Annotated in this window: 107 protein-coding genes and 6 tRNA genes (1 of these 113 only partly in view); 45 read left to right on the top strand and 68 right to left on the bottom strand. The window is 59.3% G+C overall.

Translation table 11 applies throughout. The features are described from left to right. The 6 genes from kdsB to N8H74_RS12370 form a co-directional block, all read right to left on the bottom strand. Positions 1–591, bottom strand: the 5' portion of a protein-coding gene (gene kdsB, locus N8H74_RS12395; RefSeq protein WP_262147868.1) for a 3-deoxy-manno-octulosonate cytidylyltransferase. The gene continues 174 nt to the left of window position 1, outside the view; the window shows 591 of its 765 coding nt (coding positions 1–591); it begins with the start codon at positions 589–591; its stop codon lies beyond the left edge, outside the window. Continuing rightward, the gene (locus N8H74_RS12390) at positions 588–773 is read right to left on the bottom strand and encodes a Trm112 family protein (protein ID WP_003179363.1); all 186 of its coding nucleotides are present in this window, start codon (positions 771–773) and stop codon (positions 588–590) included. The genes kdsB and N8H74_RS12390 overlap by 4 nt, the downstream gene beginning before the upstream one ends. Positions 774–797: 24 nt before the next feature. Continuing rightward, the gene (gene lpxK, locus N8H74_RS12385) at positions 798–1,808 is read right to left on the bottom strand and encodes a tetraacyldisaccharide 4'-kinase (protein WP_262147867.1); all 1,011 of its coding nucleotides are present in this window, start codon (positions 1,806–1,808) and stop codon (positions 798–800) included. Next, the gene (locus N8H74_RS12380) at positions 1,808–2,236 is read right to left on the bottom strand and encodes a biopolymer transporter ExbD (protein WP_217830646.1); all 429 of its coding nucleotides are present in this window, start codon (positions 2,234–2,236) and stop codon (positions 1,808–1,810) included. The genes lpxK and N8H74_RS12380 overlap by 1 nt, the downstream gene beginning before the upstream one ends. Further along, a complete protein-coding gene (locus N8H74_RS12375) occupies positions 2,233–2,868 on the bottom strand; it encodes a MotA/TolQ/ExbB proton channel family protein (RefSeq protein ID WP_262148165.1) in 636 nt (211 codons plus the stop codon). Before N8H74_RS12375 ends, N8H74_RS12380 begins: the two co-directional genes overlap by 4 nt. 111 nt (positions 2,869–2,979) lie before the next feature. After that, positions 2,980–5,211, bottom strand: a complete 2,232-nt coding sequence (locus N8H74_RS12370; RefSeq protein ID WP_262147864.1) for a DNA internalization-related competence protein ComEC/Rec2 — start codon at positions 5,209–5,211, stop codon at positions 2,980–2,982. A gap of 136 nt (positions 5,212–5,347) precedes the next feature. Between N8H74_RS12370 and N8H74_RS12365 the strand changes: the two genes are divergently transcribed. After that, complete coding sequence (locus tag N8H74_RS12365) at positions 5,348–5,866, top strand: DUF2062 domain-containing protein (protein ID WP_217830644.1); 519 nt, start codon at positions 5,348–5,350, stop codon at positions 5,864–5,866. 105 nt (positions 5,867–5,971) lie between these two features. On the opposite strand, the gene N8H74_RS12360 is transcribed toward N8H74_RS12365, so the two are convergent. From N8H74_RS12360 to N8H74_RS12345, 4 genes are all read right to left on the bottom strand, one after another. Beyond that, a complete protein-coding gene (locus N8H74_RS12360; protein ID WP_217830643.1) occupies positions 5,972–6,751 on the bottom strand; it encodes an ABC transporter permease in 780 nt (259 codons plus the stop codon). Further along, positions 6,748–7,680 (bottom strand): ABC transporter ATP-binding protein, encoded by a 933-nt coding sequence (locus N8H74_RS12355; protein WP_217830642.1) that lies wholly within the window; start codon positions 7,678–7,680, stop codon positions 6,748–6,750. The genes N8H74_RS12360 and N8H74_RS12355 overlap by 4 nt, the downstream gene beginning before the upstream one ends. A gap of 131 nt (positions 7,681–7,811) precedes the next feature. Further along, entirely contained in the window at positions 7,812–8,435 is a 624-nt protein-coding gene (locus N8H74_RS12350; RefSeq protein WP_262147860.1) for a glutathione S-transferase, read from the bottom strand. A gap of 43 nt (positions 8,436–8,478) precedes the next feature. Further along, positions 8,479–9,150, bottom strand: a complete 672-nt coding sequence (locus tag N8H74_RS12345; protein ID WP_217830640.1) for a transglutaminase family protein — start codon at positions 9,148–9,150, stop codon at positions 8,479–8,481. Positions 9,151–9,397: 247 nt separating this feature from the next. On the opposite strand from N8H74_RS12345, the gene N8H74_RS12340 reads away from it, so the two are divergent. Together N8H74_RS12340 and N8H74_RS12335 are read left to right on the top strand one after the other, a co-directional pair. Further along, positions 9,398–11,845 carry an acyl-CoA dehydrogenase gene (locus N8H74_RS12340; RefSeq protein ID WP_262147857.1) on the top strand — a complete coding sequence of 816 codons (2,448 nt, stop codon included), beginning with the start codon at positions 9,398–9,400 and terminating at the stop codon, positions 11,843–11,845. 80 nt (positions 11,846–11,925) lie between these two features. Continuing rightward, on the top strand, positions 11,926–12,333 hold the full coding sequence (locus N8H74_RS12335) for a PA2817 family protein (protein WP_217830638.1): 408 nt from the start codon (positions 11,926–11,928) through the stop codon (positions 12,331–12,333). A gap of 60 nt (positions 12,334–12,393) precedes the next feature. Here the strand turns inward: N8H74_RS12335 and N8H74_RS12330 are convergent, their stop codons facing one another. Continuing rightward, entirely contained in the window at positions 12,394–13,392 is a 999-nt protein-coding gene (locus N8H74_RS12330; RefSeq protein WP_262147852.1) for a LysR family transcriptional regulator, read from the bottom strand. A gap of 90 nt (positions 13,393–13,482) precedes the next feature. Here N8H74_RS12330 and N8H74_RS12325 point away from each other — a divergent pair, with 90 nt between their 5' ends. From N8H74_RS12325 to N8H74_RS12315, 3 genes are all read left to right on the top strand, one after another. Next, positions 13,483–14,109, top strand: a complete 627-nt coding sequence (locus N8H74_RS12325) for an alanyl-tRNA editing protein (protein WP_262147849.1) — start codon at positions 13,483–13,485, stop codon at positions 14,107–14,109. A 90-nt stretch (positions 14,110–14,199) separates the two neighbouring features. Continuing rightward, on the top strand, positions 14,200–14,970 hold the full coding sequence (locus N8H74_RS12320) for a 2OG-Fe(II) oxygenase (protein WP_217830635.1): 771 nt from the start codon (positions 14,200–14,202) through the stop codon (positions 14,968–14,970). Position 14,971: 1 nt separating this feature from the next. Next, positions 14,972–15,610, top strand: a complete 639-nt coding sequence (locus N8H74_RS12315) for a LysE family transporter (RefSeq protein ID WP_217830634.1) — start codon at positions 14,972–14,974, stop codon at positions 15,608–15,610. A 124-nt stretch (positions 15,611–15,734) separates the two neighbouring features. Here N8H74_RS12315 and N8H74_RS12310 read toward each other — a convergent pair. The 4 genes from N8H74_RS12310 to N8H74_RS12295 all read right to left on the bottom strand — a co-directional run bounded on the left by N8H74_RS12310 (position 15,735) and on the right by N8H74_RS12295 (position 16,144). Beyond that, positions 15,735–15,810 (bottom strand) — tRNA-Gly (locus tag N8H74_RS12310). Between the two features lie 2 nt (positions 15,811–15,812). Beyond that, positions 15,813–15,888: transfer RNA gene (locus tag N8H74_RS12305), tRNA-Glu, on the bottom strand. Between the two features lie 102 nt (positions 15,889–15,990). Further along, positions 15,991–16,066, bottom strand: a tRNA-Gly gene (locus N8H74_RS12300). A gap of 2 nt (positions 16,067–16,068) precedes the next feature. Beyond that, positions 16,069–16,144: transfer RNA gene (locus tag N8H74_RS12295), tRNA-Glu, on the bottom strand. Between the two features lie 388 nt (positions 16,145–16,532). Here N8H74_RS12295 and N8H74_RS12290 point away from each other — a divergent pair. Next, a complete protein-coding gene (locus tag N8H74_RS12290) occupies positions 16,533–17,291 on the top strand; it encodes a hypothetical protein (protein WP_217830633.1) in 759 nt (252 codons plus the stop codon). A 670-nt stretch (positions 17,292–17,961) separates the two neighbouring features. Here the strand turns inward: N8H74_RS12290 and N8H74_RS12285 are convergent. The 3 genes from N8H74_RS12285 to N8H74_RS12275 form a co-directional block, all read right to left on the bottom strand. Continuing rightward, on the bottom strand, positions 17,962–19,929 hold the full coding sequence (locus N8H74_RS12285) for a methyl-accepting chemotaxis protein (RefSeq protein WP_262147844.1): 1,968 nt from the start codon (positions 19,927–19,929) through the stop codon (positions 17,962–17,964). Positions 19,930–20,037: 108 nt separating this feature from the next. Then, positions 20,038–21,435, bottom strand: a complete 1,398-nt coding sequence (locus N8H74_RS12280; protein WP_262147842.1) for a PLP-dependent aminotransferase family protein — start codon at positions 21,433–21,435, stop codon at positions 20,038–20,040. Between the two features lie 195 nt (positions 21,436–21,630). Beyond that, a complete protein-coding gene (locus N8H74_RS12275; protein WP_262147840.1) occupies positions 21,631–22,392 on the bottom strand; it encodes an SDR family oxidoreductase in 762 nt (253 codons plus the stop codon). Positions 22,393–22,629: 237 nt separating this feature from the next. On the opposite strand from N8H74_RS12275, the gene N8H74_RS12270 reads away from it, so the two are divergent. Further along, positions 22,630–23,634 (top strand): NADP-dependent oxidoreductase, encoded by a 1,005-nt coding sequence (locus tag N8H74_RS12270; protein WP_217834315.1) that lies wholly within the window; start codon positions 22,630–22,632, stop codon positions 23,632–23,634. A gap of 71 nt (positions 23,635–23,705) precedes the next feature. On the opposite strand, the gene pyrF is transcribed toward N8H74_RS12270, so the two are convergent. After that, positions 23,706–24,404 carry an orotidine-5'-phosphate decarboxylase gene (gene pyrF / locus N8H74_RS12265; protein WP_217834316.1) on the bottom strand — a complete coding sequence of 233 codons (699 nt, stop codon included), beginning with the start codon at positions 24,402–24,404 and terminating at the stop codon, positions 23,706–23,708. Between the two features lie 294 nt (positions 24,405–24,698). Between pyrF and N8H74_RS12260 the strand changes: the two genes are divergently transcribed. The 3 genes from N8H74_RS12260 to xopAW all read left to right on the top strand — a co-directional run bounded on the left by N8H74_RS12260 (position 24,699) and on the right by xopAW (position 27,488). After that, positions 24,699–25,448 carry a response regulator gene (locus tag N8H74_RS12260; protein WP_217834317.1) on the top strand — a complete coding sequence of 250 codons (750 nt, stop codon included), beginning with the start codon at positions 24,699–24,701 and terminating at the stop codon, positions 25,446–25,448. Next, positions 25,448–26,497, top strand: a complete 1,050-nt coding sequence (locus N8H74_RS12255) for an ATP-binding protein (RefSeq protein ID WP_217834318.1) — start codon at positions 25,448–25,450, stop codon at positions 26,495–26,497. The genes N8H74_RS12260 and N8H74_RS12255 overlap by 1 nt, the downstream gene beginning before the upstream one ends. A gap of 136 nt (positions 26,498–26,633) precedes the next feature. Beyond that, positions 26,634–27,488: a XopAW family type III secretion system calcium-binding effector gene (xopAW, locus tag N8H74_RS12250; protein ID WP_262147836.1), complete on the top strand. Its 855-nt coding sequence runs from the start codon at positions 26,634–26,636 to the stop codon at positions 27,486–27,488. Between the two features lie 681 nt (positions 27,489–28,169). Here xopAW and N8H74_RS12245 read toward each other — a convergent pair. The 9 genes from N8H74_RS12245 to N8H74_RS12205 form a co-directional block, all read right to left on the bottom strand. Continuing rightward, positions 28,170–29,210, bottom strand: coding sequence for an AI-2E family transporter (locus N8H74_RS12245; protein WP_217834320.1), 1,041 nt, complete (start codon positions 29,208–29,210; stop codon positions 28,170–28,172). 68 nt (positions 29,211–29,278) lie between these two features. Continuing rightward, positions 29,279–30,085 carry a DUF4892 domain-containing protein gene (locus N8H74_RS12240; protein WP_262147834.1) on the bottom strand — a complete coding sequence of 269 codons (807 nt, stop codon included), beginning with the start codon at positions 30,083–30,085 and terminating at the stop codon, positions 29,279–29,281. Positions 30,086–30,212: 127 nt separating this feature from the next. Beyond that, on the bottom strand, positions 30,213–31,067 hold the full coding sequence (locus tag N8H74_RS12235; RefSeq protein ID WP_262147832.1) for an alpha/beta hydrolase: 855 nt from the start codon (positions 31,065–31,067) through the stop codon (positions 30,213–30,215). After that, the gene (locus tag N8H74_RS12230; protein ID WP_262147830.1) at positions 31,064–31,870 is read right to left on the bottom strand and encodes an alpha/beta hydrolase; all 807 of its coding nucleotides are present in this window, start codon (positions 31,868–31,870) and stop codon (positions 31,064–31,066) included. The genes N8H74_RS12235 and N8H74_RS12230 overlap by 4 nt, the downstream gene beginning before the upstream one ends. 119 nt (positions 31,871–31,989) lie before the next feature. Beyond that, the gene (locus N8H74_RS12225) at positions 31,990–32,433 is read right to left on the bottom strand and encodes a hotdog fold thioesterase (protein WP_217834324.1); all 444 of its coding nucleotides are present in this window, start codon (positions 32,431–32,433) and stop codon (positions 31,990–31,992) included. Between the two features lie 31 nt (positions 32,434–32,464). Continuing rightward, positions 32,465–34,120: an AMP-binding protein gene (locus N8H74_RS12220; RefSeq protein ID WP_262147828.1), complete on the bottom strand. Its 1,656-nt coding sequence runs from the start codon at positions 34,118–34,120 to the stop codon at positions 32,465–32,467. 81 nt (positions 34,121–34,201) lie between these two features. After that, positions 34,202–34,654 carry a phosphohistidine phosphatase SixA gene (sixA, locus tag N8H74_RS12215; protein ID WP_217834326.1) on the bottom strand — a complete coding sequence of 151 codons (453 nt, stop codon included), beginning with the start codon at positions 34,652–34,654 and terminating at the stop codon, positions 34,202–34,204. After that, positions 34,651–34,998, bottom strand: coding sequence for a DUF4389 domain-containing protein (locus tag N8H74_RS12210; protein ID WP_262147826.1), 348 nt, complete (start codon positions 34,996–34,998; stop codon positions 34,651–34,653). The genes sixA and N8H74_RS12210 overlap by 4 nt, the downstream gene beginning before the upstream one ends. A gap of 16 nt (positions 34,999–35,014) precedes the next feature. Then, positions 35,015–36,040, bottom strand: coding sequence for an NAD(P)H-dependent glycerol-3-phosphate dehydrogenase (locus tag N8H74_RS12205; RefSeq protein ID WP_262147825.1), 1,026 nt, complete (start codon positions 36,038–36,040; stop codon positions 35,015–35,017). Between the two features lie 196 nt (positions 36,041–36,236). Here N8H74_RS12205 and N8H74_RS12200 point away from each other — a divergent pair, with 196 nt between their 5' ends. The 6 genes from N8H74_RS12200 to N8H74_RS12175 all read left to right on the top strand — a co-directional run bounded on the left by N8H74_RS12200 (position 36,237) and on the right by N8H74_RS12175 (position 43,676). Further along, complete coding sequence (locus N8H74_RS12200) at positions 36,237–38,360, top strand: TonB-dependent receptor (RefSeq protein ID WP_262147824.1); 2,124 nt, start codon at positions 36,237–36,239, stop codon at positions 38,358–38,360. A gap of 1 nt (position 38,361) precedes the next feature. Then, positions 38,362–39,294, top strand: a complete 933-nt coding sequence (locus N8H74_RS12195) for an ABC transporter substrate-binding protein (RefSeq protein WP_262147822.1) — start codon at positions 38,362–38,364, stop codon at positions 39,292–39,294. Continuing rightward, positions 39,291–41,195 (top strand): ATP-binding protein, encoded by a 1,905-nt coding sequence (locus tag N8H74_RS12190; protein WP_262147820.1) that lies wholly within the window; start codon positions 39,291–39,293, stop codon positions 41,193–41,195. The genes N8H74_RS12195 and N8H74_RS12190 overlap by 4 nt, the downstream gene beginning before the upstream one ends. 247 nt (positions 41,196–41,442) lie before the next feature. Further along, entirely contained in the window at positions 41,443–41,958 is a 516-nt protein-coding gene (gene fabA, locus N8H74_RS12185; RefSeq protein WP_003227150.1) for a 3-hydroxyacyl-[acyl-carrier-protein] dehydratase FabA, read from the top strand. 11 nt (positions 41,959–41,969) lie between these two features. After that, a complete protein-coding gene (gene fabB, locus N8H74_RS12180; protein ID WP_015096439.1) occupies positions 41,970–43,190 on the top strand; it encodes a beta-ketoacyl-ACP synthase I in 1,221 nt (406 codons plus the stop codon). 297 nt (positions 43,191–43,487) lie between these two features. Further along, a complete protein-coding gene (locus N8H74_RS12175) occupies positions 43,488–43,676 on the top strand; it encodes a hypothetical protein (RefSeq protein ID WP_217834332.1) in 189 nt (62 codons plus the stop codon). A 96-nt stretch (positions 43,677–43,772) separates the two neighbouring features. Here the strand turns inward: N8H74_RS12175 and N8H74_RS12170 are convergent, their stop codons facing one another. From N8H74_RS12170 to N8H74_RS12135, 8 genes are all read right to left on the bottom strand, one after another. Beyond that, complete coding sequence (locus N8H74_RS12170) at positions 43,773–44,315, bottom strand: DUF2058 domain-containing protein (protein ID WP_262147817.1); 543 nt, start codon at positions 44,313–44,315, stop codon at positions 43,773–43,775. 25 nt (positions 44,316–44,340) lie between these two features. Further along, a complete protein-coding gene (gene mazG, locus N8H74_RS12165; RefSeq protein ID WP_217834360.1) occupies positions 44,341–45,174 on the bottom strand; it encodes a nucleoside triphosphate pyrophosphohydrolase in 834 nt (277 codons plus the stop codon). Positions 45,175–45,307: 133 nt separating this feature from the next. Beyond that, entirely contained in the window at positions 45,308–47,551 is a 2,244-nt protein-coding gene (relA, locus tag N8H74_RS12160; RefSeq protein WP_217834334.1) for a GTP diphosphokinase, read from the bottom strand. 124 nt (positions 47,552–47,675) lie between these two features. Continuing rightward, positions 47,676–49,028: a 23S rRNA (uracil(1939)-C(5))-methyltransferase RlmD gene (gene rlmD, locus N8H74_RS12155; RefSeq protein ID WP_262147814.1), complete on the bottom strand. Its 1,353-nt coding sequence runs from the start codon at positions 49,026–49,028 to the stop codon at positions 47,676–47,678. Then, positions 49,028–49,930 carry a cysteine synthase CysM gene (cysM, locus tag N8H74_RS12150; RefSeq protein ID WP_217834336.1) on the bottom strand — a complete coding sequence of 301 codons (903 nt, stop codon included), beginning with the start codon at positions 49,928–49,930 and terminating at the stop codon, positions 49,028–49,030. The genes rlmD and cysM overlap by 1 nt, the downstream gene beginning before the upstream one ends. Positions 49,931–50,011: 81 nt before the next feature. Continuing rightward, positions 50,012–51,061, bottom strand: coding sequence for a PDDEXK nuclease domain-containing protein (locus N8H74_RS12145; RefSeq protein WP_262147812.1), 1,050 nt, complete (start codon positions 51,059–51,061; stop codon positions 50,012–50,014). Positions 51,062–51,243: 182 nt separating this feature from the next. Further along, entirely contained in the window at positions 51,244–52,668 is a 1,425-nt protein-coding gene (locus N8H74_RS12140) for a sensor histidine kinase (protein WP_262147810.1), read from the bottom strand. Continuing rightward, entirely contained in the window at positions 52,655–53,377 is a 723-nt protein-coding gene (locus tag N8H74_RS12135) for a response regulator transcription factor (protein WP_262147808.1), read from the bottom strand. Before N8H74_RS12135 ends, N8H74_RS12140 begins: the two co-directional genes overlap by 14 nt. 213 nt (positions 53,378–53,590) lie before the next feature. Between N8H74_RS12135 and N8H74_RS12130 the strand changes: the two genes are divergently transcribed. Together N8H74_RS12130 and N8H74_RS12125 are read left to right on the top strand one after the other, a co-directional pair. Then, positions 53,591–56,344, top strand: coding sequence for a response regulator (locus tag N8H74_RS12130; protein WP_262147806.1), 2,754 nt, complete (start codon positions 53,591–53,593; stop codon positions 56,342–56,344). 83 nt (positions 56,345–56,427) lie between these two features. Continuing rightward, positions 56,428–57,417 (top strand): 2-hydroxyacid dehydrogenase, encoded by a 990-nt coding sequence (locus N8H74_RS12125; protein ID WP_262147804.1) that lies wholly within the window; start codon positions 56,428–56,430, stop codon positions 57,415–57,417. Positions 57,418–57,423: 6 nt separating this feature from the next. Here N8H74_RS12125 and N8H74_RS12120 read toward each other — a convergent pair whose 3' ends face one another. Continuing rightward, positions 57,424–57,870, bottom strand: a complete 447-nt coding sequence (locus N8H74_RS12120) for a hypothetical protein (protein WP_262147802.1) — start codon at positions 57,868–57,870, stop codon at positions 57,424–57,426. 135 nt (positions 57,871–58,005) lie between these two features. Between N8H74_RS12120 and N8H74_RS12115 the strand changes: the two genes are divergently transcribed. Both N8H74_RS12115 and N8H74_RS12110 read left to right on the top strand, forming a co-directional pair. Then, complete coding sequence (locus N8H74_RS12115; protein ID WP_217834343.1) at positions 58,006–58,440, top strand: hypothetical protein; 435 nt, start codon at positions 58,006–58,008, stop codon at positions 58,438–58,440. After that, positions 58,440–58,844, top strand: coding sequence for an META domain-containing protein (locus N8H74_RS12110; protein WP_262147800.1), 405 nt, complete (start codon positions 58,440–58,442; stop codon positions 58,842–58,844). Before N8H74_RS12115 ends, N8H74_RS12110 begins: the two co-directional genes overlap by 1 nt. Before the next feature lie 86 nt (positions 58,845–58,930). On the opposite strand, the gene N8H74_RS12105 is transcribed toward N8H74_RS12110, so the two are convergent. Then, on the bottom strand, positions 58,931–59,398 hold the full coding sequence (locus tag N8H74_RS12105) for a TlpA disulfide reductase family protein (protein WP_262147798.1): 468 nt from the start codon (positions 59,396–59,398) through the stop codon (positions 58,931–58,933). 113 nt (positions 59,399–59,511) lie between these two features. Between N8H74_RS12105 and arsC the strand changes: the two genes are divergently transcribed. From arsC to N8H74_RS12090, 3 genes are read left to right on the top strand one after another with little or no spacing between them, the layout of a single operon-like run. Further along, positions 59,512–59,865, top strand: a complete 354-nt coding sequence (arsC, locus tag N8H74_RS12100) for an arsenate reductase (glutaredoxin) (protein WP_262147796.1) — start codon at positions 59,512–59,514, stop codon at positions 59,863–59,865. Further along, the gene (wrbA, locus tag N8H74_RS12095) at positions 59,862–60,458 is read left to right on the top strand and encodes an NAD(P)H:quinone oxidoreductase (protein ID WP_096818028.1); all 597 of its coding nucleotides are present in this window, start codon (positions 59,862–59,864) and stop codon (positions 60,456–60,458) included. The genes arsC and wrbA overlap by 4 nt, the downstream gene beginning before the upstream one ends. Position 60,459: 1 nt before the next feature. After that, the gene (locus N8H74_RS12090) at positions 60,460–60,885 is read left to right on the top strand and encodes a DUF2069 domain-containing protein (protein WP_217834347.1); all 426 of its coding nucleotides are present in this window, start codon (positions 60,460–60,462) and stop codon (positions 60,883–60,885) included. An 84-nt stretch (positions 60,886–60,969) separates the two neighbouring features. On the opposite strand, the gene N8H74_RS12085 is transcribed toward N8H74_RS12090, so the two are convergent. Further along, the gene (locus tag N8H74_RS12085) at positions 60,970–61,644 is read right to left on the bottom strand and encodes a DNA-3-methyladenine glycosylase I (protein ID WP_085683575.1); all 675 of its coding nucleotides are present in this window, start codon (positions 61,642–61,644) and stop codon (positions 60,970–60,972) included. A 66-nt stretch (positions 61,645–61,710) separates the two neighbouring features. Continuing rightward, positions 61,711–62,535, bottom strand: coding sequence for a tRNA 2-thiocytidine(32) synthetase TtcA (ttcA, locus tag N8H74_RS12080; RefSeq protein WP_217834348.1), 825 nt, complete (start codon positions 62,533–62,535; stop codon positions 61,711–61,713). Positions 62,536–62,823: 288 nt separating this feature from the next. Here ttcA and N8H74_RS12075 point away from each other — a divergent pair, with 288 nt between their 5' ends. Together N8H74_RS12075 and N8H74_RS12070 are read left to right on the top strand one after the other, a co-directional pair. Next, on the top strand, positions 62,824–63,426 hold the full coding sequence (locus N8H74_RS12075; protein ID WP_003227189.1) for a Yip1 family protein: 603 nt from the start codon (positions 62,824–62,826) through the stop codon (positions 63,424–63,426). Positions 63,427–63,583: 157 nt separating this feature from the next. Then, positions 63,584–64,078, top strand: a complete 495-nt coding sequence (locus tag N8H74_RS12070) for a SprT family zinc-dependent metalloprotease (protein WP_262147791.1) — start codon at positions 63,584–63,586, stop codon at positions 64,076–64,078. A 12-nt stretch (positions 64,079–64,090) separates the two neighbouring features. Here the strand turns inward: N8H74_RS12070 and N8H74_RS12065 are convergent, their stop codons facing one another. Both N8H74_RS12065 and N8H74_RS12060 read right to left on the bottom strand, forming a co-directional pair. After that, complete coding sequence (locus tag N8H74_RS12065; RefSeq protein ID WP_262147789.1) at positions 64,091–65,272, bottom strand: CaiB/BaiF CoA-transferase family protein; 1,182 nt, start codon at positions 65,270–65,272, stop codon at positions 64,091–64,093. A 145-nt stretch (positions 65,273–65,417) separates the two neighbouring features. Next, complete coding sequence (locus N8H74_RS12060; protein WP_262147787.1) at positions 65,418–66,752, bottom strand: dicarboxylate/amino acid:cation symporter; 1,335 nt, start codon at positions 66,750–66,752, stop codon at positions 65,418–65,420. Between the two features lie 351 nt (positions 66,753–67,103). Here N8H74_RS12060 and N8H74_RS12055 point away from each other — a divergent pair, with 351 nt between their 5' ends. Next, on the top strand, positions 67,104–68,102 hold the full coding sequence (locus N8H74_RS12055) for an AraC family transcriptional regulator (protein WP_262147785.1): 999 nt from the start codon (positions 67,104–67,106) through the stop codon (positions 68,100–68,102). An 87-nt stretch (positions 68,103–68,189) separates the two neighbouring features. On the opposite strand, the gene N8H74_RS12050 is transcribed toward N8H74_RS12055, so the two are convergent. The 3 genes from N8H74_RS12050 to N8H74_RS12040 form a co-directional block, all read right to left on the bottom strand. Further along, positions 68,190–69,536 (bottom strand): ATP-binding protein, encoded by a 1,347-nt coding sequence (locus N8H74_RS12050; RefSeq protein ID WP_217834353.1) that lies wholly within the window; start codon positions 69,534–69,536, stop codon positions 68,190–68,192. Beyond that, positions 69,533–70,210 (bottom strand): response regulator transcription factor, encoded by a 678-nt coding sequence (locus N8H74_RS12045; protein WP_007957754.1) that lies wholly within the window; start codon positions 70,208–70,210, stop codon positions 69,533–69,535. Before N8H74_RS12045 ends, N8H74_RS12050 begins: the two co-directional genes overlap by 4 nt. 157 nt (positions 70,211–70,367) lie before the next feature. Further along, entirely contained in the window at positions 70,368–70,973 is a 606-nt protein-coding gene (locus N8H74_RS12040) for a porin family protein (RefSeq protein ID WP_217834354.1), read from the bottom strand. A gap of 140 nt (positions 70,974–71,113) precedes the next feature. Between N8H74_RS12040 and N8H74_RS12035 the strand changes: the two genes are divergently transcribed. Together N8H74_RS12035 and N8H74_RS12030 are read left to right on the top strand one after the other, a co-directional pair. Further along, positions 71,114–71,905 (top strand): dienelactone hydrolase family protein, encoded by a 792-nt coding sequence (locus N8H74_RS12035; protein ID WP_262147782.1) that lies wholly within the window; start codon positions 71,114–71,116, stop codon positions 71,903–71,905. A 110-nt stretch (positions 71,906–72,015) separates the two neighbouring features. After that, on the top strand, positions 72,016–72,741 hold the full coding sequence (locus N8H74_RS12030; protein WP_262147780.1) for a 4'-phosphopantetheinyl transferase superfamily protein: 726 nt from the start codon (positions 72,016–72,018) through the stop codon (positions 72,739–72,741). A 3-nt stretch (positions 72,742–72,744) separates the two neighbouring features. Here N8H74_RS12030 and N8H74_RS12025 read toward each other — a convergent pair whose 3' ends face one another. Beyond that, on the bottom strand, positions 72,745–74,355 hold the full coding sequence (locus N8H74_RS12025; RefSeq protein ID WP_262147778.1) for an ATP-binding protein: 1,611 nt from the start codon (positions 74,353–74,355) through the stop codon (positions 72,745–72,747). Further along, complete coding sequence (locus N8H74_RS12020; protein WP_217834358.1) at positions 74,352–75,074, bottom strand: response regulator; 723 nt, start codon at positions 75,072–75,074, stop codon at positions 74,352–74,354. The genes N8H74_RS12025 and N8H74_RS12020 overlap by 4 nt, the downstream gene beginning before the upstream one ends. A gap of 735 nt (positions 75,075–75,809) precedes the next feature. Between N8H74_RS12020 and N8H74_RS12015 the strand changes: the two genes are divergently transcribed. Further along, positions 75,810–78,704: a ribonucleoside-diphosphate reductase subunit alpha gene (locus N8H74_RS12015; protein WP_217834359.1), complete on the top strand. Its 2,895-nt coding sequence runs from the start codon at positions 75,810–75,812 to the stop codon at positions 78,702–78,704. A 710-nt stretch (positions 78,705–79,414) separates the two neighbouring features. On the opposite strand, the gene flgE is transcribed toward N8H74_RS12015, so the two are convergent. The 6 genes from flgE to N8H74_RS11985 form a co-directional block, all read right to left on the bottom strand. Then, positions 79,415–80,737 carry a flagellar hook protein FlgE gene (gene flgE, locus N8H74_RS12010; RefSeq protein ID WP_217834773.1) on the bottom strand — a complete coding sequence of 441 codons (1,323 nt, stop codon included), beginning with the start codon at positions 80,735–80,737 and terminating at the stop codon, positions 79,415–79,417. Positions 80,738–80,767: 30 nt separating this feature from the next. Beyond that, positions 80,768–81,493 (bottom strand): flagellar hook assembly protein FlgD, encoded by a 726-nt coding sequence (gene flgD / locus N8H74_RS12005; RefSeq protein WP_217834774.1) that lies wholly within the window; start codon positions 81,491–81,493, stop codon positions 80,768–80,770. Between the two features lie 15 nt (positions 81,494–81,508). Further along, complete coding sequence (flgC, locus tag N8H74_RS12000) at positions 81,509–81,952, bottom strand: flagellar basal body rod protein FlgC (RefSeq protein ID WP_065258841.1); 444 nt, start codon at positions 81,950–81,952, stop codon at positions 81,509–81,511. 3 nt (positions 81,953–81,955) lie between these two features. Beyond that, the gene (flgB, locus tag N8H74_RS11995) at positions 81,956–82,363 is read right to left on the bottom strand and encodes a flagellar basal body rod protein FlgB (RefSeq protein WP_217834775.1); all 408 of its coding nucleotides are present in this window, start codon (positions 82,361–82,363) and stop codon (positions 81,956–81,958) included. 231 nt (positions 82,364–82,594) lie between these two features. Beyond that, the gene (cheR, locus tag N8H74_RS11990) at positions 82,595–83,422 is read right to left on the bottom strand and encodes a protein-glutamate O-methyltransferase CheR (protein ID WP_217834776.1); all 828 of its coding nucleotides are present in this window, start codon (positions 83,420–83,422) and stop codon (positions 82,595–82,597) included. A 47-nt stretch (positions 83,423–83,469) separates the two neighbouring features. Then, positions 83,470–84,402, bottom strand: a complete 933-nt coding sequence (locus tag N8H74_RS11985) for a chemotaxis protein CheV (protein ID WP_217834777.1) — start codon at positions 84,400–84,402, stop codon at positions 83,470–83,472. A gap of 81 nt (positions 84,403–84,483) precedes the next feature. Between N8H74_RS11985 and flgA the strand changes: the two genes are divergently transcribed. The 4 genes from flgA to N8H74_RS11965 all read left to right on the top strand — a co-directional run bounded on the left by flgA (position 84,484) and on the right by N8H74_RS11965 (position 87,103). Further along, on the top strand, positions 84,484–85,245 hold the full coding sequence (gene flgA, locus N8H74_RS11980) for a flagellar basal body P-ring formation chaperone FlgA (protein ID WP_262147769.1): 762 nt from the start codon (positions 84,484–84,486) through the stop codon (positions 85,243–85,245). A 173-nt stretch (positions 85,246–85,418) separates the two neighbouring features. Continuing rightward, the gene (gene flgM / locus N8H74_RS11975) at positions 85,419–85,745 is read left to right on the top strand and encodes a flagellar biosynthesis anti-sigma factor FlgM (RefSeq protein ID WP_217834779.1); all 327 of its coding nucleotides are present in this window, start codon (positions 85,419–85,421) and stop codon (positions 85,743–85,745) included. Positions 85,746–85,793: 48 nt separating this feature from the next. Then, positions 85,794–86,261 (top strand): flagellar protein FlgN, encoded by a 468-nt coding sequence (locus tag N8H74_RS11970; protein ID WP_217834780.1) that lies wholly within the window; start codon positions 85,794–85,796, stop codon positions 86,259–86,261. A gap of 95 nt (positions 86,262–86,356) precedes the next feature. Next, a complete protein-coding gene (locus N8H74_RS11965; protein ID WP_217834781.1) occupies positions 86,357–87,103 on the top strand; it encodes a flagellar brake protein in 747 nt (248 codons plus the stop codon). A gap of 66 nt (positions 87,104–87,169) precedes the next feature. On the opposite strand, the gene N8H74_RS11960 is transcribed toward N8H74_RS11965, so the two are convergent. The 4 genes from N8H74_RS11960 to N8H74_RS11945 form a co-directional block, all read right to left on the bottom strand. Next, the gene (locus N8H74_RS11960; protein ID WP_262147765.1) at positions 87,170–88,537 is read right to left on the bottom strand and encodes an MFS transporter; all 1,368 of its coding nucleotides are present in this window, start codon (positions 88,535–88,537) and stop codon (positions 87,170–87,172) included. 69 nt (positions 88,538–88,606) lie between these two features. Further along, positions 88,607–89,848 carry a glutamine synthetase family protein gene (locus N8H74_RS11955; protein ID WP_217834788.1) on the bottom strand — a complete coding sequence of 414 codons (1,242 nt, stop codon included), beginning with the start codon at positions 89,846–89,848 and terminating at the stop codon, positions 88,607–88,609. Positions 89,849–90,076: 228 nt separating this feature from the next. Continuing rightward, the gene (locus N8H74_RS11950) at positions 90,077–90,769 is read right to left on the bottom strand and encodes a HAMP domain-containing sensor histidine kinase (RefSeq protein ID WP_262147763.1); all 693 of its coding nucleotides are present in this window, start codon (positions 90,767–90,769) and stop codon (positions 90,077–90,079) included. Continuing rightward, positions 90,766–92,370, bottom strand: a complete 1,605-nt coding sequence (locus tag N8H74_RS11945; protein ID WP_262147761.1) for a tetratricopeptide repeat-containing response regulator — start codon at positions 92,368–92,370, stop codon at positions 90,766–90,768. Before N8H74_RS11945 ends, N8H74_RS11950 begins: the two co-directional genes overlap by 4 nt. Positions 92,371–92,616: 246 nt before the next feature. Between N8H74_RS11945 and N8H74_RS11940 the strand changes: the two genes are divergently transcribed. After that, a complete protein-coding gene (locus N8H74_RS11940; RefSeq protein ID WP_262147759.1) occupies positions 92,617–93,978 on the top strand; it encodes a lysozyme inhibitor LprI family protein in 1,362 nt (453 codons plus the stop codon). A gap of 224 nt (positions 93,979–94,202) precedes the next feature. Continuing rightward, positions 94,203–95,417, top strand: a complete 1,215-nt coding sequence (locus N8H74_RS11935) for a site-specific integrase (RefSeq protein WP_262147757.1) — start codon at positions 94,203–94,205, stop codon at positions 95,415–95,417. Here N8H74_RS11935 and N8H74_RS11930 read toward each other — a convergent pair. Continuing rightward, the gene (locus N8H74_RS11930) at positions 95,414–95,962 is read right to left on the bottom strand and encodes a hypothetical protein (RefSeq protein WP_262147756.1); all 549 of its coding nucleotides are present in this window, start codon (positions 95,960–95,962) and stop codon (positions 95,414–95,416) included. The two genes, N8H74_RS11935 and N8H74_RS11930, sit on opposite strands and share 4 nt — an antisense overlap. A 153-nt stretch (positions 95,963–96,115) precedes the next feature. On the opposite strand from N8H74_RS11930, the gene N8H74_RS11925 reads away from it, so the two are divergent. Further along, entirely contained in the window at positions 96,116–96,316 is a 201-nt protein-coding gene (locus tag N8H74_RS11925; protein WP_262147754.1) for a helix-turn-helix domain-containing protein, read from the top strand. Positions 96,317–96,558: 242 nt separating this feature from the next. Here N8H74_RS11925 and N8H74_RS11920 read toward each other — a convergent pair whose 3' ends face one another. Then, positions 96,559–97,206 carry a recombinase family protein gene (locus tag N8H74_RS11920; protein WP_262147752.1) on the bottom strand — a complete coding sequence of 216 codons (648 nt, stop codon included), beginning with the start codon at positions 97,204–97,206 and terminating at the stop codon, positions 96,559–96,561. Between the two features lie 460 nt (positions 97,207–97,666). Here N8H74_RS11920 and N8H74_RS11915 point away from each other — a divergent pair, with 460 nt between their 5' ends. Together N8H74_RS11915 and N8H74_RS11910 are read left to right on the top strand one after the other, a co-directional pair. After that, the gene (locus tag N8H74_RS11915; protein ID WP_262147750.1) at positions 97,667–99,649 is read left to right on the top strand and encodes an ATP-binding protein; all 1,983 of its coding nucleotides are present in this window, start codon (positions 97,667–97,669) and stop codon (positions 99,647–99,649) included. Then, the gene (locus tag N8H74_RS11910; protein WP_262147748.1) at positions 99,642–100,841 is read left to right on the top strand and encodes a hypothetical protein; all 1,200 of its coding nucleotides are present in this window, start codon (positions 99,642–99,644) and stop codon (positions 100,839–100,841) included. Before N8H74_RS11915 ends, N8H74_RS11910 begins: the two co-directional genes overlap by 8 nt. On the opposite strand, the gene N8H74_RS11905 is transcribed toward N8H74_RS11910, so the two are convergent. The 3 genes from N8H74_RS11905 to N8H74_RS11895 form a co-directional block, all read right to left on the bottom strand. Beyond that, complete coding sequence (locus N8H74_RS11905) at positions 100,796–101,941, bottom strand: DNA cytosine methyltransferase (protein ID WP_262147746.1); 1,146 nt, start codon at positions 101,939–101,941, stop codon at positions 100,796–100,798. The genes N8H74_RS11910 and N8H74_RS11905 overlap by 46 nt on opposite strands. 69 nt (positions 101,942–102,010) lie before the next feature. After that, the gene (locus N8H74_RS11900) at positions 102,011–102,832 is read right to left on the bottom strand and encodes a hypothetical protein (RefSeq protein WP_262147744.1); all 822 of its coding nucleotides are present in this window, start codon (positions 102,830–102,832) and stop codon (positions 102,011–102,013) included. A gap of 379 nt (positions 102,833–103,211) precedes the next feature. Continuing rightward, positions 103,212–103,433 (bottom strand): helix-turn-helix transcriptional regulator, encoded by a 222-nt coding sequence (locus N8H74_RS11895; RefSeq protein WP_262147742.1) that lies wholly within the window; start codon positions 103,431–103,433, stop codon positions 103,212–103,214. Positions 103,434–103,613: 180 nt separating this feature from the next. On the opposite strand from N8H74_RS11895, the gene N8H74_RS11890 reads away from it, so the two are divergent. Then, a complete protein-coding gene (locus N8H74_RS11890; protein ID WP_262147740.1) occupies positions 103,614–104,747 on the top strand; it encodes a hypothetical protein in 1,134 nt (377 codons plus the stop codon). A gap of 219 nt (positions 104,748–104,966) precedes the next feature. Further along, a complete protein-coding gene (locus tag N8H74_RS11885) occupies positions 104,967–105,431 on the top strand; it encodes a hypothetical protein (protein WP_262147738.1) in 465 nt (154 codons plus the stop codon). A 206-nt stretch (positions 105,432–105,637) separates the two neighbouring features. Here the strand turns inward: N8H74_RS11885 and N8H74_RS11880 are convergent, their stop codons facing one another. The 3 genes from N8H74_RS11880 to N8H74_RS11870 form a co-directional block, all read right to left on the bottom strand. Further along, positions 105,638–106,357 (bottom strand): protein phosphatase 2C domain-containing protein, encoded by a 720-nt coding sequence (locus N8H74_RS11880; protein ID WP_262147736.1) that lies wholly within the window; start codon positions 106,355–106,357, stop codon positions 105,638–105,640. A gap of 3 nt (positions 106,358–106,360) precedes the next feature. Further along, on the bottom strand, positions 106,361–107,686 hold the full coding sequence (locus N8H74_RS11875) for a serine/threonine-protein kinase (protein ID WP_262147734.1): 1,326 nt from the start codon (positions 107,684–107,686) through the stop codon (positions 106,361–106,363). A gap of 434 nt (positions 107,687–108,120) precedes the next feature. Next, positions 108,121–108,197: transfer RNA gene (locus tag N8H74_RS11870), tRNA-Arg, on the bottom strand. 284 nt (positions 108,198–108,481) lie between these two features. On the opposite strand from N8H74_RS11870, the gene N8H74_RS11865 reads away from it, so the two are divergent. Both N8H74_RS11865 and N8H74_RS11860 read left to right on the top strand, forming a co-directional pair. After that, positions 108,482–108,712, top strand: coding sequence for a hypothetical protein (locus N8H74_RS11865; RefSeq protein WP_262147732.1), 231 nt, complete (start codon positions 108,482–108,484; stop codon positions 108,710–108,712). A 20-nt stretch (positions 108,713–108,732) separates the two neighbouring features. Beyond that, positions 108,733–108,912, top strand: coding sequence for a PA3371 family protein (locus N8H74_RS11860; protein ID WP_217832955.1), 180 nt, complete (start codon positions 108,733–108,735; stop codon positions 108,910–108,912). Here N8H74_RS11860 and phnN read toward each other — a convergent pair. Then, positions 108,887–109,456 carry a phosphonate metabolism protein/1,5-bisphosphokinase (PRPP-forming) PhnN gene (gene phnN / locus N8H74_RS11855; protein ID WP_262147730.1) on the bottom strand — a complete coding sequence of 190 codons (570 nt, stop codon included), beginning with the start codon at positions 109,454–109,456 and terminating at the stop codon, positions 108,887–108,889. The two genes, N8H74_RS11860 and phnN, sit on opposite strands and share 26 nt — an antisense overlap. A 389-nt stretch (positions 109,457–109,845) precedes the next feature. Here phnN and N8H74_RS11850 point away from each other — a divergent pair, with 389 nt between their 5' ends. Further along, the gene (locus N8H74_RS11850; protein WP_003178899.1) at positions 109,846–110,172 is read left to right on the top strand and encodes an Arc family DNA-binding protein; all 327 of its coding nucleotides are present in this window, start codon (positions 109,846–109,848) and stop codon (positions 110,170–110,172) included. Positions 110,173–110,297: 125 nt separating this feature from the next. On the opposite strand, the gene mgtE is transcribed toward N8H74_RS11850, so the two are convergent. Beyond that, positions 110,298–111,740 carry a magnesium transporter gene (gene mgtE / locus N8H74_RS11845; RefSeq protein WP_217832953.1) on the bottom strand — a complete coding sequence of 481 codons (1,443 nt, stop codon included), beginning with the start codon at positions 111,738–111,740 and terminating at the stop codon, positions 110,298–110,300. A 321-nt stretch (positions 111,741–112,061) separates the two neighbouring features. Here mgtE and N8H74_RS11840 point away from each other — a divergent pair, with 321 nt between their 5' ends. Beyond that, a complete protein-coding gene (locus tag N8H74_RS11840) occupies positions 112,062–112,580 on the top strand; it encodes a cell envelope protein SmpA (protein ID WP_262147728.1) in 519 nt (172 codons plus the stop codon). A 19-nt stretch (positions 112,581–112,599) separates the two neighbouring features. Here N8H74_RS11840 and N8H74_RS11835 read toward each other — a convergent pair. After that, a tRNA-Arg gene (locus N8H74_RS11835) sits at positions 112,600–112,676 on the bottom strand. Positions 112,677–112,824: the final 148 nt, after the last annotated feature.

The following is a 112,824-nucleotide window of genomic DNA, read 5'->3' as shown; positions in this document are numbered from 1 at the left end:
CAGGAAACCGGCGCGGTAGGCATAAATGCCGATGTGGCGACGGTACGGCACGCCTTCCGGCAGCGCTTCGCGGCTCTTGGCGAACGCGTCGCGAGCCCAGGGCAAGGTCGCGCGGCTGAAGGTCAGCGCCAGACCGTTGAGGTCGCTGACGACCTTGACCACGTTGGGATTGAACAGGGTCGCCACGTCCTCGATCGGCTCAGCGAGGGTCGCCATGCGCGCCTCGGTGTGGGCCGCGAGGTTGGCGGCGACCTGATCGATCACGCTCGGCGGGATCAGCGGCTCGTCGCCCTGGACGTTGACCACGATGGCATCAGGGGCCAGGCCCAGTTTGACGGCCACTTCGGCCAGCCGGTCGGTGCCGGAATTGTGGTCTTCACGGGTCAGCACCACTTCGGCGCCGAATGCCTGGCAGGCCTCGACGATGCGCGCATCATCGGTCGCCACTACAACGCGGCTGGCGCTGCTTTTGCTCGCCTGTTCCCAGACGTGCCGGATCATCGGCTTGCCGGCAATATCCAGCAGCGGCTTGCCCGGCAGACGGGTCGAAGCGTAGCGCGATGGAATGACAACGGTGAACGCAGTGGTCATTTATCCAGACGCTCATCGGTGGTCAGGGTGCGGGCTTCGCTTTCCAGCATCACCGGGATGCCGTCGCGGATCGGATAAGCCAGGCCTGCGCCCTTGCTGATCAGTTCGGTCTTGTCGGCGCTGAGCTTGAGCGGGCCTTTGCAGACCGGGCAGGCGAGGATGTCGAGCAATTTGGTGTCCATGAACATTCCCTGGATAAAAACGAATTAAGGCAAAAGACGATCCGGCAACAGGCGCATCAACTGGGTATCGAACCAGGCCACGAAGGCCGGCGACGGCACGGCCTCGACCGCCAGATACCACCAGTCGGCAGCCGCAAAGGCGCGGCACTTCACCGCGTCCTTTTCGGTCATCACCAGCGGCAATGACGGGGTGAAACTCAAGGCCTGCACGCTGTATTCGGCGTGATCGGCGAACGCATGGGGCACGGGCCGCCAGTCTAGCGCTTCAAGGGTATTGAAGAAACGTTGCGGATTGCCGATCCCGGCCACCGCATGCACGGCCTGCCCGGCGGGAAAATGCTCGACCGGTCGGCGTTCGCCGCTGCGCAGGTTGATCAGCGCCGAGGGTTGCAGGCGGAACGCGAAGCCGTCGTCGCGATCAGCCGTGGCGCCGTTGAACAGCACCCCGTCGACGCTTTGCAGGCGCTCGACCGGCTCGCGCAGCGGCCCGGCGGGCAGGCAGCGTTTGTTGCCCAGGCCACGGGCGGCGTCGATCAGCACCAGCTCCAGATCCCGCGCCAGACGGTAATGCTGCATGCCGTCGTCGGACAGGATCAGGTCCAGCGGCTCGCTGTCGAGCAAGGCTTTGACGGCGGCGCCGCGATTAGGGTCGATCACCAGCGGCACGTCGGTGCGCTGCACGATCAGCAGCGGTTCGTCACCGGCAATGTCGGCACTTTGATCGGCTGCGACCCGCCACGGCAATTGCGGCGGTTTGGCGCCGTAGCCACGACTGACCACCCCGACCCGCAGGCCCCGGCGTCGGCAGTGCTCGATCAGCCACAGGATCATCGGCGTTTTGCCGGTGCCGCCAACAGTAATGTTGCCAACCACGATCACCGGCACCGGCGATTGAAAGATCTCGCCCTCACCATCCAGAAAGCGCTGGCGCTTGCCGGCGACCACACGGCGATACAACCACTCCAGCGGCCGCAACAGGCTCAGGGCCGGATGTCCCTGATACCACGCGGCGAGCAAACGATCGGACATGGCCATCAGGATTTAGGCGCCGCCTCGACCGTGGTCATGCGCAAATGGCTGAAACCGAGCTTGCCGGCCGCGTCCATGGCGGTGATCACCGATTGATGCTGGGTCTTGCCGTCGGCACTGATCGACAATGGCATGTTGGTGTCGCCGTTGGCTTCCTTCTGCATGGCTTCCATCAAGGTCGCCAGATCGTTTTTCGGCAGAATTTTGTTATTCACCGAAAACACGCCTTCGGCGCTGATGGCCACGTCCAGTTGCTTGACCTGCTGATCCTCGGCCGGCGAGCCGCTGACCGCTTCCGGCAGATCGACGCGCAACTGGGTTTCGCGGGTGAACGTGGTGGTCACGACGAAAAACAGCAGCAGGATGAACACCACGTCGATCAGCGACGCGAGGTTGATGTCCACGGTTTCCCGAGGCTTGCGACGGAATTTCACGCTTTGCCCTCGGCCAGGTCGACATCACGGTCGCCCTGCACCACTTCGACCAGTTTGATCGCTTCCTGCTCCATGCCCACCACCAGCTCATCGATGCGCCGTTGCAGGAACCGATGGAAGAACACCGACGGAATACCGACCATCAGGCCCGCAGCGGTGGTGATCAGCGCCTTGGAGATACCGCCGGCCAGTACCGATGCATTGGTGGTCATGCCGGAACCGGTGAACGCACTGAAAATATCGATCATGCCCAGCACCGTACCCAACAGGCCCAACAACGGCGCCATGGCGGCGATGGTGCCCAGCGCATTGACGTAGCGCTCCAGTTCATGGATGACCCGGGCGGCGGCCTCTTCGATGCACTCCTTCATGATCTCGCGACCATGTTTGGAGTTGGCCAGACCGGCGGCGAGGATTTCACCCAGCGGCGAGTTGGCGCGCAGTTCCTTGAGTTTTTCCTTGTTGAGATGCTTGTCCTTGATCCACACCCAGACCTGACCCAGCAGATGCTCCGGAGTCACGCGACTGGCGCGCAGGGTCCACAGGCGCTCAGCGACGATCGCCATGGCGGCGACGGAACTCAGAATGATCGGCAACATCATCCAGCCGCCGGATTTGACCAATTCCCACACAGTGACAGCCCCCTCGAAAAAGTGCGCCACTTTAGCATACCGATCCACGATAAAGACCCGCCGCTCCGACGACCGTGATGTCGCCCGCGCGTCCCCCATGAACAGGCGCTCTCAAGGGTTCGACTGCTCTGCAACGCGCCAGAACCGGCGCTGCTGACGCATCGTCCGGGCCGCCTGAAAGCGCCCCAGTTGCAGATGAATGGCACCCTGCTCGGCGCTGTCATGAATCGTCAGTCCGTGTTTGCGATAGCGGGCCATGACCATCGGATGCGGATGACCGAACGAGTTGCCCTGGCCCCTGGAAATCAGCACCGCATGCGGGCGCAACACGTTGAGCAGGGCCATCGAGGACGAACTGCGACTGCCGTGGTGCGGTGCCTGCAACCATTGCGTGGGCACGGCCAGCGGACTCTCCAGCAGCACGCGTTCGGCAGCGGTGTCGATATCCCCGGTCAGCAGCAGTCGCTCGCCGTTGGCCTCGATCTGCAATACGCAGGAGCGCTGATTGCTGTCGTGGGCCCTGGACCATTGCCACAGTTCGAAGCGGACGCCGTCCCACTGCCATCGCCGCCCGCTCTCGCAGGCTTCGGCGTTGAGTTCGAGCGGCAGTCCTGGCGGGTCGCCGCTGATCACCCGCCGGGGCGGCAAACCGCGCGCCACAGCCAGCGCCCCGCCAGCATGGTCGGCGTCGGCATGACTGAGCAACATCAGATCGAGACGTTCGACACGAAGCTTGCGCAACGCCGGCAGCACCACCCGTTCGCCGATATCGAGATCGCCGAATCGCGGCCCCGCGTCATACAGCAACGTGTGATGACGGGTGCGGATCAGGATCGCCAAGCCTTGGCCGACATCGAGTTGCCAGACATCGGCCACGCCTTCTGCCAGTCGCTCACGGGGCGGCAGCGCCAGAATCAACAACGGCCAGCCCAATGGCCGCAACGGCACGCCGCGGGGCAACATTAATAGAAACGCACCGAGGCAACCCAGCGCCCAGACCCACCCCGGAATGCTCGGCGGGATCCACGCCGGCCAGCGCCCGGCAATCTGCGCCAACACGATGAACAGCCAGTCGATCAGACCGCCGGCCAGCCACAGCAGACCTTCGCCAACCCAAGGCACCCACAGCAACAGGCAGCCCAGCAGTGCCGCCGGCAACACCAGCAAACTGACCCAGGGCACCGCCAACAAGTTGGCAAACGGCCCGCTGAGACTGATCGGCAGACTCAAGGCCAGCAACACCGGGCACAAACCGATCGCGATCAGCCACTGCGCCCGCGTCCAGGTCTGCCACCAGCGCCACGGCCCCAGGCGACCGCCGAAGGTAAAAATCAGGATCGCCACCGCCGCAAAGGACAACCACAATCCCGGCCGCAGACTCGCAAGCGGATCCATCAACAGCACCCCGTCGAACGCCAGCAACAGCGGCCACCAGGCCCCCAAGTGGCGGAAACGCAAACGCCACAGCAGTACCAGCGCGACCATCACGCACGCCCGTTGAACCGGCACATCGAAGCCGGCCAGCAGGCCATATCCCAATGCAGCAGCGAACGCCGAGCCACAGGCCCAAGGCAACCAGGGCCAGCTTCGCGACCACCAACCGAGCCGGGCCAGGCCGGCCACCAACCCATACATCACGGCCGCCAACAGGGCGATGTGCTGCCCGGAAATCACCAGCAGATGCACGGTTCCGGTGTCCTGCAAGACCTGCCAGTCCTCGCGACTGAGCCCCGAACCATCGCCGAGCACCAGCGCCGCCAACGCCGCACCACGCCCCTGGGCGTCCACCTCAAGCAAGCGCTGCCGCAGACTGTCACGCCAGGCCCACTGCGCAGCGGCCAGCCGCTGGCCGTCCTTCACCGTACCGGTGGCGCCGATACGTTGCGCCAGCAGCCAGGCTTCGTAATCGAAGGCATCGGGATTGAGCAAACCACCCGGCCGCTTGAGCTTGACCGCCAGGCGCCAGCGCTCGCCGCTGTTGACCGGCGGCCCCGCGTACCAGGCCAGACGTATCAGGCCTGGCAGCTTTTCGTGACGCGAGCGCGCATCGGCCAGCTCGAATCGCACCACACCCTCGCTGTTCTGCGGCAAACCGACCACCCGGCCTTCGACCCAGCGAGTCTCGCCATCCAGCGCCCGGGGCAGACGATCGTTCAATGCCCACTGCGCACCCACACACGCCCAGGTAAACCCGAACAACAGCAAAGCCAGCGGATAGCTGCGAAACGGCAGCAGCATCAACGCCACCACCGGCAACACCCACAAAAGCCCGACCGGCGGCAAGGCCGGCAAAAAAACCGGGGCCAGCAGACCGACTGCCAGCGCCATCATCCCTGTGCGCATAAGCCCGTCCTTGAGAGTCCCGTCATCAGGCATAGCGGGAATCGGGCAGCGACGTCGTCAACAATTGTCACAAAGTCTAAATGGGCGACTTTTAGAATCCAGACATACTTGCCGCCTTAACCGACCGAGAAGCCTTATGCCCCGGCGCTTATTCAAACGTTACATGCCCGACCCGACGAGCATCAGGGAACACAAATCCTTACGCTTTCTCGGCAAGCTGCTGCATGACCCGAACCTCTGGCACCTCAACCGGCACTCGGTCGCCCGCGCCATGGGCGTCGGCCTGTTTGCCGCGTTTCTGCCGATTCCCGCCCAAATGCTGGTGGCCGCCACCCTGGCGATCATGGTGCGGGGCAACATGCCAATCGCCGTCAGCCTGGTCTGGCTGACCAACCCGATCACCATGCCGGCCGTGTTTTTCTGCACCTACCAGGCCGGCGCCTGGCTGATGAACATCCCCGCCCGCAGCCTGCCTGACGAACTGACCTGGGAATGGATCAGCGGCGAACTCTCGACGCTGTGGCAACCGTTCCTGCTCGGCTCGGTGGTCGTCGGCCTCGCGCTCGGCGCCCTCGCCTACTGCCTGGTCATGATGTACTGGCGCTGGTGGGTAGCCCGGCAATGGGCGCGGCGCAAGAAAAGTCGAATGGGATGAATGCAAAACGGCCTCCAGATGGGAGGCCGTTTTTTATGGGATGGGATTGGTGCGGAGCGAAGAATGTGTACACCTGCCAGAACCCGGTTGGCCTGAAGGCCGCAATCAGGTCCGCATTCCCCGCCCACTCACCAACAACCGCGCGCACCCGAAATACAACACCACCGTTGCCACCAGCATGAACGTAATCGCAATCCCGATACGGATATCCGACACCCCCAAAATGCCGTAGCGGAACGCATTGACCATATGCAGCACAGGGTTGGCCAGCGACACCGTCTGCCAGAACGGCGGCAACAGAGTGATCGAGTAAAACACCCCGCCCAGATACGTCAGCGGCGTCAGGACAAAAGTCGGAATGATCGAAATATCATCGAAGTTGCGTGCAAACACAGCGTTGATGAAACCCAGCAGCGAGAAAATCGTCGCCGTCAGCACCACCACCAGGATGGTCACCCCCAGGTGATGCACCTGCAGATGCGTGAAAAACAGCGACAACAGCGTCACGATGACGCCCACCATCAAACCACGCAGAACACCGCCAAGGGTGTAGCCGATCAGAATGGTGTGCGGCGAAACCGGCGACACCATCAATTCCTCGATGGAGCGCTGAAACTTGCTGCCGAAGAAGCTCGACACCACGTTGCCATAGGAGTTGGTGATCACCGACATCATGATCAACCCCGGCACGATGTACTCCATGTAGGTGAAGCCACCCATGTCGCCGATCTGCCGGCCGATCAGATTGCCGAAGATCACGAAGTACAGAACCATGGTGATTGCCGGCGGCAGCAGCGTCTGCGGCCAGATCCGGGTGAACCGGCGGACCTCGCGGTAAACGATGGTATTGAGGGCAACGAGGTTAGGGCCGAACTCGGAACTCATACCGCCACCTTCGACAGATTTTTCTCCACCAGGGACACGAACAGCTCCTCGAGGCGATTGGTTTTGTTACGCAGGCTCAACACTTCGATGTTCTGCAGGGCCAGTTGGCCGAACAGCGCGGTAATGCCCATGGACTTGTCGACCTGCACTTCCAGGGTATGGCCGTCGAGCAGGCGAGCCGGATAACCGGCCAGTTGCGGCGCGGCGCCCAGGCCGTTTTTCAGATCGAGCAGGAAGGTTTCCACATGCAGCTGGCCGAGCAACTGCCGCATGCTGGTGTTCTCGACAATCGTGCCGTGATCGATGATGCCGATGTTGCGGCACAACTGCTCAGCCTCTTCCAGGTAATGCGTGGTGAGGATGATGGTGATGCCTTTCTGGTTCAGTTCGGTGAGGAACGTCCACATCGAACGGCGCAGTTCGATATCGACCCCGGCAGTCGGTTCGTCGAGGATCAACAGGCGCGGCTCATGCACCAGCGCGCGGGCGATCATCAGACGACGCTTCATCCCGCCGGACAACGAACGCGACGGCACATCGCGCTTGTCCCACAGGCCAAGCTGGGTCAGGTACTGCTCGGCGCGTTCCTTGGCGACTTTCGCCGGAATGCCGTAGTAGCCGGCCTGGGTCACGACGATGTCGAAGGTCTTTTCGAACTGGTTGAAATTGAATTCCTGGGGCACCACGCCAATCGAGCGCTTGAGCGCGGCGGGGTTCTTGTCCAGGTCATTACCAAAGATATTCACCGAGCCGCTGGTCTTGTTCACCAGGGTCGAGAGAATGCCGATGGTCGTGGATTTGCCGGCGCCGTTGGGGCCGAGCAAGGCGAAGAAGTCACCCTCGGCGACGTCCAGATCGATACCACTCAAGGCCTGGAACCCGTTGCCGTAGGTTTTGGTTAGCTGCCGGATGGACAGAGCGGAACTCATATCTGATTTACGCCAAGAAAGAATGAAAAGGATAGATAAGGGCGTGCGGCGAGGGAAACAACCACGGCGTCCGAGCGCAATGGTGCTTGCCGCCGCCGCACAAGTACAGTCAAGCGTGTCGATAGTAGGTATTAAGTCAACGCGGTCATGACAGCCTTTTTATAGGCTGGACGCTGCTTCAGCCGCGCGTACCACGCCTCCAGATGCGGCAGCGACAAACGCTCGATAGGCATTTCGAACCAGGCATAAATGAAACTGCCCAGCGGAATGTCGCCCATGCCGATTTCGCTTCCGGACAGGTACGGCTGACGGGCAAGCGCCTGATCGGCCATCGCCAGCAGCGCCTCACATTCCTTGGCCGCAGCGTGAATTGCCGGCCAGTCCTGCTTGTCCGCCGGCGTGCGCAGGACGCCCCAGAACACCGTGCGGAACGGTCCGGCAAAACTCGAGGTGGTCCAGTCCATCCACTTGTCAGCGATGGCGCGGGCTTGCAGATCCGCTGGATACCAAGGGGTATTGGCCGCATGCTGGGCCAACAGGTAGCGGACGATCGCGTTGGATTCCCACAACACAAAGCTGTCGTCTTCGATGACCGGCACCCGCCCGTTCGGGTTCATCGCCCGGTACTCGGGCGTGTCGACCACACCGAACGCGCCACCGGCATCGATCGCTTCGTAAGCCAGCCCAAGCTCCTCGGCGGCCCACAGCGGTTTCCTTACGTTCGACGAATTCTTGCGACCCCAGATCTTCAGCATGACCGCCTCTTTTCCAATGAGTGGGCGGGCAGCATACGCCGGATCAGCCCCGGCTGACATCACACGGCAGATCACTCTGCATATCGCCCAACAGCTGCGGCTGCTGATCGCCGAACAGGTGCGGATAGCACTTTTCCAGGTGTTCGAAGAAGAAAGCCTGCGGCACATCGGCGAACTGGCCGTGGTCGATCAGGTACTCCATCAACTGCGCGCCATCGCGGTTGAACGGATGGAACACGCTGTCATTGATCCCGTCGAATTCCAGCGGCGCCACATTGAACAGATCGCAGAGTTTCTGGTTGAACGCCGGCGTGGCCTTGACCCAGCGACCGTCGAGAAACAGTTCGGTGTAGCCGTGCATGGCGAATACGTCGCTGCGCAGCAGCTCCAGAAGACGCGGAGTCGACAGGTGATTGCGCACATCTGCCAGACCGATGCGCGCGGCGATCCCGCAATGCCGCGCGCAACCGGCGAGCAACGTGGCCTTGGGCACGCAGTAACTCTCTGCAGTGGCCAGGGCATAACTGCCGCGCAAGGTATCCGGGTCACGGCTGAAGGTATACGGGTTGTAGCGCACCGCCTCGCGCACCGCGTAGTAAAGACTGACCGCCTGCGCGCGCGGATCACGACTCGCGCCTCGGTGTTGCTCGGCGAACTCCACTACGGCGGGGTGGTCACTATCGATGAAGCGGCCGGGACTCAAATACTCGCGCATGACGGCTTTCTCCTGGATGAGCTTGGAGTCTAGCGAGAGCTTCAGCACAGAGATAACGGCGTTTCGGCCAAACTTGGACGCAAAGCTGCGCAGCGAGCGAACGATTTCCCACGCGTGTTGCCCACCGAAACTACAAAAGCCATCCGGGGTTTCCCACGAATTCAATCGCCCTGTTCCGACCCTCCTGTTTTGCGGATGCCGTCTAAGCTCTGAGGGTCGGTTCGCCCTGGTTCACGGAGGATTAAATATGCTGTTGTTGTGGATACTGGTTCTGATCGTCGGCGTGGCGTATCTGGCCCACCGGCGCATCGCCCCGCTGCCCGCGCTGGGTATCGTCGCGGCTTATCTGCTGGCGATGGGGATTTTCAGTCGGGCACCGGGCTGGCTGCTGCTGGTGTTCTGGGTGCTGCTGGCCGTCGTGGCCGCTCCCCTGCTGCTGCCGGATCTGCGGCGCAAGCATTTCAGCGCGCCACTGTTCAACTGGTTCCAGAAAACCCTGCCGCCGATGTCGCAGACCGAACGCGACGCGATCGACGCCGGCACGGTCTGGTGGGACGGCGAACTGTTCAGCGGGCGTCCGGACTGGGACAAATTGCTGTCCTACCCCAAGGCGCAGTTGAGCGAAGAAGAACAGGCATTCATCGATGGCCCCACCGAAGAACTCTGCGCGATGGTCACTGACTGGCAGATCGGCCAGTCGATGGACCTGCCGGCCGCAGCCTGGACACACATCAAGGAACACGGTTTCTTCGCCCTGATCATCCCCAAGGAGTTCGGCGGCAAAGGCTTTTCCGCCTATGCACACTCACAGGTGGCGATGAAACTGGCCACCCGCAGCGGCGACCTCGCCTCCACCGTAATGGTGCCCAACTCCCTCGGCCCCGCCGAATTGCTGCTGCATTACGGCACCGATGAACAACGCAACCATTACCTGCCACGGCTGGCCCGGGGCGATGACATTCCGTGCTTCGCCCTCACCGGCCCGCTCGCCGGTTCCGACGCCGGAGCCATGCCCGACACCGGGATCATCTGCAAGGGTCAGTGGCAAGGCGAGGAAACCATCGGCCTGCGCCTGAACTGGGAAAAACGCTACATCACCCTCGGTCCGGTAGCGACGCTGCTCGGCCTGGCCTTCAAGGCCTATGACCCGGATCACCTGCTCGGCGACAAGGAAGACCTGGGCATCAGCCTGGCGCTGATTCCAACCGACACCCCCGGCGTGGAAATCGGCCGTCGGCACCTGCCGCTGGGCGCTGCGTTCATGAACGGCCCCAACTCGGGCAAGGACGTGTTCATCCCGCTGGACTTCCTCATCGGCGGTCAGGACATGCTCGGCAAAGGCTGGATGATGCTGATGAACTGCCTGTCGGTCGGGCGCTCGATTTCGCTGCCGGCGGTGGGCACCGGCGCCGCCAAGTTCACCAGCCTGGTGACCGGGCAATACGCGCAGATCCGCGAACAGTTCAACGTTCCACTGTCGGCGTTCGAAGGCATTCAGGAGGCCATGGCGCGCATCGGCGGCAACGCCTGGATGATGGACGCCGCGCGGATGCTCACCGCCAATGCGGTGGATCTGGGCGAGAAACCGTCGGTGCTGTCGGCAATCCTCAAATACCACCTCACCGAACGCGGCCGCGAGTGCATCAGCCACGCCATGGATGTACACGGCGGCAAGGCGATCATCATGGGGCCGAACAATTATCTGGGACGCAGCTGGAACGGCGCACCGATCTTCATCACCGTGGAAGGCGCGAACATTCTGTCGCGCAACCTGATGATCTTCGGCCAGGGCGCGATCCGCTGCCATCCGTTCGTTCTCAAGGAAATGGCCTTGGCCGGCCGCGAGGACAAGGAGCAGGCTCTCAAGGAGTTCGACGGGCTGCTGCTCAAGCACATCGGCTTCGCCGTGAGCAACGCCGCCAGCACATTGGTGCTGAACCTCGGTTTCGGACACTTCGAACATGCACCGGGAGACAAGCTCAGTCAGGGTTATTTCCGTGCCCTCAACCGGCAGGCAGCGGCGTTTGCCATGCTCGCCGACCTGAGCATGATGCTGCTGGGCGGTGAGCTGAAACGCCGCGAGCGGCTGTCGGCGCGGCTGGGCGACGTGCTGAGCAACCTGTATCTCGCGTCGGCGGCACTCAAGCGTTATCACGACCTCGATTCGCCGGCCTACATGGCGCCGTTGTTCACCTGGGCCATGGAAGAAAGCCTCGGCCAATCGGAACGGGCACTCGACGAACTGCTGAGCAACTTCCCGAACCGGGTCTTTGGCTGCCTGCTGCGGGTGATCGTGTTCCCGTTCGGACGTCGCCACAAAGGCCCGTCGGACAGACTCGGTGCCGAGGTGGCAGCGGTCATCGGCCGGGCCAAGGGCGATCCGGCGCTGGAAGAGTTGCTTGCCGGATGCTATCGCCCGCAATCGGCGGATGACGCGGTTGGCGCCCTGCAACACGCCAGCGATCTGCTGAGCGCCGCGCAACCGCTGCACAAGAAACTGCACACGTCACTGAAAAGCGGCCAGGTCAAACCGGTCGCGGGTGAGCATGCCATCGATGCCGCACTGGAAGCCGGCGTGCTGCAGGCCGGGGAAGCGCAGATGCTGCGCGATGCCGAAACAGCGCGACGCAAGGTGATCGATGTGGATGATTTCTCCAAGGAGGAACTGGCACCTGCGGAAGGGAAAGTCCGCTGATCCGCTCCATCGCATAACTGGGAAAAAAGGGCGCGGGCGCTTTATACTCCGCGCCCGTTTTGCTCTTGAGGACTTATCTCGTGTCCAACATCGTTGCCGACCATCTGGTTTTGCTCGACCACCTGCGCAGTATTCTGGTCGCCGTAGGTGAGGCCGATCAGGTTCCCGAAGAAAGCCACGCCTTGTTTCTGGAGCGCTTCGACGACCTGCGTGCGCAGTTGCCGGTCGATCCGATCGAAAGCCAGTACCTGGGCCAGGACATCCTGACCCAGATCATTTCCCGCTATCCGCAAATCGCCCACCTGATCCCACGGGATCTGCTGTGGTACTTCGGTGGCGACTGCCTGCACTACCTGGCCGACGAAGAAATCGACATGTACCAGGCGCTGGAAGAACGTCGCTACGAAGCCGAACAGAACGACGAACCGTTCGACTGGAACCAGGAAAAACAATTGCTGGCGATGTCGGATCAGGACAGCAAGCACTGATCGTCGCCAGACAACGAAAAGGCCCCCATGGCAATGCCATGGGGGCCTTTCTGTTTCCGGCTAGAGCAGCCCTTCACCCTCGGGCAGTTCGTATTCCGCCGACACCTGACCTGCACTTCCTACCTTGCCCGGTTTACTCAGAGTCGGCTCTTTCTCCAGGCACGCCACCAGATAATCAATGAATATCCGTAGTTTCGGCGGCAGATAGCGCGTCGGCGAATGCAGCAACCACAAGCCGCCATGATAAGAAGCGAGGAATGTCCAGTCCGGCAGGACCTGCACGACCAGTCCCTTCTCCAACGCATAACGGGCGGTGAAATACGGAAGACTGCCGATGCCGATATGTTGCAGCACCGCCCCCAGACGCACGCCAGTGTGATTGGCGGCATAGCGTCCGCGCACCCCGACCGTCACCGCTTTACTGCCTTTCTTGAATTTCCAGCGCGCATCACTCGGAGTTTCGCCGAGATAGATGCAACTGTGATTGAGCAGGTCGTGGGGGTGAGTCGGCGTGCCATGTTCGGCCAGGTATTGCGGCGTCGCGCAGAGCAAATGGTCGATGGTCAGCAGTTGCCGCCCCACCAGCCCGGCCGGTGGCCTGTCGGTGATGCGGATCGCCAGGTCGACGTGATCGTCGATCAGATCCACCTGACGATCCTCCAGCAACAACTCCACATCGACTTTCGGATAGCGGCGCAAGAACTCGGGCATGTGCGGGTGAACCACAAAGCGTCCAACCGCTTTCGGCACACTGACCCGCACCAGCCCCTCCGCTTCGTGGGTGAACTGACCACTGATTTCCATCACCGACTTGGCAGCGCTGACCATCTCCTGACAGCGCTTGAACACCTCCTCTCCCCCCTCACTCAAGCGCAACTTACGTGTGGTGCGTTGCAGTAATCGGGTGGCCAGGGCCTTTTCCAGACGGGAAATGCTGCGGCTGACCGCAGACGGCGACGAACCCAACTGGCGCGCGGCTTCGGAGAAGCTGCCGGTCTCCACGACCTTGACGAAAATCGCCATTTCACCGAGCAACGGCAGGGGGAGATTTATGCTCACAGCGCAACAGTCCTTTGATGTTTGAACGGATTATCACGTTATTACACGATTCATATAATTAAAAAAGAAACTTTAATAAGGGCATGGAATATGACGCTTCGCCTCTTTTTCCATAGTGATGACCTCAAGGCCAATGTGGAAGTCCTCGACTGCTCGCCCCACGACAACGAGTTCGCCGTGGTATTGCGCGCCACGCTGTTTCATCCGCAGGGCGGCGGTCAGCCTTGCGATACGGGCTGGATTGGCGATAGCCAGGTGCTTCGGGTGATGCAGGAGGCGGAACGGATCATTCACTACGTCGACCGCCCGGTGCCGTTGGGCATGACGCAGATCCGGATCGACGCAGAACGTCGCCGTTTCAACACCCGCATGCATTCGGCCGGGCACTTGATTGGCCATTTCATCCAGGCGCTGGGCTGGATGCCTGTCAAGGCGCATCACTGGCCGGACGAGGGCCGGGTGCAATTCAAACCGGGGGATTCGGCTCAGGAAGTCGATCCGCAGACGGTGCAATACGGTATCGGCCAGTGGATCGAGCACGATCTGCCGCGCCTGACCTCCTTGCGCGAAGGCGCGCGGGAAATCGGTTTCGGAGAACTGCCGGCCTACGGCTGCGGCGGCACCCATGTACGAAGCCTGAAGGATCTGGGCACAGTCACGATCGCGTCGCTTTCGCAGAAGAAAGGCACGTTATCCGTCCACTACAGCGTGGATTGAGAATTTCGGACGGTGCCTCGCGCATCGTCCGTCGCCGGGGGAGCCGCATTCGCCGGTTCCGTTGACTATTCGATAGATGGACCTACCCACATGATGCTTGACGTCGAGCGTCTCGATGAGACGTGCATAAAAAAACTGGCCAGCGAAGAAGTCCTCGCCATCCGCGTCAAAGGCTTTTTGCCCGAGACACTGGCAATCCAGATTGGCGACAAGATTCTCGCTCCCGGCTTCGAGGGCTATATCAACGCCCCGAGCATCGGTCGTATCGGCATGGCGTTTTACGAAGCGGAAAACCAGCCGCTGCTGATCGAGGACTACTTCGAACGCGCCACCAGCAACATCGCCGAATTGCGCAATCGCTGTGCACCCTACTCTTCGCCAATCGACACGCTGCGCTGCATGCTCGACGAGTCCTGGCCGGCCGGCGCGCATCTGGAAAACCTCTACGGTCGCAAAATGTATGTCGGGCTGTCGCGCGTGGTGAAACCCGGCGTGTGCTTTCTCGCCCACCACGACATTTTTGCCAAGGACGCGCCGGACAGCTTCCAGGCCCGCAGTCTGGAAGCGCAATTTGCCTGCAACGTGTACCTGAACATGCCGACCGAAGGCGGCGCTTTGCAGATGTGGAATGACGACGTGACCCCGGATCAATTCGACGAGATGCGCGGCGACAGCTACGGCATCGACCCGGCGCTGCTCGGCCCGCCTGCGCTGGAGATTCGTCCCGAGCCTGGCGACTTCATCATGTTCAACTCGCGCCGCATGCACTCGGTCACCCCGGGCGTGGCGGATCCGCGATTGAGCCTTTCGTTCTTTGTCGGCTATCGCGGCAATGCTTCACCCCTGACTTTCTGGAGCTGAGATGTTATCGAATTACCTGGGCGAGTTTCTGGCGCTGGCAACCATCCACTTCCTGGCCGTGGTCGCTCCCGGCCCGGACTTCGCCGTGACGATTCGCCAGAGCGTGCGCTTCGGACGACTGGTCGGGATCTGCACCGCGCTGGGCATCGGTGCGGGGATTTCCGTGCATGTGCTGTACACCCTGCTCGGCGTCGGCGCCTTGATGCACACCACGCCATGGCTGCTGACCGTGGCCAAGGTGATCGGCGGTGCCTACATCCTCTACCTCGGCGTCTGCCTGCTGCGCAGCAAACCGAAATCGGCACTGGAGGGTGAAAAAACCGGCGATGAACCACTGGTCGAGCAAACCCTGTTCAAAGCGTTCAGTACCGGTTTTCTGACCAACGCCACCAATCCCAAGGCCACGCTGTTTTTCCTGGCGATCTTCACCACGATCATCAGCGCCAGCACACCGCTGCAGATTCAGGCGCTGTACGGGCTGTGGATGTGTTTCGTGAACGCCGCATGGTTCGTGGTCGTTGCGCTGTTTTTTTCCAGCAGCCGGGTTCGATTGCTGTTTCTGCGCATGGGGCACTGGTTCGAGCGCACCATGGGGGTTGTGCTGATTCTGTTTGCCGGGCGGCTGATGCTGTCCTGGTAATCTGCCGAAAACGCAAAAGGCCCGCCGAATCTCTTCGGCGGGCCTTTTTTACGTGCGAATGACAGGAAACACAAAAAACGCGCAAACAAAAACGCCGCTCTATTGAGCGGCGTTTTTGTGAAATTGGAGCGGGAAACGAGACTCGAACTCGCGACCCCGACCTTGGCAAGGTCGTGCTCTACCAACTGAGCTATTCCCGCATTGGCGTCCCCTAGGGGACTCGAACCCCTGTTACCGCCGTGAAAGGGCGGTGTCCTAGGCCACTAGACGAAGGGGACACTGCCTGAAACACCATGGTGTAGTGTTTCAGTTCCAGACTCACATCCTGGGATGTGTTCTGGTTTCACTCAACCTTGCCCTGGAGCAAAGCTGCTTAAAATTGGAGCGGGAAACGAGACTCGAACTCGCGACCCCGACCTTGGCAAGGTCGTGCTCTACCAACTGAGCTATTCCCGCATTGGCGTCCCCTAGGGGACTCGAACCCCTGTTACCGCCGTGAAAGGGCGGTGTCCTAGGCCACTAGACGAAGGGGACACGCTACAACATTCACTCCCTGCTTCGTTTCGCTGTGTGCTTTACGCTGCAAGTGGCGCGCATTCTATGGATGGATTGGGAGGTCGTCAACCCCCTGATATAAATTTATTTAAATCAATGACTTCGACCTGCTTTACGAGGGCAATCGGGGTTTTCCATCGACCGATGTCTGGCGCCTATATTCCGACACTCGCCAAGGCGCTATAGTCCACCGCACAGGTGATGGCAATCTGCACCCCAAGCGCCAGCATTTATCTAAGCAGGTCTGCGGCCGATACAGATTGAAGCTTCGCCGATCCAACCCGTCGAGCGGCGCTAGGCTCCTATATGCCAAGCCACTACACTCGCACGCGAACCCTATAAAGAGGTCTTACCGGTGACACCACTCATGATCACCCTGCTAGTCATAGCCGGGATCGCAATCTTGATCGCCATTGGCTACATGAACCATGTGGTGGAAAACAACAAACTGGAGAAAGCCCGCACCAAGGTCGAACTCAATGATCGCCTGCGTCGCTGCGGCGAACTCACCGAGACCTTCCCCGGCCAGTTCATGACCCCGGCGCTCAAGCTGCTGATGACTCGCCTGGAACTGAACGTCTGCCAGCGCCTGCTGAACCTGGAAAAAACCAGCGCCATCACCAAGGCGCGGATCACCGAGTTGACCGCACTGGTAGGCCAGGGTGAATCGATCCCGGTCAACAACCCACCGGCCCCGATCCAGACCGAAGCCAAGGCCAAGGACGTCCGCTTCCTCCTCGAAGCCTTGCACGGCCAGATCACCCGCGCCGCCCAGGACGGCTTCCTGCCACCGAACGAAGCCAAACACTGGATCCGCGAAGTCCGCCACATTCTGGTACTGCTGCACATCGAGTTCTTCAACAACCTCGGCCAGCACGCCTTGCAACAAAACCAGCCAGGCCAGGCCCGCCTCGCCTTCGAACGCGGCGTGCAATACCTGCGCAAACAGCAGGACCCGCAGATCTACGCCGAACAACTGCAATACCTGGAAAAACTCCTGGCCCGCGCCAACGCCCTGGTCATGGACAAGATCGCCCCGGTCGAAGGCGAAGAAAACCAACTGACCGCCGGCCTCAAAGATGTCGAAGCCGATGCAGACTGGAAAAAGAAAGTGATCTACGACTGATTGCAGATTGCTGAAGAGAAGCCACCGAGAGGTGGCTTTTTTTTGGTCGGAGAATTGATCGCAGTCTTCAGTAATTCAAAGACATACTCAGATTGGCTTTGTGGATTCAGACGGCTTTTTAGCAGACTTGAGTTCGCTGCCCTCACCCTAGCCCTCCCGAAACGTCGGACCGCCCGGAGGGAGAGGGGACTGACCACAGCGGCAGTAAACCCACCAGAACCCGGTCGGCCCGAAGGCCGCCTTCGCGGACAACCCCACTCCCACAAAAGAACAAAAGCGAAAGTAGATCGTGCGCCCACCACTAGGCCGAGTGTCAGCTCGCCTGCAGCTTTTGATCTTGCCGTGCCGGCCCCTTCGGCAGGCTGAGTGGAGGGATTCATCCGGGGGTAGGCGCGCAGCGCCGTTCGACGAAGTCGAACACATCGAGAGGAGGTGCAGCGCAGCAAACCGTAGGCGATGCCCCCGGATGAATCCCGCAACGAAGGAACCCCGAGCCTTAGCGAGGGGCCGAACGCCGGGGGCCAAGCCTTTTGGGTTACCTTTTTGGCGTTTGAAAAAGGTGACTCGCCGTAAGGGCGAAACCGCCAGCAAAAACACCCGCAGAAACGGATATACACCCAAACCAATCAAGAACCTGGTCGGCCCAAAGGCCGCCAAGGTCAAAAAAAGCTCAAAGCCGAAAATGCCCGACCATCCCCCGCAACTCCCCACCCAACTGCGCCAGCTCAACACTCGAAGCCGCATTCCCCTGCATCGCAATCGAAGACTGATCCGCACTCGCCCGAATACTGGTCACACTGCGATTGATCTCCTCGGCCACCGAACTCTGCTCCTCGGCCGCCGCCGCAATCTGCTGATTCATCTGCTGAATCAACGACACCGCCGCCGCAATACTCCCCAACGCACTCTCGGTCTGCAACGCATCACTCACCGCCAGCTTCACCAACTCGCCGCTGCTCTGAATCTGCTGCACCGACGAATGCGCCGCCGTGCGCAGGGCACTGACCAGACGCTCGATCTCTTCGGTCGATTGCTGCGTACGCCGGGCCAGCGCCCGCACCTCATCGGCCACCACCGCAAACCCCCTGCCCTGTTCTCCCGCCCGCGCCGCCTCGATGGCGGCGTTGAGCGCGAGCAGGTTGGTCTGCTCGGCGACACTCTTGATCACCCCCAGCACCGTGCCGATGTTCTGGATTTCCGCGCTGAGGCTTTCGATGCTGGAGCTGGCCGACGTGGCTGAATCCGCCAGTTGCTCGATCCGCGCCATGCTCTGACGCACTACCTGCTGACCGCTCTCGACCTTATCGTCCGCCGTCTGTGCCGCCAGCGCCGCTTCTTCGGCATTGCGCGCCACGTCATGAACGGTGGCAGTCATCTGGTTCATGGCCGTGGCGACCTGTTCGGTTTCCTCTTTCTGGCTGCTGACCTCAAGGTTGGTCTGCTCAGTCACCGCCGACAGTGATTGCGCCGAACTGGCCAACTGCTCGATACCGGCCTGCAACCCGCTGACAATCGTGCTCAGCCCTTCGCCCATCTGCTGCATGGCCTGCATCAGTTGGCCGATTTCGTCGCGGCGGGTCACCTGGACCGTAGCGCTCAAGTCACCGGCGGCGATCCGCTGCGCCACCTCGATCACGCTGCGCAACGGCGCAACGATCAAGCGGGTGATGACCCACGCGGCAATCAACCCCACCAGCAGCGCCAGCGCCGAAGAACCAATAATCAGCACCGAGTTCTTCTTCAGTTCGCCCTGCATCGCGGCATCTTGCGCGACATAAGCCTGATCGACCCGCTCCACCACTTCGGCGGCGCGCTGATGCAGTTGCTCGTAAACGGTTTTCTCCTGAGCCAGCAACCCGGTGTATTCGGCGAGTTTGTCGCTGAACCCGGCAATATGCCCGGACACTTCGTTGAGCACAGTCAGGTAGCCCTCATCCTTGATCGAGGACTTCAACTGCTCGGCCTGAGCCTGGGCCTGGGCGGCTTCCTCAATGTTGCCTTTGCCGGCACTGTCGGCATCACCCTTGCGACTTTGATCCAGACGGATCCTCGCCTCGTTCAGGGCCTGGAGCATCAGCCGCGAAACCTGACTGACCTGACCGGCCTGTTCGATGAACTGCGCGCCATCCTTGCCCTCGGTGTCCTTCAGGGTATACGCGCCGTCATCGGCGAGCCCCGACTGCAACACGTCGAGGTTGTTGGCGACGCTGGACACCGACCAACTGGCCATTTCCAGCGCAAGGTCCTTGGCCTGAGTCAGCGAGACAAACTCGTCGAACGCCTTGCGGTAGGCCGCCAGCGACTGTTCGACATCGTTCATCACCGGCACGTTCGCGGGCGACAGGGCCTTGAGCTGATCGGCCAGGGCGATCAGTCCGTCCACTCCCTCATGGAGCGCATCGACGGTTTTCGGATTACTGTGCAGCGCATAGTCCTGCTCCAGCAGACGCACCTTGAGCAGGCCGCTGTTGAGCGAGGACATCTGCTTGAGACCATCGAAGCGCTGGCTGATGGTTTGCAGGGACCAGACACCAATGGCCGCTACCAGTGCGGTCAGCAACAACACCAGGACAAACCCGATACCCATTTTTTTCGCCATACCGAGGTTGGCAAAACGTCCTTGCACGGCCGAAATCATTGCGCGTAATCCCCTGCCATTGTCTGTTGACGAAGAGTCGCAACGGCCATGAAACAGCACAAGTCTCTGGCGTCGGAATAATGGCCAAAAGCTACGCCCGCGTCGTTTTCAGAACACTTGAGGTCGATCCGAAGTGCTGTTGCGGAAAAACCGTCGCGCCCTGGGATCGCAGGCATACGCCACGTTGATCCGCTGCCAGTCACTGGTCTCGCCACTGGGACTGAATGTCGTCGAACATGACAATAAAACCCCGCAACACCGGGCCTGCCGCCGCAGGCACGGGTTATCGCCGGTCGGTGAGCGCGCCCAGATGAACAGCCCTCCGGTCGGTTTGCCGAAAACTTCCCAGTCGGCATCCTCAAGGGCCTGCAACGCTGCCGCCCGATCGATATTCAAGCGCTGGCGCTGGCGCTGAACCAGCTTGCGATAAGCGCCACTGGCCAGCAGATTCGCCAGCACCGCTTCGCAGAACCGGGAGGTGCCCAGGCTGCTGACCCTCTTCACTTCCGCCAGACGCGCAACGAGGGCACTGTCTGCCTTCACAAACCCCACCCGCAACGAACTGCTCAGGGTCTTGGAAAAACTGCCGAGGTAGATTACTCGCTCATCGTCGTCCAGGGCAGCCAGGCGAACTCCGCTGCCATTGTGCATGTCAGCGTAGACATCATCTTCGATCACGCGCAAATCATGGATCTGACTCAGTTGCAGGATCCGTCGAGCCACGGCGGGCGACAGACAACTGCCGGTGGGATTGTGATGGTGGCTGTTGATGAACAGGGCAACAGGGTGAAACTGGCGCAGCAACGCCTCAAGCGCCTCGGTATCCGGCCCGCTCGGCGTGCGTCGCACTTCAAGCATGCGGATCCCGTGCAGCCGCAGCAGATCGAACAACGGGGCGTAACCGGGAGTTTCGACCACCACGCAATCCCCGGTCCGGAACAGGGTACGTACGATCAGATCCAGCCCATGGCTGGCACCGGCGGTGGTCAGCAGTTGTTCGTCGCAGGTCTGGATATCGAGTGATTTCAGGCGTCTGGCGATCTGCGTCCGCAGCACCGGCAACCCCAGCGGCGTGCTGTAGCCGAACAGGCTGGTCATGTCGGTGCGCGCGACCTGGCGAATCGCATAACTGAGGTCATCGGGTTCGCGCCAGCTTTCGGGCAGACTGCCCCAGCCCAGCGGTAATCCCCCGTCCGGCTCGCCCGCCGGATCATTCCTGTCCGGTCCGCCACCAAACGCCAGCGGATCGGAGTCCCTGGCCGGTTTCCCCGCCGCCGCCACGACAAACCCCGCACCTTGGCGCGAGGCGAGAATGCCCTGCGCCACCAGTCGTTCGCAGGCCTCGACCACCGCCGACTGGCTGAGCAGATTGCTTCGCGCGATGTGCCGGACAGAGGGCAGGCGCGTGGTCGGGGGCACGTCACCCTGCTGAATCCATTCGGTCAGTCCGTCAACAATCTGCTGTACGACCGGCACCATTGCCTGTCGATCAATTCTCAATTCCATGAGCAAGCAAACTCCTGTTCGTTTTGCTGGCGGCAGTAAATCACAGCCAGCCCGATCAGGCTGTGCGACAAAGCCGTCAAAACCGCGCGTTCTAAAGATTTGAAACACAATGCCCGGCCAATCCGGGGAACCTGCGCCCGGACAAAGAAAAACCCGCACATCGGCGGGTTTTCCATGAGCGCGACAGCCGTCGATTCAGAACGCGGTCACGCCTCCGTCCACCGCCAGCGAATGGCCGGTGGTGAATGCGGCACCGTCGCTGCACAGGTAAAGCACAGCGCTGGCAATTTCCTCGACCTTGCCGATCCGCCCGACCGGGTGCATGGCATTGGCGAACTCGCCTTTCTTCGGATCGGCTTCATAAGCGCGACGGAACATGTCGGTATCGATGACCGCCGGGCACACGGCATTCACGCGAATTTTCTTCTTCGCGTACTCGATCGCCGCGGACTTGGTCAGGCCGATCACGGCATGCTTGGAGGCCGCATAGATGCTCATCTTCGGTGCTGCGCCAAGGCCCGCCACCGAGGCGGTGTTGACGATCGCCCCGCCGCCCTGAGCCAGCAGCAGCGGCAATTGATACTTCATGCACAACCAGACGCCTTTGACGTTGACGCCCATGATCGCGTCGAACTCGTCCATCGTGCCTTCGGCCAGCTTGCCCTTTTCGATTTCGATCCCGGCATTGTTGAAGGCGTAGTCGAGACGGCCGTAGGTGTTGATCACCTCATCCATCAGATTTTTCACTTCACTCTCGACGGTAACGTTGCAGCGCACGAAGGTCGCTTCGCCGCCTGCTGTACGAATCAGCGCCACAGTGCCTTCGCCCCCGGCCGCATCCAGATCGGCCACCACCACTTTCAGGCCTTCGCTGGCAAAGGCCTGGGCGGTCGCGCGGCCGATGCCGTTGGCGGCGCCCGTAACGACGGCGACCTGGCCGGAAAACGTCATACTCATTGTTATGTCCTCGAACGGATGTCTGCGGGGGGAATGATCAGTCTGCAGAATAGCCACACCACCCGCCGCCACGTCAGCACTATCAGATGACCGTTTAGGTGCCCATGAATCGCAGTGATGAAACCCGCCACCGGACTATCACTGCACTGGATCAACGCGCATTCGCGACATCGGCCAACCTTGCGGCATCGTCGGCGAAGGTCTATCAACAACACTTCATTTCGTTGAGTGCCTGCCATGACTAACCAGACCAATCGCCAGTTCCTGCTCGCCAAACGCCCGGTGGGGGCCGCGACCCGCGAAACCTTCACCTATCAGCAAGTGCCGGTCGGCGAGCCGGCGGCGGGACAGATCCTGGTCAAGAACGAATACCTGTCTCTGGACCCGGCCATGCGTGGCTGGATGAACGAGGGCAAGTCCTACATTCCGCCGGTCGGCCTCGGAGAGGTCATGCGCGCCCTGGGCGTAGGCAAAGTCATCGCCTCGAACCATCCGGGGTTCGCAGTCGGGGACTACGTCAACGGTGCCCTGGGTGTGCAGGATTACTTCCTGGGCGAGCCCAGAGGTTTCTATAAAGTCGATCCGAAACTGGCGCCACTGCCGCGCTACCTCTCGGCGCTGGGCATGACCGGCATGACCGCCTACTTCGCCCTGCTGGACGTCGGCGCGCCGAAGGAAGGCGAGACCGTGGTGCTGTCCGGCGCCGCTGGCGCGGTGGGCAGCATTGCCGGGCAAATCGCCAAGCTCAAAGGCTGCCGGGTGGTCGGGATCGCGGGCGGCGCGGACAAGTGTAAATTCCTCATCGATGAACTGGGTTTCGACGGCGCCATCGACTACAAGAGCGAAGACGTGCTGGCCGGCCTCAAGCGCGAATGCCCGAAAGGCGTGGACGTGTATTTCGATAACGTCGGCGGCGACATCCTCGATGCGGTGCTCAGCCGCCTGAACTTCAAGGCGCGGGTAGTGATCTGCGGCGCAATCAGCCAGTACAACAACAAGGAAGCGGTCAAGGGACCGGCCAACTACCTGTCGTTGCTGGTCAATCGGGCGCGAATGGAAGGTTTCGTGGTGATGGATTACGCCGCGCAGTTCGCCGCCGCCGGTCAGGAAATGGCCGGATGGATGGCCAAGGGGCAGCTCAAGAGCAAGGAAGACATCGTCGACGGGCTGGAGACATTCCCGGAAACGCTGATGAAACTGTTCAGCGGCGAGAACTTCGGCAAGTTGGTGCTGAAGGTCTGAATCGATCGTTCAACAAGGCCTGAAAACAATGTGGGAGCTATTCAGCTCCCACATTTGTTTTCAGTGTTTGATCAGGCCAGCTCGGCAACCACCGAGGCCAGGGCCTTGGCCGGATCGGCGGCCTGGCTGATCGGACGGCCGATCACCAGATAGTCGGAGCCGGCATCCAGCGCCTGACGCGGGGTCAGAATGCGTCGCTGGTCGTCCTGGGCGCTGCCCGCCGGACGAATCCCCGGGGTCACCAGTTGCAGCGACGGGTGCGCGGTTTTCAGCGCCTGGGCTTCCAGTGCCGAACACACCAGACCGTCCATCCCGGCCTTCTCGGCCAGTGCCGCCAGACGCAGCACCTGCTCCTGCGGCTCGATGTCCAGACCGATACCGGCCAGGTCCTCCCGCTCCATGCTGGTCAGCACGGTCACGCCGATCAGCAACGGTTGCGGACCGCTGCGTTTGTCCAGCTCTTCACGGCAGGCCGCCATCATGCGCAGGCCGCCGGAGCAATGCACGTTGACCATCCACACGCCCATTTCCGCCGCCGCCTTGACCGCCATCGCGGTGGTGTTGGGAATGTCGTGGAATTTCAGGTCGAGGAACACCTCGAAGCCCTTGTCACGCAGGGTGCCGACGATTTCCGACGCACAACTGGTGAACAGTTCCTTGCCCACTTTGACCCGGCACAGTTTCGGGTCCAACTGGTCGGCCAGCTTCAGCGCGGCGTCACGGGTAGGGAAATCCAGGGCGACGATGATAGGAGTCTGGCAGGCGGACATGGATGGGCTCTCAGGCAAGTCGAAATCGGCGCGCATTGTAGCGGAACCGCGCACGGCGCGGCACCCGATGATCGGTAAATCGTGACAACGGCCGTGATCAGCATAGCGTTCGGCGCTATTGTGTCGACTCCGATACACAACCGACACGCCGGCAACATGCGCCCGCGCTAGCCTCGCCAGCCGCAACATGTCCTTACAGCAGCCCTTCCCGCCTCGCGGCCGGACGCCTATGCTGAAACCACAACCTCGCAGCCTATCTTTGTGGTTGGCGCCTACTGGCAGATGAACAGCCCCATGCACAACACCCAAGTCTCCGTGAACGACGAGCAAAAAGATGACAAGCGCTGGAGCGTCCGTGCGCTGATCGTCGACGATGACGTACCGATCCGTGAACTGATGATCGACTATCTGGCGCGCTTCAACATCCACGCCAGCGGTGTCACCGACGGCGCGGCGATGCGCCAGGCGCTGCAGGCCGAACATTTCGACGTGGTGGTACTCGACCTGATGCTGCCAGGCGAAGACGGCCTGTCGCTGTGTCGCTGGCTGCGCGCCGAATCGGACATCCCGATCCTGATGCTCACCGCCCGCTGCGAACCCACCGATCGCATCATCGGCCTGGAACTGGGCGCCGATGACTACATGGCCAAGCCGTTCGAACCTCGGGAGCTGGTGGCGCGGATTCAGACGATTCTGCGGCGGGTGCGCGACGACCGTACCGAGCAGCGTGCGAATATTCGCTTCGACAACTGGCGCCTGAACAGCGTGCTGCGCCAGCTCATCGCCGACGACGGCCTGGTGGTGCCGCTGTCCAATGCCGAATTCCGCCTGCTCTGGGTATTCATCGAACGTCCGCGTCGAGTGCTCAGCCGCGAACAATTGCTGGACGCCGCCCGTGGCCGCTCGATCGAGGCTTTCGACCGCAGCATCGACCTGCTGGTCTCGCGCCTGCGGCAGAAACTCGGCGACGACCCGAAAGCGCCCCAACTGATCAAGACCGTGCGCGGTGAAGGCTACCTGTTCGACGCCAGGGACATCGGCTGATGCGAGCGCGCTTCGACACGCTGTTCGGCCGCCTGTTCGGCGTGCTGTTGGTGGCGATTGTCCTGGCGCACCTGCTGGCCTTTGCCTGGTTCCGGCTCTACGGACCACCGCCTCCGCCCCCACCGCCGCCGTTCGCCGAAAACTTCGACGGGCAACGCCCCCCTCCGGATTCGCGCTTCCCGCCCCGTGCGCCGCGACCATGGTTCGGCGGGCCGCTGGTGCCGCTGACCTTTCAGTTCATCTCGCTGATCATCGCCGCATGGTACGGCGCCAAACTGCTGACCCGACCAATCCAGCGCCTGAGCGATGCCGCCGAACGCCTGAGCGAAGACCTCGACAGCCCGCCGCTGGACGAGTCCGGCCCGCGCGAAGCCAGGCAGGCGGCGCACACCTTCAACCTGATGCAGCAACGGATTCGTGGCCAGGTGCAGCAACGTGCGCGGATGCTCGGCGCCGTGTCCCACGACCTGCGCACACCGCTGTCCCGACTGAAACTGCGTCTGGAAAAGATCGACGACGAAAAGCTGCAAGGGCAGATGCGCCAGGACCTGGACGACATGATCGGCATGCTCGACGCCACCCTCACCTACCTGCATGAACAGCGCACCAGCGAGGCCCTGCAATTGATGGATGTGCAGGCGCTGGTCGAATCGCTGTGCGAAAACGCCCAGGATCAAGGCGCCGATGTCGAAGTCGGCGGCCACTGCGCACCGCTGCAAGTACAGCCGATGGCCCTGCGCTCGTGCATCAACAACCTGCTCGACAACGCCCTGCGCTATGCCGGGCAGGCGCGCATCGAATTACAGGATCATCGCGAGCAACTGCTGATCTTCGTCATCGACCATGGCCCGGGCATCGCGGCAGACAAACGCGAGGCGGTGTTCGAACCGTTCTATCGCCTGGAAGGTTCACGCAACCGCAACTCCGGCGGCGTTGGCCTGGGCATGACCATCGCCCGGGAAGCGGCACAACGCCTGGGCGGCGAGTTGAACCTGGAAGAGACACGCGGCGGCGGCCTCACCGCCATCATTCGCCTGCCGCGTACCTGACCGGCAGAGCAAGCCAGTTCCTACTGCCGGAAACTGTGTACCAGGCGGTACAAATCCCACATACCCACGACACCTTGCGCCTTGAGGCTGCACAAGCCGGTACACCCACCGGTTTTCCAGTCCAAGGAGTGAGCCCATGATCGGTAGCGTCAGCAACTACACGAGCTATACCAGCACCAGCAGCACCACCACGCAAAACGCCCGCAGCCAGCAACTGCAAAAAGAACTGTTCGCCAAGCTCGACAGCAATGGCGACGGCGCGGTGGATCAGGACGAACTGAGCAGCGCCCTGTCGCAGAAGTCCAATGACGGCTTGCTGGTGAGCCTGAGCAAACAATTCGGCGATCTGGACAGCGACGGCAGCGGCAACCTCAGCGCCGAAGAAATGACCGCCATGGCGCCCCCTCCGCCACCACCTCACGACCAGGCCCCGAACACCGACCTCGCCGACGCCCTGATCAGCGCCCTGGACACCGACGGTGACGGTGCCATCAGCGGCGACGAACTGAGCACCGGCCTGACCAGCGCCGGCAGCACCGCCGACAGCAGCGAAGTCTTCTCGGCCCTGGATAAAAACAAGGACGGCGTCGTCAGCCAGGACGAACTCGCCGCCAGCCTCACCCCTCCTCCACCACCGCCACCCCAAATCTCCAGTGACGAACTGTTCAGCCAACTCGACGTCGATGGCGACGGCAGCGTCAGCGCCACCGAACTGAGCAGCGCCCTGCAAACCAGCGACAGCACCTATTCAACCACCAGCGATACCAGCGCTGCACTGCTCAAGGTCCTGGACAGCGACAGCAGCGGCGGTGTCAGCAGCGACGAACTCAAAGCCGCCCTGCAGGCCGGCCGCGAACGGCCCAACGACGAACAAACTGCCAGCGCCCAAACCAGCACTGAAGCGCTCAACCGCATGATCGCCAACCTGAGCAAACAGTACTCGCTCGATAACGCGGCCTCCGTCGGCAAATACCTGAATGTCGCGACCTGAGTGATGGTTTGAGAGCGATCTTTTCCATGCTGGGTTGAGTGTGGGAACGATCGGTTGAGGGGGGATGTGCGTCTTACGGATTTTGCGGGGACAAACTGTGTAGTGATCACAAACAGAATCAAAAGCCCCTCACCCTGTCCCTCTCCCAAAGGGAGAGGGGACTGATCGAAGTGGCAGTGAAGAAGCCGTACACCCGCCAGAACCAGGTCGGCTCAAAGGCCGCCTTCGTGGGCAAGCCCACTCCCACAAGAGCAAGAGCAAGAGCAAGAGCAGCCTGAGAAGCCCGCACCCGCTTCCCACCACTCAACACAATGAGCGTTAGCTCGAGTACCGCTTTTGATCTTGCCGTGCCGGCCCCTTCGGCAGGCTGAGTGGAGGGATTTATCCGGGGGTGGGAGCGCAGCGACCGTTTGGCGAAGCCAAACACATCGAGAGGAGGTGCAGCGAAGCAAACCGTAGGCGATGCCCCCGGATGAATCCCGGAACAAAGGAACCCCGAGCCTCAGCGAGGGGCCGTACGCTGGGGCAAGACTTTTTGGTTCCTTTTGGGGCGTTTGCCAAAAGGGACTCGACCGTCAGGGCGAAACCGCCAGCAGCAACACCCCAAAAAAGGATATTCACACAGAACAAAACCCAGGAGCCTGGTCGGCCCAGAGGCCGCCAAGGCCAAAGCCAAACCAATCAAACCCGAGCCTGACTCTTACTCCAATCCGTCAACAAACTATAAGCCACCGCCAACAAAGTAGGCCCGATAAACAACCCGATAAACCCAAACGCAATCAACCCGCCAAACACCCCAAGCAACACAATCACCAACGGCAAATTCCCCCCACGGCTGATGAGATACGGCTTGAGCACGTTATCCACGCCACTGATGATGAACGTCCCCCAGATCCCGAGAAACACCGCCATCCCGTACTCACCCTTCCACGCCAGCCACGCCGTAGCAGGAATCCACACCAGCGGTGGCCCCATGGGAATCAGACTCAGCAGGAACGTCACAATCCCCAGCACCAACGCCCCCGGCACCCCGGCAATCAGGAACCCTATCAGCGCCAGGATCGCCTGCGCCGCTGCCGTACCAATGACCCCGTTGACCACCCGCTGCACGGTGCCCGCCACCAGTTCGATGTAATACCCCGCGCGGTCGCCGACCAGCCGCTCCAGCAGACTGTGGACAAACGCCGCCAGACGCGGCCCGTCACGGTAGAAAAAGAACACGAAGACAATGCTCAGGGTCAGTTCGAGGATCCCGCCGCCAATCTGCGCGCTGCGCGCCAGCAGCCAGTTGCCGACCTGCCCCAGATAGGGTTTGACCGCCACCAGCATCGCCGCGCCCTGCTGATCGATGCTGTTCCAGATCCCCACCAGACGCTCGCCCACCAGCGGCACACCGCCCAGCCAGGTGGGCGCCTCCGGCAGACCGTCGACCTGCACGTCCTTGATGAAAGCCGTGGCATCGCGCACATGATCGGCCAGGTTGAGCCCCAGCCACACCAACGGTGCAGCCACCAGCACCATCCAGCCCAGGGTCAGCAGCAATGCCGCCAGGGATTCACGACCATTGAGCCAACGGGTCAGCAGGCGCATCAGCGGCCAGCTGGCGAACGCCAGCACGGCCCCCCAGAACAGCGCTGACCAGAACGGCGCCATCACCCAAAGACTGGCACCGAACAGCACCAGCAGGAGGATTTGCACCAGCAGTCGATCGTTATTGAGCATGTAAAGTCTCGAAAAAGTCAGTCAGGCAAAGCGTAGGCGAACACGCGGCATATGCTCGCCCAATACAACTAGCGTAATAGATCGATGCGCAGGCCAGCGCCGTCGGTGCTGCCGGTTTCCATCCGCGCCGCGCGCACGCCCTGACCGATCAGGGCCTGGCGCCAGGCCTCGGCCTTGATTCCGGACACCGTGACCCGCAGCGTGGTATCGAGATTCAGGCCACGGGAGAGCAGGCGCAGCCAGGTGTCATCCGGATCGCCGGTGAGCTTCGGAAAGTCCAGCTCACCGGTGCTTTTCAGCTGTCGCAACAGGGTTGCCGAGGTCGGCAGCAGATCCCCCAGCGGAGCGCCGGCCTCGAACTGTTCGACATGCAGATAGGCCTTGCGATTGCCACGGGTGATGCCATACAGCGCCACCAGGGTGTTATCGCGAGGCGCCGCCAACCGCAGCAGCAGATACGCCTGTTGTTCATCGGCGCCATACAGCTTGGCGTTGCCGAACACTTCGTTGGCCCACAGGCTGCTCTCGCCGCAATCACGCGCCTGACACCAGAACAGCAGCTCGGCGTCCTGTTTCTGCAAGGCTTCGCGGGCAACGGTGAAAGCTTCGTTGGAAGAATGTTCCGGCGGCAGTTCGTAGGTGATCGAGGTGGTTTGCCCACGGGCACTGACCTGACCGTCGAAACGCAACTGGCCACTGATCTTGCGGATCGAGCCCAACGGATAGATCCGTTCCAGCTCCACGGGCGGGCGATAGTCGACGATCTGCGCATCGGTCAGACGCGGCACGATCGGCAGATCCTGACTGCCCGGCAGATCGGCAGCGAATGACAGGGAACTGAAGAAGCCCAGCGCCAGCAGACTGAGTAACCGCATCGGCAGGCTCATCGGGCGGGCATGATCGGGGCGCCGGATCGGCGGTTCGGGGTCGCAGCGGTATCGAAATCCATTGTGGTCGTCTCCCATTTCAACCCGCCCAGCCTCGACAGTTGCCCGGTGCAAGTCAAGGAATGGCGAAGAACCGATTGAAACAGTCTGCGACAAGGTCGGCACCGGACTCGTCGTTCAGGTGCAGATGATGCCCACCCGGCAACTGTTCCCGGCTAAAGGGTAGCCGCTCCAGCAACTCGGGATGTTTGGCCAGCATGCCGTCGGCAGCGACCACCAGTTGCGCAGGACAACCGATCCGCTGGACGAAGGCCATCGCCTGTTCCTGTGTCAGACGCAGCGGCGACGGCAAGGTCAGGCGATTGTCGGTGCGCCAGGTGTAACCGCCGGGCACCGGCATCAGCCCGCGTTGCGCCAACAGCTCGGCGGCTTCGCGACTGACCGCCACCAACCCTTTCATTCGGGCTTCGATGGCGCGGTCGAGGGTGTTGTAGACCGGTTTGCGTTTTTCCCGCAGATCCAGTTGCGCTTGCAGGGCCATGCCCATGCGTTCGGCCGCATTTTCGCCCTTGTCCGTAGGAGGAATCACCCCGTCGATCAACGCCAGATGGGTGATGCGCTCCGGCAGCGAACCGGCCAGCACCAGCGAAACGATCGCGCCCATGGAATGCCCGAGCAGGCCGAAACGCTTCCAGCCCAGTTGCTCGGCGACTTGCAGCACGTCATGGGCGTAGTCCCACAGCGCGTACCCGGCACCGTTCGGACGATGCCCGGAGTGACCGTGACCGGCCATGTCCAGGGCGATGATGCGCAAGCCTTTGAGCTTGGGCGCCAGCCGGGCGAAGCTGTTGGCGTTGTCCAGCCAGCCATGCAGAGCGATCACCGGCAATCCGTCCTCGGGGCCGAACAGGTGCGCCGCCAGTTCGATATGCGGCAGGCTCAGGCGCACTTCTTCGAAGGCATGGTTCATGCGCAATCCCTGGCGAGCCGGTTGTCCCAGCGCTGGAACAGGTTTTTCAGCAGCAACGCCGTGTCCTGCGGCCGCTCCAGAGGAAACATGTGGCCGCCGGGCATGGTCAGCGACTCGCCCTGGGGCAGACGCCCGACAAAACTGGTGTGATGGCGCATCACCACGCGGCTCTTGTGTCCACGTACCACGGCCAGCGGCACCTTCAACTGACGAGTGCGACCAGGGCTGGTGTGCGGCACGCCGCGATAGATGCTGATTTCAGTGGCCGGATCGAAGCGCAGGCGCAGCTTGTTGCCGACTTTGTGCAACCCATGTTGCAGGTAGGCGTCGAAACACTCGGGATCGAAACCACGGAACAGGGTCTTGCCGGCAAAGTAGCTGCGGGCACTGTCGAGGTCGGCAAACTCTTCCCGACGACCGAGGGTTCGCCCGGCCGGCGTCAGTCGGTCAATGAAGCCGAAGCGCTTGGCGGCGCGGATCACCCATTGGTCCGTGCGGGTCAGCACCGGCGAATCGAGCATCACCACGCCCCGGTACAGCTCCGGGCAACGCAGCGCGGCATGCAGATGCAATACGCCACCGAAGGAGTGGCCGACGCCCCACACCGGTTCATCCTGCTGTTGCAGGTGATGGATCAATTCATCAACGAGGTTGTACCAGTTGTCATCCGCCGGAAACCGCGGGTCATGGGCATGCTGTTGCAGATGCGCGACCCGGTACTCGGGCGCCAGCGCCGAGAACAGCTTGCCGTAGGTGCCCGACGGGAAACCATTGGCGTGGGCGAAAAAGATCGGTTGCGACATACCGGCAAATCCATGAGCGGGAAACATGGCGTTGATTGTCCGCAAGACCACGGCGCCGGGCAATGACCGTAACTGCCAGGAATGATGACAGTCCGGTCAGGATGATGGTGCCTGGGAGATCACCGCCCCGGCGGTTGCTCACCCAGCGGCACCACCGCCATGGTCAGCCGCGACACGCAACTGGCCTTGCCCTCATCGCTGGTCAGGCGAATGTCCCAGACGTGAGTCGTGCGGCCGATGTGAATCGGTTTGGCCACCGCCGTCACCCGCCCGCTGCGCAAGCCTCGCAAGTGGTTGGCATTGATCTCCAGGCCCACGCAATAGAATTTGCTGGCGTCGATGCACAGGTAACTGGCCATCGAACCCACGGACTCCGCCAGCACCACCGAAGCACCACCATGCAACAAGCCGTAAGGCTGGTGGGTGCGATGGTCGACGACCATGCTGGCAGTCAGGGACTCGTCGTCGAACGACTCGAAGCGGATATCCAGCACTTCGCCGATGGTGTTTTTCTGGATCGCGTTCAACTGCTCGATATTGGGAGTGGTACGCCACAAGGTCATCGCAGGCTTCCTTTGTTGTTTGGGTCGTCGCTCAATCCTGCCACAGCACCGCCTCGCTGCGCTCGCTCCATTCTTCGAAGCGTGCGCCGTAGGTGTCTTCGATGATGTTGCGTTTGATTTTCAGGGTCGGGGTGAGGAAACCGTTCTCCACCGCCCAGCTGTCCTTGACCACCACCAGCCGGCGCAGACGTTCGTGTTTATCGAGCACCGCGTTGACCTCTTCCAGGAGTTTTTCCAGGCTCGAATGCAGGCTCGCCCGGCCCTCGTCGCGCCCGGCGAGCGACAGCACGCACAAACCCAGCGGCGCGCTCAGGCCGTCGCCGACCACACAGACCTGCTCGATCCGCGAATGCACCGCCAGTCGGTTTTCGATCGGGGCCGGAGCGACGTATTTGCCCTTGCTGGTCTTGAAGATTTCCTTGAGTCGCCCGGTCAGGCGCAAGCGCCCTTCGGCGTCCTGTTCCCCTTTGTCGCCGGTACGCAGAAAGCCGTCCGGTGTCAGGGTTTCTGCGGTTTTCTGCGGTTCCTTGTAGTAGCCGAGCATGTTCGCCTGGCTGCGCACCTGCACTTCACCGCTCTCGTCGATGCGCACCTCGACATCCGGGCACGGCTTGCCGATCCAGCCCTGCCTGTACTGGCCCGGCAGGCAAATGTGCGAATAACCGCTGCTCTCGGTCATGCCGTACACCTCAAGCACCTCCAGCCCGAGTTTCTGATACCAGTCGAGCAAGGCCTGGGGCACCGGCGCCGCGCCGGACAAGGCTACGCGCAAGGCATCCAGCCCCAGCCCCGCCAGGACCTTGTGCCCGACCCGTTTGCCGATAAAGGGCAGACCCAGCAGAAAATCCAGGCGCCTGGCCGGGATCTTGCCGTAGACCCCCATCTGGAACTTCGTCCAGATTCGCGGCACGCCAAACAGCGCCGTGGGCCGCGCCCGTTGCAGATCGGTGATGAAGGTGTCGAGGCTCTCGGCAAAGAACACGGTCTGCCCGGTATAGATCGACGCCAGTTCGACGAACATCCGTTCGGCAACATGGCACAGCGGCAGGTAGGACAGCAGCCGGTCGTTTTCATTGAGGCCGAACAACTGCGTGCCGCGCGTCGTGGCGAAACCGAGGTTGGCGAAGCTGTGCATCACGCCCTTCGGCAGCCCTGTGGTGCCGGAGGTGTAGATGATGGTCGCCAGTTGCTCGGCGGCAGGTCGCGGATCGTCCTGGATCGGCGAGCTGCGTTGCAGGTCTTCCCAACTGAAATCGAACGTGCCCGACGGGTGCAGCGGCAGGCTGATGGTCGGCAGGTTTTCCGGCACGCCGAGGGACATCCCCGGCCAGTCATCGAGCTTGCCGATGAACGCCAGCACGCTGTCGGAGTGCCTGAGCACCTGGCCCACGGAGTCGGCGGTGAGATTGGGATACAGCGGCACCGAGACATGCCCGGCCATCCAGATCGCCAGGTCGGCGATGATCCAGTGCGCGCAGTTTTTCGAGATCAGCGCAATGTGGCTGCCCTGGGGCAACTCCCGGGCACGCAGCCAGTGCGCTGCGCAGCGAGCCTGATGGCCGACATCAGCCCAGGTCAGCGTCTCGACCTGCCCGCCACCGATGGGTTGCACCAGAAAGCGTTGGCGCGGATGCCGGGCTTCACGCTCGTAGAACACGTCCAGCGGCAAACGGGATGCGACAGACATGCGACTCGCTCCTCTTTTTGGGTCTGGAGCAAGCGTAGCCAACCAAGCAAGTGCTTGGTTGGAAATTTCAAACAAATAATTTCAGGGGTGTTTGAGGCTGTTGAGCGTCATCGAGCCGATCAGCAGCTCGCCATGCTCAAGCTCCGCCAGGCCCGCCGTGCTGACTTTTTCCGGCGGATGCCCGGCGCCGTGTTGCAGGTAGCTCAGCAGATGCCCCACCAGCGGATTGTGGCTGACCAGCAGCACGTTGCTCACCGACACCAGTTGATCGGTCACCCGGTCCGGATCGGTTTCCGGCGTCAGCCACTCGACCGTGCGGATCTCCGGTTCGAAACCCAGTGCCTCACGCACCAATTGCGCCGTTTGCTGCGCACGCAGGTAAGGGCTGGCGTAGATAGCGGTCAACGGCTGGCCGATCAGCCGCGCCGCGCTGCTCAAGACTTCCTTGCGACCGTGTTCGGTCAGCGCTCGCTCGGAGTCGGCGCGCGAACCGTAGGGCTCGGCCTCGCCATGACGCAATACCCAGAGTTTCATAGTTTGGGTTCCTCATCTCGGACCGGATGGGCGGCCGATGGCACCGCATGCGGCGCTTCGCCTTCCGGGGCTCGTGGCGTCGGCCAGTCGGCGAACGGCCAAGGCTTCTGGTCGCTGTGGAAACTGCCGAAACGGCCGATCTGCGCCAGGAACTGGCTCAGGCTGTCGCCGAAGTTCATCAGGCCGGCGCTCGGGGCGCCGTAGATCAAACGATAGATCAATTGCACCAGCACCACCGCGCCGAGGATGAACTGCGCGACCTGCCAGACCAGCACGTAGACAATCATCCACAGCACGCGCAACAGGATGGACTCGTATTTGGCTTCGATTTTCGGATCGTTCATGTTGGCTCCCTGCTACTCAGTTGAAACCACTGGTGGAAATAAAGTCGACGTCGGTTTTCGGCTCGGCCCGCATCAGCAGCCCGATCACCTGCTCCAGCGTGCGCCCTTCGAACAGAATCGCATGCAGCCCGGCGACCAGCGGCATGTACACGCCAATCTCCTGGGATTTGGCCTTGAGCACTTTCAGGGTGTTGACCCCTTCGGCGACCTCCCCCAGACGCGACACCGCTTCGTCGAGACTCAGGCCCTGACCGAGGGCGAAACCGACCTGATAGTTGCGGCTCTTGGGCGACGAGCAGGTGACGATCAGATCGCCGACGCCGGCCAGGCCGAGGAACGTCATCGGGTTGGCGCCCTGACTCACGGCAAACCGGGTCATCTCGGCCAGGGCGCGGGTGATCAGCATGCTCTTGGTGTTCTCGCCCATTTCCAGCGCCACCGCCATGCCGGCGATGATCGCGTAAACGTTTTTCAACGCACCGCCCAGTTCCACGCCAAAGCGATCGGCGCTGGCATACACACGGAACGTACAGCCATGCAACGCAGCCTGCACTTCTTTGCAGAGGTCTTCGTCTTCGCTGGCGACCACCGTGGCAGTCAGTGCGTGTTCGGCGATTTCCCGCGCCAGGTTCGGCCCGGACAGCACGCCGATGCGCGCCTGCGGGGCGATCTCTTCGAGAATCTGGCTCATCAGTTTGAAGGTGTGGGCTTCGATGCCCTTGGTCAGGCTGACCAGCATCTTGCCGCTCAAGCGCTCGGCATGCGCGGCCAGCACCGTGCGCAACGCGCTGGACGGCAGCGCGACAAAGCACAAGTCACAGGCGTCGAGGGTTTCTTGCAGGTCGGTGACGGCGGTCACCTGCGGCAGAATCTTGATGCCCTTGAGGTAACGCGGGTTCTCGCGATTGACCCGGATGGCCTCGGCCTGCTCCGGATCACGCATCCACTGCCGGACTTGATGGCCGTTCTCGGCCAACAGATTGGCCACGGCGGTACCGAAACTTCCGCCTCCCAGGACCGCAATCGGGCGCTGTTCAGTCATATGTAATCCGTTAATCCATACCAGTGGCGATGCGGGCATTATACGGAGCGGCCCCCGCTCGGACAGCCCCGAGATCAATTACCGGCACTTGTAGGAAGAAGACCAACAAAAGCTAGGAAAATGCCTGCAACGTGACTGGAAAAGTCACTGCCGTCGGTTAACATGCGCGCCAATTCTTCACTATCAAGGCTGCGTCGTGTCTCTTGGCCCCTCCTCCACTCGTTCGTCCCTGCTGCTGGCGCTGCTGTTCAGCCCGGGATTGCTGGCGGACGACCTGTTTCTCGAGAGCGAGAGCCTGCCGCAAGTATTGACTGCCACCCGGCTGAAGCAGACACCGGCGGAAGTGCCGGGGAGCATGACCGTACTCGACAGCGAACTGATCACTGCCAGCGGCGCCCGGGACATCAGCGAACTGCTGCGTCTGGTGCCGGGGATGATGGTCGGCAACATCAGCGGCAATCAGGCGGCGGTCAACTACCACGGCACCAACGCCAGCGAAGCGCGGCGCATGCAGGTGCTGATCGACGGCCGCTCGGTGTACCGCGCGGGCCTGGCCACGGTGGACTGGAGCGACATTCCGGTGGCCATGGAGGACATCGAGCGCATTGAGGTGTTTCGCGGGCCGAACACTGTCAGCTACGGCGCCAACGCGCTGATGGCGGTGGTCAACATCATCACCCGCCATCCGGCGGACAGTCACGGCACCCGCCTGAAGATCACCCGTGGCGAGCGCGGCATCAACGATTTCTATGCCAGCCAGGGCCTCGGCTGGAGCGGCGGCGACCTGCGTCTGTCGCTGTCCGGCCAGGAAGACGACGGTTTCGACAGCGATCGCAATGGCGCCGACTACCGCGACAGCCGCCGCTTGAACCGCTTCAGTCTCGCGGTCAGCCAGGCCCTGAGCGACAACCAGAGTCTCGACTGGCAGATCGACGCGAAGGACGGCACCAACCAGCGGCCCTACACCTACCACCCGGTGTTCTCCGGGATTACCGCCGCCGGGAACAATTCCGACGTAATCGCCAAGGATTACGCCGGTTCGGTGCGCTGGAACCTCGACGTCAATCCAGATCACAGCCTTTATATACAAGGCTCGGCTCAGCACTGGGATCGCCAGCAAGTCTGGCGCGCCTGCGACGCCGAAGTATCGTTCAGCCCGCAACTCACGCAGCTATGGCAGCTCAACCCGAACTACACCGAGCGACTGGCGCGCAACATGCCGCGCTTCGCCGGTCCCGGCGCGCCGCCCGGCACGGCGGCGGAAATGGCCCTGGCCAATCAGGTGCTGGATCAATGGCGCGACGGCGCCAGCCAGACCCTTTGCGGCGACATCGACCAGAGCACCCGGGAATCGCGCTACGACCTCGAATTGCAGGACACCCTCAGCCTGTCCGACAGCCTGCGACTGGTCAGCGGCATGAACTATCGTTACGACCGGGCCGATTCCGAGACGTACTTCAACGGCACCCTGGACGACACCACCTGGCGTGCCTTCGGCCAACTGGAATGGCGCGCCAGCGAGCACTGGCTGTTGCAGGGCGGTGCGATGTACGAAGACACCCGGCTGATCGGCAGCTCGCTGACGCCCAGGTTCGCCGTCAACTATCTGATCAACCCGCGCCACAGCCTGCGTGCGGTGTACTCGGAGGCGATCCGTTCGCCGGACATGTTCGAGAACAACGTCAACTGGAGTTATCAGGTGACCAACCTGCAGCCCGCAGCCTTTGGCCAGTCTTCGGCGCGCTACTTCGTCAAGACCCGTGGCCCCGGCGATCTCGACCAGGAGCACATACGCTCGCGGGAGCTGGGCTACAACGGTTATTTTGCCGAGCTTGGTCTGGCACTGGACGTGAAGCTGTTCTACGACGAAATCAGCGGCATGATCAGCGAACCGCTGCGCAACAATCAGTACATCGCCAGCAACGCCAACAACTCGCGCTTTCGCGGTACGGAAAGTCAACTGGACTGGCGCCTGAGCCAGATCGACCGCTTGCGCCTGACCTACGCGTTCGTTGACGCCGAAGCGAGCAATCCTCTCGACCAGCAATTCTCCGCCCGCAACAGCGGCTCGGCCGGCTGGCTGCGCGACTGGGGCCACGGCTGGAACAGCGCCCTCTTCTACTATGGCGACAATGCGCTCAACGGCTACCGCTTCGAACGGGTCGATACCCGCATCGCCAAACGCATCCCCCTGGGCAAGGCCCACCTGCAACTGGCCGGCGTGCTGCAACAGCGCCTCGATCACCAGCCGACCACATTCGTCGACAATAATTATGACGAACGCCGGGTGATGTACTTCAGCGCCGAGCTGGAGTTCTGACATGCGCTACGGCACGTCACGGAAGACGCCAACGGTCGGTCAATGGCTGATCGGCCTCTGCCTGTTCCTCACCGCCTGGCTGCATGGGGTGGCGGTTCAGGCGGCGGACATTCTGCTGATCGGCAGCGAGGAAAGCCCTGGCGTGCAGTCGTTCGTGCAGGCCCTGAGCGAATTGCGCCCGACCGACCGCGTGCGTTTCCAGCCGCTGGCCAGCCTGCCGGCGCCGGGCAAGCTGCCGGCCAGCCTGCGCCTGATCCTGCTGGACCTGCCGAGCCTGGACTGGCGCCTGAAAGAGTCCCAAGGCCCGGCGACGCTGGTCTTGCGCATCAGTCGCCTGCAAGCGCAGCAGCGTTTCGCCGGCGCGCAACCCGCGCATTTGAGCCTGCTGTGGAGCGATCCGCCGCTGAGCCGGCAGTTGCAACTGATCCGGCGGATTCTGCCCCAGGCCCGGCGGGTCGGTGTGCTGTTCGATCAACACAGCGAGTTCATGCTCAAGGAACTGCATCTGGCGGCCAGCCCGTTCCATCTGGAAATCGTCGGCCAGCGCTGGGACAACACCCAGGACAGCCGCCCGTTGCAAGCGGTGCTGAAAAACAGCGATGTGTTGCTGGGCCTCGACGATCCGGATCTGTACAACCCGAAAACCGCGAAAAACCTGCTGCTCAGCAGCTACTCGCGGCAACTGGCGCTGGTTGGCCCGAACGCCGCATTCGTGCGGGCCGGCAGCCTCGCCAGCACCTACAGCGACCAGCGCGACTGGCTGGCGATCCTCGACGACTTGCTCGACCGCCCACCCGCCAGTTGGCCGCGCTCGCTCTATCCCGGACGTTTTAAAGTCTTAAGCAATGCGCAAGTGGCTCGTTCCCTGAGTATCGAACCGATTGATGAAGTCTCCGTTGCTACGGAATTGGCCGAAGGAGAGCGCCACCCATGATTTTTCGTCGCCGATGGGACATCAACACCCGCACCCAGCTCATCAGCCTCGGGCCTGCGTTGTTGCTGACCTTGCTGCTGATCAGTTTTTTCACCTTCGTGCGCATCCAGGATTTGCGCCAGGAGCTCAATCACACCGGGCAACTGATCGCCAATCAACTGGCCCCCGCCACTGAGTACGGGGTGATTTCCGGCAATAACGAAGTGTTGGAAAGTCTGCTCAAGGCCACGCTGGCGACACCCAACGTACGTTTTCTGGAAATTCAGGACAGTGCCAACCGGATTCTGGTCTACGTCGAACAACCGGCGGACAGCCACCGACGCCCGCATCAGGTCGAAGTGTTCCAGGCTCCGGTGCGCCTGCAACGCATTGCCCTGCACAACGATTTCTTTCAGGACGGCAAAAGCGCCAACGGCGCGGCCGGCGAGGACTATCTGGGGCGGGTGATTGTCGGCCTGTCCAACGATGCGTTCAGTCAGCGCCAGCAGGAAATCCTGTTCAAGGCCGGGGTTCTAGCGCTGTTCGCCCTGCTTTTCACTTTTGTTCTGGCGCGACGTCTGGCCGGGAGCCTGGCGCAGCCGATCCGGGATATCGGCCTGGCGGTCAAGGCGATTCAGGACGGCGACTACAAGACACCGCTGCCGATCGTCGATGACACCGAACTCGGTGCCCTGTCGCAACACATCAACAACCTGGCCCAGGCTCTGGAGCAGGCCAGCCGCGAACAGCACCAGGCCATGGCGCAACTGATCCAGACCCGCGAAGAGGCGGAAAAGGCCAATAACGCCAAGTCGGATTTCCTGGCGATGATGAGCCATGAACTGCGCACACCCATGAATGGCGTGCTCGGCATGCTGCAATTGCTGGAAACCACCGAAATGACCGAGGAGCAGATCGAGTACGCGGCCCTGGCCTCGGAATCCACCGAGCACCTGCTCAAGGTGATCAACGATATTCTCGATTTCTCGCGCATCGAGCGCTCGGAACTGGAACTGGAGCACATCGCGTTCAACCTTGCCGACCTGATCGGCGCCTGCGCCCAGTCGTTCCAGCACAGCGCGGTGCAGCGTGGCCTGAGCCTGCAACTGCGCATCCCGGACGATATGCGCGGTTTGCAGGTTCAGGGCGATCCAACGCGGATCCGGCAGATTCTGGTGAACCTGCTGGGCAACGCACTGAAGTTCACCGAGCAGGGACGCGTCAGCATCGAGGCGCAGTGGCAATCGCTGGATCACGAACTGCTGTGGTTCACCTGCTCGGTACGCGACAGCGGCATCGGCATTCCTCCGGAGAGCCTGGAGCTGATGTTCAATGCGTTCCAGCAGGCCGACAGCTCGATTTCCCGGCGCTACGGCGGCACGGGCCTCGGTTTGCCGATTGCCCGTACCCTCGCCGAACGAATGGGCGGCACCTTGCGCGCGCAGAGTGAGGAAGGTCGCGGCTCAGTGTTCACCCTGGAAATTCCGCTGGCGCTATATAAGCAGGCACTGCCGGCACTGACCGCGCCGCGTGCGGTGAACGGCACCGGTCACGGCGAGGGGCGCAATGTGCTGCTGGTCGAGGACAACCCGGTCAATCAGACCGTCATCGAATCCATGCTGCGCAGCCTGGGCTTTGCCGTCAGCGTCGCCACCGATGGCGCGCAAGCGGTGCGCAGTGCCGGCGACGGCAGCTTCGAGGCGATTCTGATGGACTGCCGCTTGCCGGTCATCGACGGCTACGAGGCGACCCGGCAGATCCGCCGTCTGCCCGGCTGCAGTCAGGTGCCGATCATCGCCCTGACCGCCAATGCCTTGCAGGGCGACCGCGAGAACTGCCTGTCGGCAGGAATGAACGACTACCTGGCCAAGCCATTCAAACGCAATGACCTGCAGCAGATTCTGCAACGCTGGGTGCAGTAGTAACGGCCTTTCGACCATCTGCGACTGGCGTGAAAAGCGAAAGTGCGGCAGTCTTAGGCACCGAAACGAGCCTCAAAAGGGGCTTGAATAAAAATTTCAGTGCACAAGTGTACATTCATGTCCTTGGTGCTGTGACTTTCACTACAACGCAATAGTCTATGAGTAGGCTGCCGGATCGAGGCATGAACGCTTCGATCGGCCGGGAAGATTTGCCCCACCTGCCGCATGGGACTATTGAGGAGCTCGCATGACCAAACAAAACGCCTTTACCCGGGAAGACCTGCTGCGCTGCAGTCGCGGTGAGCTGTTCGGCCCAGGTAACGCGCAACTGCCCGCCCCGAACATGCTGATGGTGGATCGCATCACCCTGATCAGCGAAGAAGGCGGCAAGTACGGCAAAGGTGAATTGGTCGCCGAGCTGGATATCAACCCTGACCTGTGGTTCTTCGCCTGCCACTTCGAGGGCGATCCGGTGATGCCGGGCTGCCTGGGTCTGGATGCCATGTGGCAACTGGTCGGCTTCTTCCTGGGCTGGCAAGGCCTGCCGGGCCGTGGCCGTGCGCTGGGTTCGGGCGAAGTGAAGTTCTTCGGTCAGGTCCTGCCGACCGCCAAGAAAGTCACCTACAACATTCATATCAAGCGCGTCCTCAAGGGCAAGCTGAACCTGGCCATCGCCGACGGTTCGGTCACTGTCGACGGTCGCGAAATCTACACCGCCGAAGGCCTCCGGGTCGGCGTGTTCACCTCCACTGACAACTTCTAAGGGTTATTCGCATGCGCCGCGTCGTTATCACTGGTCTGGGCATTGTTTCGTGCCTGGGCAATGACAAAGAGACCGTCTCCGCTAACCTGCGTGCAAGCCGCCCGGGCATCCGGTTCAACCCGGAATATGCCGAAATGGGTCTGCGTAGCCAGGTTTCCGGCTCCATCGACCTCAACCTTGAAGAGCTGATCGATCGCAAGATCTATCGCTTCGTCGGCCACGCGGCGGCTTACGCCTACCTGGCCATGAAAGACGCCATCACCGACTCCGGCCTGACCGAAGAGCAAGTGTCGAACCCGCGTACCGGCCTGATCGCCGGCTCCGGCGGTGCTTCCACTCTGAACCAGATGGAAGCGCTGGACATCCTGCGCGAGAAAGGCGTCAAGCGCGTCGGCCCATACCGCGTAACGCGGACCATGAGCAGCACCGTTTCGGCCTGCCTGGCCACGCCGTTCAAGATCAAGGGCCTGAACTACTCCATCGCTTCTGCCTGCGCCACCAGTGCTCACTGCATCGGTACTGCCATGGAACAGATCCAGATGGGCAAGCAGGACATCGTTTTCGCCGGCGGCGGTGAAGAGGAGCACTGGAGCCAGTCGTTCCTGTTCGACGCCATGGGTGCCCTGTCCAGCAAGCGCAACGACACCCCGGAACAAGCCTCCCGCGCCTACGACGCCGACCGTGACGGTTTCGTCATCGCTGGCGGTGGCGGCATGGTCGTGGTCGAGGAGCTGGAGCACGCTCTGGCCCGTGGCGCGAAGATCTACGCGGAAATCGTCGGCTACGGCGCGACTTCCGACGGCTACGACATGGTTGCCCCGAGTGGCGAAGGCGCGATCCGCTGCATGCAGCAGGCGCTGTCCACCGTCGACACCCCGATCGACTACCTGAACACCCACGGCACCTCGACTCCGGTCGGCGACGTCGCGGAAATGAAAGGTGTGCGCGAAGTGTTCGGCGACAAGGCACCGGCCATCAGCTCCACCAAGAGCCTGTCGGGTCACTCCCTGGGCGCCGCCGGCGTTCACGAAGCGATCTACTGCATGCTGATGATGGAAGGCAACTTCATCGCCGGTTCCGCCAACATCGACGAACTGGACCCTGAAGTGGCCGATCTGCCGGTGCTGACCAAGACCCGCGAAAACGCCACCATCAACACCGTGATGAGCAACAGCTTCGGCTTCGGTGGCACCAACGCCACCCTCGTGCTGAAGCGCTGGGAAGGCAAGTAATGCCCTTCTGTTGAGCCGCACATGAAAACGCCCCGACTGGTTCGGGGCGTTTTTTTTCGCCTGCGCAAAACCTCAAGGGCCTTGCACAAGCGCCTGAAATGGCTCTCAAAGATGAAAAATCTGTCATGCAACCAACCGCCCTGCGACTGAATGTCGCGGATTTGGCGGGCTGCAGCACTGTTGCGAATTTCGCAAGAATACATTGCACAAATAGAGCGTTTACTTAGCCGGCTAACAAAATCTATAAAAGAGGCCTGCACACGCCTTGCTGCAGATAACAGAGATTGGAGCTAGCAGATGACTGTAAAAGTAACTGAACGCGACGATTCACACATGTCCCATGAAGGCGTAGCCGCCGGTATACGGATCTGGGATGTGCATCAACAAGATTTGCTGGTCGGGATGTTCCATAACGAAATCGACGCCCACAACTACAAGGCCGAACTGGAACTGCAAGAACGGCAGCGGGATCTGAAATCCGCCTGAGCCAATCACAGCATTGAAAACGACAAACCCCGCCATGAGCGGGGTTCGTCGTTTCTGGACGCTGTCAGCACCGCCTGGCGGCGTGACGCGGCAGGCTTACCACATCAGATCGTCAGGGATCTGGTAGGCCGCGTACGGATCGTCCTCGGCATTGACCTCTTCGACCTTCTCGTTCATCTGCACGATGCGCTGCGGATCGCGCTCCTGGATCTTCAGGGCCGCTTCACGAGGGATCACTTCATAACCGCCGGCATGGTGCACGATCGCCAGCGAGCCGCTGCTGAGCTTGTTGCGCATCAGCGTGTTGACGGAGATACGCTTGACCTTCTTGTCGTCAACGAAGTTGTAGTAGTCCTCGGTGGTCAGCTTCGGCAAGCGCGAGACTTCGATCAACTGCTTGATCTGCGCCGCGCGGGCCTTGGCCTCGACCTTCTCCTGCTGCTGACGGTTCAGCTCCTGGTCGCGCTTGACCTTCTCGGCCTGGGCTTCCTGGGCGGCGCGTTGCTGCGAATCATCCAGCTCGATCTGGCCTTTGTGGGCCAGGCGCTGTTGCTTCTGCTTGTCCTTGGTGACCTGCTTGGCCTGCTTCTGGTTGACCAGCCCTGCTTTGAGCAGCTGGTCGCGAAGGGAAATACTCATGGTGCTTACTCACTTGGGCAGCTGCTCAGCCGCAGCCGGGCAAATTCTTTTCCTGACGCTTGGCTTCGCCCCACAGGGCGTCCAACTCTTCGAGGGTGCAATCTTCCATGGGACGGTGGGTGTCGCGCAATGCCTGTTCGATAAAACGGAAACGCCGCTCGAACTTGCCATTGGCGGCACGCAATGCGCTTTCCGGATCGACCTTCAGGTGCCGGGCCAGGTTGACCACGGAAAACAGCAGGTCGCCGATTTCCTCGGTCACCGCCTCCGAATCGTTTTCGGACATGGCTTCGAGCACTTCATCGAGTTCTTCGCGCACCTTGTCCAGTACCGGCAAGGCATCGGGCCAGTCGAAACCGACCTGTCCGGCACGCTTCTGCAACTTGGCCGAACGCGACAACGCCGGCAACGCGGCAGGCACATCGTCGAGCAGTGACAATTGTTGCGGCTCGGCGGATTTCTCGGCGCGCTCTTCGGCCTTGATCTCTTCCCAGCGATGCTTGACCTGTTCTTCATCGAGTCGCGGCACGTCCAGCGGTGCGTACAGATCGCCGGTCGGGAACACGTGCGGATGACGGCGGATCAACTTGCGGGTGATGCTGTCGACCACACCGGCAAATTCGAAGCGCCCTTCTTCCCGGGCCAACTGGCTGTAATACACCACCTGGAACAACAGATCACCCAACTCGCCCTGCAAGTGATCGAAGTCGCCCCGTTCGATGGCGTCGGCCACTTCGTAGGCTTCTTCGAGGGTGTGCGGAACGATGGTCGCGTAGGTCTGCTTGATGTCCCACGGGCAACCGTATTGCGGATCGCGCAGGCGGTTCATCAGGTGCAGCAGGTCTTCAAGACTATGCATCATTTATCTCTCACCACAAAACCCGTGCGGGAGCGGGCTTGTTCGCGAATACGGAGTGTCCGGCAACAAATAGGTCGACTGACACATCCTCTTCGCAAGCAAGCCGGCTCCCACAGTTGATCGGCGTTGATCTTCAAGGGGTACGGTTACGTCGGGTTTCGATGATGTTCGGCAACTGGGAAATCCGCCCGAGCAACCGCCCCAGCGCATCGAGACCAGGGATCTCGATGGTCAGGGACATCAACGCGGTGTTGTCTTCCTTGTTCGAGCGGGTGTTGACCGCCAGCACGTTGATGCGCTCGTTGAGCAGCACCTGGGAGACGTCACGCAGCAGGCCGGAACGGTCGTAGGCACGGATGATGATGTCCACCGGGTAGGTGAGCACCGGCACCGGCCCCCAACTGACCTGGATGATCCGTTCCGGCTCGCGTCCGGCCAGTTGCAGCACCGAGGCGCAGTCCTGACGGTGAATGCTCACGCCACGGCCCTGGGTGATGTAGCCGACGATGGCGTCGCCCGGCAATGGCTGGCAGCAGCCGGCCATCTGGGTCATCAGGTTGCCGACGCCCTGGATCTGGATGTCGCCACGCTTGCCCGGTTTGTAGCCGGAGGCCTTGCGCGGAATCAGCTCCAGTTGCTCGTTGCCGCGCTCGGGCTCGACCAGTTGCTGGGCCAGGTTGACCAGTTGCGCCAGACGCAGGTCGCCGGCACCGAGGGCGGCGAACATGTCCTCGGCGGTTTTCATGTTGGCCTTGTCGGCCAGCTTGTCGAAATCCACCGCCGGCAGGCCGAGGCGATTGAGCTCGCGCTCGAGCAGGGTCTTGCCGGCCGCAACGTTCTGGTCGCGCGCCTGCAACTTGAACCAATGAACGATCTTCGCCCGCGCCCGCGAGGTGGTGACGTAACCGAGGTTGGAGTTCAGCCAGTCGCGGCTCGGCGTGCCGTGCTTGCTGGTGATGATCTCGACCTGCTCACCGGTCTGCAGGCTGTAGTTGAGCGGTACGATCCGCCCGTTGATCTTCGCGCCACGGCAGTTGTGACCGATTTCTGTGTGTACGCGGTAGGCGAAGTCCAGCGGCGTCGCGCCTTTCGGCAAGTCGATGGCGTGACCGTCGGGGGTGAAGATGTAGACCCGGTCCGGCTCGATATCGACCCGCAACTGTTCGGCAAGGCCGCCGATATCGCCCAGTTCTTCGTGCCACTCGAGCACCTGACGCAGCCAGGAGATTTTCTCTTCATAGTGGTTCGAGCCGGACTTGACGTCGGTGCCCTTGTAGCGCCAGTGCGCGCAGACGCCGAGCTCGGCTTCTTCGTGCATCGAATGGGTACGGATCTGCACTTCCAGCACCTTGCCTTCAGGACCGATCACCGCCGTGTGCAACGAGCGATAACCGTTTTCCTTGGGGTTGGCGATGTAGTCGTCGAACTCTTTCGGGATGTGTCGCCACAGGGTATGGACGATGCCGAGCGCGGTGTAGCAGTCGCGCATTTCCGGCACCAGCACCCGCACCGCGCGCACGTCGTAGATCTGGCTGAATTCCAGGCCCTTGCGCTGCATTTTGCGCCAGATCGAATAGATGTGCTTGGCCCGGCCGCTGATGTCAGCCTCGACGCCGGTGGCCTGCAATTCGTTCTTCAACTGGCTCATCACGTCGCTGATGAAACGCTCGCGATCCAGTCGCCGCTCGTGCAGCAGCTTGGCGATCTGCTTGTACTGATCGGGCTCCAGGTAACGGAAGGACAAGTCCTCCAGTTCCCATTTGATATGACCGATGCCGAGCCGGTGCGCGAGTGGCGCATAGATGTCGAAGACTTCCCGGGCGACGCGGTTGCGCTTTTCGTCGTCAGCGGTTTTCACCGCACGGATCGCGCAGGTGCGTTCGGCCAGTTTGATCAGCGCGACGCGCACATCGTCGACCATCGCCACGAGCATCTTGCGCAGGTTTTCCACCTGGCCCTGAGTGCCCATCACCATGGACTGGCGCGGGCTGAGGCTGGCACTGATCGCCGCCATGCGCTGCACGCCGTCGATCAGCTTGGCCACCACCGGGCCGAAGCGCTGACTGACCGCCGCGAGTTCGATCTGGCCTTCGCGCACGCCACGGTAAAGCACCGCGGCGACCAGCGAATCCTGATCGAGTTTGAGGTCGGCGAGAATCTCGGCGATCTCAAGGCCGGTGCTGAAACTGCCACTGCCTTCGGACCACAGATTCTTCGCTGCATTGGATTGCTGCTCGGCCTGTCGAGCGTACTCGCAGGCCTCTTTCAAGGCTTCGCGATCCAGTGCCAGATCGACACTGACCGCATGATCGAGCCAAGCCTCGAGATTGATACTGCCGTCAGTATTGATCGGCTGGTGTGCTCTCACCTGTACCATCTTGCTTTACCTTCCCTACGACGCAGATTCAATGCGTCAAATCACTGACCTTCATTGCCCGTTTGCGCTCGCGGGGCTAAGACGAGCGCTGCACGGGCGGACCAGTCGGATCAGACGAGCCATCCTAGCTCGCTTCAAATAACGCCATGGCCTCGACATGCGCCGTCTGAGGAAACATATCGAGAATCCCGGCACGTTTTAACCGGTAGCCCTGCTTGATCAATTCGACCGTATCGCGCGCCAGAGTTGCAGGGTTGCACGACACATAGACCAACCGCTCGGCACCCAGGGTCGCGAGCTTGCGCACCACCTCGAAAGCACCGTCACGCGGTGGGTCCAAGAGTACCGCAGAAAAGCCTGTTCCGATCCACTCGGCATCAGTCAAAGGCTGGGATAAATCGGCCTGAAAAAACTTTGTGTTATGCAAATTGTTGCTGGCCGCATTGCTGGCTGCGCGCTCGACCATGGTCTGCACGCCCTCGACCGCCACCACCTCGCGCACGGCCCTGGCCAGCGGCAGGGCAAAGTTGCCCAGACCGCAGAACAGATCCAGAACGCGCTCGTCGCGCGTCGGTTTCAACCAGTCGAGCGCCTGGGCGACCATCGCCTCGTTGACCCCGGCGTTGACCTGAATGAAATCCCCCGGCCGATAGGCCAGTTGCAGATCCCATTGCTCCAGGCGATACCCCAACGATTGCGTGGCATCCACCGGTTGTGGCTCGCCTTCGCCATGCAGCCATAATTGCGCTTCATGGAACGCGCAGAAATCCTTGAGGATCGTCAGGTCGGCCTCGGACAGCGGCGCCATGTGCCGCAGCAACAGTGCCAGCGACGAACCGCTGAACAACTCGACATGCCCCAGCGCCTGAGGTTTGCTCAAACGCCGGAGCATCTCCGGCAAGCGGGTCATGATCGGCTGCAAGGGCTGTACCAGCACCGGGCATTCGCTGATCGCGACGATGTCCTGACTACCGGCGGCACGGAAACCGACTTCGAGATTCTTTGCCTTCATGTCCCAGCGCACGGCGATCCGGGCGCGGCGGCGATAACCGAATTCGGGACCGGTCAACGGCGCAGCCCACTCATCAGGCTCGACACCGGCGACCCGTGACAACTGCTCGGCGAGCATGCGCTGTTTCAGGGCAAGCTGTTCATCGTGGGGCAGATGCTGGACGCTGCAACCGCCACAGCGGCCAGCGTGCTGGCACGGCGCCGGACGGCGCAATTCACTGGCCTTGAACACCCGTTCGCTGCGTGCCTCGACCACTTTACCGTGCGCGCCCAGCACCCGTGCCTCGACCTCTTCACCGGCCAGGGCACCGAGCACGAACCAGGTACGCCCTTCGAAAAACGCGATCCCCCGACCGTCGTTGGCCAGGCGCTCGATGTTCAAGCGCTGCTTTTTACCGGTCGGGACTTGCGGGGCCTTGCTGCCGCCAGTGGGCTGGAAGCGCAGGCCTCTCTCATGCTTGGCCATCAGTTGGGCGCGTCGAAAATGCCGGTCGACAGGTAACGGTCGCCACGGTCACAAATGATCGCGACGATCACCGCGTTTTCAAGTTCTTTGGACAGGCGCAGCATCGCTGCCACCGCACCGCCCGAAGACACGCCACAGAAGATGCCTTCTTCACGGGCCAGACGCCGGGTGATGTCCTCGGCTTCGCTCTGTGCCATATCGACGATGCGGTCGACGCGATCGGCCTGATAGATCTTCGGCAGGTATTCCTGCGGCCAGCGACGGATGCCGGGAATGGCCGCGCCTTCCATTGGTTGCAGGCCGACGATCTGCACGCTCTCGCTCTGCTCTTTCAGGTAACGCGACACACCCATGATGGTGCCGGTGGTGCCCATCGAGCTGACGAAGTGGGTGATGCTGCCCTGGGTCTGACGCCAGATTTCCGGGCCGGTGGTGGTGTAGTGCGCTTCGGGGTTGTCACCGTTGGCGAACTGGTCCAGCACCTTGCCACGGCCTTCGGCTTCCATTCGCTGAGCGAGGTCGCGGGCGCCTTCCATGCCTTCTTCCTGGCTGACCAGAATCAGTTCGGCACCGTAGGCGGTCATCGCTGCCTTGCGTTCGGCGCTGGAGTTGTCCGGCATGATCAGGATCATCTTGTAACCCTTGATCGCGGCGGCCATCGCCAGGGCGATCCCGGTGTTGCCCGAGGTCGCCTCGATCAGCGTATCGCCGACATGAATCTGCCCACGCAACTCGGCACGGGTGATCATCGACAGCGCCGGACGATCCTTGACCGAACCCGCCGGATTGTTCCCTTCCAGCTTGAGCAATAAGGTGTTGCTGGTTTCGCCAGGCAGGCGCTGCAAACGAACCAGCGGGGTGTTGCCGACGCAATCGGCGATGGTTGGGTACTGCAAAGTCATGGCGTATTCGCAATCCGGACGTGCGGGGGCGCCTATCATACCGGCAAACCCGCGCAGGCCATATCACGCAAAGTGCGGTGCTTATGGTTTATGGGAATAAGCAGCTGACTCGGCACTTTGCGCCTCGGCAACGTTCAATGCATAGAACTCGTGCAGCTTGGCTTGCAGCAACTGCTTGTCGGGCAGCTGTACCTGGTATTCCGCGATCAACGCGGGAGAGAGGCTGCGATTGAGCGCGTACTCAACCACCTCGTCTTCTTTGCTGGCGCACAGCAGGACGCCAATGGCGGGGTTCTCGTGATGCTTGCGCTCATCGCGATCCAGCGCCTCCAGATAAAAATTCAGCTTGCCCAGATATTCCGGTTCGAAACGACCGACCTTGAGTTCAATGGCGACCAGGCAGTTGAGTCCACGGTGGAAAAACAACAGATCCAGGGCAAAATCCCGACTGCCGACCTGCAGCGGGTACTGGGAGCCGACAAAACAGAAGTCGCGGCCGAGTTCGGTGAGGAATTCCTTGAGACGCCCCAGCAAGCCTTGGTGTAAATCGGTTTCAGCGTGTACGCCGGGCAGATCGAGGAATTCGACCATGTAGGCATCGCGGAATATTTCGAGGGCCGAGGGGTGGGATTGTTTCAGAGAGGCTGTAGCGCTGATCGGCTGGGTGACCGCTCGTTCGAACAGCGCAGCCTTGAGCTGGCGCTCAAGCTCACGCTTCGACCACTTTTCCTGAATCGCCATACGCACATAGAACTCGCGCTCTTCCGGTCGCTTGCTCTGGCTGAAAATGATCAGGTTGTGTGACCAGGACAATTGTCGCACCAGTGGTGCGACTTTTTCCTCAGCGTGATAGATCTCGTAAAACTGGCACATACGAAACAGGTTCGAGCGAGTGAATCCACGTAGCCCTGGCTGAGTCTGAGCCAGATGCCTGGCTAACTCGTTGACTACCGAGTCTCCCCACTCAGCCCGCTCCAATTTGCGGCTGATATACCCACCCACCTGCCAATACAACTCGATCAACTGGGTATTCACCGCCTGCATGGCTTTCTGTTTGGCGACGTGAATCAGCGAAAGCACTTCATTGAAGCGCTCATCAGGCGTGCTGCCGGTAACGTTCGGTGCGGTCATGCGCGGTTCCTTGAGGGTGATTGGAAACCCGAGCTTAAACCGCCAGAAACGCTGCAAATGACCGCTGATACTGCTTGGGAAATGCCCTACAGAAAGACGAGAAGGGTCAGGCAAAGCCGCCGTGGCAGCGCCGGAAGACCTGCATTAACTGCGGGTCGAATCCTACAAATGACCCACATCTTTCATACGACTTGCGGGGTCCATGTATTCGCCACGGGAGGAGCTTTGCCCGCGAAGGCATCAACGGGCGCGCCACCCTCATCCGCCATCAGTCGGAAATTCAGCCGCAACCCTTCCGCGCCATTCTCCGCCCACAACTGCCCCCCCTGACGCTGCACGGCGTTGCGGGCGATGCTCAGCCCCAACCCGAATCCGCCATCCCCCGGCCGCGACCCGTCGAGGCGGGTGAATGGCGAGAAGATCCGTTCCAGATCCTCCTCGGCCACCCCGCCGCCCTGATCCTCCAGCCACAGGTGCCAGTAATCGCCGTCGCGTCGCCCATCGAGCCGCACGATGCCGTCCTCGGGAGAATGCCGGATAGCGTTGCGCAGAATGTTTTCCAGCGCCTGGGCCAGGGTGTTGAGATTGCCACGCACCCAGCAAGACGACTCAACCGCGCATTGCAGTTGCAGGCTCGGCCAGCCGCTTTCATAACAGGCGTTGTCGGTGAGCATTTCCCACAGCGCCTGGATCTGGATCGCTTCGTCCGGCAGTGGCGTGCGCTCGGTGTCGAGCCAGGCCAGTTGCAGGGTGTCGTCCACCAGCCGCTGCATGACATCGACTTCACGACCGATGCGCTCACGTAGCGGCAGCAAGCCTTGTTCACTTTCACTGGCGACCCGCAAGCGGCTCAGCGGCGTGCGCAACTCATGAGAAAGGTCGCGCAGCAACTGCTGTTGCAGGGCCACGGTGGATTGCAGGCGTTCGGACATCGAATCGAAAGCCCGGGCCAGTTCGCCAAGTTCGTCCGGGCGACGGGTGATACCGCTGGAGAGCCGCACATGCAATTGATCGGCACGCCAGGCGTTGGCCTGCTCACGCAGATTGTTCAGCGGCACCACCAACAGGCGATACAGGCCGACACACAGCAGCAAGGTGAACAGCCCGGGAATCACGCCGTTGGTGATAACCCGCCAGAACACCTTGTATTTGCCCGGCACGAAACGCTCGGGCAACTCGATGACCAGAATGCCCGCCGCCGGATTGCTCGGAAACGGCACGCGCAGCCATGGCCGGCCTTTCTTGTGGATCGGCCAGTCGAGCCCCCGCAGAAAGGTCAGGTGCTGGATTTCCTGTTCGGTCAGGGGATCGCTGCTCAGCGACTGCAAGTCAGCGCCGATCACCCCGACCCATCCGGCCTCACGCAACTCCATGCTCTGCAGCCAGCTGTCGACACCATCGCGCTCGGCACGCAACCAGGCCCGCTCGGCCTCGGCGGCATAGCGCGTGAGCGTGCCGCGGGCTTCGTCCGAGAGGAACTGATTGCGCTGCTCCATATAGCGGCCCCACGACCAGCTCAGCCAGATCATCAGCAGACAGAACGCCACCAGCAGACAGGCGAGTTTCCAGAACAGTGAATGCCGGCCCGGCAGGTCAGACACTTTCATCAACGGCGCTCAACACATAACCCTTGCCCCACACCGTGCGTACTTCGCGCTCGGTATAACCGATGGCCTTGAGTTTGCGGCGGATCTGGCTGATGTGCATGTCGAGGCTGCGATCATGGGCCGCGTAACCGCGCTGCAGGACATGCTGATAAAGGAAGGCCTTGCTCAGCACCTCCTCATCATTGCGGTGCAGGGTTTCGAGCAAGCGGTATTCGCTGCGGGTCAGCCCGGCGGGATGTTCGCGGTAAAACACCTCGCACTGTTCATCGTCGAACCGCAATCCGCCCGCTGCCACCGGAACGGCGACAGCAGGCGGACGCCGATCAAGGGCCACCCGGCGCAGGATCGCTTCGATCCGCACATGCAGCTCGGCCATGCTGAACGGTTTAGGCAGATAATCGTCGGCGCCCAGGCGAAAACCGCTGATGCGATCGGCCTCGGCCCCGAGCGCCGACATCAGCAGCACCGGCGTCGAATGGCTCTGACGCAACTGGGTCAACAGGTTCAGGCCGTCCAGCCCCGGCAGCAGAATATCCATCAGTACCACGTCGAACGGCTGATGCCTGGCAATGTTCAGACCATCCCTGCCGTTCTGGCACCACGTCACCTGGAAACCACTGCGGCCCAGATGTTCATGGACATAGGCACCGAGCACCGGATCGTCTTCGATGGAAAGAATGCGTGGCTGGCCGACAGGAACAGGAGTCATGACTATCTGCAAATAATTCTCAGTTGTCCGATTATTCAAGATTGCCGGAGATCGGGCAACCCGAGGTTCACTTGCTGAGCGAACGAACAACCTCGGGCCGACGAATGACGACATCATTTTTCCGAAGAACGCCCGCCTGCAAATCGCTACACTGCGCCAATGTCGCGTGCCGGAAGCACGTGTGAGTCAATGGGCGGGATGCGGGAGACAGGTGTGCTCAAGAAACTGGGAATCAAAGGTCGCGTGTTATTGCTGACCCTGTTGCCGACGAGCCTGATGGCGTTGGTGCTGGGCGGTTATTTCACATGGATGCAGCAGTCCGATCTGCAAAACCAGTTGATGCAGCGCGGGGAAATGATCGCCGAGCAACTGGCCCCGCTGGTGGCGCCTGCCATGGGCCACGGCGACAGCGAACTGCTCGAACGCATCGCCACCCAGTCCCTCGAACAACCGGACATGCGGGCGGTGACCTTCCTCGCGCCCGACCGTTCACCGTTGGCCCACGCCGGCCCGACCATGCTCAACCAGGCCCCCAGCGGCGATAGCAACCAATTGCTGCGCCGCAGCGGCAACGATGCCACCCGCTACCTGATGCCGGTGTTCGGCAAGCACCGCAACCTCGCCGGTGAACTGATTCCCGAAGAGTCCGACCGGTTGCTCGGCTGGGTCGAACTGGAGCTGTCGCACAACGGCATGCTGCTGCGCGGTTATCGCAGCCTGTTCGCCAGCCTGCTACTGATCGGTTTCGGTCTGGCCGGGGCGGCGTTGCTGGCAGTGCGCATGGGCCGCACGATCAACCGGCCGCTGAGCCAGATCAAACAGGCCGTGGCGCAACTCAAGGACGGTCATCTGGAAACCCGCCTGCCGCCACTCGGCAGTCAGGAACTGGACGAACTGGCCTCCGGCATCAACCGTATGGCCGGCACCCTGCAGAATGCTCGCGAAGAGTTGCAACACAGCGTCGACCAGGCCACCGAAGACGTGCGGCAAAACCTCGAGACCATCGAAATCCAGAACATCGAGCTGGACCTGGCTCGCAAGGAAGCGCTGGAAGCCAGCCGGATCAAGTCCGAATTCCTCGCCAACATGAGCCATGAGATCCGCACCCCACTCAACGGCATTCTCGGTTTCACTCATCTATTGCAGAAAAGCGAACTGACCCCGCGTCAGCTCGACTATCTGGGCACCATCGAAAAGTCCGCCGACAGCCTGCTCGGGATCATCAACGAGATTCTCGACTTCTCGAAGATCGAGGCCGGCAAACTGGTGCTCGACCACATCCCGTTTAACCTGCGCGACCTGCTGCAAGACACCCTGACCATCCTCGCCCCGGCCGCCCACGCCAAACAGCTTGAGCTGGTGAGTCTGGTGTATCGCGACACGCCGCTGTCGCTGGTCGGCGACCCGCTGCGGCTCAAGCAGATCCTGACCAATCTGGTCAGCAACGCCATCAAGTTCACCCGCGAAGGCACCATCGTCGCCCGGGCGATGCTCGAGGACGAACACGAAGACAGCGTGCAATTGCGCATCAGCATTCAGGACACCGGGATCGGCCTGTCGAGCCAGGACGTGCGGGCGCTGTTTCAAGCGTTCAGTCAGGCCGACAACTCACTGTCGCGCCAACCTGGCGGCACCGGGCTGGGGCTGGTGATCTCCAAGCGCCTGATCGAGCAGATGGGCGGCGAAATCGGCGTCGACAGCACGCCGGGCGAAGGCTCGGATTTCTGGATCAGCCTGAGCCTGCCCAAGACCCGCGACGACACCGAAGACCTGCCCGCCGCGCCGCTGCTCGGACGCCGGGTCGCGGTGCTGGAAAATCATGAACTGGCCCGTCAGGCGTTGCAGCATCAACTGGAAGACTGCGGCCTCGACGTCACCACGTTCAATACCCTGGAGAACCTCGCCAACGGCGTCACCGGTGCGCACCAGACCGAGCAGGCCATCGATCTGGCGGTGCTCGGCATCACCAGCAACGACATGCCGCCGGAGCGCCTGAACCAGCACATCTGGGACCTCGAACATTTGGGCTGCAAAGTCCTGGTGCTGTGCCCGACCACCGAACAGACGCTGTTCCATCTGTCGGTGCCCAATCCGCACAGCCAGTTGCAAGCCAAGCCGTCCTGCACGCGCAAGCTGCGGCGGGCGCTGTCGGATCTGGTCAACCCGCGCCCGTTGCGCAGCGAGCCCGGCGAACCGCTGTCGAGCCGCGCACCGAAAGTGCTGTGCGTCGACGACAACCCGGCCAACCTCTTGCTGGTGCAAACCCTGCTCGAAGACATGGGCGCCAAGGTACTCGCGGTGGAAAGCGGTTATGCCGCCGTCAAGGCCGTACAGACCGAGACCTTCGATCTGGTATTGATGGACGTGCAAATGCCAGGCATGGACGGGCGCCAGACCACCGAAACCATCCGCCAGTGGGAAAGCGAACGGCACTGCACGCCGCTGCCTATCGTGGCCCTCACTGCCCACGCCATGGCCAACGAAAAACGCGCGCTGCTGCACAGCGGCATGGATGACTACCTGACCAAACCGATCAGCGAGCGGCAACTGGCGCAAGTGGTGCTGAAGTGGACCGGCCTGGCCCTGCGCAATCAGGCGCCGGACCGGATCAGCGAAACCCCGGTGGGCGCCCAGGAACTGCCGGTGCTCGATCACGAAGAAGGTTTGCGCCTGGCAGCGGGCAAGGCGGATCTGGCCGCCGACATGCTGGCGATGTTGCTGGCCTCGCTGGAAGCCGACCGTGAAGCGATCCGCGTCGCCCGTGACAGCCAGGACCCCAACGCGTTGCTCGAACGGGTCCATCGCCTGCACGGCGCCACTCGCTACTGCGGCGTGCCGCAATTGCGCGCGGCCTGCCAGCGCAGTGAAACCCTGCTGAAAAAGGAAGACCCGAAAGCACCGATGGCCCTGGATGAGCTGGAACGGGCGATCAATCGTCTGGCCGCACAGGCGAAGATCGGCGCCTGATCCACGGCAATGCCGGGGATGGCAGAGCCAGCTAAAGTTGTCGCGGGTGTTTTTGCCCCGCGACGATGTTCCAGGAGGGCAGCATGCGCACAATCGTTTTCAGCAGCCAGACATACGACCGCGAGAGCTTCCTTGCCGCCGACTGTCCGGCCGGTATCGAACTGCACTTTCAACCGGCGCGGCTCAGTCTCGATACGGCCGCGCTGGCCGACCGCCATGAAGTGGTCTGCGCCTTTATCAATGATGACCTTGGTGCACCGGTGCTGGAACGCCTGGCCCAGGGCGGCACGCGACTGATCGCCCTGCGCTCGGCCGGTTACAACCATGTCGACCTGGTGGCCGCCAGACGCCTGGGGCTCGCCGTGGTGCGGGTGCCCGCCTACTCGCCGCATGCGGTGGCCGAGCATGCCGTGGCCCTGATCCTCGCGCTCAACCGGCGCCTGCATCGGGCCTACAACCGCACCCGTGAAGGAGATTTCAGCCTGCACGGGCTGACCGGATTCGATCTGGTGGGCAAGACCGTCGGCATCGTCGGCACCGGGCAGATCGGCGCCACCTTCGCGAAAATCATGCACGGTTTCGGTTGTGAATTGCTGGCGTTCGACCCGTATCCAAACCCCGCTGTCGAAGCCTTGGGTGCCCGCTATCTGGATCTGCCGGAGCTGCTCGCGCAGTCACAGATCATCAGCCTGCATTGCCCGCTCAATGAGCAGAGCAAGCACCTGATCAACCGCGATTCGCTGGCGCACATGCAACCGGGGGCGATGCTTATCAACACCGGCCGTGGCGGTCTGGTGGACACTCCGGCACTGATCGATGCGCTCAAGGAGGGTCAGTTGGGTTATCTGGGACTGGACGTCTATGAAGAAGAAGCGCAGCTGTTTTTCGAAGACCGCTCCGACCTGCCGCTACAGGACGACGTACTGGCGCGGCTGCTGACCTTCCCCAACGTGATCGTCACCGCGCATCAGGCATTCCTCACCCGCGAAGCCCTGGGCGCGATCGCTGCGACGACGTTGCACAACATCGCGACCTGGGCCGCGGGATCGCCGCAGAACCAGGTCGAGGGTTGAGGCTTTTTATTTGGGCGACAGCGAGGACGCCAGGATCAACAACGCCAGCCAGCCGAAACCGAACAGACGCTGCTTGGCCGAATGGCCGCCGCGTAGCAGGAACCAGACAAAAATCATCGGCATCAGAAACACCATGATCTTCAGCCAGCCTTCCACCGGACGGGAACCGTCGACGTTCACCTGAGGCTCGACCGTTTGCTCGGCTTGCTGCCGGCGTCGACGCCCGGCAGCGGCCGGCATCACTTTCGGTAACGGCGCCGGTGCCGGAGTGGCCGCGACCGCTTCCGGCACCGCGCTGTTGCGAGGCAGGCTGCCAAAGGAAATCGTCGAGCTCTTCGCAGCGACGGGTGCAGCCTGGGTCTGCTGCTCTGCCATCGGAGCCCCGCAATGAATGCACGCACTGGCTTCAGAACTGATGCTCCGCTTGCATTCATAACATTCGATCAGCGCCATGTTCCGTTCCTTCAGATTGAATGGCGGGCAGTTTGCCATGACTGCAGTGTCGATTTGAACCGGATCGAAGGTCGCAAGCGCGCATCATTCTGCAATCGAGCCCGTGCTAGCATGTCGCGCATATTTGGAGGACCCATGGTCGAACACGATTTCCGCTACACCCTGATGAACCCGCAACACACCCTCACTGAATGCCGCGCCGTCGTCCCGGGCCGCTATCAGGTCACCGGCAACGGTGGCTCGATTCGCACCGGTGATGTGTTGCTGGTGACGCTCAAAGGCGCCAAAGACTTGTCCATGCGCCTGACCGTCGAAAGCGTTCGCCACCTGATCAACCCGCCCGGCCAGTGGACTGCAATGACCTGCGGCCCGGTGTTCGGCGAACTGGCGATCCACACCTGGCAGGTCAACTGCGACAGCTGCGCCAAGGAGCTGAGTTTCGAGTTCGCGGTAGATGCCAAGCTCGGCAAACCGGCAGAAAAATCCGCCGCCACCGCGCGCATTGCCGAACTGGGCTGGAAAGCCGTCGGTGACAAGCACCTGTGCCCGAACTGCCAGGAGCCAGCGTGATGAAACAGCTCGCCATGACCCTCGCGGTCGGCGCCGGCCTGATGGGCTGCGCGGCGGAGCCTGTGCAACTGGAACAGAACCGCAGCTACATTCTGGAGTGGATCGGCGAGCGCCCGTTGATGGACTACAGCCACCTCACCGTAACCCTCGGCGACGATGGTCGGGCGTATGGCAATGGCGGCTGCAACCACTGGTTCGCCCCGTACACCCTCGATGGCGACAAGCTGAGCTTCGGCAAGATCGGCAAGACCCGCAAACAGTGCGCGCCGGCGCTCATGGAACAGGAACAACGCTTCCTGCAGGCGCTGGAACACGTCGAGCGCTGGGACATTTCGCCGATCGAGCAGATGCGCTTCTGGCCGGCTGAAGGCAAGCCTTTGCGCTGGTGGCTGGAAGAGGGTTGAGCCTCTGGGTCGCCAGGCCTCTCCCGGAGGGAGAGGCCTGGGTGAGGGGCAATTCCTGAGGCCGGCTCCTCAATCAGCAACGGCGCTCATTTAGTCGCCTGCAACGCCTCCAGCTTCGCCATCACCCCCGCCGCCGTCTGTTCGCCCATCAACTGCTCACGCACCTTGCCCTTGTTGTCGATGATGTAGGTCACCGGCAAGGCCTCGCTGCGCGGCAGCTCGAACAGATCTGCCGGGTCCTGCGCCAGCACGGTGAACTTGATGCCCAGTTTCTCGCTGGCGCTCTTGAGCTCTTCACCCTGCACATTGTCGAAGTTGACCCCGAACACCCCGATCTTCTTGCCCTTGAGCTCATCGGCCAAATGGTTGAGCTCGGGGATTTCCGTGCGGCACGGCCCACACCATTCCGCCCAGTAATTGAGCACCACCCACTGTTTGTCCAGACGCTCGGAGGCGACCTTCTGGCCGTTCTGGTCGATGCCATAGTCGTTACCGCAGCCCCCCAGCATCAACGCCCCGAGTATCGTCAATGCCGCTGCCAATCGCCGTGTCATGTCGTGTTCCTTGTGAAAAATTGAATGCGCCTGCGACCCATCGCCTCCCAAGGTTCAGGATTGCGCGCTGCACAGTTAGAATAGCCGCCACTTTACGCCATAAGCGACCCGCCATGACCGATCTGACGCTCTATCACAACCCGCGCTGCTCGAAATCCCGTGGCGCGCTGGAACTGCTCGAAGCCCGAGGCCTGACGCCCAACGTGGTGCGCTACCTCGAAACCCCGCTGGACGCCGCGCAGATCAAGACGCTGCTGGGCAAGCTCGGGATCAGCGCGCGGCAACTGCTGCGCACCGGGGAAGATGAATACAAAATGCTTCAGCTGGCCGACGACGGCCTCAGCGAAGACCAATTGATCGCCGCCATCGCCGCGCATCCCAAACTGATGGAGCGGCCGATTCTCGAAGTCGGCAGCAAAGCCGTGATCGGCCGGCCACCGGAGCAGATCCTGGAGCTGCTGCCGTGAGCGCGCCGTACATTCTGGTTCTGTATTACAGCCGCAGCGGCTCGACCAACGAGATGGCCCGGCAGATTGCCCGGGGTGTCGAACAGGCCGGCCTCGAGGCGCGCCTGCGCACCGTGCCGGCGATCTCCACCGAATGCGAAGCCGTCTCCCCGGACATCCCCGACGAAGGCGCACTCTACGCCACGCTGGATGATCTGAAGAACTGCGCCGGTCTGGCGCTGGGCAGTCCGACCCGTTTCGGCAACATGGCCGCGCCGCTCAAGTATTTCCTCGATGGCACCAGCAACCTGTGGCTGACCGGCGCGCTGGTGGGCAAACCGGCCGGGGTGTTCACCTCCACCGCCAGCCTGCACGGGGGCCAGGAAACCACCCTGCTGTCGATGATGCTGCCGTTGTTGCATCACGGCATGTTGATCACCGGCCTGCCCTACAGCGAATCGGCATTGCTGGAAACCCAGGGTGGCGGCACACCATACGGCGCCAGCCATCACGCCGGGGCCGATGGCAAAAGCGGTCTCGATCAGCACGAAGTGGCGCTGTGCCGCGCACTCGGCGCCCGTCTGGCGAAAACCGCGCTGAAGCTGGGGAACTGAGATGGCCAGAAAGCCGAAAGTCCTGCCCGCCATCGAGTGGCTGGAGCCACGGGTGCGGGCCATGCGGGTGATCAGTCTGCTGTGCTTTTTCGGTCTGGCCGGACTGCTCGCCGCCTACTACCTGATCTTCGCCGACCTGCACGGCGCGCGGCCATGGGTGATTCTGCTGATCGAGCTGATCCCGTGGCTGGTGCTGGCACCGGGCATGATCATGGGCAGCGCGCGCGGGCATTCGTGGATGTGTTTTGTGGTGAACCTGTATTTCATCAAGGGCGCACTGGCCGCGTACGACCCGAGCCGACAGCTGTTTGGCGTGCTGGAAATGATCGCCAGTCTGGCGGTGTTCTGCTCGGCGCTGCTGTATGTGCGCTGGCGGTATCAGTTGAACCGCAAACTGGCGGGGGAAGGCGAAATCAGCGTCGCCTGAACTGACACACCTTCGCGGGCCAGCCCGCTCCCACACTGGATCGGCTGTGGGAGCGGGCTTGCCCGTGAAAGCTGCCCTGCGGTCTCAATGATTGACGGTATACGCCAGCATCATCGAAATCTGGCTCATCGGCCGACCGCCGCTTTCTTCATGCCACTGGTTGAACGCGTTCTGCACCGTCGCCAGATCGCGCAGACTGCTCGGCACCTTGTCGACGATCTTCTGCGCGTTCAGTGCCGCGACCACGTCATAGCTCGGCACGAAGGTGTCCTTGCCGACCATCCGCAAAAACCGTGGCGCCGACAAGCCGCCCAATTGATGACCGTGCTTTTTCAGGTACGTCCACAGACCGACGATGTCGGTCACCGGCCAGTCGGCGAGCAACGCGCCGAAACTGCCCTTCTCCTTCTCGACGTCGAGGATGAACTGCGCATTGCGCGGCACGCTCTTGAGCTTGCCCAGGTGGCGGATGATCCGCGCGTCCTGCATCAGGCGCTCAAGGTGTTCGGCGCTCATCAGCACGACTTTTTCCGGATCGAACTTGAAGAACACTTCCTCGAAGGCCGGCCACTTGGCGTCCACCAGGCTGTGCTTGAGCCCGGCGCGAAACACCCGCAGGGCCATGGTCGAGAGGTAGCGGTCGTCGCTGATCTTGCGTAATTGCGCGGGAGTCTTGGGAACGGGCAGATGGGCTTCCAGTTCAGCCGCCGAACCGAAACGGTTCAGACAGTATTCGTGCAGCCATTTGTAATCGCGCATGCCCTCTCCTGAGGATTGAAATGAAGACCTCGTGGGAGCGGTTTGGCCCGCTCCCGGAAAAACCGGTCAGAGATTGACCACATTGACGAAGCGCGAGGCAGCGGTTTCGTCGATCTTGAGGCTGGTGAAGTCGAACAGGTTGCGGTCGGCCAGTTGCGACGGCACCACGTTCTGCAGGCTGCGGAAGATGCTTTCGGTGCGGCCCGGGGTCTTGCGGTCCCAGTCCTGGAGCATTTCCTTGACCACCTGGCGCTGCAGGTTTTCCTGCGAACCGCAGAGGTTGCACGGGATGATCGGGAAGGCCTTGAAGTCCGAATAGGCCTGGATGTCCTTCTCGTTGCAGTACGCCAGCGGACGGATCACCACGTTGCGACCGTCGTCGGCGCGCAGCTTCGGCGGCATGGCCTTGAGGGTGCCGTTGAAGAACATGTTGAGGAAAAACGTCTCGACGATGTCGTCGCGGTGATGACCGAGGGCCATTTTGGTCGCGCCGATTTCGTCGGCGAAGGTGTACAGCGTGCCGCGACGCAGGCGCGAGCACAGCGAGCAGGTGGTCTTGCCTTCAGGAATCAGCTCCTTGACCACTGAGTACGTGTCTTTCTCAACGATGTGGTACTCGATGCCCAGCTCTTTCAGATAGGCCGGCAGCACATGCTCGGGGAAGCCCGGCTGTTTCTGGTCCATGTTCACGGCGACGATCTCGAACTTGATCGGCGCAACCTTCTGCAGGTGCATCAGCACATCGAGCATGGTGTAGCTGTCCTTGCCGCCGGACAGGCAGACCATGACCTTGTCGCCGTCTTCGATCATGTTGAAGTCAGCGACCGCTTCGCCGGCCAGGCGACGCAAGCGTTTCTGCAGTTTGTTCTGGTTGACCGTGAGAGTGCCCATGACGCGAAATCCGTGAGGTGTGACGAAAGGCGGGCATTTTACGCAAAAACCCCGGCCTTGTGGCCACAGGTTGTCGCCGCTGGAAAATCCGTTTCGTACAGACCCCGAGGCGATTACGCACCGTGTTTACAGCGCGATTTGCTCTAAGCCCCTATCACCTGTACGGGTAAGACCTTTCTATACTGCGACTTAAGGTCGCACACATCTGAAGACCTGTATTTGCTCGGCCACCTTGGCCCGTAGGCGCTCCGCTGGGGGGCGATGGCAATAACAAGAGGAGTGACTGGCATGATCCATCACGTAGTGGGACTTTTCACCCACCCCGACCAGGAATGGAAAGAAATCCGTGGCGACCAAGAGGAAAGCATCAGCCACATGTACCTGACGCACACGCTGATTCTGGCGGCGATTCCGGCGGTTTCGGCGTTCATCGGCACGACTCAGGTCGGCTGGGTGATCGGCAGTCGCGCCCCGGTGATGCTGACCGTGGAAAGCGCGATCTGGATGACCGTCATGTCGTATCTGGCGATGCTCGGCGGGGTCGCGGTCATGGGGGCCTTCGTCCACTGGATGGCCCGCACCTATGACGCCAACCCGAGCCTGGCCCGTTGCGTCGCGTTTGCCACCTACACCGCGACACCGCTGTTCGTCGGTGGGCTGGCGGCGCTGTATCCGCATATGTGGCTGGGGATGATCGTCGGCACGGCGGCCATCTGCTACACGGTGTACCTGCTGTACGTGGGGCTGCCGACCTTCATGAACATTCCGTCGGACGAGGGCTTCCTGTTCTCCAGCTCGGTGCTGGCGGTGGGCCTGGTGGTGCTGGTGGCCATCATGGCATTCACCGTGATTGTCTGGGGGCTGGGCGTCGGCCCGGTGTATACCAATTGAACTGATTCCCCCGCGAGAACTATAAGATCTGCCAATACAGGCCGCCGCGAGGCGGCCTTCTCGTATCACAACGACTGTCGACGACCATTCGGCAGTTCAGCGATTCGCAAGCCCCCAGGGTTGCGGCATACTCGACGCCTCTGGAGATCCATCAAGCATGCCCGAGCAACTCAATACCCGCGTCGAAGATTGTTACCAACTCGCTGAATCCTTTTTCAAACGTCCTTTCAAACGCCCTGTCGTGAGCCTCAAGCTGCGTGGGCAAAAAGCCGGGGTCGCGCATCTGCACGAGAACCTGCTGCGCTTCAACCCGCAGCTGTACCGGGAAAACACCGAACATTTCCTCAAACAGACCGTGGCCCACGAAGTCGCGCATCTGATCGCCCATCAGCTGTTCGGCGACCGTATCCAGCCCCATGGCGAGGAATGGCAACTGATCATGCGCGGTGTCTATGAGCTGCCGCCGGATCGCTGCCACACCTATGAAGTCAAACGCCGCAGCGTGACCCGCTATATCTATAAATGCCCGTGCGCCGACAGTGATTTTCCGTTTTCGGCGCAGCGGCACAGCCTGGTGCGACAGGGACGACGGTATTTGTGCCGGCGCTGTCGCCATACGCTGGTGTTCAGCGGGGAGATGCGGGTCGAGTAGCCGGAGACGGCACTAAACAATCACCCCGCCCTCCCGCAACTGCGCAATCCGCGCGGCACTGAACCCCAACTCCCCCAACACCTGATCCGTATGCTGCCCCAGCGCCGCCCCGACATGCCGGGGCGCCGGCAATGCTTCAGAGAATTTCAGCGGACACGCGATCTGCGCCTGCGTCGATCCATCCCCGCGCGGCACCTGGGCCACCAGTTCCCGCGCCTGCAACTGGGGATGGCGCACCGCCTCGCCCAGACTCAGCACCGGCTCGACACACGCGTCGACCCCGGCGAACAGCTCACACAGTTCGGCAAAGTCGTGTTTCTCGAACTCGACCTTCAAGGCCTCCTTCAGCGCCCGTTGCTGCTCAGGCCTGGGTGACAGGCCCTGCGCCGCCAGCTCCGGGCGGCCCAGCGCCGCGCACAGTTGCTGCATGAAGACCGGCTCCAGGCTGCCCACCGACATCCAGCGCCCGTCGCGGGAGCGGTAATAGTCGTAGAAACTGCCACCGTTGAGCATCTGTTCCTCCCGGCCCGGCTCCTCGCCGCAGGCCAGATACCCGGCGCCCGCCATGGCATTCAGGCTGAACGCGCAGTCGGTCATGCTCACGTCCAGATGGGTGCCCTGCCCGCTCTGCTGGCGGGCGATCACCGCCGCCAGCAGACCAATGACCCCGTGCAGCGAACCACCGGCGACATCCGCCACCTGCACGCCCAGCGGCAGCGGCCCGCTGTCGGCGCGACCGGTGTGACTGGCGAGCCCGGCCAGCGCCAGATAGTTGAGGTCATGCCCGGCGCGATCCTTGTACGGCCCGGTCTGGCCGTACCCGGTGATCGACACGTAGATCAGTTTCGGATTGACCGCCTTCAGCGCCTCATAACCCAACCCCAGCCGCTCCATCACGCCGGGGCGGAACTGTTCCAGGACGATGTCGTAGTCCGCCAGCAACGACTTGACCACCTCCAGCGCCTCGGGCTGCTTGAGGTCCAGCGCCAGGCTGCGCTTGTTGCGGTTCAGCCAGGCGTGGCTGGCCGACACGCCCCGGTCGTGGGGTGGCAGCACCCGCAACAGATCGAGGCGGGTCGGCGATTCGATACGCAACACCTCGGCGCCCATGTCCGCCAGCAACAACGAGGCGAACGGCCCAGGCAGCAGGGTCGAGAAATCCAGAATCTTCAGTGAGGCCAGCGGTGCGGACATGGGCGATCTCCGTGAACGATGCTTGCAGCCTAGGCAGCGCCGGCCCATGCAGCAATCACCGGATGTGTCAGCGGCAGTGACCGTTGCGCTCAAATCGCGGGCAAGAAAAAACCCGCCGAAGCGGGTTTTTCCAGGCAAGCGAGGCTTACTTGACGTTGCTCGGGGTTGGGCCTTCGGCCACACCCAGATCGTCTTCAGGACGGGTATCGATGATACCGCGACCACCCGAGGCCAGCTCGGTGTTCAGCACGTCGGTGTCCAGCTCCTTGACCCACTTGGCAACTACGATGGTCGCAACGGCGTTGCCGACCAGGTTGGTCAGGGCACGGGCTTCGGACATGAAACGGTCGATACCCAGGATCAGCGCCAGACCGGCCACCGGCAGGTGACCGACGGCCGACAGCGTGGCCGCCAGCACGATGAAGCCCGAACCGGTCACACCGGCAGCGCCTTTGGAGGACAGCAGCAACACCACCAGCAGCGTGATCTGATGGGTGATGTCCATGTGGGTGTCGGTTGCCTGGGCAATGAACACGGCCGCCATGGTCAGGTAGATCGCAGTACCGTCGAGGTTGAACGAGTAACCGGTCGGGATCACCAGACCCACTACCGATTTCTTCGCGCCCAGACGCTCCATCTTGATCAGCATGCGCGGCAGTACCGATTCCGACGAGGACGTGCCGAGTACGATCAGCAGCTCTTCACGGATGTAGCGAATCATCTTCAGTACGCTGAAGCCGTGCATGCGAGCGATACCGCCGAGCACGATCAGGATGAACGCCAGGCAAGTGATGTAGAAGCAGATCATCAGTTGACCCAACTGCACCAGCGAGCCGACGCCGTAGGCACCGATGGTGAACGCCATCGCACCGAAGGCACCGATTGGCGCGAGCTTCATGATCATGTTGATGATGTTGAACATCACGTGGGCGAAGCGATCGATGAAGTCCAGGATCGGCTTGCCGTAGGCACCCAGGCGATGCAGGGCGAAGCCGAAGATCACCGAGAACATCAGCACTTGCAGGATGTCACCGGTGGCGAACGCACCGACGATGGTGGTCGGGATCACGTTGAGCAGGAAGCCGACAACGCTCTGGTCAGCGCCCTGTGCCACGTAGGTGGCGACTTTCGAGGCGTCCAGAGTGCTGACGTCGATGTGCATGCCGTTGCCCGGCTGCACGATGTTGACCACGATCAGGCCGACCAGCAGAGCGATGGTCGAAACGATTTCAAAGTACAGAAGTGCATAACCGCCGGTCTTGCCGACAGACTTCATGTTCTGCATGCCGGCGATGCCGCTGACTACAGTACAGAAGATGATCGGGGCGATGATCATTTTGATCAGTTTGATGAACCCGTCACCCAGTGGCTTTACGGCCACACCGAACTGCGGGTAGTAGTGGCCGAGCGCAATACCGATACAGATTGCGACGATCACCTGGAAATACAGGGATTTGTACAGTGGCTGACGAGTCGTCATTGCAAGTTTCCTCAAGAGTCTCGCGGGCAACATCCATCTGTTGAACACGACACTTGAATTGCGAACCCTCCTGCACTGGAGGGATTTGTTGTGTCGAGCGACGCTTTCCGGACCGGCTCGGCGCACGCTTCTGTCGCTTGTATCGCAAACCGCGTGCCAGTTTGGCGCATTTCGCTGCAAGCCTTTTGATATCAGGGATGAGAGGTTTTTCGGTGTCACCCTCCGGTCATTCAAGTGTGGCGGATTTCCGCCAACCCGCTCTCTCTCGTCCTACAATTTGGCGGAAATCCGCCTTGTTGCATTCTTCAGCCGCCAGCTACCATCCGCCGCCAGAAGAAGGATTTGCCGCTTATGCGCGAACGCACCATTGCCAGTCATTTCGCCCGTGCCGCCCTCGGTGGCGCCCGGCGCAAAGGTTTCGATCATTCGGGCCTGCTGTCGCAACTGGGTATCAGCCCGGAATTGCTCGACGAACCGCGCGCACGGATCACCCCGGAACAGTTCACCCAACTGATCCAGGGCCTGTGGCTGGCGCTGGACGACGAGTACCTGGGCTTCGGCGACGCGCCGAGCAAACCCGGCTGCTTTGCCATGATGTGCCACGCCATCATTCACTGCCGCAATCTGGAAAAGGCTCTGCAACGCGGCTTATTGTTTTATAGCCTATTCCCCGAGGCCCCGCGCCTGACCCTCAGCCGCGAAGACGAATGGGTGCGCCTGAGCCTCGATGATTCGCAATTGTGGGATCCGGATCACTTTCTTACCGAGAGCCTGCTGGTGATCTGGCACCGCCTGGGCAGTTGGCTGATCGGCCAGCGGATTCGCCTGGAGCAGGCGACCTTCAGTTACCCGCGCCCGGAGCACGGTGCCGAATACGATCTGTTGTTCCCCTGTCCGCTGGCGTTTTCCACGGCGCACAGCAGCCTGCTGTTCCACAGTCGCTATCTGTCGATGCCGCTGTTGCAGGACGAACGCACCCTCAAGCATTTCCTCGAACGCTCCCCGGCCGACCTGCTGTCGCGTCCGGACGATGGCGACAGCCTGAGCAGCCGCCTGCGCCGTTTGCTCAGTCGCGACAGCGCGCGCTGGCCGGACCTGGAATCAGTGGCGGCGCACCTGCACATCAGCCCGCAAACGCTGCGCCGGCATCTGCGGGAGGAAGGCACCAGTTTTCAGGAATTGAAGGATCAGTTGCGGCGCGATATCGCGATTTATCACCTGGGGCGGGCGGATCTGTCGTTGCAACAGATTGCCGAGCAACTGGGGTTTTCCGAACCCTCGGCGTTTCACCGGGCGTTCAAGAAATGGACGGGGCTGACACCGGGGGCTTATCGGGCGCAGGAGATGTAAGACTGCTCAAGATCAAAGGCCCCTCACCCTGGCCCTCCCGAAACGTCGGACCGCCCGGAGGGAGAGGACTGGGGTGAGGGCCGTTTTTCACACCGCCGGAAAATGAATCCTGAACGCTGCCCCGCCCATCGGCGAATCCCCCAGCGTCAATTTCGCGCTGTAGCTCTCGATGATGTCCTTGACCACCGCCAGGCCAATCCCCTGCCCCGGATGCTGGCGATCCAGACGCTCACCCCGCTCAAGAATCCGCGCACGCTGATCCGGTGGCACGCCCGGCCCGTCATCCTCGACGCACAACTCGACCCCGGCGAGACTTTCGCGCACGCTGATGCGCACTTCGCCAAGGCACAGGCGATAGGCGTTTTCCAGCAGGTTGCCCATCATCTCCAGCAAGGCCCCCTGCTCGATCGGCACATAACAATGCTCCGGCAGATCGAATGCCACGCGCACATGCTTGTCGCGGTAGACCTTGTCCAGGGTGTCGCACAGGCTTTTCAACACCGGTTGCAGGCGCACCTGATGGCGGACCAGACCGCTTTTGCGCAGGCTGGCACGCTGTAGCTGGTAGCTGATCTGCTGGCTCATGCGTTCGATCTGGGTTTGCAGCACCCAGGCCTGATCGCGGTCCTCGGGACGCTGGGCCATGTCTTCGCTGACCCCTTGCAGCACCGCCAGCGGGGTCTTCAGGCTGTGAGCCAGATCGTCGAGAGAGTCGCGGTAGCGACTGCGCTGCTGACGTTCGCTTTGCAGCAGGCGGTTGAGCGAGCCGGTCAGGCGCAACAGTTCGCGCGGATGCTGTTCACTGAGACTTTCGAGGGTGCCGCTTTCGATTTCGTCGAGTTCCTGACTGAGCCGGCGTAGCGCCTTGAGACCCCAGGTCAGGCCGATCCACAGCAATGCGAGCAGCACCAGCAGCGCGGCGCCGAAGCCCAGGTAGAGGTTTTCCCGCAGGCCTTCGAGGGTGGTTTCGTACTCGCGCACCGGTTGCAGGGCGACGATGCTGAACGCCGCACTCTTGCCGCCGAGCAGCTTGACCTCGACGTCATAGACGAAGAATTCCTGGCCGCTGGCCTCGCGGATCCGCGCGAACTCGTTGCCCATCCCGTCGTAACGCGGCTTGTAGTTGATCTGCTCTTCCTGGGTCGCTTTCGAGCGCCAGACCAGGTGACCTTCGCGGTCATAGATGTAGCCGAGCAGGCGGAAGTCGGCGAGGTTGAAGCGCTCGTCCGGCAACTGCGTCGGCATCACCAGCCGACCGTTATCGATGCGCGCGGCAGAGATCAGCGTGGTGACGTCCGAGGCCAGCCGCTGTTCGATCGAGTCCTGCAACGCCAGACTGAACGCACCCTGCATCGCCGGAAGCAAGGCGAGCATGAACAACACCGCCAACGTGGTGGCGGCGAGCATCAGACGGACGCGAAGGGAGCGGATCAAGTGCAGCGCTCATTGAACAGGTAGCCGAGGCCGCGCACGGTGTCGATCGGCTTGAACCCGGCCGGACCTTCGAGCTTGCGGCGCAGGCGGCCGACCAGCACTTCAATCACGTTCGGATCGCGCTCGTCGTCATCCGGATACAGCTGCTCCATCAGACGATCCTTGGGCACCACCTGCTGATGGTGGCGCATCAGGTATTCGAGGATCCGGTATTCGTAGGCGGTCAGCGCCAGCGGCTGTTCATCGAGGGTCGCCTGCTTGCGGTTGAGGTCGAGCAACAAAGGGCCGGCCACGATGGTCGACTGGGTGAAACCGCTGGAGCGGCGCAGCAAGGCATTGAGCCGCGCTTCGAGTTCTTCGAACTGGAACGGCTTGACCACGTAATCGTCAGCACCGGCGGCCAGGCCTTCGACCTTGTCCTGCCAGTTGCCGCGCGCGGTGAGGATCAGGATCGGGAACGTCTTGCCGCCCGAGCGCAACTGACGAATCAGGTCGAGCCCGCCCATGCCCGGCAGGCCGAGGTCGATCACCGCCAGGTCAAAGTTGAACTGCCCGGTCTGGTACAGCGCTTCTTCGGCATTGGCCACGGACTCGACCACATGGCCGCTCTCCGTCAGGCGGGTTTGCAGGTGATGGCGCAACAACGCTTCGTCTTCGACGACCAACAGCTTCATGACACTCTCCCGGACAAATCAAAATCCTCAACAACACATCCGTGGAAACGGACTTGCCCGCGAAGGCGCTGACCAGTCGATGAGGTTGTCGACTGATCGATCGCTTTCACGAGCAAGCCCGCTCCCGCAGGTCTTACGTGGCCCACATTTGCTTCGCTTAGAAACTGTAGTTGGCCGACAGGTACGTCTGGGCGCTGCTGTCCAGATCCAGCGAGCCCTGCTTGCTGCCGCCGCGCTCGCTCATCTCGGTGCTGGCGTTGCTGCGCAGGTAACGGTAACCCAGTTCCACCGAGGTGTTCTGCGAGACTTGCTGCAACACACCGAACTGGCCGCCGATCGCGTAACCGATGTCGCTGTCATGGCTGAAGCCCGGCGAAGTCTGGCTCAGCTTGGTCAGACCGGCCGTGGCGCCACCGAACAATTTAGTGCTGCCGCCCACCGGGTAGAACAGATCGTAGCTGCCCAGCAGGTTTTCCTGGCGCAGTTTAATGCCATTGTGCGAGCCGGACACATTGTCGTAGGTGGCGTAGTAGCGACCCTGGCTGTTCTGCTGACCGACGCGCACGCCGTAGGTGTTGTTGCCGTCGATCACCGCACCGGCGTCAGGGTGGCCCAGATTATCGTTCAGCGGATTGGATTTTTTCACCTTGTCACTGGTCTGGCCGAAACTCAATCCGGCGAAGTTGGACGAGGTGTCGGCGTGGGCGGCGAGGCTTGCGCCCATCATGGTGAAAGCCAGCAGCAGCTTGTTCAAACGAGTCATTGAGTCTTCCTCAGTTGTGCTCTTCGGGTATGGCGCAAGGTTACTGAGCCCCCCCTGTACCTCCCCTGAACGCTCTCTGAACCTGAGCTGAATCAAATGAACTAGGCTGTTTTGACTATTTATTGTCAGGAGAACCGATCATGCGCCTGTTCCTCGCCCTCACCCTGCTGTTCGCCGGCAGCCTCGCCCAGGCGGCGATCAAGACCCAGGAAATCCCTTACCAGAGCGCCGACGGCACCCGGCTCATCGGCTACTACGCCTACGACGACGCGATCAAAGGCGCGCGCCCCGGCATCGTGGTGGTTCACGAATGGTGGGGGTTGAACGATTACGCCAAGCGTCGCGCCCGCGATCTCGCCGCACTCGGCTACAGCGCCCTGGCCATCGACATGTACGGCGAGGGCAAGAACACCGAGCATCCGCAGGATGCGATGGCGTTCATGCAAGCGGCCACCCAAAATGCGGACGCCGCCAGCAAGCGCTTTCAGGCCGGACTGGACCTGCTGAAGAAACAACCGCAGACCGACACTGGCAAACTGGCCGCCATCGGTTATTGCTTCGGCGGTGGCGTGGTACTGAACGCGGCGCGTCAGGGTGAGCCGCTGGCCGGCGTGGTGAGTTTCCATGGCGCGCTGGCGACCAAGACGCCTGCGACACCTGGCAGCGTGAAAGCAAAAATCCTCGTCGAGCACGGCGCCCTGGACAGCATGGTCACCCCGGACAACGTTGCCGCGTTCAAGGCAGAAATGGACAAGGCGGGCGCCGACTACACGTTCGTCAGTCTCGACGGCGCCAAGCACGGTTTCAGCAATCCTGACGCCGACCGCCTGAGCCACGGCGAACATGGCGGGCCGGACATCGGCTACAACAAGGCCGCCGATGAAAAATCCTGGGCGGACATGCAGGCGTTCTTCAAGAAGCTCTTTGGCTGAGCCTCGACGCTGATCGCTCCCACGAGCGCGCAGGAGCGCGCAGGAGCGCGCAGGAGCGATCAGCGTCTGCGCACTATCCAGCCTGACGGCAACCCGGCAAAATGCCCGACATGAACGCCAGCCCTCTCCTCCCCGCCTGCTGCACCCCACTCGATGCCCACTGGCCCTTGCCGACGGTATTGCCCGACACGGTGTTGCTGAGCACCCACTTCGATCCGTCGCAATTGCTGGGCGATGACTTTCGCCGCAGCGCCATCGAGCCGCCGCCGAGCATCCAGCGCTCGGTGGCCAAGCGGCAGGCAGAGTTTCTCGCCGGACGCCTCTGCGCCAGAGCCGCGCTGCAACAACTGGACGGCTCCTTCGTGGTGCCGGCGATCGGTGAGGATCGCGCGCCGATCTGGCCGGCGCACATCAGCGGTTCGATCACCCACAGCACCGGGCGCGCGGCGGCGATTGTCGCCCACAAGCAACACTGGCGTGGCCTGGGCATGGACCTGGAAAACCTGCTCAACCCGGAGCGGGCCGAGCGCCTGGCCGGGGAAATTCTGACCCCGCCGGAAATGCAGCGCATGGCGGCCGGCTCGCGGGATCAACTGGCGTTGCTGGTGACCCTGACGTTTTCGGTGAAGGAAAGCCTGTTCAAGGCGCTGTATCCGATCGTGCAGCAGCGCTTCTACTTCGAGCATGCCGAAGTGCTGGAGTGGAATGAACAAGGTGAAGTGCGGCTGCGGTTGCTGATGGACCTGTCCAGCGAGTGGCGCAACGGCACGGAGCTGGAGGCGCAGTTCGCGGTGCAGGATGGGCAGTTGTTGAGCCTGGTCAGCATCAGGGCCTGAAGCTCAGCGCCGCTCCTGATTCCTCGGCCAGCTCAGGCTGAAACACGCCCCGCCCAGGCTTTTGCTCTTGCCGATCAGTGCGCGGCCGTCGTGCCAATAGATGATCCGCCGCACGATCGACAAGCCCAACCCGTGCCCCCCGGAGGCCCGTGTCCGGCTGTCATCCAGGCGCAGGAACGGCGTGAAGATCTTCTCCCATGCCGACTCCGGCACACCGGGGCCGTCGTCCTCGACATCGACCCGACAGCGCATCTGCCCGACCTGATAACTGACCGTGACCTTCGACGCCGCGTGACGCATGGCGTTGCTCACCAGATTCTGCAAGGCGCGGTGCAGGTAGCGCGGCTCAGCCTCGACCCAGGCGTCATCGCAATCGGCCGCCGACAGACACAGGCCGCGCTGCACGGTAATCCCCGCCCGCAACGGCGCCAGTTCCTCGATCACCTGATTGATCAGCGCATCGAGGTCGATGCGCTGGAACGTCAGCGCCGGCGAGCCCTGCTCCAGCCGCGCATAGGTGAGCATTTCGTCCACCAGCTTATCGAGGTCCTCGATGTCGTGATCCATGCCTTCGCGGTACTTCTCCAGCGCTTGCGGGGTAGTGGCCGAGCCGATCATTTCCAGACCGAAACGCAGACGCGCCACCGGCGTGCGCAACTCGTGGGACACCGCGCGCACCAGTTCGCGCTGGATCGCCAGCAATTGCTGCAAGTGCTCGGCCATGCGATTGAATGCCGCCGCCAGCTTGCCCACCGAGTCGGCGCCCCGGGCCGGCACGCGGGTTTCCAGACTGCCTCGGGCAATCCGGGTGGCCGCCGCTTCGAGGCCCCGCAAGCGCCGCTCGAGCTGACGCACCAACAGGTAAACGATCAGGCCGATCAGCGTCAGCCCCAATGCGGCGATCAGCACCAGCCATTCCGGCGGATACGGATTCATCTGATACAACGGACCGATTTCCAGCACCCAGGGCGTGCCGACCATCCCGGCGAACACACGGATCGAATCGCCGCCCTTGCCCAGCGCCATCACCGTATCGCCTTCGGAGACACGCCGGCTCTGGTCTTCGTCCATATCGGCTTCGTCGACCGTGACCAGGCGCAAATCGAAACCGAACCCCTTCTCTTCCTTTAGTTGCGCCAGACGCCTGGGTTGCTCGCTCACGGGAACCCGCACCAGTTCATCGGCCAACAGATAAATCGTCGCCCGGGCCAGTTGCTCACTGATCTGCTGCACCTCGCCGGTCAGCACCAGTTGCTCCTTGTCACTGACCAGCCGATAGACCTTGGCCGCATGCGGGCCGGTCTGTTCCACCAGCGCTTGTCCGCGCTGCACGCGAGTACGCTGGGTGAGGTCGAGATCGGTTTCGGCGAAGGTTTTCAGCGCCAGCGGAATGCCGAGCAGACGTTCCCACAGCAGCAAGGCGCGATGGCGCTCGGTTTCGTTGAGACCTTGCAGATTGTCGGCCATCAGCGAGAACGTGCCGTGGGCCAGGCGTTCGCGGTATTGCTCGCTGCGCACCTGATTGAGCAGGTTCAGCGCCAGTGCGCCGAGCAACGCCACCAGGATCAGCGCGGCGCACATGCCGCCGTAGATACGCAGGAAAATCGAGTTCACAACGGCAGAACCACGCAGGCTTCAGGGACGAACAGATAGCCTTTGCTGCGGATGGTCTTGATCAGGCGTGGATGGTCGGGGTCATCGCCAATCTTGGGGCGGATGCGCGAGATACGCACGTCGATCGAACGATCCTGGCCGTCGTAGCCGATGCCGCGCAACGCGGTGAAGATTTCTTCCCGGGACAGGATGCGCCCGGCATTGGACACCAATAGCCACAGCAGATCGAATTCGGCGCTGGTCAGCTCGATGCCGTTGTCGCTCAGCCAGGCCTCGCGCAGGGCGTTGTCCACCACCAGCGGGCCGAATTGCAGGCGACGCGGATTGCCGGGAGCCGGCTCGCTGGCATCGCTGCGCCGCAACAACGCCTGGATGCGCGCCAGCAACAGGCGTGGACGCACCGGCTTGCACACGTAGTCATCGGCACCAAGGTCGAGGCCGAGAATCTGGTCAGCGTCGTCAGTGCGTGCGGTGAGCATCAGGATCGGCCCGTCGTAGCGGTCGCGCACCTTGCGGCAGATGCTCAGGCCATCTTCGCCGGGGAGCATCAGGTCGAGGATCACCAGATCGGGTTGTTCCTTGATGATCCGCGCCGCCGCCAGCGCGCCGTTGCCTTCGATCTCCACGCGCAATCCATTGGCTTGCAGGTATTCGCGGGTCAGATCGGCCAGACGCTGGTCGTCCTCGACTATCAATACCTGCCAGGCTTCTTGCTCCACGGATGACCTCTGCTTGCCGATGTTACGAATATAGGAAGGATCCTCCCGTCTTTTTGTCATGTTTGAGGAGGATAAAGATGCCTGCGCATGGGCCGATTGTATAAACGGCGTACCGCGAGAACACAAGTCGGTAAATGCGTCTGGACAAGGTGGTTTTATGTGATAGGGTTCGCGCCCTTGAAAAACCGCTGAAGCGTTTTTCCGAACGAAAAAACAGTGACAAACGGTCTAGCTCAGCAGGTTCGCGGCCTACACGCGAATTCGCCATTTCGCACACAATTTACGCACAGGGTTATCCACAGGTAGTACGTTGCAATCCCTCCCCAAAACGCATTATCTTGTAGCCCGCGTCAAAAAAAACCCTACATGTAGGGGTCGACGTTAAAAAACCAAACACAAACCGGACAGTGAATTCAAGGCTTTTTATTGCCATTGTCGGGTTGAACCAAACGTATTTTACGAAGCCCAAACCGCGCCTGCGGATGGCTACCGTTTTTCAGTCGACCACGACGAAAACGGTACGGGTGTTGCAGTCCGGAACTGCCCCCGAACGGAATGCGGTTTCGCGCGTATCGCGCGAACCGAAGACTTCGGCATGGAAGCGGCGCCCACAAGGCCCCCTTCCTGAACTGTCCCGAAGTCGTTACCCGGCCCCGTGCCGGTCGTAGTGCTTCAGGACGGAACGGTGGGCACCTTCATGGTGCCCAAACAAACATAGAGAACGTGGAGACACCCATGCAAACCGACACAACTCGCGAGAACCCGCAGGGCACCTTGCCGCAGGCCGCCGATTCGAATTCGGATCTGGCCGCTACCGCGCCTGGCCAACTGCGTGTGATCAAGCGTAATGGCACTGTCGTTCCTTACACCGATGACAAGATCACCGTCGCTATCACCAAAGCGTTTCTCGCAGTTGAGGGCGGCACCGCTGCCGCTTCGTCGCGAATCCACGACACCGTTGCCCGCCTGACCGAACAGGTCACCGCGACCTTCAAGCGTCGCATGCCTTCGGGCGGCACCATCCACATCGAAGAAATCCAGGACCAGGTCGAACTGGCCCTGATGCGTGCCGGCGAGCAGAAAGTGGCGCGTGACTACGTGATCTACCGCGACGCCCGCTCCAAGGAACGCGCCACCCGCACCACCACCGATGCACCGGTTCAGGCGCACCCGTCGATCCGCATCACCCGTGCCGACGGTAGCCTGGCGCCGCTGGACATGGGCCGCCTGAACACCATCGTCACCGAGGCCTGCGAAGGTCTGGAAGAAGTCGACGGCGACCTGATCCAGCGCGAAACCCTGAAGAACCTGTACGACGGCGTGGCCCTGAACGACGTCAACACCGCCCTGGTAATGACCGCCCGTACTCTGGTCGAGCGTGAGCCGAACTACTCGTTCGTCACCGCCCGCCTGCTGATGGACACCCTGCGTGCCGAAGGCCTGGGCTTCCTCGGCGTGGCCGAAAGCGCCACTCACCACGAGATGGCCGACCTGTACGCCAAGGCGCTGCCGGCCTACATCGCCAAAGGTATCGAGTTCGAACTGCTGAACCCTGTGCTGGCCGACTTCGACCTGGAAAAACTGGGCAAGGCGATCAACCACGAGCGCGACCAACAGTTCACCTACCTGGGCCTGCAAACCCTGTACGACCGTTACTTCATCCACAAGGATGGCGTGCGTTTCGAACTGCCGCAGATCTTCTTCATGCGCGTAGCCATGGGCCTGGCGATCGAAGAGAAGCAGAAGGAAGAACGCGCGATCGAGTTCTACAACCTGCTGTCGTCCTTCGACTACATGGCCTCGACCCCGACCCTGTTCAACGCCGGCACTCTGCGTCCACAGCTGTCGAGCTGCTACCTGACCACCGTGCCGGATGACCTGTCGGGCATCTACCACGCGATCCACGACAACGCCATGCTGTCGAAATTCGCCGGCGGCCTGGGCAACGACTGGACTCCGGTACGTGCGCTGGGTTCGTACATCAAGGGCACCAACGGCAAGTCGCAAGGCGTGGTTCCGTTCCTGAAAGTGGTGAACGACACCGCCGTCGCCGTCAACCAGGGTGGCAAGCGCAAAGGCGCTGTGTGTGCCTACCTGGAAACCTGGCACATGGACATCGAAGAGTTCATCGAGCTGCGCAAGAACACCGGTGATGACCGTCGTCGTACCCACGACATGAACACCGCCAACTGGATCCCTGACCTGTTCATGAAGCGCGTCTTCGATGACGGCAAGTGGACCCTGTTCTCGCCGTCCGAAGTGCCTGATCTGCACGACCTGACCGGCAAGGCCTTCGAAGAGCGCTACGAGTACTACGAAGCCCTGACCGAGTACCCAGGCAAGGTCAAACTGTTCAAGACCATCCAGGCCAAAGACCTGTGGCGCAAGATGCTGTCCATGCTGTTCGAAACCGGCCACCCATGGCTGACGTTCAAAGACCCGTGCAACCTGCGCAGCCCGCAGCAGCACGTCGGCGTGGTTCACAGCTCGAACCTGTGCACCGAGATCACCCTGAACACCAACAAGGACGAGATCGCGGTCTGCAACCTGGGCTCGATCAACCTGCCGAACCACATCGTCGACGGCAAGCTGGACACCGCCAAGCTGCAACGCACCGTGAACACCGCCGTGCGCATGCTCGACAACGTGATCGACATCAACTACTACTCGGTGCCGCAAGCGAAGAACTCCAACTTCAAGCACCGTCCGGTCGGCCTGGGCATCATGGGCTTCCAGGACGCGCTGTACCTGCAGCACATCCCTTACGGTTCCGACGCTGCCGTCGAGTTCGCCGACAAGTCGATGGAAGCGGTCAGCTTCTACGCGATCCAGGCGTCCTGCGACCTGGCCGACGAGCGTGGCGCATACGACACGTTCCAGGGTTCGCTGTGGTCCAAGGGCATCCTGCCACTGGATTCGCAACAGATCCTGATCGAGGCTCGCGGCGCCAAGTACATCGACGTGAACCTGGAAGAAACCCTGGACTGGGCACCGGTTCGCGCCCGTGTGCAGAAAGGCATTCGTAACTCCAACATCATGGCCATCGCACCGACCGCGACCATCGCCAACATCACCGGCGTATCGCAGTCGATCGAACCGACCTACCAGAACCTGTACGTGAAATCGAACCTGTCGGGCGAATTCACCGTGATCAACCCGTACCTGGTTCGCGACCTCAAGGCTCGCGGTCTGTGGGACTCGGTCATGATCAACGACCTGAAGTACTACGACGGTTCGGTTCAGCAGATCGAGCGCATCCCGCAAGAACTCAAGGAGCTCTACGCGACTGCATTCGAAGTGGACACCAAGTGGATCGTTGACGCGGCCAGCCGTCGTCAGAAGTGGATCGACCAGGCCCAGTCGCTGAACCTGTACATCGCTGGCGCATCGGGCAAGAAACTCGACGTGACCTACCGCATGGCCTGGTACCGTGGTCTGAAAACCACTTACTACCTCCGTGCCCTGGCCGCGACCAGCACCGAGAAATCGACCATCAACACCGGCAAGCTGAACGCTGTTTCCGCTGGCGGCAACCATGGCGACGACTCCGTACTGGCCGCCCCTGCAGGCCCGGCTCCAGTGCCAAAGGCTTGCGCGATCGACGAGCCGGATTGCGAAGCTTGTCAATAAGCTGAGCGACCTCAGGCGTTGCGAAACGCCTGAATGAAAAACCCCCGACAGACTTCTGGTTTGTCGGGGGTTTTCTTTTGCCGGGGGAAAACCACAACTGAAAAGCCCCTCATCCCAGCGCTCCCGAAACGTCGGACCGCGCGGAGGGAAAAGGGGCTGATCGGGGTGGCCACACAGATTGGTACACCTGCCACAACCCGGTCGGCTGTCAGGCCGCCTTCGTGGGCAAGCCCACTCCCACATTAGAAAAGCAAAAAGCAGCTCGGATAGTCCGCACCCGCCTCTCACCACTCAACACGATGAGCGTTAGCTCGAGTACCGCTTTTGATCTTGCCGTGCCGGCCCCTTCGGCAGGCTGAGTGGAGGGATTCATCCGGGGGTAGGCGCGCAGCGCCGTTCGACGAAGTCGAACACATCGAGAGGAGGTGCAGCGAAGCAAACCGTAGGCGATGCCCCCGGATGAATCCCGTAACGAAGGAACCCCGAGCCACAGCGAGGAGCCGTACGCCGGGGCCCAGACCTTTGCTTCCTTTGGGGCGTTTGCCAAAGGGAGTCGCCGTAAGGGCGAAACCGCCATCAGCAACCCCCAAAACAACGGATATTCCCCCCAAACCCCAAGAACCTGGTCGGCCCAAAGGCCGCCAAGACCAAAAAGCGCAACCACAAAAAAGCCCCTCAAAAGAGGGGCTCTTGCAAAACTCAACCAGACATCAAGTCATCTGAATGATGGTCTGCATGATAGTGCTCTGAGTCGAAATGGTCTTGGCGTTCGCCTGATAGTTGCTCTGGCCCTTGATCAGGTCCACCAGCTCATTGGTCAGGTTGACGTTCGACTCTTCCAGCGAGTTGGAAACCACCGAACCCAGCGTGCCGGTTTCCGGCGCATCGTAGCCCGGGATACCCGAAGCGAAGGTTTCTTTCCAGGAGGTGCCGCCGATAGGCTGCAGGCCTTGCTCGTTGGTGAAGCTGGCCAGTGCGACCTGGCCGATGGCCTTGCTCTCGTTGTTGCTGAAGTTGGCGAACAGCGTACCGGTGCCGTCGATGGTCAGGTTGGTGATCTGGCCGGTGGCGTAACCATCCTGGGTCGGAATCGAACGGGCGGTATCAGCGTTGAACTGAGTGGTCTTGGCCATGGAGATCGTAATCCCGGCCGGGTTCGCGGCAGCGCCGTTAGCCGTCCAGACACCGTTGGTGACAGTACCAGGCACCCAGCCAGTGAACTTCAAGTCGCTGCTGATGACCGGACCGGAAGCACTCGGGGTGCTGACCTGAGTCAACTTGCCTGCGGTGTCAAAAGTCAGCGTCGAAGCGACCGGAGGGGTAGCCGCAGCGGTTGGATCACTGCCATCCGGGTTGCGACCATCGACCAGGGTGTAAACCTTCCAGGTGTTGGAACCGGTTTTCACCATGTACTGATCCATGCTGTGCTGGTTGCCCTGGCTGTCGTAGATCGGCGTGCTGAACGACTTGGTGTAGGTTTCAGTCTTGGACGGGTCGAATTTGCCGGCCGCGACGGTGTCATCGATCACCGCAGCCGTCGAGTTCAGGTTGATGGTCGAACCCACCAGCGAGGTGGACTTCGGCGCCAGGTTCGAGGTGTCGATTTTCAGGTCGGTCAACACACCGTTGATGATCTTGCCGTTGGCATCCACACCGTAGCCTTGCAGGCGCGAGGTGTAATCGGTGTTGGTGATGAAGCCATCTTTATCGACCTTGAACGTACCGGCACGGGTGTAGGACACCGAACCGTTGTTGCTCAGGGTGAAGAAGCCCGAACCGTTAATCCCCATGTCCAGCACGTTGCCGGTGTTGTTGATGTCACCCTGGGTGAACTGCTGGGAAACGTTCGCCAGGCGCACGCCGTTGCCGATGACCTTGCTGCCGCTGCCCAGACGGGTCGCCGAGTAGACGTCTTCGAATTCGGTGCGCGAGGATTTGAAACCGGCGGTCGCGACGTTGGCGATGTTGTTGCCGGTCACGTCCAGTTGTTTGTTGGCTGCATAGAGACCGCTAAGGCCGATATTGAAAGACATATTCCACTCCTTTGTGCCGGTTGGTCGGCTCTATATACCAATGGTTTGTACTTTGGACAGGGCAACGGTGCCCTTGCCGGACAGGTTGAGCATCAGCTCGCCACCGGTCTGGCTGATGGTCACGCTGTTGACCGTGGCCGGCAGATAGGTCGCCATATCCGTCGAGGTGCCGTTGATCGAGGCGTTGGCCTTGACGGTGTAAGTACCGGTCTTGACCAGATTGCCGTCCTTGTCCTTGCCGTCCCAGGTGAAGCTCGCACTGCCGGCAGCGCGGCTGCCCAGGTCGATGGTACGAATGACGGCGCCGGTGCTGTCGCTGATCGAAACGGTTCCGCCGGCAATCGACGACGGCACGGTGACCGAACCGGTCATGCCTTTGCTCGGATCGTCCAGCTGAACGGTGTTGGTCTGCACGATCACGTTGCGACCCACCAGCGACGAGGCCTGCAGCGCCTGCGACGAGTTGTAGTTGCCCGCCAGCGAGCTGACCGTGCTGTTGAGCGTGGTGATGCCTTCCAGGCTGCTGAACTGCGCCAGTTGGGCAACGAATGCGCTGTTGTCCTGCGGATCGAGCGGGTTCTGGTTTTTCAGTTGGGTCACCAGCAGTTGCAGGAACGCGTCCTTGCCCAGGGCCTGGCCGCCGGTCGAGCTGTTGGTGGCCGACGCAATGCCATCGCTGGTCGAACCGGTCTTTTTCGACGAGTTCGCCAGGATATCGGTCATGCTCAGGCTGCTGGTGGTATCAGTAACACTCATGGCAGTCGCCCCTTATCACTGACCGAGGGTCAGTACCTTCTGCATCATGGTTTTGGCGGTGTTCATCATTTCGGCGTTGGTCTGGAACGACCGGCTCGCGGAGATCATGTCAGCCATTTCTTCGACCACATTGACGTTCGGGTAGTAGACATAACCCTTGGCGTCGGCCGCCGGATGATTGGGCTCGTAACGCGCTTCGAGGTTGCTCTGGTCTTCGACCACGCCGAGCACCTGCACGCCCTGGCCTGCGGCGTCCTGATTCTGGAACAGCGAGTCGCTGCCGCCGCTCTGGCCGCCCTGGAACATGGTGGCGAATACCGGGTGACGGGCGCGGTAGGTCTGGTCGATGCTCGACGAAACGGTCTCGGCGTTGGCGATGTTCGACGCCACGGTGTTCAGACGGGTGTTCTGGGCGCTCATGCCGCTGCCGGCAATGTTGAAAACGCTGGACAGGGACATGGATTACTCTCCGCGCAGGGCTGACACCAGCCCTTTGAATTTGCTGTTGAGCAGGGTGAAGCTGGCCTGGAAGCCGACGGCGTTTTCTGCGTAGTTCGCCTGCTCCAGTTGAGCGTCAACGGTGTTCTGGTCGATCGAAGGCTGCATCGGCGTGCGATACATCAGCGACTCATCGCCATTGCCCAGGCCTTCAGCTTCGATGTGGCGGCTGTTGGTCATGTTCAGGGCAATCGTGCCGTTGTTGTTCTTCTGGCTCTGTGCTTCGAGCACTTTGGAGAAGTCCAGGTCCCGAGCCTTGTAGTTCGGGGTATCGGCGTTGGTGATGTTGTTGGCCAGGACTTCGGCACGCTGGGCGCGGAAGCCCAGGGCTTTTTCGTGAATGCCGAGCGCTTTATCGAAGCTGATGCTCATGTCGGGAACCTTCAGGTGACCGGAGTTTTTCGTAACAGGGCTATAGCAAGCGGCGTGCCAATTCAAAAAATCCCCGGATTGCGGGGCTTTGCCGCAAGTCGGCAACGCGGCAATGCCAGAAAAGCGGCAACCGGCTTCCGCTCAATGCCGCTTTTCTGCCGCCAATGAGCGGCAGGCATAAAAAAACGGGAGTCCCTGAGGACTCCCGTTTTTTTGTGTTGCCGCGATCAGTCACTTCGCCTGGTAGATGATCCCAGGGCTGCACTGGACCATCTGGTAATGGTCCGGCAAACCGTTCAGCGCTTCGGAAGCGCCGAGGAACAGATAACCACCCGGCTTCAGCGTGCTGTGGATGCGCAACAGGATGTCTTTCTTCACCTCGGCGGAGAAGTAGATCAGCACGTTGCGGCAGAACACGATGTCAAACTTGCCGAGGCTGGCGTAGCTGTCGAGCAGGTTGAACGAGCGGAATTCCACGCGGCTGCGGATCGGCGCCTTGACCACCCAGCGCCCCGGCCCTTTCGGGTCGAAGTAACGCTGCAAACGATCGGCCGACAAACCACGGCCAATCGCCAGGCTGTCGTACTCGCCGGTCTTGCAGTTGGTCAGCATGCTGCCCGACAGATCGGTGGCAACGATCTGCACGCCCATCTTCAACTGACCGAGGTTGGTCCGTTCGAACTCATCGATCGCCATCGACATCGAATAGGGTTCCTGACCCGATGAGCAGGCCGCCGACCAGATCCGCAGACGCTGGTTGGGGCTGGCCTTGATCGCTTCGGGCAGGACCTTGTTCTTCAAGACTTCAAACGGATAGGTGTCGCGAAACCACAGGGTTTCGTTGGTCGTCATGGCATCGACCACCTGCTCGCGCAAACCGCTGCGCGGCTGGGTCTGGATGCGCTGGACCAGCTCACCCAGCGACTTGATGCCCTGCTGCTCCATCAGTTTGTTGAGACGGCTCGACACCAGGTACTGCTTGTTTTCACCGAGCAAAATGCCACAGGCCTTTTCCAGGAAGACCCGGAACTGTTCGAAATCCAAATTACCCGTAGACAAATGATGCCGCCTCTTAAATCGTGTTGACCGCCAGGGACGAAAGGTCCCTAGCTGATATCTGCTGCTTTGATCCGGTCGACTACCCGGGATGCCAGGTCATCAGGACGGAATTTGGCCAGGAAGTCATCGGCACCGACTTTCTTGACCATCGCCTGGTTGAACACACCCGACAACGAAGTATGCAGGATGATATGAAGCTTTTGCATGCGAGGATCGCTGCGGATCTCGGCCGTCAGGGTGTACCCGTCCATCTCCGGCATCTCGATGTCGGAAATCATCATCAGGAACTCTTCTTCCGGCTTCTTGCCCTCGTCGACCAGTTTGCGCAGGTAATCCAGCGCTTGCCGGCCGTCGTTCAGCGCCACCACTTCGACACCCACCGTCTGCAGGCAACGCGTCACCTGCTTGCGCGCCACCGACGAGTCATCGACCGTCAGCACCCGCAATGACAATGCCTTGCTCTGGGTCTCGACATCCACCACGCCGACCGAAATCGCTTCCGGCGTCGGCGCGACTTCCGCCAGCACCTTCTCGACGTCGATGATTTCGACTAACTGATTGTCCACCCGAGTCACAGCGGTCAGGTAGTGGTCGCGCCCGGTGCCCTTGGGCGGCGGATGGATCTCTTCCCAGTTCATGTTGACGATGCGTTCCACCGAGCGCACCAGGAAACCCTGGGTCTTGGTGTTGTATTCCGTGATGATCACGAACGGATTGTTCTTGTCTTTCAAAGCACCGGAGCCGGTCGCCATTGCCAGATCAAGGATCGGAATGGTCGCCCCCCGGATATTCGCCACCCCGCACACGACAGGACTGGACTTGGGCATCAACGTCAGTTGCGGGCATTGCAGCACTTCCCGAACCTTGAACACGTTGATCCCGTAGAGCTGCTGGCCGTCGAGACGGAACAACAGCAGCTCCAGGCGATTCTGCCCTACCAGTTGCGTGCGCTGGTTCACCGAATCCATTACACCAGCCATGCCCAGACTCCTACCCAACGCCAAGTGTTGTTGCGACGCACATTCATTGCTAAACGGCACGGCGCTTGCTTTTTAACTCGTATGAACACTCAAACGACATTTTTCCGACGCCTGACATCCCCAGCCCGCAGATGGCTTTGCGCGGTGTCGGCCGTTTGCATTTTCTACCCGGGCAGCCCTGCCGTTGCTGATGCGGTTACCTTGCCTGACATGCTTATCGGCGTCACTCAGGGCTTTCTTGAATTCACCGTAGAAGACTATCTGGCTACCAGTCAAACGGAAGGTCGCTATGAAATCGAGGTGAACCAACTCGATCCACGCATGCGCATGCCTATGTGCGACAAGGAATTGACAGCGACCCTGGAGAGTCCGGCACGTCCTCTGGGCCGGGTGACGGTCAAGGTCAGATGCGACGGCGCCTCGCCCTGGACGGTGTTCGTGCCCGCTCAAGTCCGGCTGTTTCGCGAGATTGTGACGACCACTCGTCCGCTCAAGCGCGCCGGCATCATCGAGCCTCAGGACGTGACCTTGCGTGAACGCGACGTCAGCCAGATCAATCAGGGATTCCTGACGTCGGTGGATCAGGCGATCGGACAAAAATTGACCCGACCAACGGTCGCCGACCAGGTGATTACCCTGGTGCATCTGGAACAGGCGGAAGTCGTGCGCAAGGGCGATCAGGTGGTCATCACCGCGCGCAGCGGCACACTGGCCGTGCGGATGCCGGGAGAAGCCCTTGCCAACGGCGGTTTGAAGGAACAGATTCGCGTGAAAAACCTTAACTCCCAACGGGTCATCAAGGCGCAAGTCACCGCGCCGGGCCAGGTGGAAGTGGCTATGTGAACGACGTGGACAGAGGCCCTGCAGAAAACTGGCGCCGGCCTGCGTCGTTCCCTAAACTGTGGCTCATCTGCAGCGAGCGCTGACGCGCGCAAGCTCATTGATAAATGAGCCTAAAGTTTTATCGGGTATGGCCGAAAACATGGCAAGCGTCCAAATACCCAGAGGTTTTTATCATGGTCATCGATTTCAGCCGTTTGAACAGCTCCTCGTCACTTACGGGCAGTACACGTACCAGCACGCCTAAGGAAACCGCCGAAACCGGCACTTCCGCGCCGCTGAATACCCCGGCCGAACAGGCCAGTGCCGCAAAAAGCGGGGAATCGGTACACCTCAGCAATGAGGCTCAACAGTTGCAGAAGGTCACTGACAAGCTGCGCGATCAGCCTGCCGTCGACAAAGCCCGCGTGGCCGAGTTGAAAGCAGCGATTGCCGATGGCAGCTATAAAGTCGACAGCAACCGTGTAGCCAGCAAACTGCTCAACTTCGAAGCCCAGCGCTAGGCCCCGGTCTGCGCCAGGCTTTTGGACGCTTAAAACCCAAGGCCAGCCATGCACGACACTACTTTATTGCAACTGATCACCGACGATTTTGCTCCAGCTCAACAACTGCTGGAGTTGCTGCAAGTCGAATCCCTCGCCTTGCACGGTCGTGACATGCCGCAACTCGAAGACATCCTGGCACGCAAACAGGCGCTGATCATTCAGTTGGAGCAGCGCGGCCGCAAACGCAGCGAAGTCCTCGCCAGCCTCAACCTGCCGATCAATCGTCAGGGCCTGGAGCAACTGGCCAGCCAGTCGAGCATCGGCGACCAGTTGCTGGCCCAGAGCGACGTGCTCACCGACCTGATTGCCCAGTGCCAGGCGGCCAACGTCAAGAACGGCCAGTCGATCGTGATTCAGCAGGCTGCGACGGCCAATCAGCTGAAAATCCTCACCGGCGGCGAGCCTCCTGCGCTCTACGATGCCAGTGGCACCTTCTCCAAACTGCAGAAACCGCGCGCGCTCAGCCAGGCGTGATTGTTTCTTCTATGCTTGCGCCCTATCAACGCATGAAACATGCTGGCAAAATACTGGCCAGCCGTAGTCAAATTTTGTCTGGAGATTGATTCAACGTGTCCAACGTCCTCAGCGCGGATGATGCTCCGCAGCCACCAAAGGTGCTTACCACACCTCTGGAAATCTCCAGCAACCTGCGCCAGTTGCAAGAAAGCCACGACCCGCTGGTCATCACCTTCCACGAACGCAGCCAGCGCTTTCAGAGCTATCTGATCAAAGTGGATCGTGACACCGCCACCATCGCCCTGGATGAAATGATCCCGCGCGACGGCGAGCGCTTCCTGCTCGCGGGCGAACCGTTCAAGGTTGAAGGCTTCCATGACGGCGTGCGTATCGCCTGGGAATGCACGGGCACGCTGAACATCGAAGAAACCACCGGCGACCGCTTCTACACCGGCGAACTGCCGACCGAAGTGGTTTACCACCAGCGCCGCAATGCCTTCCGCGCCGCGCTGAAGCTGACCGATCTGGTCAACGTCGAACTGGGCGGCGAAAAACTCAAGGCGCCGATTGGCGGCAAGCTGCTGGATATTTCCGCCACCGGCTGCAAACTGCGCTTCGAAGGTGACATCACCGGCCGCCTGCAACTGGGTCAGGTCTACGATCGCCTGATCGCCCCGCCGCTGTTCGGCAATCAACCGACATCGGTCGAACTGCGTTACCTGCACTTCGAAGAAAAACTCAACATCACCTTCGCCGGCCTGCGCTTCCACAACATCAGCGGCCAGGCCGCACGCAACGTCGAACGCTTCGTTTATCAGTTGCAGCGCGAGGCACGTCGCTTCGATAAAGACGACTTCTGATCGCCGCGCCATAAAAAAACGGGCAGTCACTTGCGGTGACTGCCCGTTTTTTATGCCCGGTGCTTTTCAGGGAAAAGGCCTGGCGTCACTGATGTCAGGTGCCGGTTTGTCTTTGTCAGCTTCAACCTCAGGCTCCACCGACGGCTCCGGCTCAGGTGCCGGTTCAGTCACCGTGGTCTGCATCTGCTCCTGCACCACCTGCTCGTCGACCCGAGGATCGAGCGCCGCCACCAGCGGCGAACTGGACATGCTGTCCGGCATCGCCACGTGATGCAATGGCGCATCATCGACCTGATGCAGATTGGTCACGGCTTTCGGCCGGATTCGCCACACCAGCACCAGCGCGAAAAAGGTGAAGAACGCATACAGGCTCTGACTGCCGAACAGCTTCATCAGAACGCCAGCGGCCAGCGGCCCGATACTTGCGCCGACGCCGTAAGTCACCAGCAGCATCGCCGTCAGCGATACCCGCCGATCACCCTCGACATGGTCGTTGGAGAACGCCACCGCCAGCGGATACAGGCAGAACTGCACCAGCGAACACAGGAAGCCGACACCAAACAGCACCTCCAGCGGCACCTTCGGCAGAATCGCCAACGGCAACGCCGCCACGGCCAGAATCCCGGCAAAGCTGCGAATCAGCACCGCCCGATCATAGCGGTCGGACAACCAGCCCAACGGCCACTGCACCAGCAACCCGGCAAAAATGCAGGTTCCCATGAACAGACCGACCTGCTCGGTGGACAGCCCCTGCTGCGAGGCATACAACGGCGCCAGACCGTAGAACGAACCGATGATCAGACCCGCGCCCAGCACCGTACTCAACGACTGCGGCACCCGCTTGATGAAAAACCGCGGCTCCATCGGCGCCGGATGCAGCGGTGCCGGGTGAATCCGCCGGGTCAGCGCCACCGGCACCAGACACAACGCGAAGCACAGCGCGACCAGCATCAGCAGCTCCAGGCCCAGACCCGGGTGCATGACCAGAATCAATTGACCCAGCACCAGCCCCAGATACGAAGCGATCATGTAGCCGCTGAACACCATGCCGCGCTGGTTGGCGTCAGCCTGCTCGTTGAGCCAGCTCTCGATCACCATGTACTGGCACATCATGCCGAGGCCGACGATGGTCCGCAGCACCAGCCATGCCGGCAGCCAGTCCACCAGACCATGACCGAGCACCGCCGCGCCGACGATCCCGGCACAGGCCGAATAGGCGCGGATGTGCCCGACCCGGGCGATCAGCCGATGGCCGATCTTGCCGCCCAGCACCAGGCCGAAATAGTTGGCCGCCATCAACGCACCGACCCACAGTCCGTCGACGTGATCGGCCGCCAGGCGCAATGCCAGATAAGTGCTCAACAGGCCCGAGCCGATCAACATCATCAGCGAGGCGAAATACAACGCTCGAAAGGATTTCCAGATCTTGTGCATCAGCGCTCCGAGCGGCTCCTTGCAATCAGTATCGGGCTACCGCAACGATAGCCCGACGGCAACGGTTCGTCAGGCCTGGGCGGCTAGAACACGACGCTCCCAGGGAGTGATTTCGTCAAAGAAACTGGTCAGTTCCATGGTTTTCGAAGCGATGTAGCCTTCGATGAACTCGGCGCCGAACAGTTCCTTGGCCAACGGGCTGCGCTTCAGACGCTCGATCGCCGCGTGCAAGGTACACGGCAACGAAAGGTTGTCCGGCACGTCGAACTCGCCCTGGATCGGCTCGCTCGGCTCCAGTTGATGCTCGATGCCGTACAGGCCGGCCGCAAGGCTCGCGGCAATCGCCAGATACGGGTTGGCATCGGCGCCCGGCAAGCGGTTCTCGACCCGACGCGCGACCGGCGAACTGGCCGGAATGCGCAGCCCCGCCGCCCGGTTGTCGTGGGACCAGCACGCGTTGTTCGGCGACGCGAACGGATGACACAGGCGCTGGTAGGAGTTGACGTTCGGCGCAAACAACGCGGTGAAGTCCGCCATGCCCGCCTGCTGCCCGCCGATGAAATGGCGGAACATCGCAGTCGGTTGACCGTGCGCATCGTTGAATACGTTCTTGCCACTGCCGATTTCGACGATGCTCTGGTGGATGTGCATCGAACTGCCCGGCGTGTGCGCCAGCGGCTTGGCCATGCACACCACGGTCAGGCCATGCTTGAGCGCGACCTCCTTGAGCAGGTGCTTGAACAGAAAGGTCTGGTCGGCCAGCAACAGCGGATCACCGTGCAGCAGGTTGATCTCGAACTGGCTGACGCCCATTTCGTGCATGAAGGTGTCGCGCGGCAGGCCCAGGGCCGCCATGCATTTATAGACTTCACTGAAGAACGGCCGCAGCCCGCTATTGGAACTGACGCTGAATGCCGAGTGACCGTCCTCGCGGCGACCGTCGCGGCCCACTGGCGGCTGGAACGGCTGGGTCGGATCGGTGTTCGGGGCGAAGACAAAGAATTCCAGCTCGGTCGCCACCACCGGCGCCAGGCCTCGGGCGGCGTAGCGGGCGATGACTTTCTTGAGCTGACCGCGTGTCGACAGGTTCGAGCTTTCGCCGGTCAGTTCGTCGGCGTCACAGATCGCCAGGGCGCGTGGCTCGTCGGCCCAGGGCAGCGGATGAATCTGCGCAGGATCGGCCACCAGTGCCAGATCGCCGTCATCGCTGCCGTAGAATTTCGCGGCAGGATAGCCGCCCATGATGCATTGCAGCAGCACCCCCCGGGCCAACTGCAAACGCCGACCTTCGAGGAAACCCTCGGCGGTCATCACCTTGCCCCGTGGCACGCCGTTCAAATCCGGCGTGACACATTCAATCTCATCAATGCCCGTCAATCGCTGCGCGAGTGAACGCTGGCCATCGGTTGTCATGACGCAATCCTTGTTATTGTGCGAGCCGCGAACGGCGACCCGACAACATAGGCATCAGCCGCGCGGAAATTCAAGCCGCGCCAAACAAAAACCCAAACGACACGAACGACTTATACGCAGACAGCGTCAGGGCAGGTAGAGACTGAACACACCGCCGCCCAACGGCCCGCCATTGCGGATCTCGGTACGCCCGCCAATGCCGTTGCGCTGATGCAGCGCCGCGATACGCCCCGCGAAGTACAGGCCCAGCCCGGTGCTGCCGCTGCTGTGATTGATGCCCTGCATGTATTCGGACTGCCGCTCGAGCATGTCCGCCGGATAACCGTCGCCATCATCGTTGATGCTCAGCACCAACTGCCCGGCTTCGTCGCTGACAGTGATCAGCAGCGATTCGCGGGCATAACGGATCGCGTTGTTGATGCAATTGCCCAGCACCGAGGCGATCAGTTCACGGTCGAAGAAACCCAGCGGACTCAGCGGATCGACTTCATAAGTGGCAATGATCCCGCGACTGGCGAACACCTCTTGATGCGCCGCCAGTTGTGCCTCGATGAAGTCGTCCAGCTCGTGATAGGCCGGCTGCAGCGGCATCTGGTTCACGCCGAGCTTATACAGCCCGAGCAACTGCACCAGCATGCCGTTGAGATGGGCGAACTCGAAGTCGATCACGCCCTGCTCCGCGCCTTCGCGCTGCGCTTCGGGCAGGCGTGCGAGCCATTGGCTGTGGGCCTGGGTCAGCATCGCCAGGGAGTTCTTCATGTCATGCACGGTGGAGGCGATCACCGTGGAGAAATCCAGTGCCTGCTCGTCTTGGTTCATTCGCCAAACGCCTTGCTTTTCAGCTTCTGATAACGCGGATAACGCGCGTCGGTGTCGGGCATCAGGCCGACCGTTTTCAGGCAGGCCCGACATTCTTCCAGCTCCGCCGAGGGCACACTGGTGTCGGTGCCGTGCAGCAGCGATTGCGCCATGTTCAGCGCAATACTGATGTTCTTCGGTTGCATCTTCAGCGCCTTGCGGAACACCTCGCGGGCCTCCACCAGATTGCCGGTCTTGTACACCCGCACACCCTGCCGGTTGAGATCGGCGGCAGCGTTGCTCGAACTGAGGATAGCCGGGTCATCGGTGAGCTTGGCGATGTCTTTCATCACCGCCGGGTCATCGCCGTAGATTTCCGCACAGCTCTTGAGCATCGACGTACCGGCCTCGGCCTGGCCGAGCATCTGCAATTGCTTGGCGACCAGCAATGCCGCTTCCGGACTCATGAACTGCTCCATGCCGTCGAGGCGCAGCAGCGCCTGTTCGGTGAGCTTGTCGGCGGTTTCGGCATCATTGAGCAGCAGACTGGTGGCCTTCATCAGGCGCGCGCGAATCTGCAGGCCGGGGTCGGTCGGGTTTTCCTTGGCCACCGCGCTGAGGGTGGTGTTGATCTCCAGCCGCGTGCGGGTGTCGAGGCCGCGCTCGCTGCCCTTGCTGATCAACGCATGCGCCAGGCCCAGGTTGCTTTCCGGATCCTTGAACCGCGACTGCGCCCCCTGCGTCACTGCCTGACGATAGGCGCGCGAGGCGGTATCGAAATCTTCGTTGGCCATCGCCAGCTTGCCGAGCAACGCCTGACGACGCACCGCCAGCGGCGACAGGCGAATCGCCTCTTCGAGCACTTGCTGCGCGCCCTTGGTATCGCCCTCGGAAACCAGCACGTCGGCCATGCCGTCATACAGCGCCGGCATCATCGGGAACACCTTCAAGGCTTTTTCGTACACGCCCTTGGCCTGCGCCACTTGCCCACGCTTGAACAGCAACTTGCCCAGCCCGGCAAACGCCCACGGCAACGGCCGATCGGCAATGATGCTGTCGTAGAGACGCTCGAGCGCCTCGTTCTGGTTCATGTCACGCAGCGCATCGGCGCGGTAGCGCAGGCACAGCGGCGAATAGCGGATGTCCTGCTTGCACAGGGCAATGCAGGCATTGAGCACCTCGACCGGTTTACCCCGGTCGAGGGCTTGCAGAATCGGTTTGAGCAACGTCTTGCGCTGCTCCAGACGCTCCAGGCGCTGAGCCAGCCCGGAACGGTTGAACGGCTTGGTCAGATAGGCATCCGGCTCATGCTCCAGGGCACTGAGCACCATTGCCTGGCTGGTCTCGGCGGTGACCATCACGAACACTGCTTCGTGACTGATCAACTTTTCCAGCATCAAGTCTTCCAGCACCTGCTGGCCGTTTTTCTTGCCGTCGCCGAGATGGAAATCCTGCAGGATGAAATCATAGGACTTCTGCGAACACATCTTCAGCGCCTGCTCACCGGTGTCGGCGGTATCCACATCCTTGACGCCCAACTCACGCAACATCGAGCGCACGGAACTGCGGAAATCCGAGAAATCATCGACGATCAGAAAACTCTTTTGGTGATACGACGACATCGAGCATTTCCAGGCAATTGAAGAGGATGGACCAAGGGCTTTCCACAGGCGCGCAGATGATAGCTGGAGGCCAAATGCTATCAAGCGATTTCGTGCGACTCTGAAGTCACCGAATGGGTTATCGGCCGGAACAGGGGTTCTCTTGAAGCGGGGGTTCAAGATTCGTTGCGTGAGGATTACCCTGCGCAGCTGTTTTGGTTTTTCAACGTCAGGGATTGAATTGTGTATAGCAAGGGACGCTACATCGTGTCGGTGATTACGCTGGTGTTTGCCCAACTCGCACCGGCGGCGGGAATGGACTGCAGCAAAGCGGCGAGTGCCGTCGAGAATACGATTTGCGCGCAAAAACCGCTGTATGAACTGGATGTGCAGATGGGGTCGGCTTACCGGAAATTGATGAAGGCTACCCCGCTGACGCAGACCGAACTCAAGAAGACCCAGCGCCAATGGCTTAAAACGCGCAATGAATGCGCCGACGACGTCAACTGTTTGAGCCAACAATACCAAGAGCGTTTGCAGATATTGCATATGCAGTGGGTCGAGGCTGTCGCCTATCAGCCCGACCATATCGACAAACAAGTCATGCAGGACCTACAACAGCGTATTCAGGACACAGGCAAGAACCATCCAGAATTTGCCCTCGAAAAGGCACTTGGCGCCTTTGCAACAGAGGACGGTACAACCTCCTTCTCCGGCGATCCTGCTGACGACAGCGCTTACGATCACACACTATTTCCAAAAAACATGCCCAAGGGCGTCACCCCGGATGAATGGACAGCGCTCAACGCTTCCGGACTGGACGCAGATGCAGAGCAAGGCCAAGCCCAATACACATTGATAGATCTGGACGGCGACGGCCAACGCGACCTGTTCATTTCAACCTACACCGGTGGAACAGGCCTGTTCAGTTTTTATGAAACGCTGCGACGTGATGCAGACCGGTTCACAAGGAGACTGGCACCCTACGATCCAGAAGCAAGCGCTGGCAGTTCGTTGTTCTCCACCAATGATCGCGGGGCCAACCAGTCAGCCGGATGGATCAAGTCTCACGGAAGAATGTATCTGGTCTACCGCAACGGCTCATACGGCGTTGACCAGGTTTATCTGCTCAATCCCCTGAAGATCAACAGCCAGATTCCGACAATCACGGTTCGTTATGATTACCAACTGACTGTGCCTCGCACGCAGCATCATCAGGAAGACGATAGCGCCTACGAACTGGAGCCTGATTTGCAAAAGGCACTCACCAGCGCCTTGATCAAATCGAATGCTGGCAAACCTCTTCAGCCCCCCTCGCAGACGGCCCCCCTCTGCCCCATTCCTGCATCTGGAGCCGGCGGCGATGACTACTACAGCTATGGCGCGAGTTACTACACGATGGAATCGGTCACGGACATGTCAGTCATCATCGACAACGAGTGCTTTATCGCAAGGCTGAACAACTGGTTCGGCAGCTATAGCGAGAAAGGCGGACTGCCGGCACTGCTGACATTGCGCAAACCGGATTCCGAGGAATCAGTACAAAGCTACTCGGTCAACGGCCGCCGACATATCACACAGGTCAGCACCTCGATTGGCAGAGCTGAAAATGGGGCTGAGATTTTCTAAGCAAAAGGCGTAAAAAAGCCCCGCCAGACTTCTCTGCGCGGGGCTTTTCAATAGATGGTGTCCCAGGGCAGGTTCGAACTGCCAACCTTCCCCTTAGGAGGGCCAATTTGAGACCAGTAGATAAAGGTAGAAACCAGTGATTACGGGACTTACAGTCCGGTTGCGTCCGATAAAACAGCTCCGTATAGTGTTTTTTGCACCCACAATGCACCCACGGAGATCAGGTGAAAGAAAAGCTAACCGGCAAACTACTGTCATCCTTGGAAGTCACCGGCAAGGAGTATGAGGTCCACGATACCATCGTGATAGGCCTATACGTACGTGTAACGGCGGCCGGGGCTAAGTCGTATATTGTCAGGTGGGGACGCGCACGCAAAAAAGCGCTGGGACGAGTCGGTATCCTTACACTCGACCAAGCCCGCCAAGAAGCGACTCAATACTTATATGAAGCGCGCAAACACGGCGAGCCTCTGGCAGTCACCCACGGCCGGAAAGGTACTGCCCTCCCCTCGCTACGCGAGTTCATCGACGAAACCTATATGCCGTGGTTCAAAACTCACCACAAGGGCCACGAAAAAACGTTGCACACCTTGGATAACAATTTCGACCCGATCATGGCTCAGCGGATCGACGCAATCACCGGTCGCGACCTCGACCAGATTCGCACTACTTGGATGCAGACCGGCAACAAGTCTTCGACCGTCAACCGCAAGATGGGCTCAATCAGCGGCGTGTTTAGCCGGGCAGTAGAATGGGAATACATTACCGCCCACCCAATGGCAAAAGTAAAGCAACTCAAGGTCGATTCCATGGGGTTGGTGCGCTACTTGGATGAAGACGAGAACAAGCGCCTACGCGCAGCTCTGGATGCACGACAAGACGAAATGCGTGCCGAACGAGAAAGCGCGAACAAATGGCGCGTAGATCGGGGCCAAGTACAGAAGCAAAGCCTGCTGGGTCTGCACTTTACTGATCACATTAAGCCTATGGTGCTCATCTCGCTGAATTCTGGCATGAGGCGTGGAGAGCTGTTTGACCTCAAATGGTCATCGGTAAACTTCATTACCAAGACCATCACCGTTGCTGGTGACACAACAAAGACTAGCGAAACCCGACACATTCCTATGAATAAGGAAGTCGTAGCCGTACTTGAAGAATGGAAAAAGCAATCAGGGACGGCCGTCTATGTATTTCCAAACCAAGAAGGAGGCCGCTTTGAAGACGTAAAAAGCGCCTGGCTCAAACTACTCGAAAGGGCCAAGGTGATCGGCTTCCGCTGGCACGATATGCGTCACGACTTCGCATCTCGACTAGTAATGGCCGGGGTACCGCTCAACACGGTACGGGACCTGCTAGGGCATGGGGATATCAAGATGACATTGCGTTACGCGCACTTGGCCCCTGGAACCAAGGCGGCTGCCGTAGAACTAATAATCTAGCTTTCAAGTTTTTCCTCGATCATCCTCAGGTAGTCCTCGTACTTGGGCGCAACCAATTTATTTTTCAATCGGAACTCCGCGTAGCCTTCCAGCGATTGCATCTGCCGACTGATTGCATCCAAATCAACCTTGAAATTTCGGTGGTCGTCGGCGTTTGTGATAACGCCCTCCGACTCAAGAAAAATATCTGTATCGCCAGAAAAGAAATCTGTAGACCACAGAATTGCTTCGACGAGAATGTAATCTTTTGGACTCAACGCCTCATCTGCCAAAAAGTACGTCCTGAGTTTTTTCAGGATCGGCTCATCAGGCACGTGAGCCAATTGCAAAGCCTCGAGCAAGGTCCAACTCCCGCCAGACCAAAAACGCTCATCGACAGCCGCATCAACGCCCTGAACCTGAAATTTTGCAGCCGCTTCGGCTATCAGATCTTCCAGTACACGCGTTGATGTCTTCTTGTTTGCATTCGCCAGCCCTTCGAGACAAGCCTTCGAGTTTGCGCTAACGCGCAGGTGAATGGTTTCTACTTTCTTCCTTACGGCCATCGCCACATTCCCAGACGTCTATGGATGCCAGCAAGGTTCCCACATTCCTGGTAGACACACAACACAAACGTGTTGACACCAATGTGGCACCACACTTATCGTGGCGCCACAGATGCAACAGTCGTTGCGTCATGAAGCAGCAGAGGCCACCTTATGAACCAAACCAGCTCCTTAGCACCCATCTCGGTCGGGGTAGAAGATGCAGCACGCTTGATTGGCGTTGCCAGATCCATGTTCTATGAAATGATTAGTAGCGGGGAGATTCAGACATTCAAATTGGGCAGGCGCAGGCTGGTACGAGTGAAAACCCTAGAAGCATTCGTCAAGCGACAAGCTCAGGAAAATAGCCGGTGAGTCTCCGCATAGTAGATCTCGCTGGAAACGTGCTTGGCATACTGGTGTTGCCAGGAACGGTCCTTTTAGCGGATTTGGAAGCCCTTCGCCGCCTCGGAGTTCACAGAGTTGAGTTGGTAACCATTAAGATTACTGAAGGCTCGTCTGATTAGAGGCAGGATCATGGCGGAGACGTGAAAGGCGATTCTGAGATTAGAATCGCCTTTGACATGAGTAACAGGGAGACGGGCAGGATAAAAAGGTCACGCGCCAAGCTCTTTTTTGATTCTGTAAACTGTGGCTTCGCCGACACTTGCAGCTTGGGCAATCTCTTTAATTGTCATGCTCGAAGCAGTTTGACCTTTAAGAAGCTTTTCTACCCGCTGCCATTTCTCGGTGTTCTTCCGTTTCCCTACAGCCTTCCAGGACGGATCAGCTGCCCTCTTGTTGGCGATGCCCTGTCTGATCCGCTCGACACGCTTTTCTTGATCAAGGCGGGCCATCGTCGCCATCAGATCAATGAGCATGTTATTGATCACGTGCATGACAGAACCCGCAATATCACTGCGCCCGCTAGAGTGGTTGTCCAGATGTTCCCAGCTAGTAGGTAAGTCAGCCACCACTAGCCTCAAACCCTTTGAATTGATCGTTCCTTTAAGGGTTTCCCAATCCGTTTGACTGAGCCGGGAAAGGCGATCCACCGACTCAACACACAAAACTTGTCCAGACTCAGCACTGGTCAACAGCCTGTGGAGTTCAGGCCGTTGCAATTTGGTGCCGGAGAAATTGTCTGCATAGATCCCTGCCACCTCATAATTTCGGCTGGCTGCGAAAGCCAGTAAAGCTAGGCGGGCCCGGTTCGCATCCTGATCTTGTGTTGACGCTCGGAGATAGAGGTGTGCTAAGACCATGGGAGGAAACTCTCATTAAGATTTATAAACGTATAGCCCAATGATAATCTATCATTTGGAGATACGCCAATACCTATGTGATAGTAGTCCTTTCTGCTCCTATCATTCTCGTAGCGGTAGACCCTATTGATAGACGCCTTCGATTTAACTTCCGCCCCCTGATACTCAACTCCCGGCGGCAGAAGATGACAAAGGTCTTGCCCAATATCCGCACCGAAAAAGCAGGACGAATGCGGGAAATCGAATTTGCGTACGATAGCTTCTCCAGCCTACGCGCCTCAACGAACCACAACGCTTTTTCAACCCCACACTCTCCGTCACCTCACAGCGCAAAGAATTATCTTGATGTTAAAATGAGATAGAATTATTGTTGAGCAACTAAACTAAAACCCAGCATAACTTTAGTTTGCTGAATATTCTATAAAGCTATTGCACGATCACAGATTAAAAGGATGTTGTGATGGTTGAAAAAATTGACGATGCGCTGCTACTAGCAGAGCAAATCAACAATCTTAAGGAGAATGGCGGGGATTTACCATCACAGTTAACTGTTGATGATCGCGTTCTCGCTAGGATTACAGATGGCATATATAGACGCCCCTCCGCAGCTCTTCGCGAGTTGATCTTCAACGCATATGATGCAGACGCAACTGAAGTCATCATTGACACCGATGCTCCACGTTTCGAGTACATTTCAGTTCGGGACAACGGCCGCGGTATGGACGAGCGGTCGCTAGCCAATTTATTTAAACATATTGGTGGTAGCTCAAAGCGTACCTATAAAGGCATTGAGCTTGGCACTGTCAATCGTGATAATCCTGATCTAACTCCAATGGGACGAAAGCTCATTGGTAAAATCGGGATTGGTATGTTTGCCGTAACGCACCTTACAACGCACTTTCGAGTCATCACCAAACAGAAAGGTCAAACACATCGATTAATTGCTGAAGTCTGGATGAAGACCTGGACTGAAGAAAACCTCCGTAACGCACCAGAAGAGGATGGAGAGTTTATCACTGGTGACGTTGTATTTTCTGTAGAGCCCGCGTCTGACCCGAAAAGTCACGGGACCGAAATCGTACTTTTAGAGATACGAGATCAAACCAAGAACAATTTAAAGTCCGCAGATTTCTGGGAGAACTACCTAGAAACAATAGATGCTACAGACCCAATAGATAAAAAAACCGAGCGAACTCCCCCTGAGTTTCATATAGGATATGTAAGAAAGGGTGACGACCAATTTACTATTCCTCCCCGGATGCCATGGGACGACATTGATGAGGATATTGTAAAGTTTAAAAAGCTTTATGAGCAAGTGGTCGCTGGCACGGGCACAACAACAAAAAACCCAGATATTGAAGAATATCTCGATACTTACTTAGGGATGATTTGGTTATTAAGCCTTGCTGCACCTTTGAAGTATATCGATGAAAACCCACTTTTGTTTTCATCAGAAAAAACAATCGACTTTTATCAGCTTCAAAACAAAGCTAAAAGCCAGGCTGTTCCTTTGGTTTTGCAAAAAAATCAATCTCTGACAGAGGCCATGAAGCTTGAGTCTAATGCTGAAGACCCCTGCGGAGGATTTACGGTTGTAATCGATGGTGTCGAATTAAAGCGCCCTGTTGTATTACCAGATACATTGCTCGGCAATAGAAAAAAAGTCCGAGCAACAAATCCAATGATGTTTGTAGGGAAGGTTAAGACTTCCTTGGGCACCATACCAGCAGACAGAGGGGGCGGCGGGCTAGAATTTGAAGCGTATTTTTATTGGAACTCGCTTATAGTTCCAAAACAGAATAGAGGCGTGCTCATTAGAATAAATAATGCAAGCGGCGTTCTTTATGATGACCGCTTCATGGAATATCAAATCTCCGAATTGAATCGACTTTCTCAGATCACCGCCGAAATTTTTATAGTTCGCGGACTGGACCCTGCATTAAATATTGACCGTGAATCTTTTAACGTAAGCCACCCGCATTATCAGTATCTGACAAAATGGGTTCACGCAGCATTACGACAGGTTACAAACAAACTCAAGGATGTAGGTAAAAAGTCTCGAGACGAGGAAAAGACAACGGTTCGTGCTACTGCGCTGACAGCCGTGGAAACGCACCTAAACAGCGTATGGGAGAGAAAAGGAGACTCATTAACTAACCGACCGGACGTAGTCATTCTTCCCGACTCAAAAACCATCGATATAATTAACCAAAATAAAAAATCCCACCAGGATGCGGAGCTAGTATTTAGCTTAGATAAAGAACGACTAGCGACACTCTCAAAACCAGCCACCCAAGCTCCATTGACCACTATTGAACAGGCAAAGGCCGTTATGGTAGTGCTGTCAGCCTACAGTCTTCTCGACGAAATCACGTACAACCGTCAACAAGACTTGTTTTTGGATATTGTCAACGCTCTGTCGCCGGAGTTAGGCAATGACTAAAGCTGAAGCTCAAGAAGATCCAATGAACAGCGACTTCGACGATGAGTTTGTGGAGGCAATTGTTCCTCCTGAGCCCCCTCCTATTGAGAACCGCACAGTAGCAATTGTCAAACAATTGAGGCCCTGGCATAAACCAAGGAAGCAGTTTGTAAGACGTAGCTGGAGTCATCATATACGCTCTTTAATGCGAACACTTCATATTCCGGCAGACTCTTCGCGTGTTTTCAGATATTTAACTCTGGCCGGACCGGACATGTTGGACATTCGAAATCTTGAGGATGTGACGGTAAAAGCAGGATTCAAACTTAAATATGTTGGTTTCAGCCCGAGAGGCTCAAAAGATGAAGCCGAGATCATCCTTGCTCAAAACCAAATGAGAAGCTATGACTGGATCGATAGAAATTCAGATACATTATGGTATCGTCTGGAAGACATTGCAGCTGGTGATAGATCTACAGCAATGAGAGCAGTCGAAAGTCATGGTCCGTACCATGCAATCAATTTTGACCTCTGTCAAAATATTGCACAAACAAAAGTCGGTGCACCAAGCATTTTAGACGCGTTAATTAGATTAATTAGCCTACAATCTGCTGGCGGAACCGGGTCTTGGCTCTTATTTATAACCACTAAAATAGAGCCTTTAAACACGCCCGACAACAAGGTCGCAGACTTTCTTCAGGCTATCAATTCAAATATAAAGGACTCTGAGGAGTTCAGCGAAGAGTTTATTCAACTTTGCGAACAAGAGGGCATTCCGTACGACGACGCGCTTAACGAGCCAAAAAAATTAACTACGGATGCTTTCGTTAAATTCTTTTGCTTAGGATTCACTAAATGGCTAATTGGCCATTTGTGCACTGCCTATCCAGTAATTGAGCTTTCAATGCAGGGTAGTCATATTTACTCTGTAGAACAGGGCTCAAAGGATATGCTATCACTAGTATACAGGTGCACTCCAGTTATCAGAAAACCGGCCGACCCAAATCCTGTGCGCTCCGTGCGGGAAATTGAAATTGACTCTGGACTGACCGCCATTCGTAGAACTATATCTCTCTGCGATATAGATAATAAGATGGCAGATGAACCTCAGCTACTTGAGGCTCTAACTCATGAAACACACAAACTACTGAAGTCGGCCAATTATGCTCAAGATATAATTTCACTGGCTGTTGAGACAATCGTCACTGCATGACGCCCAACAGCAGGATCATAGGGAAGCTCCTCTAGCAGCGTCAGTTGTATTGATTCTGCTAGAGCCTTCGCCATTGGAGGCGGAACCGCTTCACTAACTTGAGTTATCTGAGATGAAAGCGTTCCGATTAGCTCGTATTCATCAGGGAAACCTTGAAGCCTCATGGCCTCAAGAACACTCAGACGACGAAGACAGTTTGGATGGATATGCACTTCTCTATTGCCGTATGCAACGGTAATACTTGGCTTATGGAGCTCAAGCGTTTTAAAACTTCTGTTTGCACGCTTTCCGGGCTGAAGTGCACCGGGTGTTGTGAATTTCTTTGATTTAGGTTGCATACACCAGTGATTAGGATGGTGCGCGATTTGAGACTTAACCAGGTTTCGCTCGTAATACGTAGGTGGTGGCAAATCACCGATAGCATGACCAACCGTGAGAGTTATGGGGTCACAATCTACTTTTTTTGGTTGCTGCCAGACAACACCGGGATAGAGTTTAGTGTTAATTCCGACCATCAGCAGCCGCTCACGGCTTTGAGGAACACCAAAATCCGTGGCATTTACGATAGTCTCTCGGACATTAAACCCTATATCTTTCAAGTACAACTTGATACTTTCGAAATGTTCTTTGTGATCACCCTCATTTAAACCAGGAACATTTTCAAATGCAAAAAAATGAATAGGAGACCTCTCATTCAAACTTCTTATAATATCTGCATATACAAAAGGTAAATCATGTCGCGGATCGTTATCTTTCGGGTTTTTATTTGCGCGACTAAAACTTTGGCATGGAGGACCACCAATAATGCCAACAGGGTTGAACTGGCTTCCATGCAACTGATCCAGCATCTCTAATGTGAGATCCCTAACATCAAGGCAATGACCGTTCTTATGAGTTCCGACACGGTTATGATTGTAGGAGGCAATACTGTCCTTACGTATGTCAAAGGCAAGTCCAATATCAAATCCTGCCTTTTCAAAACCTAAGTCAAGCCCGCCGGCACCGCAAAACAAACTGAGTAACATAGAATTCTCGAACAGTGAGGAATCTTCCAAAGGAGATGCCAAATGCGGCGATTTTACTCGAATATAGTTTTTCATTCCACCACTTTCGAAAACATGACCAAATTCAGGAGGTATTTTAAAGTAACCAGCGGAGTACAATCCAAACTACCAAACTGAATGAGCCTTCTCCGGAAACACCAAATATGACATTACCCTCTTCCGAAACTCTTTAACATCTATTACATCCCCTTGCAAAACGTTAAATACACAATTATAAATAATATCCTTTAGCACATACCAATCATCCGCATGTTTTAGCATTGCCTGCCCGTATTTTTGATCTATGATTGGCTCATATTTTACATAAAAATATTTATTATAAGTATGGCTTCGCTTTACTCGCTCAAGCGCCATATACCCTACGATCATTATTTTTCTCAGACGCTTTAGCATCGAGACTCTTTCACCACCGTACGATATAAATCTCGTCAGACCATCAACATATGCAAGATACTTAGACTCGACTACAGGCTGGATGACATATGACCTAAGCTTACAAATCCCTTCCCACTTCTCCTGCAGACTTAAATAGCTGTAACCAATCAACTCATCATATTTACTCGATCCATCTAAACTTACTATTTTCTCAATAACACTGATCTTTTTTGACTTCCGGACTGGACAAACCTCAATATATTTAGATATCACACCTTTCAAATACCTTTCAATCATGACAAGCACTTCATTATTCGTCATTTCGCTTGTCACCTTCCACTTACGCAAAAGCTCACTGTTTTTTATGGACAACCCACCAGATATGTACTTTCTCCCAAACTTTCTGTTTTGATATGTTCCTCCGTAAAATAAGTTCAGGTAATGAAATAGACCTATTGAGCCATCCCCTTTAACCGGCGCTATATGACAAAGCTTGACATCACCTGCAGGTCGGTTTTTAACTAGCTCTATAGTTTCAATGAAGGACTCCAACGTATGCCCCTTCAATATCTGAACAGTTTCAGCTCTTTTACACTGCCTTATCAAATACAACATTTCATCATTTTGAAGCAAATTGGACCGTTTTCTCTCTACGCGCGAAATAAGCGATTTAGTCTTTCTATGGTCATATTTTCTACATCTTGCTGTGCAGTAAATCTGACTGGACCACTGCTTCGACTTATTTGGAATTATCACATTACAATAACGACAGTATTTATTCATAACTACGCCCCTTTAAGGTGTAGTTATCATTTACAGTTTTTAAAGTAAGGCGTCCCCATATCCTGACTAGATCAGATATGCGAATTCGAGAGAGATTAGATTGAACGTGTTGCGTACCGATAAAACTGATACGCAGCATATTGAAACGTTATTCGATTTCCGAAAACAACTCTGAAAGGTCGACTTTGAGCGCGTCGGCGAGCACTTTTATCGCATCCAGACTCGGATTTGCACCACCGGTCTCGATCCTTGACATGTAAGTGCGAGCGAAGCCGCACTTGTCCGCAAAGGCTTCTTGGGTCATGCCAGTGGCAAGACGAAGCTCACGTACTCGATGACCGAAGCGATGACGTAGGGAGGAATTTTGCATTCCCACATCGTGTGCTGATGTGATCTAATCGTGAACACACTAATCGTGACATCGGAGCCTTTTCGGCTGCTTATGGCAGAAGCTAAGGCTTCTAAGTCTGCTTAAGGGATGTGGGAGTGGGTGGGGGGCCAAGCCGCTATTCCCATTCTCGGGGTTGTTTCAGATAGGAGATCTTTCAGAATGGTAATTCACCCCGCAACGGCGCTTGTACTGGCAGTGGTTGCCTGCAATTCAATAGCTGCGAGCTTCGACTGTACCAAGGCCAGCAATTTTGCCGAAAAGGAAATTTGCCGCGACGGCTACCTTTCTGGTCTCGACACTTCTCTTGCTCAAAACTACAAGGCTGCGTTGCTGAAGGCTCCTGACCGGCAGGACGCTATTATCCAGTCCCAGCGTGAGTGGCTTATCACTAGAAACCAGTGCACCACACAAAAATGCCTCGATATAGCAATGGAAGATCGATTCAAGGCAATTGAAGACTTTACGAGGGCTGAAGTAGAGCGAAAACTGGAATTAGAACAGCAACAGCAAGTAGCCAAATCTCAAGCCGAGGACGCTGATCGAGCTCGACGCAAACACGAGGCATATGTAGCAGAAGAGCAAGCTTATCAACAGCGGCGGAAGGCGGCGCAGCAGCAGGCCGCTTATTCTCAGGCGAACGCTGTATCTACCCCATCTACCTATCAAACATCGGCTTATCAGACGGCACCACAACAGCAACGTCAATTCGCAGAAACTCATGAGGAAACGCTTTGGCAAAAAATATTCGGTATCTTATGGAAGTTCTCATTGATAGTAGCGATTATAATATCTTGCTGGGCAGTCAAGAAGCACCGCAATAAGGAAGTCACTATCTACAATAACTATACAGATGCAACGATCACCAATTTGCTGCCAGTCACTGGCTGGGTTTTTGGCCTTTTTTGTGGTTGGCTTGGGCTGCCTCATCAAGTGTACCAAGTGTGTGTAGTTACAGGTTTATTATTGGCGGTATTCTTCGCAGTATATACAGCAATCAAAAGTAATCGTGGCAGTCTAAACATTCTACTAAGCATAGTCGCTAAGTTAACTTTTGCATCTCTGTTCTACGTGATTATGATGATCTTGATACTTTCATTTTTTGGTGGAGCCCGAAGAAAAGGTGAATCCCTAACACAGGCAGAGGCGCGACAACGCAGAGAATCAAGAAATGCAAGAATAAAGATAGTAGCTGTGTCTGCCGGATATACCCTCTTCACCGCCTGGCTTTGCCGTCGGAGTGAGTTCACGCCTTTATCTGAATGCTTAGAATTTGACCCTCCATACTCTGCATGAGCCCCCATGAAAGTCATTATATAAATATCTACGTGACTCTCTGGTTCGGGCGTCATAAACGCCGAGGAGGTTGAGGGGCAGGATGAAAAGGACGCACTGTGAGCAGTAAGTAATTACTGCCTGAAACTTGTCTACGTAGTTCACGAGCAAAAAGTAAAAGGCCCCTCTGAGCAATCCAGAGCAGTGCCTTTTGTAGAGCTTTCAAAAAAAGGAAATCTTATGCACATACTGAAATATCTAGCTGTTGCTGCAATCACAAGCACCTCCACATTTGCATTTTCTCAGCAGTTAACCTACTTCTCATACCAAGAAGGCGGATATGCTGGAAGAATGCTTGTTGCGAACGAATTAGCGTTCGGTAATCCAGTGCAACCTATCGTTGTTCACATTCAGACTGTAGATACTAGTACTCATCACGAATGTGATGTTTGGGCTATGGAAAATACTGTAGCTAGGATCCAGTCAAATGAAAAAATATCCACATCAATGCGGGTTGTAGATGAACATAAAAATCCTAATGGTGAGGCTTTTGATGTGGTGCTCGGAAAGTCAGCAGCGGTAATTACTTCGGCCGCTCCAAGTGAAAACTGCGGCGTTTCGGCGATGTTTTCCGGCCACTGGGTGCGCGTTCAAGAGGACGGCTCCAGGGAGGGCGAACCGGAAAGCGAGCAAGATGCTATGTGAGTAGTGGGCGATCTCCAATATAGAAGATCCCAATCGACTACGTGTTAGCTAGTCAACGACAGCGTAAAAGGCCCCGCCTGAAATTTCCAGAGCCGGGGCTTTTTTCTAGAGCATTAATATTAGCATCACCGAAGCATGCTCTGTACGCGATCAATTGTGCTATTTAGATATACTTATGAACCAGTTACGCTTATCACTAAAACTCTTTAAACTAACTCTTCATCTTTTGCACCAGACACCTCCACTCCGACAAGGGTGTAGTTGTCCTTAGTGCGCCCCTCAATAACGCATCTTATGATAGCGTCACAATATTCCTGGAGACTAGAATATGACAAAGACAAGTCTCTGAAATATTTTTTTGGGATCACAGAATAAACCCCATCCGTCATAACCAAGAGGCGATCACCGTCAGCCACTTCTAGCTCAAACTCCTGGAAAACAAATTTGGCCATGGTTCCGACTGCACTATAGAGCACATTTCGTCGGGGATACGTACTTGCCTCTGACTTAGTAAGCTTACCCGATAGAAGAAGCCTTGCAACTTCCGAGTGATCTTTGGTGACTTGTTGCACTCCGTTTTTCCTGAGAAGGTAAACTCTGCTATCACCACTATGCACTCCGTAGGCTTTATTTCCACAGAGCACTAAACAAGTAAGTGTCGTTGCCATACCGGTCAAGTCTGGATTTTTCGAAGCTAGCTCCAGTATCACATTATGCGTACTAATTATGGCTTCTTTCGGCGAAAAACCATTCTTGACTGCGGCCATGAAGTTTTCACAGGCTTTTCGTGATGCAGTTTGCCCTCCCTTATTGCCACCCACGCCATCTGCGACAACAAGATAGAGGCTGCCAGAAACATTTTCAACCAGGAAAAAGTCCTGATTTTGCTCTCTGGGCCCCTTATCTGTCTGGGAAAATACCATCATAAATTACACCGGGCAGATTTGTGTTAACGTTGATACAATGCTCGGGTGCAAAGACGCTCTTTCCACTCCAATGGAGTTTTCCATGTGAGCTATCATTCGGCACGCCTTATGACCTAGCACACGTAGTTCTAAAGCGAGACGATTAGCAATCCGAGTATCAAGTGTTGGTTTGCATACGTTGTGAAACTTTTGCTCAACATACCAACGATTGTGACTCGTGCCCATCTCGAGATACGCCAAAAGAACTTCAACTTGGCAGTCGATATTTTCTGTAGTAAAAAAACGTGAAAGACGATTTGCGATGCCGTCACATTCATTGAAATCAAAGTAACTATCTTTGACCCACTTTGCATACTCAACACCAAGTCGACTAGCAAGGTCTGGGCTAAGCAGAATTAATTCATCAATACGGGCTATCGAAATAGTGGAAAGTAGCGCACGGATATCACTTGAAGAGGATTCATCTTCGACCTTCTCGACAATAGTTCTCCACGCCTGCTGAGTCAAAGGAGAGTTATTCTTCAAAAGGTCTATCAGTGCCGCGACTTGCGCTTGAGCAACCACTACAGGCGCTTGCCCTACAGAGAGAATGGCATCTCTCAAAGCAGCTACACTTTGGAAGCGTCGATTAGGCTCTCGTCTAGTACAGCAACGCATTATGTCTGCGTAGGGACCGATTTCTTGAATTTCAGAGCACGGAATCCGATCGTCGACCCCGAAAAGGTCGTGGAGTATACAGCCAGCCGAATATATGTCTGACATCGCAGATGCACGACGCAAGTCAGCAACTATCTCTGGCGCAGTATAGTAGTCCGATCCCATCCTCATCCCTGTCTGTGTAAGAACGGACAGTTGAGTATCTCTCAATGATATAAGACCGAAATCACTTATGACATAAGCAGCACCATCGTTGAAATTAAGCTTTAGTACGTTTTGTGGTTTCAGATCCCTATGCGTAATTCCTACGCTGTGCAAATACTCTAGCCCAGCAAGTATATCCATCATAACGGCGATCGGATTTCCGCCCAACGTTTGATCTAAGCGCAGGTCTTTGTCAAGGGTAGACGCAGCCACGGGCATCAAAAACCAAGGAGGATTATCTGCCAACTGAGAGTGCAGCACTGGCATGATGTTACGATGTTGTAGGTTAGCTTGGACGCTAGCCTCGCGAATGAAGCGGCTCCTAATATTAGGAACTAGCTCATCAGGAAAACTGGCAGGCTGATTGTTGCTGAAGGTCTTCCTGGCAAAAGCGTTCCCATTTAGATCCCTAACGAGGTCGACGTTACCAAACCCACCGCTTCCTATGCGACTCTCAAAATTCAACATTTTTTGGGCTCCCCCCCAGAGTAGTTTGCACAATATACCCGCCTGAGGAGGACTTTTCATTGACCACGAGGAAGTGAGATGTGAATAGTTATCTCGGATTCCCCCGGTCAGACCTCTATCGACCTCTGGCAGGCCATGGGAGTCATGCGGATGACCTGTCGCCCACGATTGGATTGACCTACGCCACAGGTATCTGGAGCTACGACGGGGGGAGCCACTCCTATCACTAAACTCTTCGCAGTCCAAAAATATGGGGCTGGCTTCGACATGAGCTCTGCTGCGGCTAATTCTGAATGACTAGCACGATGCTCGCTTTCGCTTCCAAGGTTAGGGTTGAGCAAAACCTCCTCTAGTCGGGAGAAGTGACTGCACCCATACTGCACCCACAAACATTCTATTAATGTTGGGTAAAACGCTACAAGCCTTGAATAATATGGTGTCCCAGGGCAGGTTCGAACTGCCAACCTTCCCCTTAGGAGGGGGATGCTCTATCCAATTGAGCTACTGGGACACAAGACTGTCGGTGCGACAGACGGCGTGCATGTTAACGGCAGGCCCCTGATTTGTCATGTCGTCCGTAGGGCTTTTTAAGTGTAGGCAGGCGGCCTGCAATGCTGCGGGATCATTTACCGTGCAATTTGCACTAGCCCGAAAAGCCATCATTGCAGAATGCAATCCGAAGACACTGAAAAACCATTCTAAATGCTTGTTTTTAAAGGACTTAATAGCGGTTAGACTGTTGGCACGTCGGCTGCTTCTCCGGTTCTTATAAAAGAACAAACGGAGATCCGTCTCATGAACAGCACTCTCTTGCTCGCAAACGCTTTGGCTTTGGCGGTTTTGGTTGGCTTTCACTTTGTTCCCGAAAAGGCCGAGCCGGTGGCCCAGCGCATGCCGCACTACCTGCAAGTGCAGAAAGCGCCGCAATGGGCGGTATTGAGCGATCAGAGCGGTTTCGCGCCGCAGACCGTCAATGAGCCTGCGCAGGCCATGTCGACGGGTTCCACCGAACGTCTGGTTTTTTGAATCATCTTCAGGAGTACAACATGTCCAAGTCGGCCGCAGGATTTCTGATCCTTGCCCTGTTGAGCGGCGCCTCGCATTTCTGGCTGTTCGAGGAAACCCAGGTCACGTTGCCCCTGATTGGCTGTGGTGTGTTTGCGATGCTGTTCGTGCTGGCACTGGTGGCTGGGCGCAAAATCAAGTTCGATCCGCTACTGCGTTGAGCCGGATCAAGTCCAGAAGCTGCGTGACGGCGTCCGCCAGGTCGCCGGAGTTATCGATCAAATGCACAGGCTTGTCGGTTGACCTCCTGTCCTTGAACAGAGCGTTGCGGGCGAGTCTTGCATCGATTTGCTCAAGCGTCTCTCGGCCCCGCTTCAGCAGGCGCTCACGCAACACTTCATCCCTGACCGTCAGCAAAACCGGCAACAGCGTCGGGTAGCGATCGAGTGCTTGCCGCAAATTGGCGCGAGAGCCGTTGACCAGCACATGACGACCGCTTTTCAACCATTCGTCGATGTCTGTCGGGATGCCATAGGCAAGGCCATTGGCCTGCCAGGCCAGGGCAAAATCGCCGGCGTGCTGGCGACGCTCGAATTCTTGAGGCGTGACACCGATTGCGTCTTCGCCCACCGATTCCGCTGAGCGAGTGATCACCCGTCGGATGATTTCGCAGTTCAACCCACGCAATGGCTCACGTGCAGCTTCGATCAGGCTGTCCTTGCCCGACCCCGACGGCCCCATCAGATAAACCAGCCTGCCATCCATCCTGAAAACGCCCTCCAGCACGTGTCTGCCCTAGTAAATCGGCCATTTGCCACTATCCTGTACAAGGTAAGGAACAAGGATCGAAGCCGCATAGCATGCACGTTCTGACGCCTTTGGGCATCAACGGACGCGCACTTGGACGCGGTCAGTCATACGGGCCAAGGCAATCTTTTCAAACCAGTCCGCATTTCTGATAATTGGTGCTGGCATTACGCCTTTACCCAGCTCAATATTTGTCACAGAATTGACGCCAATGATCTGGCAATTTTGAGGCATGATGCGGGCCTCTTAACAATTCAGGTTGAACCATTTGGTCCGGATGCTTGTCCTACCACACATCCTGCGGCCAATCCCGAGAACCGCTCCCCTGAACTAACCGGTTTAAATATATGCGCCCATTGAAACAGGCAATTTATTCCAGCCGCACGGCTGACAAGTTTGTCGTACGCCTGCCAGACGGAATGCGTGAACGCATTGCCGAGGTGGCTCGCAATCATCATCGCAGCATGAACTCCGAGATCATTGCTCGCCTCGAGCAGAGTCTCATTCAGGAAGGCGCATTGGGCGAAGAGCTCAGCATGCGTCTGGACAGTCCGGAGCTGTCGTTGCACGAACGCGAGCTGTTGCAACGCTTCCGTCAGCTCTCCCATCGTCAGCAGAATGCGCTGGTGTCGCTGATTGCCCACGACGCCGAAATGGCCGCAGACGCATCCTGATTCGACCCGAACATCTCAAGCCAGCATGAATGCTGGCTTTTTTTTGCCCGGAATTTGACCTCGCTGCTTTTTGCCTCGCGTAAAAAAGCCCGCCAATTGGCGGGCTTTTTCATAAACGAGTTCGGTCAGAGCAGGAAGACTGTCGCCAGCCCCAGGAAGATGAAGAAGCCACCGCTGTCGGTCATCGCCGTAATCATCACACTGGCCCCCATGGCCGGGTCGCGCCCCATTTTTGCCAGGGTCATCGGGATCAACACCCCCATCAGCGCCGCCAGCAGCAGGTTCAAGGTCATCGCCGCCGTCATCACTACACCCAGCGACCAGCTGCCATAGAGCATGTAGGCCACCACGCCGATCACCCCGCCCCACACGAGACCATTGATCAGCGCCACTGCCAGCTCTTTGCGCATCAGGCGCGACGTGTTGCCGGTGCTGACCTGGTCGAGAGCCATGGCGCGAACGATCATGGTGATCGTCTGGTTGCCGGAGTTGCCACCGATACCCGCCACGATGGGCATCAATGCCGCGAGCGCCACCAGTTTCTCGATCGAACCTTCGAACAGACCGATCACCCGGGAAGCGACGAATGCGGTAATCAGGTTGATCGCCAGCCACGCCCAACGGTTGCGCAGGGATTTCCAGACCGAGGCGAAGATATCTTCCTCCTCGCGCAGACCCGCCATGTTGAGGACTTCGGTTTCGCTCTCTTCACGAATCAGGTCGACCATTTCGTCGATGGTCAGACGGCCGATCAGCTTGCCGTTCTTGTCGACCACCGGGGCCGAGATCAAGTCGTAACGTTCGAACGCCTGAGCGGCGTCATAAGCGTCTTCATCCGGGTGAAAACTCACCGGATCACTGGCCATGACGTCCGAAACCTGTTTTTCCGGATCGTTGACCAGCAGGCGCTTGATCGGCAGCACACCCTTGAGCACGCCGTCGTAATCGACCACGAACAATTTGTCGGTATGGCCCGGCAGCTCCTTGAGACGCCGCAGGTAACGCAGAACCACTTCGAGGCTGACATCCTCACGGATGGTCACCATCTCGAAGTCCATCAGCGCACCGACCTGCTCCTCGTCATAGGACAGGGCCGAACGCACGCGCTCGCGTTGTTGCTGGTCCAGCGTCTCCATCAGCTCATGGACGACGTCTCGCGGCAGCTCGGAAGCCAGGTCAGCAAGTTCGTCGGCATCCATGTCCTTGGCCGCAGCCAGGAGCTCGTGATCGTCCATGTCGGCGATCAGCGTTTCACGGACGGAGTCGGATACTTCGAGAAGAATGTCGCCGTCGCGATCGGCCTTGACCAGTTGCCAGAGCGTCAGACGGTCGTCCAGCGGCAAGGCTTCAAGAATGTAGGCGACGTCGGCGGAGTGCAGATCATCGAGCTTGCGTTGCAGCTCGACGAGATTTTGCCGGTGGACGAGGTTCTCGACCCGGTCATGATGCGGGCCTTCCTGGCGGTGAGTCAGGTCTTCGACGACCCGCTGGCGCTGCAGCAACTCGACGACCTGAGCCAGGCGATCCTGCAGGCTTTCCTGTGTTTTCTTTACTTCGATTTCGGACATAGGCGAACTCCACTCCCAGCAGCGGGGCACGCCGGAAGGATCAATCAGTCAATTCATGATTGGTAAAACGGGGTACTGAGTAACTACTGGGTAAGTCCATGGAGGTTTTCCATAAGCCCCGGCGGGGCTGACGGGCGCAATGATACACCGCCTGACGGTTTTAAACGTTAAAAAATCGTGGCTGAAACAAGCGCTTGCGAGACAAACCTGAGCGCTGTCCTGACCCATGCAAGTGCGACGACTTATCCTGAAAAGAAAACACACCGGCAGCGAAAAATGTAGCGACTACCCTTGTGCATGGATCGTCATGGAGGACGCCGAATGCCATCAATCACACCCCGGATTACGCTGACCACCCTGCTCTGCCTGCCGCTCGCTGCGAATGCAACCACCCTGCACCGCTGCCAGGCCGAGGACGGCAGCGTCACCTTCACCACGCTGAGTTGCGCGAACGACGAGCATCTCTCGTTGCACGAAGTACATCCCTACTCGCCGGGCTCGATCATCACGCTGCTGCCCGAAGCCCGACATGAAGAAACATCTGGAATGAAAACCAGAAGCCGGGAAATGAACGTCGCGGGTCAGGCGCAGGATAAATGTGGAAATCTGATCGACGCTCGACAACGCCGCGAAGCCATCATCAATCGTAGAATCATCGTCGGCATGAACCAGCAGGATGTTGAAAGTGCGCTGGGCAAACCGGACAAGGTCAGCCTGCGCAATTCGAGCACGACCTATCGATACGACCTCAAGCGAGGCCGCAGCGCACAAATCGATTTTGACGAGAAAGGATGTGTCACGGGAAAAGCCAAATCCCGGACAGCAAAAAGCCCGCGTTAAACGCGGGCTTTCTGATGTATGGTGCACTCGACAGGATTCGAACCTGTGACCGCTCGGTTCGTAGCCGAGTACTCTATCCAGCTGAGCTACGAGTGCATTTTGTGTTTTTAGACCAGACCACAACTGGCTGAAGCCAAGTTACCTGCATTGCTGCAACCAACTCTTAAATGGTGCACTCGACAGGATTCGAACCTGTGACCGCTCGGTTCGTAGCCGAGTACTCTATCCAGCTGAGCTACGAGTG

The organism is Pseudomonas sp. B2M1-30, from assembly GCF_025447575.1.
In the GTDB taxonomy this organism is placed as follows: Bacteria; Pseudomonadota; Gammaproteobacteria; order Pseudomonadales; family Pseudomonadaceae; genus Aquipseudomonas; species Aquipseudomonas botevensis.
Note: the sequence above shows the minus strand (reverse complement) of the source record. Positions and strands in the feature narration are given on the sequence as shown.

Excerpts from the sequence above, each read along its gene's own strand:
- N8H74_RS12390 (WP_003179363.1), bottom strand. The coding sequence starts at position 773 with ATGGACACCAAATTGCTCGACATCCTCGCCTGCCCGGTCTGCAAAGGC.
- lpxK (WP_262147867.1), bottom strand. The coding sequence starts at position 1,808 with ATGGCCATGTCCGATCGTTTGCTCGCCGCGTGGTATCAGGGACATCCG.
- N8H74_RS12370 (WP_262147864.1), bottom strand. The coding sequence starts at position 5,211 with ATGCGCACAGGGATGATGGCGCTGGCAGTCGGTCTGCTGGCCCCGGTT.
- N8H74_RS12365 (WP_217830644.1), top strand. The coding sequence starts at position 5,348 with ATGCCCCGGCGCTTATTCAAACGTTACATGCCCGACCCGACGAGCATC.
- N8H74_RS12360 (WP_217830643.1), bottom strand. The coding sequence starts at position 6,751 with ATGAGTTCCGAGTTCGGCCCTAACCTCGTTGCCCTCAATACCATCGTT.
- N8H74_RS12355 (WP_217830642.1), bottom strand. The coding sequence starts at position 7,680 with ATGAGTTCCGCTCTGTCCATCCGGCAGCTAACCAAAACCTACGGCAAC.
- N8H74_RS12350 (WP_262147860.1), bottom strand. The coding sequence starts at position 8,435 with ATGCTGAAGATCTGGGGTCGCAAGAATTCGTCGAACGTAAGGAAACCG.
- N8H74_RS12345 (WP_217830640.1), bottom strand. The coding sequence starts at position 9,150 with ATGCGCGAGTATTTGAGTCCCGGCCGCTTCATCGATAGTGACCACCCC.
- N8H74_RS12340 (WP_262147857.1), top strand. The coding sequence starts at position 9,398 with ATGCTGTTGTTGTGGATACTGGTTCTGATCGTCGGCGTGGCGTATCTG.
- N8H74_RS12325 (WP_262147849.1), top strand. The coding sequence starts at position 13,483 with ATGACGCTTCGCCTCTTTTTCCATAGTGATGACCTCAAGGCCAATGTG.
- N8H74_RS12320 (WP_217830635.1), top strand. The coding sequence starts at position 14,200 with ATGATGCTTGACGTCGAGCGTCTCGATGAGACGTGCATAAAAAAACTG.
- N8H74_RS12315 (WP_217830634.1), top strand. The coding sequence starts at position 14,972 with ATGTTATCGAATTACCTGGGCGAGTTTCTGGCGCTGGCAACCATCCAC.
- N8H74_RS12290 (WP_217830633.1), top strand. The coding sequence starts at position 16,533 with ATGATCACCCTGCTAGTCATAGCCGGGATCGCAATCTTGATCGCCATT.
- N8H74_RS12285 (WP_262147844.1), bottom strand. The coding sequence starts at position 19,929 with ATGATTTCGGCCGTGCAAGGACGTTTTGCCAACCTCGGTATGGCGAAA.
- N8H74_RS12280 (WP_262147842.1), bottom strand. The coding sequence starts at position 21,435 with ATGGAATTGAGAATTGATCGACAGGCAATGGTGCCGGTCGTACAGCAG.
- N8H74_RS12275 (WP_262147840.1), bottom strand. The coding sequence starts at position 22,392 with ATGAGTATGACGTTTTCCGGCCAGGTCGCCGTCGTTACGGGCGCCGCC.
- N8H74_RS12270 (WP_217834315.1), top strand. The coding sequence starts at position 22,630 with ATGACTAACCAGACCAATCGCCAGTTCCTGCTCGCCAAACGCCCGGTG.
- pyrF (WP_217834316.1), bottom strand. The coding sequence starts at position 24,404 with ATGTCCGCCTGCCAGACTCCTATCATCGTCGCCCTGGATTTCCCTACC.
- N8H74_RS12260 (WP_217834317.1), top strand. The coding sequence starts at position 24,699 with ATGCACAACACCCAAGTCTCCGTGAACGACGAGCAAAAAGATGACAAG.
- N8H74_RS12255 (WP_217834318.1), top strand. The coding sequence starts at position 25,448 with ATGCGAGCGCGCTTCGACACGCTGTTCGGCCGCCTGTTCGGCGTGCTG.
- xopAW (WP_262147836.1), top strand. The coding sequence starts at position 26,634 with ATGATCGGTAGCGTCAGCAACTACACGAGCTATACCAGCACCAGCAGC.
- N8H74_RS12245 (WP_217834320.1), bottom strand. The coding sequence starts at position 29,210 with ATGCTCAATAACGATCGACTGCTGGTGCAAATCCTCCTGCTGGTGCTG.
- N8H74_RS12240 (WP_262147834.1), bottom strand. The coding sequence starts at position 30,085 with ATGCGGTTACTCAGTCTGCTGGCGCTGGGCTTCTTCAGTTCCCTGTCA.
- N8H74_RS12235 (WP_262147832.1), bottom strand. The coding sequence starts at position 31,067 with ATGAACCATGCCTTCGAAGAAGTGCGCCTGAGCCTGCCGCATATCGAA.
- N8H74_RS12230 (WP_262147830.1), bottom strand. The coding sequence starts at position 31,870 with ATGTCGCAACCGATCTTTTTCGCCCACGCCAATGGTTTCCCGTCGGGC.
- N8H74_RS12225 (WP_217834324.1), bottom strand. The coding sequence starts at position 32,433 with ATGACCTTGTGGCGTACCACTCCCAATATCGAGCAGTTGAACGCGATC.
- N8H74_RS12220 (WP_262147828.1), bottom strand. The coding sequence starts at position 34,120 with ATGTCTGTCGCATCCCGTTTGCCGCTGGACGTGTTCTACGAGCGTGAA.
- sixA (WP_217834326.1), bottom strand. The coding sequence starts at position 34,654 with ATGAAACTCTGGGTATTGCGTCATGGCGAGGCCGAGCCCTACGGTTCG.
- N8H74_RS12210 (WP_262147826.1), bottom strand. The coding sequence starts at position 34,998 with ATGAACGATCCGAAAATCGAAGCCAAATACGAGTCCATCCTGTTGCGC.
- N8H74_RS12205 (WP_262147825.1), bottom strand. The coding sequence starts at position 36,040 with ATGACTGAACAGCGCCCGATTGCGGTCCTGGGAGGCGGAAGTTTCGGT.
- N8H74_RS12195 (WP_262147822.1), top strand. The coding sequence starts at position 38,362 with ATGCGCTACGGCACGTCACGGAAGACGCCAACGGTCGGTCAATGGCTG.
- N8H74_RS12190 (WP_262147820.1), top strand. The coding sequence starts at position 39,291 with ATGATTTTTCGTCGCCGATGGGACATCAACACCCGCACCCAGCTCATC.
- fabA (WP_003227150.1), top strand. The coding sequence starts at position 41,443 with ATGACCAAACAAAACGCCTTTACCCGGGAAGACCTGCTGCGCTGCAGT.
- fabB (WP_015096439.1), top strand. The coding sequence starts at position 41,970 with ATGCGCCGCGTCGTTATCACTGGTCTGGGCATTGTTTCGTGCCTGGGC.
- N8H74_RS12175 (WP_217834332.1), top strand. The coding sequence starts at position 43,488 with ATGACTGTAAAAGTAACTGAACGCGACGATTCACACATGTCCCATGAA.
- N8H74_RS12170 (WP_262147817.1), bottom strand. The coding sequence starts at position 44,315 with ATGAGTATTTCCCTTCGCGACCAGCTGCTCAAAGCAGGGCTGGTCAAC.
- mazG (WP_217834360.1), bottom strand. The coding sequence starts at position 45,174 with ATGCATAGTCTTGAAGACCTGCTGCACCTGATGAACCGCCTGCGCGAT.
- relA (WP_217834334.1), bottom strand. The coding sequence starts at position 47,551 with ATGGTACAGGTGAGAGCACACCAGCCGATCAATACTGACGGCAGTATC.
- rlmD (WP_262147814.1), bottom strand. The coding sequence starts at position 49,028 with ATGGCCAAGCATGAGAGAGGCCTGCGCTTCCAGCCCACTGGCGGCAGC.
- cysM (WP_217834336.1), bottom strand. The coding sequence starts at position 49,930 with ATGACTTTGCAGTACCCAACCATCGCCGATTGCGTCGGCAACACCCCG.
- N8H74_RS12145 (WP_262147812.1), bottom strand. The coding sequence starts at position 51,061 with ATGACCGCACCGAACGTTACCGGCAGCACGCCTGATGAGCGCTTCAAT.
- N8H74_RS12140 (WP_262147810.1), bottom strand. The coding sequence starts at position 52,668 with ATGAAAGTGTCTGACCTGCCGGGCCGGCATTCACTGTTCTGGAAACTC.
- N8H74_RS12135 (WP_262147808.1), bottom strand. The coding sequence starts at position 53,377 with ATGACTCCTGTTCCTGTCGGCCAGCCACGCATTCTTTCCATCGAAGAC.
- N8H74_RS12125 (WP_262147804.1), top strand. The coding sequence starts at position 56,428 with ATGCGCACAATCGTTTTCAGCAGCCAGACATACGACCGCGAGAGCTTC.
- N8H74_RS12120 (WP_262147802.1), bottom strand. The coding sequence starts at position 57,870 with ATGGCGCTGATCGAATGTTATGAATGCAAGCGGAGCATCAGTTCTGAA.
- N8H74_RS12115 (WP_217834343.1), top strand. The coding sequence starts at position 58,006 with ATGGTCGAACACGATTTCCGCTACACCCTGATGAACCCGCAACACACC.
- N8H74_RS12110 (WP_262147800.1), top strand. The coding sequence starts at position 58,440 with ATGAAACAGCTCGCCATGACCCTCGCGGTCGGCGCCGGCCTGATGGGC.
- N8H74_RS12105 (WP_262147798.1), bottom strand. The coding sequence starts at position 59,398 with ATGACACGGCGATTGGCAGCGGCATTGACGATACTCGGGGCGTTGATG.
- arsC (WP_262147796.1), top strand. The coding sequence starts at position 59,512 with ATGACCGATCTGACGCTCTATCACAACCCGCGCTGCTCGAAATCCCGT.
- N8H74_RS12090 (WP_217834347.1), top strand. The coding sequence starts at position 60,460 with ATGGCCAGAAAGCCGAAAGTCCTGCCCGCCATCGAGTGGCTGGAGCCA.
- N8H74_RS12085 (WP_085683575.1), bottom strand. The coding sequence starts at position 61,644 with ATGCGCGATTACAAATGGCTGCACGAATACTGTCTGAACCGTTTCGGT.
- ttcA (WP_217834348.1), bottom strand. The coding sequence starts at position 62,535 with ATGGGCACTCTCACGGTCAACCAGAACAAACTGCAGAAACGCTTGCGT.
- N8H74_RS12075 (WP_003227189.1), top strand. The coding sequence starts at position 62,824 with ATGATCCATCACGTAGTGGGACTTTTCACCCACCCCGACCAGGAATGG.
- N8H74_RS12070 (WP_262147791.1), top strand. The coding sequence starts at position 63,584 with ATGCCCGAGCAACTCAATACCCGCGTCGAAGATTGTTACCAACTCGCT.
- N8H74_RS12065 (WP_262147789.1), bottom strand. The coding sequence starts at position 65,272 with ATGTCCGCACCGCTGGCCTCACTGAAGATTCTGGATTTCTCGACCCTG.
- N8H74_RS12060 (WP_262147787.1), bottom strand. The coding sequence starts at position 66,752 with ATGACGACTCGTCAGCCACTGTACAAATCCCTGTATTTCCAGGTGATC.
- N8H74_RS12055 (WP_262147785.1), top strand. The coding sequence starts at position 67,104 with ATGCGCGAACGCACCATTGCCAGTCATTTCGCCCGTGCCGCCCTCGGT.
- N8H74_RS12045 (WP_007957754.1), bottom strand. The coding sequence starts at position 70,210 with ATGAAGCTGTTGGTCGTCGAAGACGAAGCGTTGTTGCGCCATCACCTG.
- N8H74_RS12040 (WP_217834354.1), bottom strand. The coding sequence starts at position 70,973 with ATGACTCGTTTGAACAAGCTGCTGCTGGCTTTCACCATGATGGGCGCA.
- N8H74_RS12035 (WP_262147782.1), top strand. The coding sequence starts at position 71,114 with ATGCGCCTGTTCCTCGCCCTCACCCTGCTGTTCGCCGGCAGCCTCGCC.
- N8H74_RS12030 (WP_262147780.1), top strand. The coding sequence starts at position 72,016 with ATGAACGCCAGCCCTCTCCTCCCCGCCTGCTGCACCCCACTCGATGCC.
- N8H74_RS12015 (WP_217834359.1), top strand. The coding sequence starts at position 75,810 with ATGCAAACCGACACAACTCGCGAGAACCCGCAGGGCACCTTGCCGCAG.
- flgE (WP_217834773.1), bottom strand. The coding sequence starts at position 80,737 with ATGTCTTTCAATATCGGCCTTAGCGGTCTCTATGCAGCCAACAAACAA.
- flgD (WP_217834774.1), bottom strand. The coding sequence starts at position 81,493 with ATGAGTGTTACTGATACCACCAGCAGCCTGAGCATGACCGATATCCTG.
- flgC (WP_065258841.1), bottom strand. The coding sequence starts at position 81,952 with ATGTCCCTGTCCAGCGTTTTCAACATTGCCGGCAGCGGCATGAGCGCC.
- flgB (WP_217834775.1), bottom strand. The coding sequence starts at position 82,363 with ATGAGCATCAGCTTCGATAAAGCGCTCGGCATTCACGAAAAAGCCCTG.
- N8H74_RS11985 (WP_217834777.1), bottom strand. The coding sequence starts at position 84,402 with ATGGCTGGTGTAATGGATTCGGTGAACCAGCGCACGCAACTGGTAGGG.
- flgA (WP_262147769.1), top strand. The coding sequence starts at position 84,484 with ATGAACACTCAAACGACATTTTTCCGACGCCTGACATCCCCAGCCCGC.
- flgM (WP_217834779.1), top strand. The coding sequence starts at position 85,419 with ATGGTCATCGATTTCAGCCGTTTGAACAGCTCCTCGTCACTTACGGGC.
- N8H74_RS11970 (WP_217834780.1), top strand. The coding sequence starts at position 85,794 with ATGCACGACACTACTTTATTGCAACTGATCACCGACGATTTTGCTCCA.
- N8H74_RS11960 (WP_262147765.1), bottom strand. The coding sequence starts at position 88,537 with ATGCACAAGATCTGGAAATCCTTTCGAGCGTTGTATTTCGCCTCGCTG.
- N8H74_RS11955 (WP_217834788.1), bottom strand. The coding sequence starts at position 89,848 with ATGACCGCCGAGGGTTTCCTCGAAGGTCGGCGTTTGCAGTTGGCCCGG.
- N8H74_RS11950 (WP_262147763.1), bottom strand. The coding sequence starts at position 90,769 with ATGAACCAAGACGAGCAGGCACTGGATTTCTCCACGGTGATCGCCTCC.
- N8H74_RS11945 (WP_262147761.1), bottom strand. The coding sequence starts at position 92,370 with ATGTCGTCGTATCACCAAAAGAGTTTTCTGATCGTCGATGATTTCTCG.
- N8H74_RS11930 (WP_262147756.1), bottom strand. The coding sequence starts at position 95,962 with ATGGCCGTAAGGAAGAAAGTAGAAACCATTCACCTGCGCGTTAGCGCA.
- N8H74_RS11925 (WP_262147754.1), top strand. The coding sequence starts at position 96,116 with ATGAACCAAACCAGCTCCTTAGCACCCATCTCGGTCGGGGTAGAAGAT.
- N8H74_RS11920 (WP_262147752.1), bottom strand. The coding sequence starts at position 97,206 with ATGGTCTTAGCACACCTCTATCTCCGAGCGTCAACACAAGATCAGGAT.
- N8H74_RS11915 (WP_262147750.1), top strand. The coding sequence starts at position 97,667 with ATGGTTGAAAAAATTGACGATGCGCTGCTACTAGCAGAGCAAATCAAC.
- N8H74_RS11910 (WP_262147748.1), top strand. The coding sequence starts at position 99,642 with ATGACTAAAGCTGAAGCTCAAGAAGATCCAATGAACAGCGACTTCGAC.
- N8H74_RS11905 (WP_262147746.1), bottom strand. The coding sequence starts at position 101,941 with ATGAAAAACTATATTCGAGTAAAATCGCCGCATTTGGCATCTCCTTTG.
- N8H74_RS11895 (WP_262147742.1), bottom strand. The coding sequence starts at position 103,433 with ATGCAAAATTCCTCCCTACGTCATCGCTTCGGTCATCGAGTACGTGAG.
- N8H74_RS11890 (WP_262147740.1), top strand. The coding sequence starts at position 103,614 with ATGGTAATTCACCCCGCAACGGCGCTTGTACTGGCAGTGGTTGCCTGC.
- N8H74_RS11885 (WP_262147738.1), top strand. The coding sequence starts at position 104,967 with ATGCACATACTGAAATATCTAGCTGTTGCTGCAATCACAAGCACCTCC.
- N8H74_RS11880 (WP_262147736.1), bottom strand. The coding sequence starts at position 106,357 with ATGATGGTATTTTCCCAGACAGATAAGGGGCCCAGAGAGCAAAATCAG.
- N8H74_RS11875 (WP_262147734.1), bottom strand. The coding sequence starts at position 107,686 with ATGTTGAATTTTGAGAGTCGCATAGGAAGCGGTGGGTTTGGTAACGTC.
- N8H74_RS11865 (WP_262147732.1), top strand. The coding sequence starts at position 108,482 with ATGAACAGCACTCTCTTGCTCGCAAACGCTTTGGCTTTGGCGGTTTTG.
- N8H74_RS11860 (WP_217832955.1), top strand. The coding sequence starts at position 108,733 with ATGTCCAAGTCGGCCGCAGGATTTCTGATCCTTGCCCTGTTGAGCGGC.
- phnN (WP_262147730.1), bottom strand. The coding sequence starts at position 109,456 with ATGGATGGCAGGCTGGTTTATCTGATGGGGCCGTCGGGGTCGGGCAAG.
- N8H74_RS11850 (WP_003178899.1), top strand. The coding sequence starts at position 109,846 with ATGCGCCCATTGAAACAGGCAATTTATTCCAGCCGCACGGCTGACAAG.
- mgtE (WP_217832953.1), bottom strand. The coding sequence starts at position 111,740 with ATGTCCGAAATCGAAGTAAAGAAAACACAGGAAAGCCTGCAGGATCGC.
- N8H74_RS11840 (WP_262147728.1), top strand. The coding sequence starts at position 112,062 with ATGCCATCAATCACACCCCGGATTACGCTGACCACCCTGCTCTGCCTG.